This is a genomic window from Pseudomonas sp. KB-10 (genome assembly GCF_018221585.1).
In the GTDB taxonomy this organism is placed as follows: domain Bacteria; phylum Pseudomonadota; class Gammaproteobacteria; order Pseudomonadales; family Pseudomonadaceae; genus Aquipseudomonas; species Aquipseudomonas yangonensis.
In genome coordinates, this window is record NZ_QYYB01000002.1 from 341372 (window position 1) to 454714 (window position 113343).

Genomic DNA, 113343 nt, shown 5'->3' on the forward strand with positions numbered 1-113343 from the left:
GATCGAGGAACAGGCCGGTATCCAGGTAGTCGGTGAGATTGACCAGCAGTTTGACGCCGCCTTCGCTCACCTCCATGAACTGGCCCTGGGCAGCCTGACGCTGGTACTGCTTGGTGCCGGTCTGGCGCTCGCGGCGTTTGATCGCCACCCGGCTCTGCACCACACCCAGCGCCTGCGGGATCGCGGCCAGGGCATCGAGCAGACGCGCCTGCGCCTTGTCCGGGTCGATCGAACGCGGCGCGGCATATTCCTGCACGTGCACCCAGTCAAGATACAGATCGACCGCCAGGGCGTATTCCGGCATGTCGGCATCGTACAGCCGGTAGCACTCGACACCTTCGCGGCGCGCCCACTTGCCCAGTTGCTTGAGGTTCTTCTGCAGGCGGTTGGCGAACATCTGGCCGCCTTCGGACAAACGCGCCTGCTGTGGTGCTTCGCTCACCGGTTGTTGATCGTCCTCGCGCGCACGCCGCCCGCCGGTGACGAACTGCTCGGTCTGTACCTTGATCAGCAGCAGCTTGCACGCCAGCGCACCGTTCCAGAACGAATACTGCTTGTGGCTGCGCAAGCCCATGCGCTTGCCCAGCTCCGGCGCCCCGGTGAACACCGCCGCTTCCCAGCCCAGGCAGGCCTGACGCAGACGCTCGCCGAGGTTCTGATAGAGGTACAGCAAGCTGGCTTCGTCGCCCAGGCGCTCGCCATAGGGCGGGTTGCTGATCACCAGGCCCTTCTGATTCTGGTCCGGCCGCGGCTCGAAACTGCCCAGCTCCCCCTGATAGATCTTCACCCAGTCGGAGAGACCGGCACGCTCTACGTTGTTACGCCCAGGCTGGATCAGGCGCGGGTCGGCTTCATAACCGCGAATCCACAGCGGCGACTTGGCCAGGCCGGCTGCGGCCCGTTGTTCGGCCTCGGCATGCAGCTTCTTCCAGATGGCCGGCACATGGCCGAGCCAGTTGGAAAAGCCCCAGCGTTCGCGCTTGAGGTTGGGCGCGATGTCGGCGGCCATCAGCGCAGCTTCGATCAGGAAGGTGCCGACACCGCACATGGGGTCGGCCAGCGCGCCGCCCTCGGCCGCGATACGCGGCCAGCCGGCGCGAATCAGCACCGCGGCAGCCAGGTTTTCCTTCAACGGCGCGGCGCCCTGCTGCAGACGGTAGCCGCGCTGGTGCAGGCTGTGCCCTGAAAGGTCCAGAGAGAGCACCGCCTCACCTCGATCCAGGCGCAGATGCACGCGCAAATCGGGGTTGAGCTTGTCGATGCTCGGACGCTCGCCGCCGGCGGTGCGCAGCCGGTCGACGATCGCATCCTTGACCTTGAGCGCGCCGAAGTGGGTGTTATCGATGCCCGAGCCATTGCCGCTGAACTCCACTGCCAGGCTGCCAGCCGGCTCCAGGTGATCACGCCAATCCAGCGCCTTGACGCCTTCGTACAGCTCATCGGCGTTGTTCATGGAAAAGCGCGACAGCACCAGCAGCACGCGATTGGCCAGCCGCGACCACAGGCACAGCCGGTAGGCCACCTCAATCTCGGCATGCCCACGGACGGCGGCGGTCTGCTCGCGCGCCTCCTCCAGGCCCAGCGCCTTCGCTTCTTCCAGCAACAGGCCTTCTAGCCCTTTGGGACAGGTCAGCACGATTTCGTAACGATCAGACATGGATATTCAACTGCCTATGGCGTCAGGGGGTGCGCAGGCGCACCTCGACTCAAAATAAGTGACAAAAGGTCACAGTGCGACCCTTCGTCGGAATAAGTAAGAGCTCTCATTTGCACTCGCAAAATTAAGCATCGATGCGCATAGCCAGCTGTGGCGGCGCTTGGCTGAAAGAGGCTGGACATATGCCCAGCTTCCTTATGGCGTCACCCGCATTTAGGTTACGCCCTTATGACAAATCGATCATTCACAGCCATCGGTGCATTCGTTAGAACACTACCTAAGGCTTTCGCTGCAACGGCGAAGGCACAGAAGGTTCGCCACGCCGGCAGCGGACTTTCGTAGGCAGAAAGATTTCTGCCCGGCCTTGCTACAAGGCCAACGGGACATAACAGTCAACAGTGAGGGCAACACCCTATGAGAAGACTTAAGCGTGATCCGTTAGAAAGAGCTTTTTTGCGCGGCTATCAATACGGCATCAATGGTAAATCCCGCGAACTCTGCCCCTTTACCCTACCTTCGGTTCGTCAGGCCTGGCTCAATGGCTGGCGTGAGGGCCGTGGCGACAATTGGGATGGGCTGACCGGCACCGCCGGTATTCATCGACTCAACGAACTTCACGCTGTCGGCTGATCAGGATCACACCCGACTTCACCATGCCGACCCCCTCCGGGCGGCGGGCGCAAGCCCAAGGGCTCCTTCGGGAGCCCTATTTATTTACGCAGCTTATTTACGCAACGCAGCAATCGCATCCACAGCCTCGCGAATCAGCGCCGGCCCCTTGTAGATGAACCCCGAATAGATCTGCACCAGACTCGCCCCTGCAGCGATTTTCTCCGCTGCGTGCTTGCCCTCGGTAATACCACCGACTGCGATGATCGGCAGACGGCCCGACAACTCGCCAGCCAGTACCTTGACGATATGCGTGCTCTTGTCTCGCACCGGCGCCCCCGAAAGCCCGCCGGCCTCGTCGCCATGAGCCAGCCCCTCGACGCCTGCGCGGCTGAGGGTGGTGTTGGTGGCGATCACCGCGTCCATATCGGCACCCAGCAGGGCCGATGCGACCAGCGCTGTTTCTTCGTCGCTCATGTCCGGCGCGATCTTGATCGCCAGCGGTACGCGCCTGCCGTGTTCCTGGGTCAGGTCTTCCTGACGGCGACGCAACGCCTCGAGCAGCTCCTTGAGCGAATCACCGAACTGCAGGCTGCGCAGCCCCGGCGTGTTGGGCGAACTGACGTTGACCGTGACGTAGCTGGCATGGGCGTAGACCTTGTCCAGACAGGTCAGGTAATCATCCACCGCACGTTCGACCGGCGTATCGAAATTCTTGCCGATATTGATGCCCAGCACCCCCTTGAACTTCGCGGCCCTGGCCCGCGCCAGCAGATGATCGACACCGTGATTGTTGAACCCCATACGATTGATCACCGCCTCGGCCTCGGGCAGGCGGAACAGGCGCGGCTTGGGATTGCCCGGCTGCGGCCGCGGGGTCACGGTACCGATCTCGACGAAGCCAAAGCCGAGCTGGGCGAAGCCATCGATGGCATCGCCATTCTTGTCGAGCCCCGCCGCCAGACCAACCGGGTTGGCGAACTGCAAGCCCATCACATTGACCGGCAGGCTGGTCGGCGCCTTGGTCAGCAGGCCATTGAGACCCAGCCGGCCACCGGCACCAATCAGATCGATGGACAGTTCATGAGAGGTTTCCGGGGACAGTTTGAACAGCAGCTCGCGGGCCAGGGAGTACATGGGCAGGCTCAGCTCGACAGATAAGGGTTGGCAAGCCGCTGATTATAGCCGTGCAGGCATCATCGGCGCGAGGCAAGCGCGCCAGATCAGTCCAAAGGGCGTAAGCTCAGCAACTCGCCGGTGTTGCTGAACTCCAGGACGAAGGAACCATAGATGCCGGCGTGAGTCAGATACGGCCGCAAATGGTGAGCCGGCAAACTGACGCGGCGCCCGTCACGGCTTTGCGCCATAATCCGGTTGGCATTGCCACGGTAGATGGCCTGCAATCGTTCGGCCGATAACGCAATATCCAGCACCAAGCTGGGCATGGAGGCACCCTCGCAAATGAATGCGGCTATTTTGCCACAGACCTGCACAGCTGCTGGCGCTCATGTTTCGCGCTACGCTTTATGGGCAACAGTTGTCCACGTCTGCCACATTGCAGTAGACGCTTCAGGAGCGATCTGCCGGCCATGAGCCTGTCCGAATCTTCAACCCTTAGCAGCCGCCTGGCCGCTCTTGCTCAGCGCATGGGCCTGCTCGGCCGTGGCTCACGGCAGATTTTTGCCAGAGCGAGCGCCCTGCGCCTGCCCTTCAAGCCGCTACCCGCTGCGGTCGATAGCATCTGCTGGCACGACGGCCCGCAACTGCAACTGCTGGTCAACCTGCCGCGCGGCGCACTCTCCGGCCCGGTACAGGAAGACAAGGCCCAGGCCCATGCAGCCCTCACGCAGGTCGTCGAAGCGCAAACACAGCAACTGCAGGCCTTCGACCTGCGCATGATCGATGGTTTCGCCTGCTCTACTCCTGCTCCAGGCTACGCATGCTTCGAGGACTATGCCGCAAGCGAGCACTGCAAGCGGGTTCGCATCATCAGTTACAAGGATTTCGTCAAAACCATCAGCCTGGCATTGCCGCGCTTTCTCACAGGCGAACCGGTCGAACTGCGCCAGGCCAGTTGGCGAGGCTCGCGCACCTTCTGGTCAGGAGAAACGCAGGGTGAAGCCTTCGCCGGCGCGATCGCCTACGCCCGCAGACGCGGACTGGACGTGCAACTGCCAGCCAATCTGGTGCGCTATCGATTGAACGAAGCAGGCCTGGATGACCTGCAGAGTCGCTATCATGTGCTGGCCATGCCGGAAGCGGCCTGGAGCGACCCAAGCTTCATGGGACTGCTGCTGGACAACGCGATTCCATACGCGAGGCTGTCACTGCTGAAGAAAGCCGGCACACCGGAATTTCTCATGCTTCCCAAGGAGCACCAGGACGCCACAGCGTTGGGCGAAGGCTTGCGCCTGGCTGGCGCTCCCGATGTGCCGGAGCATCTACGCCAGCTGACCGCGCAACCGGAAGTTGCCGAATGACGAGCTAGTCGTCGCAACCGCGCAACAAACGCCCGATCATCTCCATCGAATACCCCCGGTAAACCAGAAACCTGCCCTGCTGGGCACGCTCGCGAGCATCACCAGGAAGCCGACCGGAAAACTTGCGCTGCCAGGTTTCACGCAATTGCTCGAACCAGTCGATGCCACTTTCGCGTAGCGCCTGATCGATATCGCTGCGCGCCAACCCACGCTGCCCCAGCTCGTCACGGATGCGCTGCGGACCATAGCCGGCACGCGCCCGATAGGCGATAAAGCTTTCCAGGTAGCGGGCCTCCGACAACAAGCCTTCTTCTGCCAAGCGCTGCAGAGTAGCTTCGATCATCTCTTCCGGGGCACCGCGCTTGCGCAGTTTGCGCGTCAGTTCGACGCGCCCATGCTCACGTCGCGCCAGCAGATCCATGGCCGCTCGCCTGACGGCGAGCGGGTTATCCAGTACGACGGTCATGCGTTAGCGACTTAGAAGTCGACTTCTGCGTCAGCCAGATCGTCAGCGGAAGCCTTGGCCGGAGCACTGCTGACCAGCAGTTTCTGGCGAATCTGACCTTCGATCTCGCGGGCCACTTCCTGATTGTCTTCCAGGTACTTGGCGGCGTTGGCCTTGCCCTGGCCGATCTTGTTGCCCTGATAGCTGTACCAGGCGCCCGATTTCTCGATCAGGCCCTGCTGCACGCCCAGGTCGATGATCTCGCCGTTACGGTAGATACCCTTGCCATACAGAATCTGGAATTCGGCCTGACGGAACGGTGGGGCAACCTTGTTCTTGACGATCTTCACGCGGGTTTCGCTGCCCACCACCTCTTCGCCTTCCTTCACCGCGCCGGTACGGCGGATGTCCAGACGAACCGAGGAGTAGAACTTCAGCGCGTTACCGCCGGTGGTGGTTTCCGGGCTACCGAACATCACGCCGATCTTCATACGAATCTGGTTGATGAAGATCACCAGGCAGTTGGCGTTCTTGATGTTGCCGGTGATCTTGCGCAGCGCCTGGCTCATCAGTCGGGCCTGGAGGCCGACGTGCATGTCACCCATTTCGCCTTCGATTTCCGCCTTGGGCACCAGTGCCGCCACGGAGTCGACGATGATCACGTCGATGGCATTGGAGCGCACCAGCATGTCGGTGATTTCCAGTGCCTGCTCGCCGGTATCCGGCTGCGAAACCAGCAGATCATCGACGTTGACGCCGAGCTTGCCGGCATAATCCGGATCCAGCGCGTGCTCGGCGTCGACGAAGGCACAGGTGGCACCCAGTTTCTGCGCTTCGGCGATGACCGAGAGAGTCAGGGTCGTCTTACCGGAGGACTCGGGGCCGTAGATCTCGACGATACGGCCTTTCGGCAAACCGCCAATACCCAGCGCGATATCCAGACCCAGCGAGCCGGTGGAAATGGCCGGAATCGCCTGACGCTCATGATCGCCCATGCGCATGACGGCGCCCTTGCCGAACTGCTTCTCGATCTGACCCAGGGCAGCCGCCAACGCGCGCTTCTTGTTCTCGTCCATTACATCCTCACGTATTCACAAGGGCCTCAGCGGCCGCCAACAACTGTATAAGTAGCCAGTATTATTCCACAGGGCAAGTCGCCCGCCTACCCCATCGCAGGATTTTCCTCTGCCAACAGGCGCAGAAGCCCCGCCAGAGCGGCCTCGACCGTTTGTCGGCGCACCTCGTCGCGGTTTCCGGAAAACAGCCTGCGCACGCTGTAAAGCCGCTCGCCATCGCCCCAGGCCAGCCAGACGGTACCGACCGGCTTTTCCGGCGAACCGCCATCCGGGCCCGCCACACCGCTGACGGCAACGGCATAACGCGCGCCACTGTGACCCTGAGCGCCGCGCACCATGGCCTCGACCACCTCCTGACTGACCGCCCCGACGCTGGCGAACAGGTCGGCGCAGACATCCAGCTGCCGGGTTTTCTGGGCGTTGGAGTAGGTCACGTATCCCGCCTCGAACCAGACCGAGCTACCCGGTATGCGGGTAATCGCCTCGGCGATACCGCCGCCGGTGCAGGATTCTGCCGTGCTGACCTGTGCCCCCTGTGCTTTCAACGCCTTGCCAAGTTGCTCGGCCAGCTGACTGATTCTGTCCATCTTCGCCTCCTTATCGAATCACCCCACCCTACACATCTTGCGTGAGCAGGGGAAAGGGTCATGACCACCAACCGGCGTAACACGGCAGCGACCGATAGCGTCAGCGTTTCGGGGTCCACGGCAAAGGCGAAGTATGGGAAGATTCCCCGTTTAGTCACACCCACCGCATGTAAGGCCCGGCATGACCGATCTCTCCGCACACACACCGATGATGCAGCAATACTGGAAGCTGAAGAACCAGCACCCGGACCAGTTGATGTTCTATCGCATGGGTGACTTCTACGAGATTTTCTACGAAGACGCGAAGAAGGCAGCCAAGCTGCTGGACATCACTCTGACCGCCCGCGGTCAGTCGGCCGGCCAGTCGATCCCCATGTGCGGCATTCCCTTCCATTCGGTGGAAGGTTACCTGGCCAAGCTGGTCAAGCTTGGCGAGTCGGTGGTGATCTGCGAGCAGATCGGCGACCCGGCTACCAGCAAGGGCCCGGTGGAGCGCCAGGTGGTGCGCATCATCACCCCCGGTACCATCAGCGACGAGGCGCTGCTCGACGAGCACCGCGACAACTTGCTGGCAGCGGTACTGGGCGATGAGCGCCTGTTCGGCCTGGCCGTACTGGACATCACCAGCGGCCGCTTCAGCGTGCAGGAGATCAAGGGCTGGGAGAACCTGCTGGCAGAACTGGAGCGCCTGAACCCCGCCGAACTGCTGATCCCCGATGACTGGCCGCAGGGCTTGCCGGCGGAAAAGCGCAAGGGCTCGCGCCGCCGCGCGCCCTGGGACTTCGACCGCGACAGCGCTTTCAAGAGCCTGTGCCAGCAGTTCGGCACCCAGGATCTGAAAGGCTTCGGCTGCGAAAACCTGACCCTGGCCATCGGCGCCGCCGGCTGCCTGCTGAGCTATGCCAAGGAAACCCAGCGCACCGCCCTGCCCCACCTGCGCAGCCTGCGTCACGAGCGCCTGGACGACACGGTGATCCTCGACGGCGCCAGCCGCCGCAACCTGGAGCTGGACATCAACCTATCCGGCGGTCGCGACAACACCTTGCAATCGGTCATGGACCGCTGCCAGACCGCCATGGCCAGCCGCCTGCTGGGCCGCTGGCTGAACCGCCCGTTGCGCGACCGCACGGTGCTGGAAGCACGCCAGAACGCCATCGCCTGCCTCCTCGACGGCTATCGCTTCGAGATGCTGCAACCGCAGCTCAAGGAAATCGGCGACCTGGAGCGCATTCTCGCCCGTATCGGCCTGCGCAACGCCCGCCCGCGCGACCTGGCCCGCCTGCGTGATGCCCTGGCCGCGCTGCCGGAACTGCAGCAGGCGATGGTTACGCTGGACACGCCGCACCTGCAGCAGCTGGCCAGCACCATCGCCACCTATCCGGAGCTGGCCGAGCTGCTGGCCCGCGCCATCATCGACAACCCGCCGGCGGTGATCCGCGACGGCGGCGTGCTGAAGACAGGCTATGACGCCGAGCTGGACGAGCTGCAGGCGATGAGCGAGAACGCCGGCCAGTTCCTCATGGATCTGGAGGCACGCGAGAAGGCCCGCACCGGCCTGGCCAATCTCAAGGTGGGCTACAACCGTGTGCACGGTTATTTCATCGAGCTGCCGACCAAGCAGGCCGAATCGGCGCCGGCCGATTACATCCGCAGGCAGACGCTCAAGGGCGCCGAGCGTTTCATCACCCCGGAGCTCAAGGAATTCGAAGACAAGGCGCTATCGGCCAAGAGCCGCGCCCTGGCGCGGGAAAAGATGCTCTATGACGAACTGCTCGAACGCCTGATCGGCCACCTCGCGCCGCTGCAGGACAGCGCCGCGGCCCTCGCCGAACTGGACGTACTGAGCAACCTGGCCGAGCGCGCGTTGAATCTGGATCTGAACCGCCCGCGCTTCGTCGACGAGCCGTGCATGCGCATCGACCAGGGTCGTCACCCGGTGGTCGAGCAGGTGCTGACCACCCCCTTCGTGGCCAACGACCTGGACCTGGACGACAACCGCCGCATGCTCATCATCACCGGGCCGAACATGGGCGGTAAGTCCACCTACATGCGCCAGACCGCCCTGATCGTGCTGCTGGCCCATATCGGCAGCTTCGTCCCGGCAGCGGCCTGCGAGCTGTCGCTGGTCGATCGCATCTTTACCCGTATTGGCTCGAGCGATGATCTGGCTGGCGGCCGCTCCACCTTCATGGTGGAGATGAGCGAAACCGCCAACATCCTGCACAACGCCAGCGAACGCAGCCTGGTGCTGATGGACGAAGTTGGCCGTGGTACCAGTACCTTCGATGGCCTGTCGCTGGCCTGGTCGGCGGCCGAGCACCTGGCGCGCCTGCGTGCCTTCACCCTGTTCGCCACCCACTACTTCGAACTGACGGTATTGCCGGAAAGTGAGCCAGTGGTGGCCAACGTTCACCTCTCGGCCACCGAACACAACGAACGCATCGTTTTCCTCCATCATGTGCAGCCCGGACCGGCGAGCCAGAGCTACGGCTTGGCGGTGGCGCAACTGGCCGGCGTGCCAGGCAGCGTGATCAGCCGCGCGCGCGAGCACCTGGCGCGCCTGGAAGCCACCAGCCTGCCGCACGACCTGCCGCGCCAGGAGCCCGGCCAGCCGCAGGTGCCGATGCAAAGTGATCTGTTCGCCAGCGTGCCGCACCCATTGCTGGAGCAATTGGGCAAGATCAATCCGGATGATCTGACACCACGCAAGGCACTGGAACTGTTATATACATGGAAGACGCAGATCTAACGCTCTATAGAACAAACTGCTAGAATCGCGCGCAATTTTTACGACCGCCCGGTTTACAGCCTGAGCCGCGGCCACAGACAGAGCGCCTGACAGCCCTTCGCAGAAAGAGCCCAGGCCGCCGCCCGAGGAGAGAATCAGACATGACCTTCGTCGTTACCGACAACTGCGTCAAATGCAAATACACCGACTGCGTGGAAGTCTGCCCGGTTGACTGCTTCTATGAAGGCCCGAATTTCCTGGTGATTCACCCGGACGAGTGCATCGACTGCGCCCTGTGCGAACCCGAGTGCCCGGCTCAGGCGATCTTCTCCGAGGACGAAGTGCCTGAGGACATGCAGGAATATATCGAGCTGAACGCCGATCTGGCCGAAGTCTGGCCGAACATTACCGAGAAGAAGGACTCGCTGCCGGACGCCGAGGAATGGGATGGCGTGAAGGACAAGCTGCAGTATCTGGAGCGCTGAGTTCGCCTGGAAACACAAAGACCCGCCAAGTGCGGGTCTTTTGTTTTCTACGCAAACGCCTTTGGCGATCAGGGTTGAACAGAACAAGCAGGCAAAAAAAAGGGGCGGCTTGCGCCGCCCTCTTTTATTCCCTAGTCCCTTTGTTTCCCAACTCATCATCCTGATGGATCGCGTCTTGCGATGTTCCTGATCATCATCCTGATGATCTGTGCTTGTCCCTGAGCACAGGTGTGATGTTAGCCGTTCCAGGCTCGCGCACAAGCCGGCATAACGCCCAGCCAGAATGTTCAGTAAAAATAAAAAAGCTTAAAAAACAAAGGCTTAATAACTCTCTTCCATTGCATCCCAGCCAAATCAGCACAAAGGCTGACACCACTTGTAAGCGATGACTTACATGGCCTCGCACGAAAAACCCGGCCGAAGCCGGGTTCTTGGTCGAAGCTGAGGTTCACTGGAACAAGGCGTCACTGGACAGGCCGTTCTTCTCCAGAATTTCGCGCAGACGCTTGAGCGCTTCGACCTGAATCTGCCGCACACGCTCGCGCGTCAGACCGATCTCCTGCCCTACTTCCTCCAGCGTACAGCTCTCATGCCCGCGCAGACCGAAACGGCGCACAACGACCTCGCGCTGCTTTTCGGTCAAGTCGGACAGCCACTGATCTATGCTCTGCGACAGGTCATCGTCCTGCAGCAACTCGCAGGGATCGGTCGGACGATCATCGGTCAGGGTGTCCAGCAGCGTCTTGTCCGAATCCGGACCGAGCGAGACGTCCACCGAGGACACACGCTCGTTGAGGCCAAGCATGCGCTTGACCTCACCCACCGGTTTTTCCAGCAGGTTGGCAATTTCTTCCGCGGAAGGCTCATGGTCGAGCTTCTGGGTCAGCTCACGCGCCGCACGCAGGTAGACGTTGAGCTCCTTGACCACATGAATCGGCAGGCGGATGGTTCGCGTCTGATTCATGATTGCGCGTTCGATGGTCTGGCGAATCCACCAGGTCGCATAAGTCGAGAACCGGAACCCCCGCTCCGGATCGAACTTCTCTACGGCGCGAATCAGGCCCAGGTTACCCTCCTCAATCAGGTCGAGCAGAGAAAGACCGCGGTTGACGTAACGCCGGGCAATCTTGACGACCAGACGCAGATTACTCTCGATCATGCGCTTGCGCCCGGCAGGATCGCCCTTCTGCGCCAAGCGCGCGAAGTGCACTTCCTCTTCGGGAGTGAGCAAGGGAGAGAAGCCGATTTCGTTGAGATAAAGCTGAGTGGCGTCCAGCGCCCGGGTGTAGTCGATGTACTTGTGCTGCCTGGAAGGTGCGGCGCTCTTGGCCTTGGTACGCGTGACCGGTGCTTCCACGTCATCGCCCTGAACCTCGCCGAACACGATGCCCGGCTCCATCAGGAGCAGTTCATCGTCGACGTCAAACTCCGGCGCTTCTTTTTTGATGAGAGCCATTGTTGTTGTCCTTAGCTGAGTTCGACAACAGACTCTGGCGGAACCGTCCTGGCCACACCTGAGCCCGTCCCTCCTACGTGATGGAACGGGTCAGCGACGGGTCAACGACGTGGCAGATATTGCAGCGGATCGACAGGTTTACCTTGGCGGCGAATCTCGAAGTGCAGCTTCACCCGGTCGGCCCCTGTAGACCCCATTTCGGCAATGCTTTGCCCGGCTTTGACCTGCTGCCCCTCCCGTACCAACAACCTGCGGTTATGACCGTAAGCACTTACGTAGGTGTCGCTGTGCTTGATGATGATCAACTCGCCGTAGCCCCGCAAACCACTCCCGGCGTACACCACTGACCCATCAGACGCAGCTAAAACAGGCTGTCCTAATTCCCCAGCGATATCAATTCCTTTATTCAAACTACCGTTTGAGGAAAAACGACTGATTACCGCCCCCTGTGTAGGCCAGGACCAACCGCTGGCAGAGCGGCTTACCGGGGTTACAGGCGTGGTCGCGGGTGTATTGGCTACAGGTGGCCGGGCTGGCTGAGTGGCAGGCGGCGCCGTCACTGCGGCTGGCGGGCGGGTCTGCGCCGGCTGAGTAACCGCAGGGGAAGCGGTCACAGGCGGCGCCGAGGCAACGGCAGGCCGACTGCTGCCCACCGGGCGATTGTCGAAACGGATCGTCTGGCCAACGCGGATGATGTAGGGGTCACGCAGACCGTTGTGCGCGGCCAGCGCCTTCCAGTCCCAGCCGAAACGAAATGCAATGGAGTACAGGGTATCGCCGCGCTGCACCACATAATGGCCGTTGCGCACGGGCTGACGTTGCACCACCGGAGCGCGCCCCTGGTTCTGTCCGCGATCGACCACTTGCACGCCACCTGGGGGCGAACTGACGCAACCGGCCAACGCCGAGGCGGCAAGCATGGCGAGCGGCAGACGAAAGACTGCGACTGCGCGGACCAGCACGTGAAGGACGGTGCAACTCACCCAACTGCTCCCTGAATGATTCCGAGTACGGCGCCTATTGTGGCGCAATTATTCCGTACGGCCATTATCGATTGGCCGACGGCGTGCCAGCCACTCCAGGCTCAGCACCAAAACGATACCGCCTATTGCCAGCGCCACGGCGAACAAGAGCTGTGGATCCTGGCCGCTGACGCCGGCGAACTGCCCCGGCAGCAGATTGTTCTGCAACAGCGGCACCTGCTCGCCCTTGCTGTCGACACGCCAGGTCAGCGTTTCCTTCCAGGGCCAGACCTTGTTCAGCGAGCCGAGCATCAGCCCGCTGAGAAACGCCAGACTGAAATCGCGCCAGCGCGACAGCAGCCAGCTGAGCAAACGCGCGAAACTGAGCAGGCCCACCACACAACCACTGGCGAAAACCGCCAGCACCGGCAGGTTGAGGTCTTTCACCGCGCCCAGCACGACCGAATAGAGGCCGAGCAGCAGCAGAATGAAACTGCCCGATATACCTGGCAGGATCATTGCGCAGATGGCGATGGCGCCAGCCAGGAACAGGGTCGGCAGGTCACTGCCCCACTGCATGGGCGCCGCGACGGTGATCCAGTAGGCGAAAGCCAGACCGAGCACGAAGCTCACCGCCCGACTCCAGTTCCACCGCCCGATTTCGCGTCCCACCAGATAAGTGGACACCAGAATCAGGCCGAAGAAGAACGACCAAACCGGAATCGAATGATGGTGCAGTAAATAGGTGATGACGCGGGCGAGCGTGAGGATACTGGTGACAATGCCGCTGAACAGCACCAGGAGAAAGGTCGCGTTGGCCATCTGCCAGGCGTCCTTGATGCGGCCTCGCAGCAGCAACAGCAATGCTTCGGGAATACCGGCGATGGAGCGCAGCAGCTGGTCATAAATGCCGCTGATGAAGGCGATGGTGCCGCCGGAAACGCCGGGCACGACATCGGCAGCGCCCATGGCCATGCCCTTGGCGTAGAGCAGGAAATATTTCTTCATGGATCCTTCCAGAGCGATACAGCAGTCAGGCCAGCGGCCCGTTGAGCAGCGGCACGAAGCGCACCGCGTCCAGCACATGACGGGAAAAACCATCCTCTTCGCGCACGATCAACAGCAATTGCTGCACGTCGCCGCTACCGACCGGAATGACCAGACGCCCACCTGGCGCCAGCTGATCGAGCAAGGCCTGCGGCACCTGCGCGGCGGCGGCCGTGACGATGATGCCGTTGTACGGACCGAGTGCATTCCAGCCCTCCCAACCGTCTCCCCAGCGAAAGACCACGTTGCGCAGCTTGAGTTCGGCCAGACGCTCCTTGGCACGATCCTGCAGCACCTGGATGCGCTCGACCGAAAACACCCGTTCTACCAACTGCGCGAGCACGGCGGTCTGGTAGCCGGAGCCGGTGCCGATTTCCAGAACCTTGTCCAGCGGCCCGGCTGCCAGCAGCAGCTCGGTCATGCGACCGACCATGTATGGCTGGGAAATGGTCTGGTTATGGCCGATGGGTAGCGCGGTGTCTTCATAGGCACGGTGCGCCAGCGCCTCATCGACGAACAGATGACGCGGGGTACGGCGGATTACTTCCAGTACCCGCGCGTTGGACAGCCCCTCCTCGTAGAGACGCTGAATCAATCGTTCACGGGTGCGCTGCGAGGTCATGCCGATCCCGCTGCGCTGCATGTCGTCCTGGCCACGCATCAGAAGATGCCCTCCAACCAGCCATCCATAGTTTCGAGAGCCTCATTGAACGTGCGGTCGAGCCGTAGCGGTGTGATCGATACATAGCCTTGCATCACGGCATGGAAATCGGTGCCCTGACTGCCGTCCTCGACGTCACCGGCCGCCGCGATCCAGTAGCCTTCCTTGCCGCGTGGGTTGACCACCTTGACCGGGGCTGCTGCACGCGCACGGTGACCGAGACGGGTCAGCTGCACACCCCGGATATGTTCGAGCGGCAGGTTCGGCACATTGACATTGAGCACGGTACGCGGCGGCAACTCGAGGCGCTCGTGCGCTTCGACCAGCTTGCGGGCGAAATAGGCGGCAGTCGGCAGATTATCGGGAAGACGCGACAGCAGCGAGAAGGCGAACGCCGGCTTGTTCAGGAAGCGACCTTCCAGCGCCGCGGCCACGGTGCCGGAATAGAGCACGTCATCGCCCAGATTGGCGCCCAGGTTGATGCCCGAAACGACCATGTCCGGTGTCTGCTCGAGCAAGCCGTGAAGCCCCAGATGCACGCAATCGGTCGGCGTGCCGTTGAGGCTGATGTAACCGTTGGTCAGAGCCATCGGATGCAGCGGGCGGTCGAGCGTCAACGCACTGCTGGCACCGCTCCTGTCTTCGGCAGGGGCGATCACCACGCATTCGGCGTAGTCGGCCAGCGCCTGGTGCAACGCGGCGATACCGGGCGCGTTCACCCCGTCGTCGTTGGAAATCAGAATTCGCATGGAGTATCCGTCTGCCCTGCTGGCACCAGATCGAGCAATTCGCGCACCACCACGGTGGCGAAACACCCGGCCGGCAGGACGAATGCAAGTTGCAGAATATCGGGCTCGGGATAATGCCACGTAAGGCTCTGAATGGGGAGGCGCAGAATTCGCCGTTCGTGCGCCATGTCCGCCTTGACCAGCCATTGCACCAGTTGCGTAGCCTCATCGGCGACGCTTTGCTCCAACTGCTGGGTGGCACCACCGGTCGGCAGCGCGCCGTCACCCCACAATGGCCCGGTGGGATGCAGATCGAGAATGGCCAGGCGCGGGTCATGGCATTCAGCCTCGCCTGCCATGAAGAAACTGCGACTGCAGGTGAAGGCCAGCAAATCGCCGATCTGCGCCTGGTTCCAGGTGCCGGCCGCCACGCGCTTGGCCAGCACCTGGTTGAACAGGTAACTGCGTGCCGCTGAAAGCAGGCGCGAACGCAGATTGCGCTGCACCGGCAGCTCCTGGCGCAAGGCAAAATCGCGCGCCTGCTCGACATTGCCGCCGTCGAAGCCGAAACGCTGCAGGCCGAAATAGTTCGGTACGCCCTGCGCCGCAATACACTGCAGGCGCTGCTCGAGGGCATCACAGTCAACCTCGAGCGCGGTCAGGCGCAAGGTGAAGCCATTGGCCGAATGGGCGCCGCGCTGCAGCTTGCGGTTATGCCGCTGGCTGTTCAGGATGACCAGATCATCGCCCTGAGCGGCGGCAAGATCGGGGTCGGCCTTGCCCGGCAGGTGCAGGCTGAACCACTGGCGGGTCAGCGCCTGGCGATCCTTGAGGCCGGCGTAGCTGACCGCCTTGAGCGGCAAGCCGGCGGTACGGGCTATGCGCCGCGCCGCTTCCTCGGTATTCAGGCCGCGTTTTTCCACCCACAGCCACAGGTGCTCGCCCTGGCCAGTGAGCGGAATGTCCAGTACTTCATCGACCTGAAAGTCCTCGGCCGTAGCCTTGAGCACGGCGCGTCCGCAGGCCTCGCCATGGGCGCGCGGCCCCAGTAGTTGCAACTCGTTCATGCCTTGACCAGCAAGGCCACGGCGTGCACCGCAATACCTTCCTCGCGTCCGGTGAAGCCGAGTTTCTCGGTGGTGGTGGCCTTGACGTTGACCTGGTCCAGCTCGATGCCAAGATCTTCGGCGATGCGCTCGCGCATGTTCTGGATATGCGGCGCCATCTTCGGCGCCTGGGCGATGATGGTGGCGTCGACATTGCCCACCGCATAGCCCTTGGCCCGCACCAGGCCCATTACATGACGCAGCAACATACGACTGTCGGCGCCCTTGAAGGTCGGATCGGTATCGGGGAAATGTTTGCCAATATCGCCCAGCGCCACCGCGCCGAGCAGGGCATCGCTCAGCGCGTGCAGCAGCACGTCGCCGTCGGAGTGAGCGACAAGACCGAATTTATGGGGAATCCGCACGCCGCCGAGGGTGATGAAATCGCCTTCGCCGAAGCGGTGTACGTCATAGCCATGACCGATACGCATAAAGAACAACGCCCTGAAAAAGTCAGGGCGTGATTCTAACCGCATTGATCCGTAGCCCGGACGAAAACCGGCTAATTCGTACCCCGGTTTTCACCCGGGTTATGCCGGGAGCAAAGCGGCTGCGTGATGACGCAGATGCTCGTCGATGAAGCTGGCGATGAAATAGTAGCTGTGGTCATAGCCAGGCTGCATGCGCAGCGTCAGCGGATGGCCGGCGGCCTTGGCAGCGGCCTGCAGAGCCTGTGGCTTGAGCTGGCCTTCGAGGAAATCATCGCGATCGCCCTGATCGACCAGAATCGGCAGTTTCTCCTCGGCCTCGGCGATCAGCACGCTGGCATCCCACTCACGCCAGCGCGAGCGCTCTTCACCCAGGTACAGGGAAAACGCCTTCTCGCCCCAGGGGCAGTTCATCGGATTGCTGATCGGCGAGAACGCCGATACCGACTGGTAGCGTCCAGGGTTCTTCAGCGCGCAGATCAGCGCGCCGTGGCCACCCATGGAATGGCCGGCGATGCCACGCTTGTCCGAAACCGGGAAGTTGGCCTCGATCAATGTCGGCAGTTCCTGCACCACGTAGTCGTACATGCGGTAGTGACGGGCGAAGGGTTCCTGCGTCGCGTTGACATAGAAGCCGGCGCCGAGGCCGAAGTCATAGGCGCCATTGGCATCGTCGGCCACACCTTCGCCACGCGGGCTGGTGTCCGGCGCGACGATGATCAAGCCAAGCTCGGCCGCCATGCGTTGAGCGCCGGCTTTCTGCATGAAATTCTCATCGGTACAGGTCAGGCCACTCAGCCAGTACAGCACCGGCAGCTTGGCACCCTGCTCCGCCTGCGGCGGCAGATAGACGGCGAACACCATGTCGCAGTTCAGGCTGCTGGAACGATGGCGATAGCGCTTGTGCCAGCCGCCAAAGCTCTTGTTGCTGGAAACGATTTCGAGGGTCATGAGCCGCTCCGTAGGGTACGCCATGCGCACCAAGGGGTTGCGGTGCGCACAGCGCACCCCGCGAGAATCCGTGCGGCCAAGAGACCGCACGGCGTTTCATCAGAAATGGATGACGGTACGGATGCTCTTGCCTTCGTGCATCAGCTCGAAGGCTTCGTTGATCTCGTCCAGCCCCATGTTGTGGGTGATGAAGGTGTCCAGCGGAATCTCGCCCTTCTGCGACTTCTCGACATAGCCCGGCAGCTCGCTACGGCCCTTGACCCCACCGAAGGCACTGCCACGCCAGACGCGACCGGTGACCAGCTGGAACGGACGGGTGCTGATCTCGGCACCGGCTGGCGCCACGCCGATGATGGTCGACTCGCCCCAACCCTTGTGGCAGCACTCCAGCGCAGCGCGCATCAGTTGCACGTTGCCGATGCACTCGAAGCTGTAATCGACGCCACCGTCGGTCATCTCGACGATGACTTCCTGGATTGGCTTGCTGTGCTCCTTCGGGTTGACGAAGTCGGTGATGCCCAGCTCACGCGCCACGGCCTCCTTGGCCGGGTTGATGTCGATACCGATGACGCGCGAGGCCTTGGCCATCTTGGCGCCGATGATTGCCGCCAGACCGATGCCACCCAGACCGAAGATGGCCACGGTGGAGCCCTCGGTGACCTTGGCGGTGTTGAGTACGGCACCGATACCGGTGGTCACGCCGCAACCGAGCAGGCAGACCTTGTCCAGCGGCGCTTCCTTCGGGATCACCGCAACCGAGACTTCCGGCAGTACGGTGTATTCGGAGAAGGTCGAGCAGCCCATGTAGTGGTAGATCGGCTCACCGTTGTAGCTGAAACGGGTGGTGCCGTCGGGCATCAGGCCCTTGCCCTGGGTGGCACGCACCGAGCTGCACAGATTGGTTTTCTGCGATTTGCAGAATTTGCACTCACCGCACTCGGCAGTGTACAGCGGGATCACATGGTCGCCGACCTTCACCGAGGTCACGCCCTCGCCCACCGCCTCGACGATGCCACCACCCTCGTGGCCCAGCACGCAGGGGAATACGCCTTCGGAGTCCTGACCGGACAGGGTGTAGGCATCGGTATGGCAAACGCCGGTGGCGACGATGCGCACCAGCACTTCACCGGCCTTTGGCGGCTCGACATCGATCTCGACGATCTTCAGCGGCTCGTTGGGCGCGAAAGCGACGGCAGCACGGGACTTGATCATGAAAGCTCTCCTGAGCGTTGCGAAAGTGCCGAGCAGTCTAAAACAACGGAAAGAAGAGATAATTCAACAGATATCAAAACATTATTGCCACACAGGGATAATATACTCATCCGTCAACGACACTGGAGCAAACCATGAGTCGCTGGGAAGGACTCGACGAGTTCGTCGCCGTCGCAGAATGCGGCCAGTTCAGTGCCGCCGCGGAACGACTGGGGCTGTCCACCTCGCAGGTCAGCCGCCAGGTGGCGCGCCTGGAGGATCGCCTGCAGAGTCGCCTGTTCTACCGCAGCACGCGCCGCGTAGCCCTGACCGAGGCCGGTCAGCTGTTCCTGCAGCATTGCCAGCGCCTGCAGGATGCGCGCGAAGAGGCACTGCGGGCGATCGGCGACCTTGGGGCGGAGCCCAAGGGGCTGCTGCGCATGACCTGCGCGGTGGCCTATGGCGAGCGCTTCATCGTGCCGCTGGTGAATGACTTCATGGCCCGCCACCCGCAGCTGCGGGTGGAGATCGAGCTGTCCAACCGCCAGTTGGACCTGCTGCACGAAGGTCTCGATCTGGCCATCCGCCTGGGGCGTCTGCAGGACTCGCGGCTGATGGCAGCACGCCTGGCACCTCGGGAAATGTACCTGTGCGCCGCGCCCGAATACCTGCAGCGCTATGGCCGGCCACACTCGCTGTCAGAACTGGCCCGGCATAACTGCCTGATCGGCAGCAGCGATCACTGGAGCTTTGCCGAGAGCGGCCGGGAAACCCAGGTGCGGGTACAAGGCAACTGGCGCTGCAACAGCGGTCAGGCGGTGCTCGACGCCGCGCTGCGTGGGTTCGGTTTGTGCCAGCTACCGGACTACTACGTCCTGGAACACCTGCGCAGCGGGCGGCTGATCTCTCTGCTGGAACAGCACCGTCCACCGAATACCGCGGTCTGGGCGCTCTATCCGCAGCAACGCCATCTCTCACCCAAGATCCGCCAGCTGATCGACTCGTTGCGCCTGGGGCTGAGTCAATGCGCCGAGTACGCCGCCCCTGCCTGAGCCCTGCAACAACCTTGTCGCTCAGCTGAACCGTCATGGAATGTCACAAGCTGCGGCGAAACTTGGACGAGGCGACCGCGTCACAACCAATGTCCCCGGCAAACGGGGCCTCACGAATTCAGCAGCATGAGGACATGGTTATGCAGGTTCTGGTCAACAGCGGTAAGCACGTCGCCTCGTCGATGGCCTTCAAGGAAGACATCAGCAGTCGAGTGCGCAGCAAACTCCAACGCTACGAGGACCACCTCACCCGGATCGAAGTCCACCTTTCCGACGAGAACGCGCTCAAGAGCGGCCCCCAGGACAAGCGCTGCAAGGTCGAGGCTCGGATGAAAGGACGTGACCCGCTGACGGTATCCCACGATGCGGAGGAAATGCATCAGGCCATCGACGGCGCCATGAACAAGCTGACCAACGCGCTGGATCGCAACCTGGGCAAGGACGCGAAAAACTGGACGCACTGATGCAATCAATGGCCGCGTGGCCACAGTGACTGCAGATAGTGCAGGTCTTCCGGGCGGGTGACTTTGAGGTTGTCCGCCCGGCCTTCGATCAGACGCGGCGCCTGCCCCGCCCACTCCATGGCAGAGGCCTCATCGGTAATCGCCACCTGCGCCTGCAGAGCCTGACTCAGCGCGCCATGCAATGCCCCCAGGAGGAACATCTGCGGCGTATAGGCCTGCCAGATCACACTGCGATCCACGGTCTGCGCCACTCGCCCGTCGGCACTGGCACGTTTGAGCGTATCGCGTGCCGGCACGGCCAGCAAGCCGCCCACCGGATCATCGGCCAACTCTGCCAGCAAACGGTCCAAGTCCTGCCTGGCAAGATTGGGGCGAGCGGCGTCATGCACCAGCACCCAGTCCTCGGCACCTGCGCCCTCGGCAAGCAGCGTCTGCAACCCGGCCAGTACCGAATCGGCCCGCTCGCGCCCGCCGGGTGCGCGACGCACACGCGGATCGTTGGCAACCGGGAGCTGCGGCCAGAACGGATCGTCCACCGCCACGCACACCATAGCGCCCAGCAAGCCAGGATGATCGAGAAAGCAATGCAGGCTGTGTTCGAGAATGCTGCGACCGGCAATCTGCAGGTACTGCTTGGGACGGTCGGCGGCCATTCGTGCACCGACGCCAGCTGCTGGAATCACCAGCCAGAATGGGACTGTCATTCGGTCAGCAGGTAGAGGGTCTCACCCTCTTTGAGCATGCCAAGCTCCTGCCGTGCACGCTCTTCAACGGTCTCCATACCGCGCTTGAGCTCCATCACCTCGGCCTCGAGGATGCGGTTACGCTCCAACAGACGCTCGTTCTCGCCTTGTTGCTCGGCGATCTGCTGCTGCAGGCGGCTTACCTGGGCAAGACTGCCCTCGCCGACCCACAGACGATACTGCAGACCGGCAAGCAGCAGGATCAGCACGATGAACAGCCAGTACGGACTACGCATGGAGCGGCTCGCAGATTGAGTCATCGGCATGGTAGGGGCTGCGTTCATGCTTGAAAAGAAGCCGACTGATGAGTGACATGGGGTTTCTGTACCTGCATCCGTGCAATGGTTCCCAAAGATCGACGAAGCGTCGACGAAAAAGGTCATATCAGCAATGGCACAGCCCGTGTAGGAGCGGCTTCAGCCGCGAAAATTCGCGGATAAATTCGCTCCTACATGCCGCACCAGCGCTAAGCCACCACAAAAAAGGGCGACTTGCGTCGCCCTTTTCTACCACGCAGTGATCAGCCGCGGAACTCGGCGCGGCCCTTGTAGGGAGCCTTGCCGCCCAGCTGCTCTTCGATGCGCAGCAGCTGGTTGTACTTGGAAACGCGGTCGGAGCGGCACAGCGAACCGGTCTTGATCTGACCCGCGGCGGTACCCACGGCCAGGTCGGCGATGGTGCTGTCTTCGGTTTCGCCGCTGCGGTGCGAGATCACCGCGGTGAAGCCGGCTGCCTTGGCCATCTGGATGGCCTCCAGGGTCTCGGTCAGCGAGCCGATCTGGTTGAACTTGATCAGGATCGAATTGCCGATCTTCTCGTCGATACCGCGCTTAAGGATCTTGGTGTTGGTGACGAACAGGTCATCGCCAACCAACTGCACCTTGGCGCCAATCTTGTCGGTCAGCACCTTCCAGCCAGCCCAGTCGGACTCGTCCATGCCGTCTTCGATGGAGATGATCGGGTAGCGCTGGGTCAGGCCAGCCAGGTAGTCGGCGAAACCGGCGGCGTCGAAGACCTTGCCCTCGCCTTCCAGGTCGTACTTGCCGTCCTTGAAGAATTCGCTGGAGGCGCAGTCCAGCGCCAGAGTCACGTCATCACCCAGCTTGTAGCCGGCATTGGCAACAGCTTCGGCGATGGCGGCCAGGGCGTCTTCGTTGGAGGCCAGGTTCGGCGCGAAGCCGCCTTCGTCACCCACCGCAGTGTTCAGGCCACGGGCCTTCAGTACGGCTTTGAGGTGGTGGAAGATTTCGGCGCCCATGCGCAGGGCATCGGCGAAATTCTTGGCGCCGACCGGCTGGACCATGAACTCCTGGATGTCGACGTTGTTATCGGCATGCTCGCCGCCGTTGATGATATTCATCATCGGCACCGGCATGGAGTAGACGCCCGGGGTGCCGTTCAGATCGGCGATGTGCGCGTACAGCGGCACGCCCTTGGCCTGAGCGGCGGCCTTGGCAGCAGCCAGGGACACGGCGAGGATGGCGTTGGCGCCCAGCTTGGCCTTGTTCTCGGTACCGTCGAGTTCGATCATCGCACGGTCCAGCGCCTGCTGATCGGTCGCGTCCTTACCCAGCAGCAGGTCGCGAATCGGGCCGTTGATGTTGGCGACGGCTTTCAGCACGCCCTTGCCCAGGTAACGGCTCTTGTCGCCGTCACGCAGTTCCAGCGCCTCGCGCGAGCCGGTGGAGGCGCCGGACGGAGCGCAGGCGCTGCCGACAATGCCACCTTCCAGAATTACATCGGCCTCCACGGTGGGGTTGCCACGGGAGTCGAGAACCTCACGACCCTTGATGTCGACGATCTTTGCCATTCTTGATAACGCTCCAAAGGTTGACGATAAGACGGCAGCAGCAGGCTGCGCTGGGCCGCCGCTACCCGAGGGCAGATCGGCGGCTCACTCTGACTCACGGGTCAGGGGGATTTTTCTCGGGCGGCACTTTACCGGATTGCGTCGGCTTCAGGCAGTCTCGATTGGCGGAAAACTCTTCACCAGATCGTCAAGCTGCTTGAGCTGGCTGAGGAACGGCTCCAGCTTGTTCAGGCGCAAGGCGCACGGACCGTCGCACTTGGCGTTTTCCGGGTCCGGATGCGCTTCGAGGAACAGACCGGCCAGGCCCTGGCTCATGCCGGCCTTGGCCAGGTCGGTGACCTGGGCACGACGACCGCCAGCGGAGTCGGCGCGACCACCTGGCATCTGCAGGGCGTGGGTCACGTCGAAGAACACCGGGTACTCGAACTGCTTCATGATGCCGAAGCCGAGCATGTCCACCACCAGGTTGTTGTAACCGAAGGAGGAACCGCGCTCGCAGAGGATCAGCTGATCGTTACCGGCCTCTTCGCACTTGGTGAGGATGTGCTTCATTTCCTGCGGGGCGAGGAACTGCGCCTTCTTGATGTTGATCACCGCACCGGTCTTGGCCATGGCCACCACCAGGTCGGTCTGCCGCGAGAGGAAGGCCGGCAGCTGGATGATGTCGCACATTTCGGCCACGGCCGCGGCCTGATGCGGCTCGTGCACGTCGGTGATCACCGGCACGCCGAAGGTCTTCTTCACTTCTTCGAAGATCTTCATGCCCTCTTCCAGGCCCGGGCCACGGAAGGAGGTAATGGAGGAACGGTTGGCCTTGTCGAAGCTGGCCTTGAACACGTAGGGGATGCCGAGCTTCTCGGTCACCCGCACGTATTCCTCACAGGCCTGCATGGCCAGGTCGCGCGACTCGAGCACGTTGATGCCGCCGAACAGCACGAACGGCTTGTCGTTGGCGATCTCGATATCGCGAACCTTGATGATCTTCTGCGCCATGGGTCAGACCTTCTTCGCTTTCTGCGCCAGCGCGGCGTTGACGAAACCGCTGAACAGCGGGTGACCGTCACGCGGCGTGGAGGTGAATTCCGGGTGGAACTGGCAAGCGACGAACCACGGATGATCCGGCGCCTCGACCACTTCCACCAGCGCGCCATCGCCAGAGCGGCCAGTGACCTTCAGGCCAGCCTCGGTCAGCTTCGGCAACAGGTTGTTGTTCACTTCGTAACGGTGACGGTGACGCTCGACGATCACGTCCTTGCCATAGCAGTCGTGCACCTTGGAGCCGGCCTGCAGCTGGCAGTCCTGCGCACCCAGGCGCATGGTGCCGCCCAGGTCGGAGCTCTCGCTGCGCTGCTCGACGCTGCCTGCAGCGTCCTGCCATTCGGTGATCAGGCCGACCACCGGGTGCTGGCTGGCCATATCGAATTCGGTGGAGTTGGCATCGGTCCAGCCCACCACGTTACGGGCATATTCGATGACCGCGACCTGCATGCCGAGGCAGATACCCAGGTAAGGAATCTTGTTTTCGCGAGCGTACTGCACGGTCTTGATCTTGCCTTCCACGCCACGCAGACCGAAGCCGCCCGGCACCAGGATGGCATCGACGCCTTCGAGCAGGCCGGTGCCCTGGTTCTCGATGTCTTCGGAGTCGATATAACGCAGGTTGACCTTGGTGCGGTTCTGGATGCCGGCGTGGCTCATCGCTTCGATCAGCGACTTGTACGCATCGAGCAGCTCCATGTACTTGCCGACCATGGCGATGGTGACTTCTTTCTCCGGATTGAGCTTGGCATCGACCACGCGATCCCACTCGGACAGGTCGGCGCCGCCGCACTCCAGACCGAAACGCTCGACGACGAAGTCATCCAGGCCCTGGGCATGCAGCACGCCCGGAATCTTGTAGATGGTGTCGACGTCTTCCAGGCTGATCACCGCACGCTCTTCGACGTTGGTGAACAGGGCGATCTTGCGGCGCGAGGACACATCGATCGGATGGTCGGAGCGGCACACCAGCACGTCCGGCTGCAGGCCGATGGAGCGCAGCTCCTTGACCGAATGCTGGGTCGGCTTGGTCTTGGTTTCGCCAGCGGTGGCGATGTAGGGCACCAGGGTCAGGTGCATCAGCATGGCGCGTTTGGCGCCAACTTCCACACGCAGCTGGCGGATGGCCTCGAGGAACGGCTGCGACTCGATGTCACCGACGGTGCCGCCAATTTCCACCAGAGCCACGTCGGCATCGCCGGCGCCCTTGATGATGCGACGCTTGATTTCGTCGGTGATGTGCGGAATCACCTGGATGGTCGCCCCCAGGTAGTCACCACGGCGCTCCTTGCGCAGCACGTCTTCGTACACGCGGCCGGTGGTGAAGTTGTTGCTCTTGCTCATCGTGGTGCGGATGAAGCGCTCGTAGTGACCCAGGTCGAGGTCGGTCTCGGCGCCGTCGTGGGTGACGAACACCTCACCGTGCTGGAACGGGCTCATGGTGCCCGGATCGACGTTGATGTAAGGGTCCAGCTTGAGCATGGTGACCTTCAGGCCCCGCGCCTCCAGGATGGCCGCCAGTGAAGCCGAGGCGATGCCTTTCCCCAATGAAGAAACAACACCACCCGTGACGAAGATGTAGCGCGTCATGAAAAACCCTAGAAGTCTGCGTTTAAGCGGTCAGTGCCGCCGGGGAAAGCGAAGGAGCGCCATCGACAACACAATGGCAAGCTCGCCAAGCTCCCTGAGGGAGTCGGCAAAAGCTGTAGTAAGACGGGAGCGTAGTCTACCCGAAAGGCCTTACCAGCTCAAACCTTGCGCGCCGATAGGCGGCGACCAGTACAGACGCACCCCGCGCGCCTCGATTCCTGGCGCTTGCGTCAGGTTCGCCACCGCCATCAGCTCATCGCCATCGAACAGCAGCGGCAAGCGCGAGCGCACGAATGGCGGCACGCGCATCTCGTTCAGTAAGCGTTTGAGATCACGCCGACCACGTCCCGGCACCTGCAGCGACTCGCCGCCCACACGGTAACGCAGATGCCAGTGGCCTTGAGGCAGTTTGCCGGACAGGCTCACACGGCCATTGCCGGGGAGTTCGACCGAATCGGTAAGGGCAGCGTTGAGCAAACCCAGCGGTTGCGGCGGCTTCAGCCAGTCACCGCTGAGCCACCAGAGCCGCCCCTCTGCCCGGTGCAGCTCGCCATCGGCCAATTTCCAGATCGGCCTTGCATCCGCAGCTGCATCACGCAGGTCGTACCAACCGGCCCAATGGTCGCTGTCGGGCATTCGGCTCATGGGCGCCAGCCAATGCCGCAGCAGGTTGCGCTGACGCGCATCGCTCAGCGCGGCCACGGCCGACAAATCCAGAGAAGGCAACGGCAGCCAGGGCAAAGCGCAAACGCCACGAGCAGCCAGCAGGTCCATCTCGGCCAGTTCTTCCAACAATTGCTGAGTTTCGCTCAAATGGCCGGCGCTGCGCGCAAGGCTTGCCGCCACCTGCGGCCAGCGCTCGGCCAGCAGCGGCATAATCTGCCTGCGTAGGAAATTGCGACTGAAGCGCTCGTCGGCATTGCTCGGATCCTCGATCCAGGCAAGCCCATGGCTTTGCGCATAGGCATGCAATTCGGCCCGCGAGCAGCCGAGCAAGGGCCGAAGCAGAGTGCCGCGACCCAGTACGCGACTGGCCGGCATGGCCGCCAGGCCGCGCACGCCAGCCCCACGCAGCAGACGAAACAGCAGGGTTTCGGCCTGGTCGTCGCGATGCTGGGCGCCTAGCAATACCTCGCCTGAGCCCAACCGCTCAGCGAACGCCGCATATCGCGCCCGCCGCGCGGCCTGCTCCAGGCTGGCCCCCGGCGCCACCTGCACCCTGACGATGTCCAATGGAATACCCAGCCGCGCGCAAACCTGCGTGCAATGCTCAGGCCAGGCATCAGCCGTCGGCTGCAGGCCATGATGGACATGAATGGCGGACAGCGCGGGCAGTTCCTCGTGTCTCGCCCAGGCGGCGAGCAGATGCAGCAGCACGCTGGAATCCAGGCCACCGGAGAAGGCGATACGCCAGGCAGGAGCCGTGCGCCACGACTGCAGGGCCTGGCGCAGGCGAAGTTCGAGAGGAGTCATCGGCCAAGCTTAAACAACAATGGGCCCGAAGGCCCATTGAGATATGCGCTGAAAGAACTCAGGCGATGCCGTAGCTCATCAGACGATCGTAACGGCGCTTGAGCAGCGCATCGGTATCGTGCTTCTGCAGGGTGGCGAGCTGCTTGGACAGCTCCTGACGGATCGACTCCGATGCCGCAACCGGATCACGGTGCGCGCCGCCCAGCGGCTCGGCGATTACCTGATCGACGATACCCAGGTCCTTCAGGCGCTCGGCGGTAATGCCCATGGCTTCGGCGGCGTCCGGAGCCTTCTCAGCGGTACGCCAGAGGATCGAGGCGCAACCTTCCGGCGAGATTACCGAGTAGGTGGAGTACTGCAGCATGTTCAGCTGGTCGCAGACGCCGATGGCCAGCGCACCGCCGGAGCCACCCTCACCGATTACGGTGGCGATGATCGGCGTCTTCAGGCGTGCCATCACGCGCAGGTTCCAGGCGATGGCCTCGCTCTGGCCCCGCTCTTCAGCGTCGATACCCGGGTAGGCGCCGGGAGTGTCGATAAAGGTGAGAATCGGCATCTTGAAGCGCTCGGCCATTTCCATCAGACGGCAGGCCTTGCGGTAGCCCTCGGGACGAGGCATGCCGAAGTTGCGGCGCACCTTCTCGCGCACCTCACGGCCCTTCTGGTGACCGATGATCATCACCGGCTGATCACCCAGGCGCGCCACACCACCGACGATGGCGGCGTCGTCGGAGAAGTGACGGTCGCCGTGCAGTTCATCGAACTCGGTAAAGATGTGCTGGATGTAGTCCAGGGTGTAGGGCCGGCGCGGGTGGCGCGCGAGCTGCGCGATCTGCCAGCTGGTCAGGTTGCCGAAGATGCTTTCGGTCAGGGCGCTGCTCTTGTCCTGCAGGCGGGCAATCTCGTCGCCGATATTCAGCGCGTTGTCATTGCCAACCAGGCGTAGCTCTTCGATCTTGGCTTGCAGGTCGGCGATCGGCTGTTCGAAATCGAGGAAATTCGGGTTCATAGTCATCCGTCTTGCGTCGACGGCCAAGTGGCCGGGGAGCTGTATCCATTAGGCGCCCTACCTTAAGGGATAGGGCGCAGCGGGTCGACACCCTCGGGTGCCTCTGCTGTCACGAAGAGGAATTTTCCTCTCGCATATCAGCGGTAGTGCAAAAAGACGTTGTCGCGCCCGAACTGGTCACGCAATGCCTGAATCAAAGTGTCGGCCGGGTCGATTCGCCAGGCATCGCCGAATTGAAGCAAGGCCCGTGCCTCCTCGCCACTGTAATCGACGGTCACCGGGCAGGCGCCCTTGTGCTTGCTGCACAACTCGGCCAGCCAGCGCAGGCGATCCCCCTTGAGCGCTTCGCTGGCGACCTTAACGCGCAGGCTGTCGGCCAGGCCGGTACGCGCCTCTTCCAGGCTCATCACGCGCTTGGCGCGCAGACGCAAACCGCCGGAGAAGTCGTCGTTGCTGACTTCACCTTCCACCACGACCAGCGCATCGTTCTGCAGCAGCGCCTGGTTGCTGGCGAAGGCGTCGGCGAACAACGAAGCCTCGATCCTCCCTGATCTGTCATCCAGGGTAATGAAGCCCATTTTGTCGCCCTTCTTGTTCTTCATCACCCGCAGGTTGACGATCATCCCGGCGATGGTCTGGGTGTCGCGCGCGGGCTTGAGCTCGACAATGCGCTGGCGGGCGAAACGACGGATCTCGCCTTCGTATTCGTCGATGGGGTGGCCGGACAGGTAGATGCCCAGAGTATCCTTCTCGCCTTTCAGGCGTTCCTTGATCGGCAGTTCGCGAGCCTTGCGGTGGTTGGCATAGACGTCTGCCTCGGGCTCGGCGAACAGGCCGCCAAACAGATCCATATGGCCGCTCTCGGCGCTGCGTGCAGTCTGCTCGGCAGACTGCACGGCTTCTTCCATGGACGCCAGCAGCACGGCGCGGTTCTTGTCCACGCTGGCCTGATAGGCCTTGAGCTCGTCCTGGTAATAAGGGCCGAGGCGATCCAGCGCGCCGCTGCGGATCAGCGCCTCGAGGGTGCGCTTGTTGATGCGCTTGAGGTCGACGCGGTTGCAGAAGTCGAACAGGTCCTTGAACGGCCCGCCCTCGGCACGGCATTCGACGATGGCCTCAACCGGGCCCTCACCCACGCCCTTGACCGCGCCGAGGCCGTAGACGATACGGCCGTCGTCGTTGACGGTGAACTTGAACTCGGAGACGTTCACATCCGGCGGATCGATGCGCAACTTCATGTTGCGGCACTCTTCCACCAGGATCACCACCTTGTCGGTGTTGTGCATATCCGCCGACAGCACCGCGGCCATGAAGGGCGCCGGATAGTGCGCCTTGAGCCAGGCGGTCTGGTACGACACCAGGCCGTAGGCGGCGGAGTGGGACTTGTTGAAGCCGTAGCCAGCGAACTTTTCCACCAGATCGAAGATGTTGCCCGCCAGGTCGGCATCGATGCCGTTGTTGGCGCAGCCTTCGATGAAGCCGCCGCGCTGCTTGGCCATTTCCTCGGGCTTCTTCTTACCCATGGCGCGGCGCAGCATGTCCGCCTGGCCCAGGGTGTAGCCGCCCATCACCTGGGCAATCTGCATCACCTGCTCCTGATACAGGATGATGCCGTAGGTGGGCTTGAGCACCGGCTCCAGGCCGGCGTACTGGTAATCCGGGTGCGGGTAGGACAGCTCGGCACGGCCGTGCTTACGGTTGATGAAGTCATCCACCATGCCGGACTGCAGCGGGCCGGGGCGGAACAGTGCCACCAGTGCGATCATGTCTTCCAGGCAGTCGGGCTTGAGCTTCTTGATCAGCTCCTTCATGCCGCGCGATTCGAGCTGGAAGACCGCAGTGGTTTCCGCCTTCTGCAGCATGTCGTAGGTTTTCTTGTCATCCAGCGGGATGAAGTCGATGTTGACCAGTTCCTCGTCCGAGGCGCCGTCGCGCTTCTGGATGCGGTGGATGGTTTCCATCGCCCACTTGATAATGGTCAGGGTACGCAGGCCGAGGAAGTCGAACTTAACCAGGCCGGCCTGCTCGACGTCGTCCTTGTCGAACTGGGTCACCAGGCCGCCGCCCTCCTCGTCACAGGCGATCGGCGAAAAGTCGGTGAGCTTGGTCGGCGCGATCACCACGCCCCCGGCGTGCTTGCCGGTGCCGCGAACCACCCCTTCGAGCTTGAGCGACATGTCCCAGATTTCCTGGGCTTCCTCGTCGTTCTTGAGGAACTCGCGCAGCGGCTCCTCCATCTCATAGGCCTTCTCCAGGGTCATGCCCACCTCGAAGGGGATCATCTTCGACAGGCGATCGGCCAGGCCGTAGGACTTGCCCTGCGCCCGCGCCACGTCGCGCACCACCGCCTTGGCCGCCATGGAGCCGAAGGTGATGATCTGGCTGACCGCGTTACGCCCGTATTTCTCGGCCACGTAGTCGATCACCCGGTCGCGGCCGTCCATGCAGAAGTCGACGTCGAAGTCGGGCATGGAAATCCGCTCAGGGTTGAGGAAGCGCTCGAAGAGCAGGTCGTAGGCCAAGGGATCCAGGTCGGTGATCTTCAGCACGTAGGCCACCAGCGAGCCGGCGCCCGAACCACGGCCCGGGCCGACCGGCACGCCGTTGTTCTTGGCCCACTGGATGAAGTCCATCACGATCAGGAAGTAACCGGGGAAACCCATCTGGATGATGATGTCGAGCTCGAAGTTGAGACGGTCGATATAGACCTGTTTCTTCGCCTCGTAATCCGGCGTGTCCTTGGGCAACAGCACTTCGAGACGCTCTTCCAGGCCCTCGAAGGAGGCATGGCGCAGGTAGTCGTCGATGCCCATGCCATTGGGCGTGGGGAAGTCCGGCAGGAAATACTTGCCCAGCTGCACATCGATGTTGCAGCGCATGGCAATCTCGACGGTGTTCTCCAGGGCCTCCGGCAGATCGGAAAACAGCTCCCACATTTCCGCCGGGGTCTTGAGGTACTGCTGGTCGGAGTAATGCCGCGGCCGGCGCGGATCATCCAAGGTACGGCCCTCGCCGATGCAGACGCGGGTTTCGTGAGCCTCGAAATCGTCCTGCTTGATGAAGCGCACGTCGTTGGTCGCCACCAGCGGCGCCTCGACGCGATCGGCCAACGCCACGGCGGCATGCAGGTATTCCTCGTCGCCGACCCGACTGGTGCGCTGCACCTCCAGATAGAAGCGATCCGGGAACACTGCCATCCACTCGCGCAGGCGCGTTTCCGCCAGCGCTTCTTCACCTGCCAGTAACGCCAGGCCGACCTCGCCTTCGCGCGCGCCGGACAATGCGATCAGCCCCTCAGCGGCCTCCTTGACCCAGTCACGCTGGATGATCACCAGGTCGTTGCTCTGCCCCTCAGCCCAACCGCGGGAAATCAGCTCGGTGAGGTTGCGATAGCCCTTGGCGTTCATTGCCAGCAGAGTCAGGCGCGTCAGCGGGCCGTCCTCCTCGGCGCTGGCCATCCAGATATCGGCGCCGCAGATCGGCTTGACCCCGGCGCCCATGGCCGTCTTGTAGAACTTCACCAGCGAGCACATGTTGCTCATGTCGGTGACCGCCACCGCAGGCATGCCGGCCCCGGCCACAGCCTTGATCAGCGGTTTGACCCGCACCAGGCCATCGACCAGGGAGTATTCGGTGTGCAGACGCAGATGGACGAAAGCTTGGGTCATGGGCGGCCTTGCAGGTGAAAACGACAAAGCGCGGATTGTAGCCTAAGCGGGTCTGTCTTAGGGCCAGCGGTTCAAATGGTGGCGGCGATGCAGTCGACGACCAAAGGCTCGAGCAGCGCGCGCACCGGCGCGAAGGAACGCCGATGAATGGGCGTCGGGCCCAGGCGCTGCAGCGCCTCGAGATGAACGGGCGTGGGGTAGCCCTTGTGCCCGGCGATACCGTAGCCGGGATAGCGGCGGTCCATTTCGAGCATCTCGCGGTCGCGGCTGACCTTGGCCAGAATCGAAGCCGCGGCGATGGCCGGTACTCGGCTGTCGCCCTTGACCACTGGCGCGCTGGGCACCGCCAGCCTGGGGCAGCGGTTGCCATCGATCAGCGCCAGTTTCGGCGTCACGCTCAGGCCTTCGACAGCGCGCTGCATGGCCAGCATGGTGGCATGCAGGATGTTCAGGCGGTCGATCTCTTCCACCTCGGCGCGGGCGATACACCAGGCCAGTGCCTTCTCGCGGATTTCGTCGAACAGCACTTCGCGACGCGCCTCGGTAAGCTTCTTCGAGTCGTTCAGGCCGATGATCGGCCGCATCGGATCGAGAATCACCGCCGCCGTGACCACCGCGCCGCAGAGCGGACCACGGCCGACCTCGTCGACGCCGGCGACCAGCTCTTCGACCAGAGTGAAGTCGAGGCCCAGCTGCATCAGTCGCGCCCCGCCAGCTTGAGCACCGCATCCGCCGCCGACACCGAAGCATCGCGGCGCAGCGCACGGTGAATCACGTCGAAGCCCTCGGTCTGCACCTGACCGCCATCAATCAGCGGCGCCACCGTCTGAGCCAGGGCCTCCGGCGTCGCCGCATCCTGAATCAGCTCAGGTACCAACAAACGCTCGGCCAGCAGATTGGGCAGCGAAATATAGGGACTTTTGACCAGGCGCTTGAGAATGCGATAAGTCAATGGAGCCACACGGTAGGCCACCACCATCGGCCGCTTGTACAGCAGCGCTTCCAGGGTCGCGGTACCCGAGGCGATCAACACCGCATCACAGGCGGCCAGGGCCTCATGGGAACGGCCGTTGAGCAGGGTCAACGGCAGATCACGCCCGGCCAGCATCTGCTCCAGCTGCTCGCGACGCTCAGGCGTGGCGCAGGGTAGCAGGAAGCGAACACCCGGGCGAAGTGAGCGAAGGCGAATGGCCGCATCGAGAAACAACTCGCCGAGACGCGCAACCTCGCCGCCGCGACTCCCCGGCATCAATGCGACTACCGGCTCGTATTGCGGCAGATCCAGCGCATCGCGCGCACCAGCACGATCCGCCTGTTGCGAAATGGCGTCAGCCAGCGGATGACCGACGAAACGCACCGGCACCTGGTGTTCGTCGTAGAACTGCGCCTCGAACGGGAACAGGGTCAGCATCAGATCGCAGGCTTCACGAATCTTCAGCACGCGTTTCTGCCGCCAGGCCCAGACCGACGGGCTGACGTAATGCACGGTCTTGATCCCGGCACGGCGCAGCTTGAGCTCAAGCCCCAGATTGAAATCCGGGGCATCGATGCCGATGAACACGTCCGGCTTTGCGGCAATCAGATCGCGAGCGAGCTGGCGACGACGACCGAGCAGCTCGAACAGACGGCCGAGCACCTCGACCAGGCCCATGACCGCCAGGCGTTCCATGGGAAAGTAGGATTTCAGGCCCTCGGCTTCCATGCGCCCACCACCGACGCCGATGAATTCGGCATCCGGATGGCGCGCCTTGATGGCCTGCATCAGGCCGGAACCGAGGATGTCACCGGACGCCTCACCAGCGACCAGTGCGACGCGAAGAGGTCTGTTCATAGGAATCAGCGGGTGATGCCGCGGGTGGAAGCCTGGATGGAATCGCGGAAGATCGCCACTTCGGGGAACTGGGCGGCGGACTCGGCGAGGTCCGTCAGCGCCTGCTCGACGGTAAGCCCCTGGCGGTAGACCAGCTTGTAAGCCTTGCGCAATGCAGCGATGGCTTCGGCCGAGAAGCCACGCCGACGCATGCCTTCGAAGTTCATGCTGCGTGCTTCGGCCGGGTTACCGAACACCGTAACGAAGGCCGGAACATCCTTGCCAATGGCGGTGCCCATGCCGGAAAAGCTGTGCGCACCGATGCGGCAGAACTGGTGCACCAGGGTGAAGCCGGACAGGATCGCCCAGTCGTCGACCCAGACATGGCCAGCCAACGCCGTGTTGTTGACCAGAATGCAGTGATTGCCGATCACGCTGTCGTGCCCGATGTGGGCATAGGCCATGATCAGATTGTGATCGCCGATGGTGGTTTCGCTGCGATCCTGCACGGTGCCACGGTGAATGGTGACGCCTTCACGGATGGTGTTGTGATCGCCGATCACCAGGCGCGTCGCCTCACCCTTGTACTTCAGGTCAGGCGTGTCTTCACCCACCGAGGAAAACTGGTAGATGCGGTTGTGCTTGCCGATCACGGTCGGGCCCTTGAGCACGACGTGCGGGCCGATGACTGTACCCTCGCCGATTTCCACATCGGGCCCGACAATGCTCCAAGGGCCAACGACGACGTCGTCGGCCAACCTGGCACTGGGGTCGATGATCGCGCGAGGGTCAATCGAACTCATAGCTTGCGTTCCGCACAGATAATTTCAGCGGAGCAGACTTCCTTGCCATCGACCGTGGCACGGCATTCGAATTTCCAGATACTGCGACGGTCGCTCAGGTACTTGGCTTCCAGCGTGAGCTGATCGCCCGGCAGCACCGGCGAGCGGAAACGCAGCTTGTCGGAGCCGACGAAGTAATAAAGAGTGCCGTCGGCCGGCTTCACACCCATCATCTTGAAGCCGAGGATACCGGCAGCTTGCGCCATGGCCTCGATAATCAGGACGCCCGGCATGATCGGATGCTCGGGAAAGTGACCGTTGAAGAACGGCTCATTGATGCTGACATTCTTATAGGCGCGAATCTGCTTGCCTTCGACGTCCAGGTCCACCACACGATCCACCAGCAGGAACGGATAGCGGTGCGGCAAATATTCACGAATTTCGTTGATGTCCATCATTTCCGGTTAAGCCTGTAAGAAAAGAAAAGAGCACGGTCACGCCGTGCTCAGGCATCAGATGAGACGTTTGCCGTCTGGGTCACGGCGGCCAGCTGTTTTTCCAGCTCACGCAGACGCTTGGCCATCTCGTCCAACTGACGAATACGGGCCGCGCTCTTCTTCCACTCGCCCGCCGGCTGCATGGCGGTACCGGAAGAATAGGCGCCCGGCTCGGTGATCGAACGGGTCACCATGGTCATACCGGTAACGAACACGTTGTCGCATACCTCGATATGACCCACCATGCCCACGCCACCGGCGATCATGCAGTTCTTGCCGATTTTGGTGCTGCCGGAAATTCCGCAGCAACCTGCCATCGCGGTGTTATCACCCACCTGCACGTTGTGCGCGATCATGATCTGGTTATCCAGCTTCACGCCATTGCCGATCAGGGTATCGGACAGCGCACCGCGATCCACCGTGGTATTGGCACCGATCTCGACGTCATCGCCGATGGTCACCCCACCGATCTGTGCGATCTTCTGCCAGACGCCTTTTTCATTGGCGAAACCGAAGCCTTCGCCACCGATCACCGCACCGGACTGAATCACCACACGCTTGCCGATCTGCACATCGTGGTACAGCGTCACGCGGGGGGCCAACCAGCCGCCATCACCGATCACACTGCGGGCACCGATCACGCAATGGGCACCGATGCTCACCTCGGCGCCGATACGTGCACCACTCTCGATCACCGCATAAGGGCCAACACTGGCACTGGGATCGACCACGGCGTCGCCAGCGACCTGCGCAGTGACATGAATGCCGGGCTCTGCCTTGGGCTTGCGATCGAACAGATGGGAAAGCTGGGCGTACGCCAGATAAGGATTGGCAACGATCAGCGCGTCGCCAGCGTAGCCCTCTGCATCGGCTGCAGTCAGCAGCACGGCACCTGCCCGGCTTTGAGCCAGGAATTTGCGGTACTGGGCATTGGCCAGGAAGCTTAACTGTTCGGGCCTGGCCTCCTGTAAGGTGGCCAGGCCCGTAATGACCTTAGCTTCGGCGCCACGCAGGGTGGCGCCCAGGCGCTCGGCCAATTGGCCGAGAGTAACTGTCACAGTCATGCTCAACGCATCTGGTTCATGCGCTCGATGACCTGGCGAGTGATGTCGTACTGAGGTTTGACATCGATCACCGCGCCACGCTCGAGCACCAGGTCAAAGTTTCCGTTCTTGATCACTTCCTCGACGGCCTTGTCCAGGTTCGGCTTGAGCTTGGCCAGCATTTCACGGTCGGCGATGGCCTTGGCTTCGTTCAGCTCCTTGGACTGGAACTGGAAGTCACGGGCCTTTTGCTTGAACTCAAGCTCGAGGCGCTCGCGCTCGGCCTGCTGCATCTTCTCGCCATCCTTGACCATGCGATCCTGAATGCGCTTGGCATCGCTTTCCAGAGTCTTGAGCTTGTTCAGCTGCGGACCGAACTTCTTCTCGGCATCGACCGCATAGCGCTTGGCTGCATCCGACTCGAGCAGCGCCATCTGATAGTTCAGCACGGCCACCTTCATCTCGGCGAACGCCGGAGTGGCGATCAGGGCGGCGGTGAACAGAACCAGTTGAGTCAACTTACGCACAATGCACTCCTGCAACAAAACTGTTGGCTTTCGGTGAATGACTTTTAGAAGGTCTGACCCAGGGAGAACTGGAATACCTGGGTATCGGCATCATCCGGCTTCTTGACCGGCATGGCCAGGCTGAAGCTCAGCGGGCCCAGTGCAGTGATCCAGGTCAGACCGACACCCACGGAGCTGGCCAGATTGCTGAAATCGATATCGCAGCTGTCGCTGAGCTTCTTCTGACTGGACGAGCAATTGGTGTCGAACACGTTACCCACATCCCAGAACAGCGCAGTGCGCAGCGAGCGCTGATCCTTGACGAACGGCAACGGGAAGAGCATCTCGACGCCACCCTGGACAAGAACGTTGCCACCGAACGGCAGCGGGTCCTGATCCGGATCACGCAGAGTACCTGGTTTGTTACCACTACTCGGGGTACTACGCGGGCCAAGGCTGCTGTCCTTGAAGCCACGTACCGAGTTGAAACCGCCGGCATAGTAGTGCTCGTAGAACGGCAGCTCTGCGGTACTGCCGTAGCTGTCGCCATAACCCAGCTGGGTGTGGAAACGCAGGGTGTAGTTATCGGTAAGCGGGGTGAAGACCTGGCCACGGTAGTCGAGCTTGTAGAACGACAGGTCGCTGCCCGGAATGGTGGTTTCCAGCACCAGGCTCTGCGAGTGACCGCGGTTGGCCAGCACACCACGGTTCAGGGTCGACTCGGACCAGCCGATCGAGCCCTTGAAGTTCAGATAGTTGTCACCTTCGGCGTCGATGAAGTCGAAGATCTCGTCGACGGTATAACGACCGGTATCGATGCTGTCCTGCTGGACGGTCAGACCGTAGGTCAGACGCGAGGTCTCGCTGATCGGGTAACCGATATTGATACCGGCGCCGAGGCTGTCCACCGAGTAGCTGGATACATCGACATCCAGCTCATCGTAGTCGGTGGTGCGATAGAAGGCGTTGTAGCCCAGGCTGACACCGTCGACGGTCCAGTAGGGGTCAACGAAGCCGAAGCTGTAGCGGGTCTGGTATTCGCTGCGGGTCAGGCCAATACTGACCTTGTTACCGGTGCCCAGGAAGTTGTTCTGGCTGATCGAACCACCGAGGATCAGACCGGCGTTCTGGGCAAAGCCGACGCTGGCGGTGATGGAGCCCGACGGCTGCTCTTCGACGCTGTAGTTGACGTCGATCTGGTCATCGGTGCCTGGCACCTGCGGGGTTTCGACGTTGACTTCCTTGAAGAAGCCCAGGCGCTCCAGACGCACCTTGGACTGGTCGATCAGGTAGGTCGAAGCCCAGCCACCCTCCATCTGACGCATCTCGCGGCGCAGCACTTCGTCTTCGGACTTGGTGTTGCCACGGAAGTTGATGCGATTGACGTAGGCGCGCTTGCCCGGGTCGACGAAGAAGGTGATCGAGACGGTGTTGTCCTCGTCGTGCGCTTCCGGCACGCCATTGACGTTGGCGAAGGTATAACCCTCGTTACCCAGACGGCGGGTGATCAGCTCGCTGGTGGTGGTCATGATCTTGCGCGAGAAGACCTGCCCTTCCTTGACCAGCAGCAGTGCGCGCACATCTTCTTCCGGCACCTTGAGGTCGCCGGACAGCTTCACGTCGCGAACGCTGTACTTCTCGCCTTCTTCGACGTTGACGGTGATGTAGACGTGTTTCTTGTCAGGAGTGATGGATACCTGAGTGGAGCTGATATCCATGTTGATGTAGCCGCGGTCCAGGTAGTAGGAGCGCAGTCGCTCCAGGTCGCCCGAAAGCTTTTCACGCGCGTACTTGTCGTCGTTCTTGAAGAAGGACAGCCAGTTGGTGGTCTTCAGCTCAAACAGATCGACCAGGTCCTCATCGGAGAACACGGTGTTGCCGACCACGTTTATGTGGGAGATCGCGGCGACGGTGCCTTCGTTGATGGTGATCTTCAGCGCCACGCGGTTACGCGGCTGCGGAATCACTTCGGCCTCGATCTCGGCCGAATAGCGACCCTGAGCGACATACTGGCGCTGCAGTTCGTTACGCACGCCCTCGAGGGTGGCGCGCTGGAAAATCTCGCCCTCGGCCAGACCGGACTGGTTCAGGCCCTTGAGCAGATCTTCGGTGGTGATGGCCTTGTTGCCCTCGATCTCGATACCGGAGATGGAAGGACGCTCGACCACGGTGACGACCAGCACATCGCCGTCGCGACCGAGCTGGATGTCCTGGAAAAAACCGGTACGGAACAGGGAGCGAGTGGCATCGACCAGTTGGCGATCATCGACCTGCTCGCCCACATTGAGCGGCAGTGCGCCAAACACGCTGCCCGCGGATACGCGCTGCAGGCCGTTGACGCGAATATCGGAGATGGTGAAGGACTCGGCGTGAACTTCGGCGATCATCAATGCGGACAGCACCGCAGGTAGCAGCAGACGTTTCATGAAGTCCTTTCTTATTCCAACTGACGATAAAACTGCCGCCTGAGCGACACTTCTTTTAAATCTCAAGAACGTATTCAGCAATGCTCACAGGCGGCTGAGGTCGTTGACCAGGGCGAGCAACATGACCCCGATGACCAGACTGATGCCGATCTGCATCCCCCAACCCTGAACCCGCTCAGACAAGGGGCGACCACGCACCCACTCGACCAGATAAAACAGCAGATGCCCACCATCCAGTACAGGGATGGGCAGCAGATTGAGAACCCCCAGGCTAATACTCAGATATGCAAGGAATTTAAGGAAATCCCCCAGCCCTGACTCAGCTGAAGCGCCCGCCACTTTAGCAATGGTTATCGGCCCACTCAAGTTTTTTACCGAGAGCTCTCCGAACAGCATTTTCTTCAGCGAATCGAGGGTCAACAGGCTCATTGCCCAGGTCTGACGCATCCCTTCGGCGATACCCTCGAGCGGGCCGTAACGCACCTCGCGAAGCATCTCCGGCGGCCATTCGACGCCCTGAACACCAGCACCCAGATAGCCACTGCGCGCCTCCCCCTCACCGCGCGACGCCAGGGTCAACTGCACATCCAGCACCTGACCGTCGCGCTCGAAGCGCAGCGTGACAGCCTCGCCCGGCATGGCCCGCACCCGATCGACCAGACCCTGCCAATCGGCAAGCGGCTCGCCATCCAGCGAGAGAAGGCGGTCGCCCGCCTGCAGCCCGGCGGCATGGGCCGGCCCCTTGGAATCGACCTCCGCCAACACCGGCTCCAGCGCCGGACGCCACGGACGAATACCCAGCGAACCGATCGGATCCGGCTCATCGACGCCGCGCAGCCAGTTGTCCAGCTGCACCTGCTTAAGCGTTTCGACCGTGGAACCCGGCTCCGTCACGCGCAGGTCGAGTGCACCGCTCTCACCTAAACGTCTGACCAGTTGCAGATTGACCGCAGCCCAGCCGGTGGTGGCTTCACCATTGACCGCAACGATTTCCTGCCCTGCACGCAACCCGGCCACCTCTGCCAGGCTCTCCGGCTCCACCGCGCCGATGACCGGGCGCACCTGCTGGCTGCCGAGCATGGCGACGAACCAGAAGAACAGCAGCGCCAGGAGGAAATTGGCCAGCGGGCCGGCAGCGACGATCGCGATACGCTGACGCACGCTCTTGCGATTGAAGGACTGCTCGACCAGCGCCGGCGGGACATCGCCCTCGCGCTCATCGAGCATCTTGACGTAGCCGCCAAGGGGGATGGCAGCCACTACGAATTCCGTGCCATGGCGATCATGCCAACGCACGAGCGGCGTACCGAAACCGACGGAGAAACGCAGAACCTTGACGCCGCAGCGCCGGGCCACCCAGAAGTGCCCATACTCGTGAAAGGTCACCAGGACACCCAACGCAATCAGGGTGCCAACCAGCATATACAGCCCACTCATTTCACTTCTCCAGCCCTATGGGCCGCTCAAGTTCCGATGCACGCCAGATGACTGACGACTCAACGACCCGCGAGCCACTGCCCGGCCAACTCACGCGCGCGCATATCCGCCTCGAATACCGCATCGAGCGCTTCGACCGCCCGGACCGGCTGCGCGTTCAGCACGGACTCAATCATACGCGCGATATCGGTGAAACGGATGCGGCGCTGCAGGAACGCCTCGACCGCCACCTCGTTGGCCGCGTTGAGCATCGCCGGCGCACTGCCGCCAGCCTGCACCGCCTCGCGCGCCAGGCGCAAACAAGGGAAACGCTGCTCGTCGGGGCGTTCGAAATCCAGGCGACCGACGGCAAACAGATCCAGGGGCGAGACCCCCGAATCGATGCGCTCCGGCCAGGCCAGGGCATGAGCAATCGGCGTACGCATGTCCGGGTTGCCCAGCTGAGCCAACACCGACCCATCCACATAATCGACCAGCGAGTGGATCACGCTCTGCCGGTGGATGACCACCTCGATCTGTTCGGGACGGGCGTCGAACAACCAGCAAGCCTCGATCATCTCCAGGCCCTTGTTCATCATGCTCGCCGAATCGACCGAGATCTTGCGCCCCATCGACCAGTTCGGATGCGCGCAAGCCTGCTCCGGCGTAACGCGCTCCAGCTCGGCCAGCGGCGTTTCGCGAAACGGCCCGCCGGAGGCAGTGAGCAGCACGCGGCGCACGCCGACTGCCTGCAGACCGCGCGAATAGTCACCCGGCAAACACTGGAAGATGGCGTTGTGCTCGCTATCGATCGGCAAAAGAACAGCACCGCTCTGCTTGACCGCCTGCATGAACAAGGCGCCAGACATCACCAGTGCTTCCTTGTTGGCCAGCAACACCTTCTTGCCGGCCTGCACTGCCGCAAGCGTCGGTCTGAGGCCGGCAGCACCGACGATGGCGGCCATCACGCAATCCACCGCCTTATCGGCCGACACCGCGCATAGCCCTTCTTCGCCAACCAGCACTTCGGTCTCCAGCCCGGCGGCGCGCAAATGATCCTGCAGTTCGAGCGCCGATTTGGCATCGGGAACCACGGCGTAGCGCGGACGATGGCGCACGCACAGCACCTGCAGCTCCGCCAGACGGGAAAAACCGGTCAGGGCGAATACCTGATAGCGCTCGGGATGACGAGCGATCACGTCCAGCGTGCTAAGTCCGATGGAGCCGGTCGCCCCCAGCACGGTCACCTGCTGCACTGAACTCACAGCGCGCCCCAGCCCGACAGCCAGAGCAATGTGGCGAACACGGGAATGGCGGCGGTAAGGCTGTCGATACGGTCCAGCACGCCACCGTGTCCCGGCAGCAGATTGCTGCTGTCCTTGATCCCGGACTGACGCTTGAACATGCTCTCGGTCAGGTCACCAACCACCGAAATCAGCACCACCACAGCCGCGCCAGCCATGGCCAGCAACAACCCCGTGACGGACCAACCCTGCTGCAATCCGACAAGCAGAGTGATCAGCAGACTGGCCGCGAGGCCGCCATACAGCCCTTCCCAGCTTTTGCCCGGGCTGACCCTGGGCGCCAACTTGCGCTTGCCGAATGTCTTGCCGGAGAAGTAGGCGCCAATATCCGCGCCCCACACCAACACCATCACCGCGATGATCAGCGCGTTGGCCTGCGGCCATTGCTTGAGCAGAACCAATCCCTGCCAGGCTGGCAGAAGAATCAACAGACCGATCAGCAGCTTGCCGGGCAGGCCACCCCAGTAACGGCTGCTGTCGGGGTAGTTGAGTACCAGCAGTGTCGCCGCCCCCCACCACAGCACGGCAGCGAGCAGCAGCAGTGGCGCCAGCGTCGGCAGCAGATAAAGACCAAAGAGCAGGACCGCCACCGCCGCCGCATAGGCGATGCGCTGAGGCTGAGCTCCAAGCCCGGCCAGACGCGCCCACTCCCAGGCGCCCAGCGTGACCACCGCACCAATGAACAATGCGAAAGCACCGCCGTCGAGCAGGAAAAACCCGCCTAGAGCGATGGGCAGCAGTACCAGCGCCGTGATGATTCGTTGTTTGAGCATTAGGAGCGCGCCTCAGCTTCCACCTGCTCGCTGGTCTTGCCGAAGCGACGCTGGCGGGTAGCGAAATCGGCCAACGCCTTACGCATGGCCTCGTGCTTGAAATCCGGCCAATAGAGGTCGGAGAAGTACAGCTCACTGTAGGCCAACTGCCACAGAAGGAAATTGCTGATGCGGTGCTCGCCCCCCGTGCGAATGCACAGGTCGGGCAAAGGCAGATCACCGGTAGCCAGACAGCCCTGGAGCAACTGCGGCGTGATGTCCTCTGGCTGCAGATGCCCTGCCTGCACCTCTCGCGCCAGGCGCTGAGCGGCCTGGGCGATATCCCACTGACCGCCGTAATTGGCAGCGATCTGCAGGGTGAAACGGCGACTGCCGGCGGTCAGCAGCTCGGCTTCGCGCATGGCAGCCTGCAGCTCGGGATGAAAGCGCGAACGGTCGCCGATGATGCGCAAACTGATGTCGTTATCCTGCAGACGCCTGGCCTCACGACGCAGCGCACCGAGGAACAACTCCATCAGCGCGCCGACCTCTTCGGCCGGGCGCTGCCAGTTTTCACTGGAGAAGGCGAACAGGGTGAGCACCTCGACACCCGACTCGGCACAGACCTCGATCACCGCGCGAACCGCGTCGACCCCGGCCTTGTGCCCCGCCACTCCTGGCAACAGGCGCTTCTTCGCCCAGCGGTTGTTGCCATCCATGATGATGGCGACATGCCGCGGCACCGCCCCCTGCTTGTTCTTGTCCATGTGTGGGCGCCCAGCCGTCAAACGGCCATCAGGTCCGCTTCCTTGACCTCGAGCGCCTTGTCCACCTCGGCAATGAACTTGTCGGTGATCTTCTGCAGCTCGTCAGCGGCGCGACGCTCTTCGTCCTCGCTGATTTCCTTGGCCTTGGAAAGCTTCTTCAGCTCGGCCAGGGCGTCACGACGCACGTTGCGCACCGCGACCTTGGCATCTTCGGCCACGCCACGCGCCTGCTTGGTGTAGCCCTTGCGGGTTTCCTCGGTCAGGGCCGGCATCGGCACGCGAATGGTGGTACCGGCGCTGGACGGGTTCAGACCCAGGTCGGAAGTCAGAATGGCCTTCTCGATGGCCGCACTGAGGTTCTTGTCATGCGCGACGATCTTCAGGGTGCGCGCATCTTCGACGGTGATCGCAGCGACCTGATTGAGCGGCATGTCGCTGCCCCAGGCCGGGACCTTGATGCTGTCGAGAATGCTCGGATGGGCACGACCGGTACGAATGGAAGCCAGGTTGCGACCCAGCGCCTCCAGGGACTTGCTCATGCGCTCCTGAGCGTCTTTCTTGATGTCGTTGATCATTGTGCATCCTCCTCGATCAGAGTTCCTTCAGCGCCGCCCACTACAACGTTCAGCAGGGCGCCGGGCTTGTTCATGTTGAAGACCCGCAGCGGCATGGTGTGATCACGGCACAGACAGATGGCAGTCAGATCCATCACGCCCAGCTTGCGATCAAGCACCTCGTCATAGGTCAGACGCTCGAACTTCTCGGCATGCGGGTCCTTGAACGGGTCGGCAGTGTACACGCCATCGACCTTGGTCGCCTTCAGAACCACGTCGGCATCGATCTCGATGGCGCGCAGGCAGGCAGCCGAATCGGTGGTGAAGAACGGATTGCCGGTGCCCGCAGCGAAGATAACCACCTCACCCGTCTTCAGGTGACGCATGGCCTTGCGACGGTCGTAATGATCGGTCACGCCGACCATGGAAATCGCCGACATGACGATGGCCGGGATGTTCGAGCGCTCCAGCGCATCACGCATGGCCAGGGCGTTCATCACGGTCGCCAGCATGCCCATATGGTCACCGGTTACGCGATCCATACCGGCAGCGGACAGCGCCGCACCGCGGAACAGATTGCCACCGCCGATAACCAGGCCGACCTGCACGCCGATACCGACCAGCTGGCCGACTTCCAGCGCCATGCGGTCGAGCACCTTGGGATCGATACCGAAATCTTCCGAGCCCATCAGGGCTTCGCCGCTAAGTTTGAGCAGAATGCGTTTGTAGCGAGGTTGGCGACCAGTAGTCTGCTGAGCCATTGCAAGTCTCTCCTGCGGCGATATGAAATTCTTCAGCAACGCGCTTGCGCTGCAATTATCCGGCACTTCGAACGTGCCGACGACCGCAGGTTGCACGGCCGCTTGTACATTTGTCGCCCCTTATTCGGCAAAGAGGCTGCACGCGCAAGCGGGCAGCCTCTCTGGGACAACTGGCCTAACCGCCGATTACTGCTTGCTGGCAGCAACCTGAGCGGCAACTTCGGCAGCGAAGTCGGTCTCGGCCTTCTCGATGCCCTCGCCCACTTCGTAACGAACGAAGGAAACGACTTCGGCACCGGCTTTCTTGACCAGGTCACCGACCTTGACTTCCGGATCCATGATGAAGGCTTGCTCGACCAGGCTGGCTTCGGCCAGGAACTTGGCGATACGGCCTTTGACCATGTTTTCCACGATGTTTTCCGGCTTGCCGGCGATCTTCTCGGCGTTCAGCTGCAGGAAGATTTCCTTTTCCTTGGCAACCAGCTCCTCGGAAACCTGGTCCGGGGAAACAACGGCCGGGTTGGAAGCGGCAACGTGCATGGCAACGTGCTTGGCCAGTTCGTCGTTGCCGCCTTTCAGGACAACCAGAACGCCGATGCGGTGGCCGTGCAGGTAGGCACCAACGGTTTCACCGGAAACGGCAGTCAGACGACGGATGTTGACGTTCTCGCCGCACTTGGCAACCAGGGCTTCACGAGCCGACTCGCGGGAAGCGATCAGCGGAGCAGCGTCGGTCAGGTTCTTCTCGAAGGCTTCGTCGATGCTTTCTTTGACGAAGGCCTTGAAGTCGTCCTGCAGGGCCAGGAAGTCGGTCTGCGAGTTGACTTCGATGATCACGCCACGGCCGCCTTCGACGCGAACGGCGATGGAGCCTTCGGCGGCGATGTTACCGGCCTTCTTGGCGGCCTTGATGGCACCGGAAGCGCGCATGTCATCAATGGCTTTCTCGATATCGCCACCAGCGGCAACCAGGGCCTTCTTGCATTCCATCATGCCTTGGCCGGTACGCTCGCGCAGTTCTTTAACCAGGGCTGCAGTAATCTCTGCCATCTTGAAAATCCTCTCGGTAGGTCTTCAACCAAATCAAATCTTTGAGTGGCAAAAAGGGGGCCTAGCCCCCTTCTTGCACAGCGCATAACGCTAAATGCTTGGCGTTACCGCTTAGCCTTCGGCGCTCTCGGCCGCGGCTTCTTCGACGAACTCTTCAGTCGCGCCGCCAGCGTTGCTGCGACCACGGATCACGGCGTCAGCCATGGCACCCATGTACAGCTGGATGGCGCGGATGGCGTCATCGTTACCCGGGATGATGTAGTCAACGCCTTCCGGGCTGCTGTTGGTATCGACGACGCCGATAACCGGGATGCCCAGCTTGTTGGCTTCAGTAATAGCAATGCGCTCGTGGTCAACGTCGATCACGAACAGAGCGTCCGGCAGACCGCCCATGTCCTTGATACCACCCAGGCTGCGATCCAGTTTTTCCAGATCACGGGTACGCATCAGGGCTTCTTTCTTGGTCAGCTTGGCGAAGGTGCCGTCCTGGGACTGGGTTTCCAGCTCGCGCAGGCGCTTGATCGAAGCACGGATGGTCTTGTAGTTGGTCAGCATGCCGCCCAGCCAGCGGTGATCGACGAACGGCGAGCCGCAACGAGCAGCTTCTTCGCGAACGATCTTACCAGCGGAACGCTTGGTGCCGACGAACAGGATCTTGTTCTTGCCAGCAGCCAGCTTTTCAACGAACGACAGGGCGTCGTTGAACATCGGCAGGGTTTTTTCGAGGTTGATGATGTGAATCTTGTTGCGCGCGCCGAAAATGTACTTGCCCATTTTCGGGTTCCAGTAACGGGTCTGGTGGCCGAAGTGCACACCGGCCTTCAGCATATCGCGCATGTTGACTTGGGACATTATAGTTCCTTGATAAGTCGGGTTAGGCCTCCACGCATCCCAGCTTCCAACCCTCGAACTTGTCGAAAGGCACCCAGGAAACCGTGTCGATACGTGTGTGGGTTTGAGCTTTCGGGCGCAGTGCCCGTAAAGCGGCGCGTTTTATACCACACAAAGCCGGCGCAGGCTACAAAAGCTCGCAAAGAACCCGACACTTCAAGCCTGACCAGCGTCCGCACTTACGCCGGCCTTTGGGGCTGGCGCGGCGAAGCTGCTAAGATGGCACCCTTTCCGTTCGTGCCCGAGAGCTTCATATGACCGTCACCATCAAATCCGCCGAAGAAATCGAGAAAATGCGCGTGGCCGGCCGCCTGGCCGCCGAAGTGCTGGAGATGATCGGCGAACACGTCAAGCCGGGCGTGACCACCGAAGAGCTGGATCGCATCTGCCACGACTATATCGTCAATGTGCAGAAGGCCATTCCCGCCCCGCTCAACTACAAGGGCTTCCCCAAATCGATCTGCACCTCGATCAACCACGTGGTGTGTCATGGCATTCCCAACGAAAAGCCATTGAAGGATGGCGACGTGCTGAACATCGACATCACCGTGATCAAGGATGGCTACCACGGCGATACCAGCAAGATGTTCATGGTCGGCAAGGTCGCCGAATGGGCCGAGCGCCTGGCCAAGGTCACTCAGGAATGCATGTATAAAGGCATCGAACTGGTCAAGCCGGGCGCACGCCTGGGCGACATCGGCGAAGTGATCCAGAAGCATGCCGAGAAGAACGGTTTCTCCGTGGTCCGCGAATACTGCGGCCATGGCATCGGCGCCGTGTTCCATGAAGAGCCACAGGTGTTGCACTACGGCAAGGCCGGCACCGGCATGGAGCTCAAGGAAGGCATGACCTTCACCATCGAGCCGATGATCAATCAGGGTCGCCCGGAAACCCGCTTGCTCGGCGACGGCTGGACCGCCATCACCAAGGACCGCAAGCTTTCCGCGCAATGGGAACACACCGTACTGGTCACCGCTGACGGCTACGAGATCCTGACCCTGCGCAGCGACGACACCATCGCACGTACGTCCGCCTGAGCCGATACCGCAATGGCGCGCGAACGCACCCCAGGCCCTATATAGAGGAAGGCAACTGCATGCCGCAGATGGACCCCGAACTGTTTGACCGCGGTCAGTTCCAGGCCGAGCTGGCGCTCAAATCCAGCCCCATCGCTGCATTCAAGAAGGCCATCCGCAGCGCGCGGGAAGTGCTGGATACGCGCTTTCGCGAGGGGCGCGACATTCGCCGCCTGGTCGAGGATCGCGCCTGGTTCGTCGACCAGATACTGCAGGAGGCGTGGAAGCGCTTTGCCTGGAGCGAGGACGCCGACATCGCTCTGCTCGCCGTCGGTGGTTATGGCCGCGGCGAGCTGCATCCCTACTCGGATATCGATCTGCTGATCCTGCTCGGCAGCGACGATCACGAGGTTTTTCGCGAGCCCATCGAAGGCTTTCTCACCCTGCTCTGGGACATCGGCCTGGAAGTGGGCCAGAGCGTACGTTCGGTCGAAGAATGCGCCGAAGAGGCGCGCGCCGACCTGACGGTGATCACCAACCTGATGGAAAGCCGCACCATCGCCGGTCCGGAACGCTTGCGCCAGCGCATGCAGCAGGTCACCAGCACCGATCAGATGTGGCCGAGCAAGCACTTCTACCAAGCCAAGCGCGACGAGCGCAGAGCGCGCCACGCCAAATACAACGATACCGAATACAACCTCGAGCCCAACGTCAAAGGCTCGCCCGGAGGCCTGCGCGACATCCAGACCGTGCTCTGGGTCGCCCGCCGCCAGTTCGACACGCTCAACCTGCAGGCCCTGGTGGGCCAGGGCTTTCTGCTGGAAAGCGAGTACGCCCTGCTTTCCTCCAGCCAGGAGTTCCTGTGGAAGGTGCGCTATGCCCTGCACATGCTGGCCGGGCGTGCGGAAGATCGCCTGCTGTTCGACTACCAGGCCAGAATCGCCACCCTGTTCGGCTATCAGGACGGTGATGGCAAGCGCAGCATTGAACATTTCATGCAGAAGTACTACCGCGTGGTGATGGGCATCTCCGAGCTGTCGGACCTGATCAACCAGCACTTCGAGGAAGTCATCCTGCGCGCTGGTGAAAGCGGCGCGGCAACGCCTTTGAACAGCCGCTTCCAGATCCGCGACGGTTATATCGAAGTCACCCACCCGAACGTCTTCAAGCGCACGCCGTTCGCCATCATCGAAATCTTCGTACTGATGGCGCAGCACCCGGAGATCAAGGGCGTACGCGCCGACAGCATCCGGCTGCTACGTGACAGCCGCCACCTGATCGACGACGACTTCCGCAAGGACATCCGCAACACCAGCCTGTTCATCGAGCTGTTCAAGTGCAAGGAAGGCATCCACCGCAACCTGCGGCGGATGAACCGTTACGGCATTCTCGGCCGCTACCTGCCGGAGTTCGGCCACATCGTCGGGCAGATGCAGCACGACCTGTTCCACATCTATACGGTCGATGCGCACACCCTCAACCTGATCAAGCACCTGCGCAAGTTCCGCTGGCCGGAGCTGGCAGAAAAATTCCCGCTGGCCAGCAAGCTCATCGACAGACTGCCCAAGCCCGAGCTGATCTACCTCGCCGGCCTCTACCACGACATCGGCAAGGGCCGTGGCGGCGATCACTCCGAACTCGGCGCGGTCGACGCCGAAGCCTTCGCCCGCCGCCACCACCTGCCGGCGTGGGACAGCGCGCTGATCGTCTGGCTGGTGCAGCACCACCTGGTCATGTCCACCACCGCGCAACGCAAGGACCTTTCCGACCCGCAGGTGATCCACGACTTCGCCCAGTTCGTCGGCGACCAGACGCACCTGGACTACCTCTACGTGCTGACCGTGGCCGACATCAACGCCACCAACCCCAGCCTGTGGAACTCCTGGCGCGCCAGCCTGCTGCGCCAGCTCTACACCGAGACCAAGCGCGCCCTGCGCCGTGGCCTGGAAAATCCGCTGGATCGCGAAGAACAGATTCGCCAGACGCAAAGTGCGGCGCTGGACATCCTGGTGCGCGGCGGTACCGACCCGGACGACGCCGAGCAGCTATGGAGCCAGCTTGGCGATGACTACTTCCTGCGCCATACGGCCAGCGACGTGGCCTGGCACACCGATGCCATCCTCCAGCACCCCAACGATGGCGGCCCGCTGGTGCTGATGAAGGAAACCACCCAACGCGAATTCGAGGGCGGTACGCAAATCTTCATCTACGCACCGGACCAGCACGACTTCTTCGCGGTGACCGTGGCGGCAATGAGCCAGCTCAACCTGAACATTCACGACGCACGCATCATCACCTCCACCAGCCAGTTCACCCTGGACACCTACGTGGTGCTGGATGCCGACGGTGGCTCGATCGGCGACAACCCGGCGCGCATCCAGCAGATCCGCGCCGGCCTGATCGAAGCGCTGAAGAACCCCGACGACTATCCGACCATCATCCAGCGCCGGGTGCCGCGCCAGCTCAAGCACTTCGCCTTCGCCCCGCAGGTGACCATTCACAATGACGCGCAGCGGCCGGTGACCATACTCGAGCTGACCGCCCCGGACCGCCCCGGCCTGCTGGCTCGGATCGGACGCATCTTCCTCGAATACGACCTGTCGCTGCAGAACGCCAAGATCGCCACGCTGGGCGAGCGGGTCGAAGACGTGTTCTTCATCACCGACGCCAATGGCCAGCCGTTGTCCGACCCCGAGTTCTGCGCCCGCCTGCAGGAGGCGATCATCGCCAAGCTCGCCGAGCCAAGTGCCCCGAGCGCGACGCAGATCACCTTCTGAGCCGTGCGGATGCGGCGGATGCCGCATCCCCGGGCAGGGTCAGATCCTGAAGCTGTCCACCAGCTGCTTGAGGCGGCGGACCTGCTGATCCAGTTCGGTACAGGCGCTGAGGCTGGACTGCAGGTTGCGCACGCCGTCCTGGTTCAGCGTGTTGATCTCGGTGATGTCCATGTTCAGGCTCTCGATCACCGAAGTCTGCTCCTCGGTAGCGGTCGCAACCGACTGGTTCATGCCGTCGATTTCACCGATGCGCCGGGTCACGCCGCGCAGGTTCTCGCCGGCCTGCCCGCCAATGCGCACGCTGTCGTCGCTGAAGCGGCGGCTCTCGGCCATGGTCGCCACGGCGTCACGGGCGCCGGCCTGCAACTGCTCGATCATCTGCTGAATCTCCAGCGCCGAGCTCTGCGTACGCTGCGCCAGGTTGCGCACCTCATCGGCGACCACGGCAAAACCTCGCCCGGCCTCGCCGGCACGCGCCGCTTCGATGGCGGCGTTGAGCGCCAGCAGATTGGTCTGCTCGGAAATACCCTTGATCACGTCGAGAATCTGGCCGATGTCGTTGCTCCTCTCGCTGAGCAGTTCGATATGCCGACCGGAGGCCTGGATCTTTTCCGACAACTCGCCCATCGAGCCCAGGGTACGCTCCACCATGCCCTGGCCTTCCTCGGCGTCACGGCGCGCGTCGCTGGCCTGCACCGAGGCATCGGCGGCATTGCGCGCGATCTCCTGGGCGGCTGCGCCCAGTTCGTTGATCGCCGCTGCGACGCTGTCGGTACGCGCCGCCTGCTCGCTGGAGTTGTCCATGGAGGCATTGGACGCCTGCACCACGGTGCTCACCCGTGCATGCACCTCGCGGGTCGCCGAGGCCACTTCGCGGATGGATTCGTGAATACGCTCGACGAAGCGGTTGAAGGCCCCCGCCAGCTCACCGAACTCGTCACCGGAAGCGATCGTCAGGCGCTGGGTCAGATCGCCCTCGCCCTCGGCAATGCCACCCATCGCGTGGCTCATCACGTGCAGCGGACGCAACAGGATACGAATCAGCGCGCCGAGCAGGATCAGGATGCTGACCACACCGACGATCGTGACCATCAGCACGGAAAGGCGGAACTCCCTGAGCGCGGCGAACGCCTTGCCTTCATCGACGGACAGGCCGACGTACCAGCGCACCCCAGCCAGCCCCTGCACCGGCAGAAAGGTCACCAGGCGGGCGCTGCCATCGATGGACGAAGCGCCTTGCAGATCGGACTGCAGACGCGGCGCACCACCGGGGAACGCTTCGGCGAGGGTCTTGAGCACTAGGCTCTTGTCCGGATGCACCAGCACCGTGCCCTGCTCGTCGACCAGGAAGGCATAGCCCATGCCGCCGAGGTCGAAGGAATTGAGGATGTCGTCGATCGTCTGCAGCTTGAGGTCGCCGCCGACCACGCCTTGCAGCGCAGCACCGGCACTGACCGGCCGGGTGATGGTGATCAGCAGGCCGTCACGCGGGTCGGCCGCCAGATAGGGCGCTGTCAGCCCCGGGCCGCTGCTGCCCTGCGCACTCTTGTACCAGGGGCGCTGACGCGGATCGTAACCGGCCGGCAACTCGCTGGCGGGGTACTGGGTATAGGTACCGTCAGCCTGGCCGTAGTAGGCATAAAGGAAGGCCGAAGCGATGCTGCGGTGCTGCAGGTTGCGGCGCAGTGACTCGGGCGAGCTGTCGTCCTGGACCGACTCGGCGAGGTTATCCAGCAATTGCATGCGCCCATCGAGCCAGTGCCGGATGTTGCCAGTGGACACCAGACCGACGTCCTTGAGGTAGTTCGACAGGTTGTCGCGGATCGCGTTGCGCTGCAGGTAATCGTTGTACAGGGCAAACGACGCGAAAGCCGCGACGACGACCAGGGAAGCAGCCAGCATGATCTTGTGGCTGAACTTGAGGGTACGCATGGGGAGAGCTCACCGGAGGGATAAACGGATAACGCCAGGGTTATCGGCCGGGCAGCCGCGGTCTTGAGCCGCATCGGCGTGGGTCTGGCGACCTGAGCAGATGGAAAACGCACGGAAGAAGGGAATTTCCCCGAAAAGCCCGCCGTGCTAGTGTCGCCAGCTTTGTCGCCGCCTCACAAAGGACCCGTCGGATCATCATGAACCACGCCCTCGCCCAGCTGCAGCCCTACCCGTTCGAAAAACTCCGCGCCCTGCTCGGCGGCGTGCAACCTGCCGCCGACCGCTCGCCCATCGCCCTGTCGATCGGCGAGCCCAAGCACCGCTCGCCGGACTTCGTCGGCCAGGCACTGACCGCCAACCTCGACAAACTGGCGGTGTATCCCACTACCCTGGGCCTGCCCGAGCTGCGCCAGAGCATTGCCAACTGGTGCGAACGCCGCTTCGGCGTACCGGCCGGCTGGCTGGACGCAGCGCGCCATGTGCTGCCGGTCAATGGCACACGCGAAGCGCTTTTCGCCTTTACCCAGACGGTGGTCGACCGTAACGCCAAGGGGCTGGTGGTCAGCCCCAATCCCTTCTATCAGATCTATGAAGGTGCTGCGTTCCTTGCCGGTGCCGAACCGCACTATCTGCCGTGCCTGGAAGCCCACGGCTTCAACCCGGACTTCGACGCGGTGCCGGCAGAGGTCTGGCGGCGCTGCCAGATCCTGTTCCTCTGCTCGCCGGGCAACCCCACCGGCGCGCTGATTCCCGTGGCAACGCTGAAGAAGCTGATCGCCCTGGCCGACGAGCACGACTTCGTCATCGCCGCCGACGAGTGCTACAGCGAGCTGTACTTCGACGAGGACGCCCCGCCACCCGGCCTGCTCAGTGCTTGCGCCGAGCTGGGGCGCAGCGATTTCAAACGCTGTGTGGTATTTCACAGCCTGTCCAAGCGCTCCAACCTGCCTGGCCTGCGCTCGGGCTTCGTCGCCGGCGACGCCGAGATCCTCAAGCATTTTTTGCTGTACCGCACCTACCACGGCTGCGCCATGCCGGTACAAACCCAGCTGGCCAGCGTGGCGGCCTGGAACGACGAAGCGCACGTGCGCGCCAACCGCGATCTGTACCGCGAGAAGTTCGATGCGGTGCTGAAGATTCTGGCCCCGGTCATGGACGTGCAGCGCCCGGACGGCGGCTTCTATCTGTGGGCACGCACGCCGGGTGACGACACCCTGTTCACCCGCGACCTGTTCGCCGCCGAACACGTGACCGTGGTGCCGGGCTCGTACCTGTCGCGCGAGGTTGATGGCGTCAACCCGGGCGCCGGCCGCGTGCGCATGGCGCTGGTCGCCCCCCTGGCCGAATGCATCGAGGCCGCTGAACGCATCGCCCGTTTCATTCGCAGCGCCTGAGAGGCTTCAACCGTCGCGGCTAAAGCCCCTCCCACAGCTAGTTGGCTTTTAGGAGGGCTTTAGCCGCGAGCTTCTGAGTCCGTAGCCCGGATGCAATCCGGAGATAGCCTGCGCCAAGGCCTCCCCGGATTGCATCCGGGCTACGCGTATCTGCGCGATCGCTACCCCTGACACACATCGCAGCGACAGCCGCCGCCACATTAGGATACGACGTGGCATAATGGCCGGCCGTATTTCCGGACCTTCCGGCACGCCACTCATCAGAGGAAGATCAATGAGTTACGTCCTGTATGGCATCAAGGCCTGCGACACGATGAAAAAGGCCAGAACCTGGCTCGATGAACACCAGGTCGACTATGCCTTTCACGACTACAAGAGTGTCGGGATCGACCGTGCAAACCTGGAAAAGTGGTGCAACGAGCATGGCTGGCAGACCATTCTGAACCGCGCCGGCACCACCTTCCGCAAGCTCGATGACGCGCAGAAAGCCGACATCGACCAGGCCAAGGCCATCGACCTGATGCTGGCCCAACCGTCGATGATCAAGCGCCCGGTACTCGATCTGGGCGACAAGACCCTGGTCGGCTTCAAGCCGGATAACTACCAAGCCGCGCTGGCCTGATCAACCTCACCCGATTTCGTTGCAAGGAACCCATCTATGAGCACTTCTCTCTTCAGCATCGCCTTCGGCGTTGGCACCCAGAACCGCCAGGGCAACTGGCTGGAAGTCTTCTATGCCCTGCCGCTGCTCAATCCGGCCAGCGAGCTGGTGGCCAAGGCCGCCGAAAAACTCGGCTACCAGGGCGGCAACCAGGCCATCGCCTTCACCACTGCACAAGCGGCCGATCTGGCCGAAGCGCTGAAAGGCGTGGACGCGGCTCAAGCCGCGCTGCTGACCCGCCTGGCCGAAAGCCACAATCCGCTGGTCGCCACTTTCCTGGCTGAGGATGCTGCCCTGACCAGCACCCCGGAGGCCTACCTCAAGCTGCACCTGCTGTCGCATCGCCTGGTCAAGCCGCACGGCCTGAGCCTGGCCGGCATCTTCCCGCTGCTGCCCAACGTCGCCTGGACCAGCCAGGGCGCAATCGACCTCGCCGAGCTGGCCGAGCGCCAACTGGAAGCGCGCCTGAAGGGCGAACTGCTGGAAGTGTTCTCGGTGGACAAGTTCCCGAAAATGACCGACTACGTGGTGCCGGCCGGCGTGCGTATCGCCGATAGCGCCCGCGTGCGCCTGGGTGCCTACATCGGTGAAGGCACCACCGTGATGCACGAGGGCTTCGTCAACTTCAACGGCGGCACCGAAGGCCCGGGCATGATCGAAGGTCGCGTTTCCGCTGGCGTATTCGTCGGCAAGGGTTCGGACCTGGGCGGCGGCTGCTCGACCATGGGTACCCTGTCCGGCGGCGGCAACATCATCATCAGCGTCGGCGAAGGCTGCCTGATCGGCGCCAACGCCGGCATCGGCATCCCGCTGGGCGACCGCAACACCGTCGAAGCCGGCCTGTACATCACCGCCGGTACCAAGGTGAACCTGCTCGACGAGGGCAACGCCCTGGTCAAGGTGGTCAAGGCGCGCGAACTGGCTGGCCAGCCGGACCTGCTGTTCCGTCGCAACTCGCTGACCGGCGCCGTGGAGTGCAAAACCCACAAGTCGGCGATTGAGCTGAACGAAGCCCTGCACGCCCACAACTGACCGGAGCGGCTTCAGGCCGCAAGCTACAGGCCGCAGGCGGAGCGCTTGAGCCTGAAGCCTTGGGCCTGAAGCCTGAAGCCCTATGCTTTTGTCCCCCTGGCGTGCCGACTTCCCCGGCATTCTTGCCCTCCAAGCCGAAGGCCAGACCTATCTGGACAGCGCCGCCACCGCGCAGAAGCCGCAGGCGGTGCTCGATGCCCTGCTCGGCTACTACGCCGGCGGTGTGGCCAATGTGCATCGTGCCCAGCACCTGCCAGGTGAACGCGCCACCCGCGCCTTCGAGGCGACACGCAGCAAGGCCGCGCAGTGGCTGAATGCGGTCAGCGCCGAGGAGATCATCTTTACCCGCGGCAGCACCGAATCACTCAACCTGCTGGCCTATGGCCTGGAGCACTTGCTGCAGCCGGGCGAGCAGATCGTCATCAGCGCGCTGGAACACCACGCCAATCTGCTGCCCTGGCAGCAACTGGCCAAGCGCCGCAGCCTGGAGCTGGTGGTGCTGCCACTGAATGATACGGGCACGATCGACCTGGCCCAGGCCGCCCGGCTGATCGGCCCGCGCACTCGCCTACTGGCGGTTTCGCAGTTGTCCAACGTGCTCGGGTGCTGGCAGCCACTTGCGGAACTGCTGGCACTGGCGCGCACACAAGGCGCCTTGACTGTCGTCGATGGGGCACAGGGGGCGGTGCATGGTCGTCATGACATGCAGGCGCTGGGCTGCGACTTCTACCTGTGCTCCTCGCACAAGCTCTATGGCCCGGATGGCGTCGGCCTGCTGTATGGCCGCCGCGAAGCGTTGGGCAAATTGCAGCACTGGCAATTCGGCGGTGAGATGGTGCTCGATGCCGACTACCAGAGCGCGCGCTTTCGCCCAACTCCACTCGGCTTCGAGGCCGGTACGCCGGCCGTGTCCGCCGTGATAGCACTGGGCGCCACGCTGGATTGGCTTAGCGGCCTGGATCACGAGGCCGTGGCCCGGCACGAAGCGGCCCTGCATGCCGAACTGCTGGCCGGCCTGCAAGCACGTGACGGCGTGCGCCTGCTCGGCGAGCCGCAACTGGCACTGGCCAGCTTCTGCGTCGAAGGCGTGCATAACGCAGACCTGGCGCACCTGCTGACCGAACAGGGCATCGCCGTACGGGCCGGTCACCACTGCGCCATGCCACTGATGAAAAGCCTGGGCCTGAGTGGTGCGATTCGTGTCTCGCTCGGCCTGTACAACGATGGCGAAGATCTGCAGAGATTCTTCAGCGCCCTGGATAATGCGCTGGAGCTGCTGCGATGAAACGCCACCAACGGCTCTTCGTAGGAGCGGCTGGGCGGCATTCCGTTTCAGCCGCGAATATCGGCGCCCGGACCTTCGCGGCGGAAGCCGCTGCTACATGCTCCGAGAGCCTCTTGCCATGAGCCTGTCAGTCGCCGCGCAAGAGACACTGTTAGCCTTCACTGCCTGCCCCGGCTGGGAACAGCGCGCGCGCCTGCTGATGCAATGGGGCGAACGCCTGGAACCGCTGAGCGATGCCGAACGGGTCGATGAGCACCGCGTGCATGGCTGCGACAGCCTGGTTTGGCTCGTTGCCGAGCGCCGCGACGGGCGCCTGCACTTTCGCGCCAGCAGCGATGCCCGCCTGCTGCGTGGTCTGCTCGCCGTGCTGCTGGTCCGAGTGGAAGGCCTGAGCAATGAACAACTGGCCTCGCTCGACCTGGCCGACTGGTTCACCCAACTCGGGCTGCAACGTCAGCTGTCGCCCTCTCGCAGCAACGGTCTGAATGCCGTATTGCAGCGAATGAGAACGCTGGCGCGGGAAAACTAGACGCAGCGCCAGCTCAGTCGGCAGCAATGGGTTATATTCGCGCGCCCAAAAACTCATGGAGCGAGTCATGCCTGTCATCGTGCGCATCGGGCTAAGTGCCCTGGCAACCCTGGTCGTACTGTATTTCAGTCCGCAACTGCTTCCCCATCTCCTGGTCCTGCTACCAGAAAGCGTTGCGGCAGCGCTGCCGATAGAACCTTTCATCCTGAATCTGCTGCTGTCGGGCCTGCTGGCGGGCGTCTGCCTAGCACTGCTTGCAAGCAATCACCGTCTCGCCACTGCAGGGCTGGTCGCGCTTGGTTTGCTGGGCATCTACGCCTTCGGCTTCTACAGCAATCTCTGCAGCGTGGAGGAAACGCAGCGCATTCACGCCGAGATGCAAGCCATGCCCATGTACAACCTGGGGCGCCCCGTGGATGCTGAGCCAATTGCCATCGACTCGATTGCCAGCCTGAGCTACGCCTGCATCCTGCCAGAGGACCGCAGTGACAACCTGTTCACCATGACATGGGACTTCCTCGTAAGGCTCGCAGCGATGCTTGCAGGCACGCTGTTGGTAGCGCGTCGGCGCTCGCGGACGCAACCTTCCGCCCACTGAACCGATGCAGCGAGCGGGCTCAGCCTCGCTCGCGCAACGTCAGGCCGCGCAGAAAGTTGCGCAGAATCTGGTCGCCACACTCACGGTAGTGCTTGTGGCCCGGCGCGCGGAACAAGGCCCCCAGCTCGGTCTTGGTCATCGGCAGGTCAGCCGATTGCAGAATCGCCTGGACATCGTCATCACGCAGCTCGAAGGCCACGCGCAGTTTCTTCAGGATGAGGTTGTTGCTCAGGCGCTTTTCCACCGGCAGGCGCGGCCGGCTTTCATCCTTGCCACGCTTGTAGAACACCAGACCTTCAAGCACATGAGCCAGCAGCACATCGCTGCAGGATCGATAACCGGGCTCGTCCTCACGCAGCAGACAGGCCGAAATCAGGCCCGGCTCGACGGGATAGTCCGCCAGTTGGCAGAACGCCTCGAGCGTGCCATCGCTGACGTCCAGCAGATAGCGCAGGCTGCGCAGTACATCGTTATTGAGCATGTGGAAAAACTCTTGAGGTCGGCAGATGCCGCTCAGTCTCGCACGGCCCGAGCCGAGGTGCTGGGTTTCCAGTCGTCAGCGTTACCGGAGTTGAGTGCCTGCTGCAGTCGCTGCAGGTCGCCACGCTCGGCAAAGTCTCGCAGCCGGGCATTGAACAGGCGTAGCAGCCTGATGCCCTCGGGGTCATCCTTGCGAAACAGCAAGCGCAGCGGCTCGGTGTTCAGCTGTCGTGGATGGTGGACGATGTGGCCGCCACCTTCCGGGAACAGGCGACGCAGCATGGCGTAGCCCACCGCGCGATCCTGTGGATGCAGATCGATCCGCCCAAGCTCCAGAAGGCGGAAGCTGGTGTCTTCCTTGCCGTTCTGCATGACCTTCAGGCGGCCGGCCTGCAGCGCTTCGTCGAAAGCCGGGCCGTAGGAATAGCCGAGCGTAGTGCCGATGCGGTACTTCAGCAGGTCCTCGACCTGCGTCCAGTCGAACGCCTGGTCACGCCGATGAAACAGGACGATCTCGCCGCTTACCAACGGATCGCTGCAGATGCCGTAATTGAGCCGACTTGGCGTGCAGCTGTAGGGCATGATCGCGTGCAACTGGCCCTGCTGCAGCATCAGCACGTTGCGGTCCCAGGGGTGGAAGATGAACTCGGTCCGGTAGCCAGCCTCGGCAAAAACCGCACTGATCAGCCGCGCCAATGCACCACCGTCGCTGCGCTCCTGGTCGACATAAGGCGCCCAGTCGCCGGTGCCGATACGCAGCGTCTGCGGTTCGGCCTGAACAAGTCCTGGAGCGATCAGCAAAACAGGTAGCATCAAGCAGGCGAGCATCCGTGCCCCGTGCCTTTTCAGCGCTACGCCACAAGAACGCCGGGAGCGTTCGCTCTGCGAAGGCCCGCAGGGTTGTTGCCGCCAGGAATGGCCGGCAACAGGAAACAGGTACGACACAAATCACCTCTGATACGGGTCATGTTCGACGCATCCCTGTCTGCCGCTGCAACTTCCCCTCGCCCCAGCATAGTCTGCCCAGGCTTTTTTCAATCCCTGGGCTGACGCTCTGCCGGGCGACGAGCGCCCGCTACCAGCTTGTCCACCAGCTTGGCCGCCGCGGCCATGCCGAAGCTGGCGGTAACCATCATCACCGCGCCGAAGCCGCCGGCGCAGTCGAGCCTCACCCCTTCACCGACGAAGCCCTTGGCCTGGCACACCGTGCCGTCAGGCTTGGGATAGCGCAGCTGCTCGGTGGAGAACACGCAAGGCACGCTGTAGGTGCGACCCGGCGTGCGCGAGAAGCCGTAGTCGCGGCGCAACATCGAACGCACCTTGGCGGCCAGCGGATCATTGAAGGTCTTGTTCAGGTCGGTGACCTGAATCTGCGTCGGGTCGACCTGGCCACCGGCACCGCCGGTGGTGACGATCTGGATCTTGCGCCGCTTGCACCAGGCGATCAGCGCGGCCTTGGCCGGCACGCTGTCGATGCAGTCGATCACACCGTCGAGCTGTTCGGTGATGTACTCGGCCATGGTCTCGCGGGTGACGAAATCGGCCACCGCATGCACCACACAGGCCGGGTTGATGGCGCGGATACGCGCAGCCATCTCGTCAACCTTGGCCTTGCCCACCGCGCCTTCGACGGCGTGTACCTGGCGATTGGTGTTGGTGATGCACACGTCGTCCAGATCGAACAGCGATATCTCGCCCACACCGCTGCGCGCCAGGGCTTCGGCCGCCCAGGAGCCGACACCGCCGATGCCGACCACCGCCACGTGCGCCGCAGCAAGGCGTTGATAGCCCTCCTGGCCGTAAAGCCGGGCTATGCCGCCGAATCGCTGATCGTCTGTGTTCATCTCACCCCCTGCAGGAAGGCGCGCATTATAGAGATAGCACCCTGCCCACCCAAGCCTGCGGTACAGGTCAGCCGTCGGACCGTAGAGCAGCCTGCATGGTGGTGAATGTGCCTCGCGGCGCATCTGATGACCTGATCGGTAACGACTTTTGCTTTAAGATGGCCAGCCTTCACGCCAGCCGCCGTACGGAGCCGCAATGACCGCCACCCTCACCCCGACCCTGGAGCTTGCCTTCGACCTGATCCGCCGCCCGTCCGTGACGCCGGTCGACGAAGGTTGCCAGGAGCTGATGATGCGCCGTCTGGCCGCCTGCGGATTCGAGGTGGAGCGCATGCGCATCGAAGAGGTGGAGAACTTCTGGGCCAAACGCGGTGGTGACGGCCCGGTGCTGTGCTTCGCCGGCCACACCGACGTGGTGCCTACCGGCCCGCTGGACGCCTGGCAATACCAGCCGTTCGACGTACGCGTCGACGAAGAGGGCATGCTCTGCGGCCGTGGCGCGGCCGACATGAAAGGCAGCCTGGCGAGCATGATCATCGCCGTCGAGCGCTTCGTCGCCGACTACCCGAACCACAAGGGCGCCATCAGCTTCCTGATCACCAGCGACGAGGAAGGCCCGGCCCAGCATGGCACCAAGGCCGTGGTCGAGCGACTGCGCGAGCGCAACGAGCGCCTGGACTGGTGCATCGTCGGCGAACCGTCGAGCACCACCCTGCTCGGCGACGTGGTGAAGAACGGCCGCCGCGGCTCCCTCGGTTGCACCCTCACCGTCTACGGCAAGCAGGGCCACGTGGCCTACCCGCACCTGGCGAAGAACCCGATTCACCTGGCCGCCCCGGCACTGGCCGAACTGGCCGCCGAGCACTGGGATCATGGCAACGACTACTTCCCGCCGACCAGCTTCCAGGTGTCCAACCTCAATTCCGGCACCGGCGCCACCAACGTCATCCCCGGCGAACTGAAGGCGGTGTTCAACTTCCGCTTCTCCACCGAATCCACCGTGGAGGGCCTGCAGCAGCGCGTCACCGCCATCCTCGACAAGCACGGCCTGGACTATCACCTGGAGTGGGCGCTGTCCGGCCTGCCCTTCCTCACCCAGCCGGGCGAGCTGCTCGACGCCGTGGCCGCCAGCATCAAGAACGTAACCGGTCGCGACACCACGCCGTCCACCAGCGGCGGCACCTCCGACGGTCGCTTCATCGCCACCCTGGGCACCCAGGTGGTCGAGCTCGGCCCGGTCAACGCCACCATCCACCAGATCAACGAGCGCGTGCTGGCCAGCGATCTCGACCTGCTGACAGAGGTGTATTACCAGACCATGGTCAAGCTTCTCGCATGAGCCTGATCTGCCCCCTCTGCCAGACGCCGCTGGAGTCGAGTGACAGCGGTCTGGTCTGCGCCAACCGGCACAGCTTCGACCGCGCGCGCCAGGGGTACTACAACCTGCTGCCGGTGCAACACAAGAACAGCCGCGACCCCGGCGACAACGCCGCCATGGTCGAGGCGCGCCGACGCTTTCTCGAAGGCGGTCACTACGCGCCGCTGGCCGCGCGCCTGGCGGCACTGGCGGCCGAGTACAAGCCGGCGCGCTGGCTGGATATCGGCTGTGGCGAGGGCTACTACACCGAGCAGATCGCCCGCGCCCTGCCCCTCGCCGACGGCTACGCCCTGGACATCTCCCGCGAGGCGGTCAAACGCGCCTGCAAGCGCGCGCCGCAGCTGAGCTGGCTGGTGGCGAGCATGGCTCGCGTGCCACTGGCCGATGCCAGTTGCGAGCTGCTGGCCAGCGTATTCAGCCCGCTGGACTGGAACGAGGCCAAGCGCCTGCTAGCCCCCGGCGGCGGTCTGCTGCGCATGGGCCCGACCCGCGTGCACCTGATGGAGCTGCGGCAGAAGCTGTATGACGAGGTGCGCGACTACGACGACGAGAAGCACCTGGCGCTGATCCCGCCGGGCATGCAACTGGCGCATAGCGAGACCCTGCAGTTTCCGCTGCATCTGGCCCAGCCCGAAGCCCGCGCCGACCTGCTGGCCATGACCCCGCACGGCTGGCGCGCCAGTGCCGAACGCCGTGAAGCGGTGATTGCCGAGCCCTTCGAAGTTACCGTCGCCATCCGCTACGATTGGATCGTCAAAACTCAGGAATGAACCCAATGCGCCAACCGGACATCGAGATCTACCTCAAAGACGCCGAACGCGACGCCGTGGCGCAATGGCTGGGTGAAGCCCTCGGCCCGTGCAGCGAATGGCAGCAAAAGGGCCAGACCTTCAAGTGCAAGGCCGGCGACGTGCCGGTGACCTGGCTGCCAAAAGCCGTGGGCAAATGGCACAGCCTGTACCTGGAAAGCGACGCCACGCCCTGGGCCGACGATCTGGCCTGCGCCCGCGCCGCCCATGCCGCGCTTGGCGTGCAGATCCGCTGCGCGCCCGGCACCTGGGTCGAGGATGAAAGCGACGAGGAAGCCGACCGCTGGATCAAGGTCGATGCCGATGGCGAAACCGAGATCGTCTGGCGTACTGAATAAAAGCGGGTCAGGGGTTTCGCGCTGCGAGCTTTTTTGAATCGACAGTCCGTAGCCCGGATGCAATCCGGGGCCTGACCGAGGCATTACCCCGGATTTCATCCGGGCTACAGTGTTCTTCACCTTCGCGGCCCGAACAGCCCACAAACGACAAGGCCCGTCATCGACGGGCCTTGTGGCACTACGGGCTGGAGCTCAGACCGCGGAGACGTCTTCCGCCTGCAGGCCTTTCTGGCCCTGGGTCACACCGAACTCGACCTTCTGGCCTTCGACCAGAGTGCGGTGACCTTCGCCGCGGATGGCGCGGTAGTGAACGAATACGTCCGGGCCGCTTTCGCGCTGAATGAACCCGTAACCCTTGGAATCATTGAACCATTTGACGGTTCCGGTCTCACGATCTGCCATTACCAACTTCTCCAAACTCGCTATGTTTTTATTGTCCCGAAGGCGCTTTGACGGCTCGGTAAAAACGTTCTTCTCAGCATTCGCCACCCCCGGCAATCGAGCTTGGAGCAGGTCAAGCGATTCGCGTTCTTGCTACAGCCGAAGGCCGAGTATAAAGCATGGATTGTGACTGAAAAGCACTTTTTGGAACAGGCACGAACCCGGAACTTACGCGGGTTACAGCGTTTTTTACGAGCTTTTGGCCAACAGATCGCGCAACTTTTTCGCCAGCCGCTGAACCTGTTCAGGCTCCAGCCGGTAGGCCCAGTCACTGCGCCCACTCACCTCTGCGGCGTTGAACCCTTCACGCTCGCCCAGCACCAACCAATGCTGCTCGCCCTGCTTGTACAGCGCCCCCTCAAGCTGCTGTCCATCGAAACCGGCGAGACTGAACTGCAGCATCGGTGGCTGCTTGAAGCCCACCTGCGCCAGCGGTGCGGCATCGGCAAACTGCAGGTTGGAAAACACCAGCGCAACGCTATTGGCTGCACCCTGGAAGCTGAGTTTCTGTTCCTTGCGCAACTCCTCGACCGCGAAGTTGTACTGCTCGGCATCGGCGCGCTTCAGCGTGAGTTTCTCGCCATCGGCGTAGCGCAGCAGCAAACTGGCGATGCGGGTGAACGGGATGTCGGTGATGCGTCGATCCAGCCAGTCCAGCTCACGGGTCGGCACCTGCAACTGCTGATCGATCAGCCACACCTGATCCTCACCGGCACGTCGCACCAGTTGCCCGCTGCCCTGCCGGGAGGGATTGCCCAAACGCAAATCCAGATCGGCATGCCCCTCGAACTGAAGCTTCACACGCACCGCCTGTTCATCGCCCTCCCCCTTCTCGGCCAGTCCCAGGCGCGCGTGCCACTGCGGATTGGCGGTTTTGGCCTCCACCGTACGTGCCTCGCGCAAGGCCCGCAGCAGCTCGGCCAGCGCTTGCGGCGCCGCCGGATAATCGGCCTTGGCCGGCACCACCCACTGCTCGCCGCGTCGCTCGATACGCACAGGCGGCTGCCCCGGCTGTTCGATCTCCAAGGCCTGCAACGTGCTCAGATAACCCTGTTCGGCCGCCAACCACGGCGCCGGCTCGATCTGCGCCAGGTTCTGTTGCTGGCTGCGCTGCACGGCCAGGTAACCCAGCACGCAAAGCAGCACGATGACGATCAATGCGATAAGACCTTTACGTCCCATGATCTCCTCACAGTTGAATGGCTAATCTCGTAGGGGTGGATGTCGCTTTTTACATCCACCGCAGCGGTGGATCGATTCGTGGGAGGGGCTTTAGCCGCGACTGTCGCCGCTGAAGCGCCTCCCACAGGTGATAACCCTCAAGCGCGACGACGGCGCCGCCACAGCCACAACGCCAACACGCCGAGAGTCAGCAGCGCCGGCATCAGGGCGATGTTGATGATCTTCAGCGTGCGCCCCAGCGCCTCGATATCGGCGTTGAGCTGGTAGCGCACCTCGCGCAGCTCCTTGCGAATCTCCAGCTTCTGCTGGATGAAACGCTGCAGCGCGCCCTGCTGCTCCGGCGTCAGCTCAAGATTTGGATCGTCGCTTTGCTGCAACGCCGCCAGTTGCTGCTCGGTCTCGGCCAGACGCGCCTGCAGGGCCTGCTCCTTGTCGCGGAAGCGCTGTTCGGCAGCGCGCTGCAGCTCTTCGACCACCACGAACGGACGGCTGAAGCGACCACGCGAACGCACGCTGATCAGCGCCTCGGAGCCGGTCAGGTTGTCCAGCGCGTTGATGGTGAAGCTGCCGTTGTCGGCCCAGGGCTGCGGCATGCGCTGGCCAAAGAAATCCTGCACCTGCACCCACATGCGGTCGCTGAGAATGTCGGTATCGGCCACGGCGATGACATTGATGTTGTCGGCCTGCTTGAGACCGTCCTTGCGTCCTTCGATGCCATCGGGGAAGGCGCTCTGCGCCGGACCGTCGATACGCGCGGCGATGGTGTAGCGCTCGCCGGTCGGCTCCAGTTCGCGGATCAACTCCTCCGGGTTGCTGAGCATGGCGAAACGCTGGGCGTCGAAGGGCATGGCGTATTCGGAGCTCTGCATCAGCGGGGTGAAACGCGTCTTCGCCCCTTCCACCGGTTCGAGAATGCCAGCGGTGGCGACCGTGACGCTTTCCAGCCCGGCCGTGGCGATATCGGTCTGGTCCAGCGCCTTGCGCGGCAAGCTCAGCCAGGCGGCGTGGCGTACCGGGCGCTGGCCCTGACCACGGTTGACCGACATGGCGTAGGAGCCATCGCCGAGCACCTTGTCCGGCACCAGGCGCAGGCCCCAGGCCTTGAACAGCGGCTCGATGTTTGACGACTTGTCCACCGCCATCTCACCCGGCATATCGCCGGTATCGGCCTCGGCGTAAGGGTCAACGAACACCATCAGCTTGCCGCCGCGCAGCACGAACTGGTCGATGGCGTACAGGGTCTGCTCGGGCAGGTTCTTCGGATGCACCAGCCACAGCACCGAGACGTTCTCGGGAATCTGATCGACATCGGCCTTGAGCTGCTCGATCTGGAACAACTGGCGCACCTGCTCCAGCACCATCCACGGCGGCGTCGGCTGGCGCGCCATCATGTCGAACCCCCCGGTCATCTGCAGCCCGGAGAGCACGCCGACCACAGGCAGTTCCGGCTTGGCCAGGGTCTGCACCAGGCGGCTCAGCTCGTACTCCAGATGCTCCTCCTGATCCAGGGCGAAGAACGGGATCACCTGGGTGTCATCCAGGCCGTTGGTGCCGGCCAGGCCAAAGTAGATCGAGTCGCCGCCCTGCTGCAGCGGAATGCCCTGCAGACCGTACTGCGCGGCCTTGTCCTCGTCCTCTGAGAAGGGCTCGGGGTCGATGATATGCAGGCGGATCTTGCCGCCAGCCTGGGCCTGGTAGGCCTTGAGCATCTCCTCCACGCGCTGGGCATAAGTGCGCAGCGCCGGCAGGTTCTTGGCCACCTTGTCCGAGTAGAAGAAGTACAGGTTGATCGGCTCGTCCAGCTCGGCAAGGATCTGCTTGGTGCCATCGGAGATGGTGTAGAGCTTCTGCTCGGTCAGGTCCAGACGGGCACCGCCCAGGCCCAGGCCGGCCAGCAGGTTGAAGGCGAGAAAGGCCACCGCGATCAGCAGCAGCCCGGCGCCGGAATAGATCAGCTTTTTCATGGGCGCTCCTCAGTCGGCTTTCTTCAGGTCGATGACCACGGCGGTGGCAGTCAGCCACGCAGCGATCAGCGAGAGGAAATACAGCAGGTCGCGCAGATCGATCACGCCCTTGCTGATGGCATCGAAGCGCACCAGGAAGCTCAGCGAGGCGATGGCGTCCACCAGCCACTGCGGCGCCCAGGCGAAGGCGTCGAGCACCATGGGAAAGCCGCTGACGATGAACAAAAAGCAGGCGCTGACCGCCAGGATGAAGGCGATCACCTGATTCTTGCTCAGCGCCGACATGCACGAGCCTATGGCGAGATAGGCGCCGGCCAGCAGCCAGCTGCCGATATAGCCGGTGACGATGGCGCCGTTGTCCGGCTCGCCCAGGTAGTTGACGGTGATGATCATCGGGAAGGTCAGCAGCAGCGCGATGCCGGCGAACACCCAGGCAGCCAGGAACTTGCCGGTGACCGCCTCGAAGCGGGTGATCGGCAGGGTCATCAGCAGCTCGATGGAGCCGGACTTGCGTTCCTCCGCCCACAGGCGCATGGCAATCGCTGGCACCAGGAACAGATAGAGCCAGGGGTGGAAGTTGAAGAAGGCGGACAGATTGGCCTGGCCACCCTCGAAGAAACCGCCCAGGTAGAAGGTGAACACCCCGGACAGCACCAGGAAGATGACGATGAACACATAGGCCAGCGGCGTGGCGAAATAGCTCGCCAGTTCGCGCTTGAAGATCACGGGCAACTGGGTCATGGCTGCTCTCCCCGGGTCAGCGTGCGGAACACTTCATCCAGGCGGCCGCGTTCCACGTTGAGTTCCTTGACCTTCCAGCCGCGCTCGGCAATCAGCGCATTGACCTGCGGGAAGATCACCTCGCCCGGCTGCGCCAGCACGCTCAGGCTGTGCTCGCGGGCGTTCTCCTCGACACCGGCAACACCCGGCAGCGCCGCAAGAGCTGCCTGATCCAGCGCCTCATCGGCCACCAGCGTCACCGCCTGGTGATAGCGCGAGCGGCTTTCCAGCTCCAGCGGCGTGCCATCGGCCAGCAGGCGGCCCTGAGCGATCACCACCGCGCGGGTGCACAGCGCCGTGACCTCTTCGAGGATGTGGGTGGAAATGATCACGATCTTGTCGCGCGCCAGGCCCTGAATGAGCTGGCGCACCTGGTGCTTCTGGTTCGGGTCGAGGCCATCGGTGGGCTCATCGAGGATCAGCACGCGCGGGTCATGCAGGATCGCCTGGGCCAGGCCGACGCGGCGCTTGAAGCCCTTGGAGAGCGTCTCGATGCTCTGCTCCAGCACCTTTTCCAGCTCCACCTGCTCCACCGCGCGCTTTACGCGCAGCTTCTTCTCGGCACCGCGAAAACCGCGCACTTCGGCGATAAAGTCGAGAAAGCCGCGCACCGTCATATCGCCATAGCAAGGCGCGCCTTCCGGCAGATAACCGATCTGCCGCTGGGCTTCGAGGGTCTGGGTCTGGATATCGCAACCGAGGATGCTCGCCGTGCCGGAGGTCGGCGCGAGAAAGCCGGTGAGCATCTTCATGGTGGTGGATTTGCCGGCCCCGTTGGGGCCGAGAAAGCCCAGCACTTCCCCTGGCTGGACCTGGAACGACAAGTCATCGACTGCCGTGTGCTGCGCAAAACGCTTGGTCAGGTTTCTTATATCGATCATGGCCTCTCACCGTCGCGAATGGCCTGCGCTCAGCGAAACCATCGCGAGAGCGCAGGCCGCAAGAACGCCGGGCACGAACGAAAGCACACGCCCGGACGAGGGCCAGACCGTATCAAAACTGAAAAGTTCAGTCAGCAGGCCGAAACAAGTAGTAAATGGAATATGTGTTTAGCGATCCAGAGGGCTCAACACCGCCAGGCCACCTCGGTTGAGCACATGGGTATAGATCATGGTTGTCTTCACATCCGAGTGGCCGAGCAACTCCTGCACGGTGCGGATATCCTGTCCTGCTTCCAGAAGATGCGTGGCAAAGGAATGACGTAACGAATGTGGCGTCGCATGCTTGACCAAGCCAGCACGCCTAGCGGCCTCACGCACCGCCCTCTGGATGGTTTTCTCATGCAGGTGATGGCGATAAATGCCGTGCCCGCGTGGATCCTGAGAGCGATTGCCCGACGGGAAAACGAACTGCCATCCCCACTCCTTCGCCGCATTCGGATACTTTCGCGCCAGCGCGAACGGCAAATTAGTCTCGCCAAAGCCTTCGGCCAGATCGCCCTGATGCACGCGCTGCACCTTGTTCAAATGTTGCCGTAAAGGCTCGACGACACGCATTGGCAGCATGGTTACCCGATCTTTCTGGCCCTTACCATCACGCACGATGATTTCTCGCCGGGTAAAGTCGACATCCTTGACTCGTAGCCGAAGCGCCTCAAGCAATCGCAATCCAGCACCATAGAGCAGATTCGCAACGATCCAGCTATCGCCCTGCAGTTGAGCCAACAGGGCATCGACCTCGCTGCGGGTAAGCACCACCGGCAGATGCTTGGGTTTCTTCGCCCGTACGACCCCCTGCAACCAAGGCAAATCCAGCTTGAGCACTTCCTTGTAGAGGAATAGCAGAGCGGCCAGAGCCTGGTTCTGTGTCGAGGCAGACACGTCTCGCTTAACCGCAAGATGGGTCAGAAAAGCCTCGATCTCCGCCGCGCCCATCTCCGCCGGATGCCGATAGTGGTGAAAGCGGATGTAGCGCTTTACCCATTCGGCATAGACAGCTTCGGTACGGATGAAATAGTTTCTGACTCGAATTTGCTGGCGCAATTGATCCAGCAGCTTGGGCTTGCCGTCATCCATGTCGCGTTTCTCCCTAGGTGCTGTCGCGTTTGCCGCGACAACCTTCAAGCTAGACAAGGACTTGCAAGACGACAAGGAAGATTATGCGACAGCTGTCGCGCGGAAACGCGACATGAATGTCGTCTAATTAAATGTCGTCTAATTAATAGTTATAGGCAAGGAAATGAGTCCTAAATTGCCCCCCAAAAAAGCGGCGTTATACGACCGCATAGATGAGATCTTATGGTTCGACTGGGATCCTATTGGGTGCAACGAATATGAAGCCGCAAGAGATGAGTATCACAGCTATTTGCCTCAAGTGTTTTCCCTTGCCATAGAAGGCAGCGACACTTATAAAATTTCAAATTTTTTGCATGAATGTGAAACTATAAACATGGGTTTGGCGGGCAACAAAAAAAGGTGTGCTGCAGTCGCGGTTTTAATTTGCTCAGAACGTGATAAAACCTATCCGTGAGCCTTACCTATAACAATTGGTTCAAAACGTTCGCTTCGCTCACTGGGACGGGCTGAAGCCCGCCCCTTAACCAAACGTTAGGCGCTTATGGAACTAACAGCCGAAATCTCACAAGCATGGGGATGGGCCGGAATCAAACCGCTAGATATAGTCGGTGAAAATGATTTTGGTAATTTCATTATCAAGGACGTAAACGGCAGTTATTGGCACCTATGCCCCGAAGACCTGTATTGCCAAGTTATTGCACAAGATCGTGCGGCGCTCGACGCGCTCTCTACAAATCAAGATTTTCTTCAAGATTGGTACATGTCCGGTCTTGTTGCTCAAGCTCGCGAACGCTTAGGTGCACTCCGCCCTGGCTATAAATACTGTCTGAAAATTCCCGGGGTGTTAGGTGGCGAGTACGGAGGGGAAAATCTAGCCTCCATTCCCGTAAAGGAGCTAGTTTCTTTCTCTGGTCACATCGCAAAGGAAATTGAGGGCATGCAAGATGGTGCGCAGATCCACCTCAAAATCACTGAGTAGTAAGCGCCTAACAATGCGCTCAACTGTCGCTCACTTCGTTCGCTGGACGTCCAAAAGCTGCGCTTTTGTCCGCCCGTTAGCTTAATCGTTAGGCCCGCTCATATGAATGACGCATCGTGGTTTAAATCATGGACTCCGCTCTCTGATATTCCGTATCCGACCGTTAAAGCAAGCGAGTCGTTATATTCAATTGGGCCGTCCACATATCTATTCACTGTTCCCCATAACCGAGAGTTCACCGGCGAAGAAAAGGGGCCGTACGCGACGATCCTAGTATTCTCTCCTTCGGTAGGCGCCGTTGAGAGATCCCTCAACATGTCGATTGAAATGGACACAGGCGAACCTCTTGACTTCAATACCATTCCAAAATTCGGTTTGTCTAACTTTACTTACGCTTCCCTGTCCAAGCTTCCTGGCGTGTTTGAGTCAGCACGCTATCACGGAATAACGGGGCAGTTCCTCGAAACATCTCTACGTTGGGGCGCCATCGAATTTTGCTTTCGAAACAATTGCCTAGCACTCAAGGACGAGCCGTATCTTGTCCGGTACTCACCGTGAGCCTAACTAGTGGTTCAAATCGTTCGCTGCGCTCACTGGGACGTGCAAAAGCTGCGCTTTTGGCCGCCCCTTAACCAAACGTTAGATATCACAAGGAAAACACAGTGAAACACTTAATATCTGCATCTCTACTTATCCTCTTAGCCGGCTGCGCCTCGCAACAAAAGAGTGACAATGCAATTTACATGGAGGCGGCCACTCAGTTTGCAAGCACGCTCCCATCTGATCAAAAAACCATGAGCTTCCCTAATATTAAAATCCCAAGCCACGGTATGTTAGCTGACAACCTAGCTATCGCAGCAGGTGGTGGAGCAAATGCGACTCATCTCCAACAAGAGCTATTAACTGCAAAAGCATCCGGCACCACAGGTTTTTTAATCATTGGCTCTAGCAGTGCTTTAGACCTGGCAGTTATCGAAGGTGCCATCGATGGTCAAGACCTCAGTGGCATGAGTATTTTCTATTCAGGCAGTACCGATAAGAAAAATGAAATTCGCTCCGTAATTGAAAAATCAAAAGCAAGTTTCCACTACATTAGCCCAGAGTGATATCTAACTACTGGTTCAAGTCGCTCGCTGCGCTCACTCGGGACGGGCTAAAGCCCGCCCCTTAACCAAACGTTAGGTAGCTCATGCCGAAGCTTGCATGCCCATGCGGCTATATTCATAACCTCTCGCAAATCCCAGATGCCGGCTGGATAACGATTCGAGACGAAGAGTTTGACTCAATCAGCACCTCTGGCATTGGTAGTGAAGAAAAGCTCGATGCCTTGTATTCAGCATCGGGTAGCATTTATGTCTGCCCCAGCTGCGAGCGGCTAATGTGGGCCAAAGAAGGCAGTGCCGAGTTTGTTACCTACTCCAGAGAGCAACCTAACTAGTGGTTCAAACCGTTCGCTTCGCTCACTAGGACGTGCTAAAGCCCGCCCCTTAACCAAACGTTAGGCGTTCTACTCGATGATAGAGCAGCACGAAGCACTTCCATTGCTAGCGGAGGCATGCCCCTCATTTAATGAGTACTGGCAAGAACACTTACAAGAGTACGGGAATGCTCTGCTCTACGTCGCAGCTGGCGCTCTAAGCGATCATCTACTGCACCTTTTTCGTAAGGATGATCTATCGTCGTTTCCAGCAGTAGCCGCGGCCTTGGAGAGCTTTCACGTGGAAGGGTCAGCGTGGGTGAAAGAGTTCGCCACAGTAGGAGTCCTTGAGGCTATACAAAACGTTTGGCTCAACAGTTTGATAGATCCCTCGGTATTCGCAGCATTTCTCCTCCCTGAAAGCCGCCGTAGCTGGGATCTACTTAATCTCTTTTGGTCCGGCGATGCTCCGCCGGTATTCCCGGATGCCTAACTTGAGGTTCAAGACCGCTCGCTTCACTCACTCGGGACGGGCTAGGCCCGCCCCTTAACCAAACGTTAGGTCATCATGGAAATTGAATTCCCCACAACTGTTTGGGATTGGTACGCAGAGGATGAGTATAAAAATTTACTTTCATTCTGCGAGCTATGTTCTGGGTTGGAATTCCTTGCCATGGAAGCAGAGGCCCAAAGTATATCCACCCCAAGCTGCCCAGGGTGCGAAGTCTGGAATGAAAAGATGCTATGCATTCAAGAATTCATTGACAGCCTGGGCAACTCATTACCTGAAAAAATTAAAATTAAGCTGGGACTCTTGTTTGAGCTATGCAAAAAACTTAGCGATGAAGCCTATCACTGTAATGATCAGTTTATGTTCTACCATCAAGAGTGGGAGCCATTAAGGCAGGCGTCTCGTGACGCATTAAGTAGTCTTGGCTGGCACGATCTAAAAAACTACATTCCTGAGTTCGAAGGGCGAAGCAGGAGTGTACTTTTTGGTGTTCCTTATGCCGAAACCTAACTACAGGTTCAAACCGTTCGCTTCGCTCACTGGGACGGGCTAAAGCCCGCCCCTTAACCAAACGTTAGGTGAAATGATAAATGCCGTCGGATACGTACTCGTAAATTTCACTCGTCGCGAGGTGCTCACCTTCGCGCACATACCGGCGTCCACGAAATTAGAGCTTGCAGGCAATGCTGCAGCAGCAGCGATGAGCACTTGGTACATGCTGGAATGTGCAGGCGATCAGATGGCGTTTGTGTCGGACACTTACGGAGAATGGCCGTTTCCCGGCGGAAGCTCGTCTGATGTCGCGTCCTATGTGGACGTTACCGATCGGGTAGTAGCTGAGTTGGTCGGTGTCGGTATCCTCAAGGATCTCGGGCGGCAGCACTACTCCGACGACCTGACTGAATATACGCGAGTCTTAGAGAATGTCTGGTTACAGAGCTAATACGCCATCTAAAAATTCATCCAAACCGACGCCTCATCGCGGTGGGGGGGGGGTCGAAGAACTATGTGGAGCAAAAAGGCAGCGCGAGTTTGTCACTTACACCAGATAGCAGCCTAACTAGTGGTTCAAACCGCTCGCTTCGCTCACTGGGACGGGCTAAAGCCCGCCCCTTAACCAAACGTTAGGAGGCAATATGTCTGACACATCTAACGATCCTCTGTGCCTCGTATTTATCCCCGCACTTGTTACTGTTCTGTATGCAGCGGAGAAGCACAAAGGTGCTTCTCTTACCGAGAACGAAGTAAACGATATTCGCGATAAATCCACATGTATGGCAGTCCCATTTAGCGTGGCTTTAGAGCAAGAGAAGAAAAGAGGGTATGCAGACATCATTGCGGAAAATTGCTGGGAAGAATGGCAATCTGCGCGTATGAAACTTAGCGAGAGCTCCTAACTATGCGCTCAAATCGCTCACTTCGTTCGCTGGGACGGCGTTCCGCCGCCCCTTAGCTTAATCGTTAGGTGCTCCGAAAGTGGGAGGTGGCGCAAGTGAAATGCCGAGAATGCTCGATTGACTTTCCTGAGCCGGACATCATCGACGGCACTGCGTACTACGTTTGCGCCAGCTGTGGGAACGTCCATGAGGTCCAAAACTATAGAACATACCCGCCAGAAGAAAGGATCGCGGAATTCGAGCGTCAGCATGGCGTCAAGCTCCCAGCTGGCTTCTCTGACTATGCTGGCCGAAGTGGGCCGTGGGTGGTTAGGCTCCCGCCCGCCAATTCAGAGACAACGAAGTACTACTTTGGGGAAGGGCTCTATGAAATCGGAAGAATCGCTGGATTCGACCCCGACACCTTTCTATCCATATTTGATAGCTCGAGCCTAACTGTTGAGTGGGGTCTACCCAAAGAGCTGGTGCTTCTGGAGGGCGATGGTCACACATGGATCGCGTTGGACTATAGAACCGCAAATTCGGCACCGACCGTAATCGCTATAGAAACGGATGAGTACACCTGCTTGCCAGTTGCCAGTAGCTTTCAAGAGTTCGTCTTGGCTCTGCTGCCGTACGAGAGCGTCTATGACGCCGATGGGTACGTCATCCACCCACGTAGCGCGAGCACCTAACCATTCCATCGAGGGGACGTCTTGCCGGCTGCGCCGTCAATCCGCCCCTCATATCAAACGTTAGGAATCAGTATGGAAATATCAGCATGGACCGCCAAAGAAAAGTACATGTCAGCGTTTTGGCTATTGTGCAGCATTATTTTGGTTGCGATAACTTATATTCAGAAAAGTAACATTACACCCAGCTCCTTGCTTCAGGATCTCGGATTAATTTCAATGATTTTCAGCTGGGCTTTAGCTCCAGTATTTTTTCTACAACCATTTAATATCAGCATTAAAAAACCAATCCCAAAACCGCTAGCATTTGGGCTTTTAGCCTTTTTTGCTTTCCAACTAGCGTCATCAATAACGAGGCACTCTGGGTAACGACCTCCTAACAAATGTATATGGACTCTCCCCCACAAGCAGTGGGCACTAGCTTTTCGATCCCGTCGTCACCGCGCTTGCATTCGTTTATCCGCCTGTTCTGAGCGCTACCGCCCTGCGCAACGGCGGCCAAAAGTTCAATTGATCACGACGATCATCATTGTTATCGGCCTTGTTCCACTGCAGGACTCGCCTATTCCGAGCGCTTCGCGATTCACCACAACCAAGAGCTAAGACGATTCAGAAACACGTGAGTGCCGAGCCTCGAACTTCGCAGGCAGCTCGGGCGACAGCGAGGTCCGAAACGCGGCGTCGAGTCAGCGTGGACACAGCCCCTGGAAATGGAATAGCTTCCTACCCACAGCGTTTGGCAGCCGCACCGCCCGTTGCGGGCTGACCGTTTGGCTATGCAAAAGGATGATGCATGCGCGTAGTGGTATTTTTCCTGATCTGCCTGCTGCCCCATTGGGCTCTAGCCGATGAGTCGCTGAGCAGGATGATCGAGCGCTACAACCTGGAGAAAACCGACGATTACCTGCACAAGCAATCGCTCGCCTTTCTGAGCCACGAGATCGGCATGCGCTTGCTGGAACGCCAGGATTACAAGGCGTCGATCCCCTACTTCCAGACTGCGTTGGATGTCGATCGCAGCTTCGATCCCGATGATCCCTACCTCGGTGGCCGCTGGACGTACCTCGGCCAGGCCTACGTCTTCGATGGTCAATTTCAGAAAGGTCTGGAATCACTTCGAAAAGCGCTGGAATTGGACGAGCGGCACTACCCGGCCGAACATCTCAACATCGGCATCACCAATGGCAACCTGGGTTGGGCGATGATCCGGTCCAGGCAGTACCGGCAGGCCAGGGAGCATCTGCAGATCGCCTGCGCCATCTTCGCCAGGCAGCTGGGCGAGCAGGATCCGCAGACGCAGGATTGCCACAAGAAGTTGAACGTCACGCTCAAATATCTATAGCCAATGGGTTCAGGAGGTTGTCCACCGCTTCACTTCAATGGCATGACCGAACATCATGAGAATCGCCCTCTTTCTGTTGTGTTTCTTTTTAGCGGGAGCATCTTCCATGGCATCCACAGAACGCATCTGGTCAGTCGCCAAGGCAACGGTCGAAGGCAAACCGATCATCTATAAATTCATCGCCGACGCTCCTCCTCTGAACATTCAGCAAAAGATGCCCTGGCTGACGGTCATTTCCTGGAAGTACGAGGCATCGGAAAACAACGGCTTGCCGTCAGCGCAGATCAACAAGGAAATGATCAGGCTCGAGGACGGGCTGGAGACGATAGGCGGCAACGGCACGCTCTATCTGGATGCCTACACGGCGACCGGCAACGGTCTGAAGGAGTTCGTCTATTACATCGCGGACCGCGAAGCGTTCATGGCCAACGTCAACGAGGCGCTGAGCGATCATCCGGTCTATCCCATCGAGATCAACTTCTACGAGGACCGCGACTGGAGCGATCTGGCCAAGCTGCACCAAAGCATGAGCACCGTGCACTGAGCCTGCCCGCACACGCCCCGGAGCCGGTTGCATGACGAAGGGCAACCGGCTCGCCACTTTTGCTGGCGCGACCTTGCCTCCACTTCACAAGCATCGGAACGATCATCGTGGCCAACCGCAGCTACCTCTATTCAACCAATGTCATTCCAGGCCCGAGCGCCAAGGCCAGTGGCCGCAAGCTCATTGGCATCTCGGAGTGGAACTACGACATTCCCATCGTTTTCAAGATTCTTCTCTCCGGCGCTCCGAGAACCTGCCCCTCCTCGATTTGGGACAATTCAGAGGAAATCGCCCTGATAGGTGATTACGCCAGTGGCGTGAAGAACCTTGAAGGCTTCCTCTCGCAAATACACCTGCCTGAAGCTCAGCCGCTGATTGCCGAAGCCCTCGAGTTCCTGCATAAACCAGAAAGCCAGAACCAGTACCTGGTGCTGGAGTGCGGTGAAATTTTCGACATGGGTGACGAGCCCCTCCTTGAGCAGAACCTGGCGCTGCTGAGGGAATTGAATGATCTGGCGCCTGAAATGGACCAGGCGCTGCAATCCTTGCTGCCACCTCCTGTGGCGCCACCCAAACCCGTTGGTTTCCTTTCCAGGCTGTTCGGCCGCACGCCCGAGCCAGCGCCCCCTGCGCATGATGTGATGCCCAGCCTCTACGGCCTCGGGCTTGGAAACTGGTCGAACATCCTGTACTTCGATTTCAGCGATGCATGAACACCTGTGCCGGGATGCCTCCACGGCGCGCTGAAGAGCCCCTGCACGATATAAAAGCTGCGTACCGGCACCTGAGGTGCAATGACCCGACCGCTGCTTCATCCCAGGTGATGCACTCGTTTCAAGGCTAAGCTGCATGCCGCCAACACCGGAAAGGAAGCCCGCCATGGGTCTTATCGCACGTCATTTCAAATGGTTGATGATGGTGTCCGGCGTGCTTACCGCCACCATGTTCTATGGTCTGTTCGCGCCGCAGGAGGCGCTGCAGTCGATGTTCGGCGCGTCCTTCGACGGGCAGTTGCAATCTCTGGTCATTCGCAGCTGGTCGGCACTGGTCGGGCTGATGGGCGTACTGCTGATCTATGGCGCGTTGAACGCACGACACCGGACGCTCTGCGCCGTGATTGCAGCGCTGAGCAAGGCTGTCTTCGTGTCGCTGCTGATCATTCATGGCCAGGCGTATCTGGCCAAGGCTGCCGCGGCTGTGGTTCTGGACATGCTGGTTATCGTGTTCACCCTGCTCTATCTGCTGAGTGCGCGGCGACAGGCCGTGGCCTGACACGCGCTGGCTAGCGGCACTGTACCTTCGCTTGCATCGACGCAGCCCATGACTAGCCGGTAGTCTTCTTTTTGTCACAGGCGTCAGCGATGCTGCTGCGCTTCGAGCAGCACCACCTGATTCCCTAGTCAGAGGCCCTTATTGGAAACCACGGTCTTTCTCGCCGTCATCGCCGCCGCCGCCCTGCATGCCGGCTGGAACGCCCTGCTCAAGATCGGTCTCGACCGTTTCCTCACCGCCACGCTGATCCAGATAGGCGCAGGGCTGGTGGCGCTTTGCGCCTTGCCATTTGTGGCCCTGCCGCAGGCCTCGGCCTGGCCATGGATCGCACTCTCGGCGCTGCTGCACATCGGCTACAACTTCTTTCTTGCCCGCGCCTACCAGTACGGCGACCTCGGCCAGGTCTACCCGATTGCGCGAGGCAGCTCGCCACTGATGGTGGCCCTGCTTTCTCTGCTGTTCCTGCATGACGGGCTCGGTGCCCTGCAGCTGCTGGGGCTGCTGGTACTGGTGCTGGGCATCTGGCTGATGGCCCTGCGCGGCGGCCAGCACAAGGCGCCTCAGGGGGCGATGCTGGCCTGTGCGTTGATGACGGCACTGTTCATTGCCGGCTATACCTTGAGCGACGCCATGGGCGCCCGCGCCAATGGCGATGCGCTGAGCTATTCGCTGTGGCTGTTCACCGTCAACGGCGGGGTGATGGCGGCTGTATTGGCCATCAGCCGTGGGCCACGCGCCTTTCTGCAGCTGGGCCCGCACTGGCGTGGAGGGCTGGCCGGAGGGGCGATGTCCATGGCCGCCTACACCATCGTGATCTGGGCCATGACCCAGGCGCCGGTGGCGCTGGTCTCTGCCTTGCGTGAGACCAGTGTGGTGTTCGCCGTGCTGCTGGGAGTGGTGCTGCTCAAGGAAAGGTTGCGGCCGATTCGTCTGTTGGCGTGCGCGGTGATTGCGGCTGGTGTGGTGGTGATGAAGCTGGCGTGAGGGGAGCGTGTTGAAGCAGCTGGATTGCGACATTACAACTTGGTGGGCTGAAGCCCACCCTACGGCCCTGAAGCACACCCTACAACGCTGAAGCGGATCGCTGCCCGGCCCAGGCTGCAAGGACACCTGTAGGAGCGAGCTCTGCTCGCGAACCTCAAGCGCAAAAGCTTCGCGAGCAGAGCTCGCTCCTACCTGGTACCAACGTAACCAGCAGGTCATGAGGCGAAACGCACGATGACAACGGTCTGACTTGGTATTCCGTTCGGGAACCCGAAGCCCGGTTTGCGGTTCTGTTGCTCAACGAGTGCTGAGCCGTCGACCGTTTTTTCGTCATACACCGCCTGCATGCTGGTCGGGCTGACCGCCTGGACACACGAGTTTTTTGCCCGCCAGAGGCGGCTTGCGGCACACTAGCGCCCTTCCCGAGCATCCGCTCGTTTAACTGCTCAAGAGTCCGTATGACCCGCTCCCCTTTCCGCCGCATGGCTTTCAGCGCGCTGCGCCGCCTGCTGTACCTCTGGGTACGCTCGGAAACCATCAACCAGTCCGCCTTCACCCTCAAGCTCGACCGCAGCAAGCCGGTGTTCTACGTGCTGCAGCAGCCCTCGGTGAGCGACCTGACGGTGGTCGACCGCGAGTGCACCAAGGCCGGCCTGCCACGCCCGGTATTGCCGGTGGCAGTCGGGGAACACATCGAGCCCGCCGCCTTCTTCTACCTGACGCCGGAACCTGACTGGTTCGGCCGCCAGGACAAGCGCGGCATCTCGCCAACTCTGGATCGAGTGGTCACCGCCCTCAGCCAGCATGCCGTGGACGACGCGCAGATCGTGCCGGTCAGCGTGTTCTGGGGGCAGTCGCCGGACCGCGAAACCAGCGCCTGGAAGCTGCTGTTCGCCGATAGCTGGGCAGTCACCGGGCGACTGCGCCGGCTGGTCAGCATCCTGATTCTCGGACGCAAGACCCGCGTGCAGTTCTCCACGCCGATTCACCTGCGCGAGCTGGTCGAGCAGGACAAAGGTCAGGAGCGCACCCTGCGTATGGTGCATCGCATCCTGCGCGTGCACTTCCGCAACCAGAAGGCCGCGGTGATAGGCCCGGACGTGTCGCACCGGCGCAACCTGGTCAAGGGCCTGGTGCACGACCCGATGGTGCGCCAGGCGATTGCCGAGGAAGCCGAGCGCGAGAAGATCAGCCTGGAGAAAGCCGAAGCCCAGGCGCTGCGCTACGGCAACGAGATCGCCTCGGACTACACCTACACGGTGATCCGCTTCCTCGAGCTGGTGCTCTCCTGGTTCTGGAACAAGATCTACGACGGCATCAAGGTGCACAACGTCGAAGGCGTGCGCGACATCGCCCAGGGCCACGAGGTGATCTACGTGCCCTGCCACCGCAGCCACATCGACTACCTGCTGCTGTCCTACCTGCTGTTTCGCAACGGCCTCACGCCGCCGCACATCGCCGCCGGCATCAACCTCAACATGCCGGTGATCGGCGGCCTGCTGCGCCGTGGCGGCGCCTTCTTCATGCGCCGCACCTTCAAGGGCAACCCGCTGTACACCGCGGTGTTCAACGAATACCTGCACACCCTGTTCAGCAAGGGCTTCCCGGTGGAGTACTTCGTCGAGGGCGGCCGCTCGCGCACCGGGCGCATGCTGCAGCCGAAGACCGGCATGCTGGCCATCACCCTGCGCAGCTTCCTGCGCAGCCACCGCCTGCCCATCGTCTTCGTGCCGGTATACATCGGTTACGAGCGCGTGCTGGAAGGCCGCACCTACCTGGGCGAACTGCGCGGTGCGAGCAAGAAGAAGGAGTCGATCTTCGACCTGTTCAAGGTGCTCGGCGCGCTCAAACAGCGCTTCGGCCAGGTCTCGGTGAACTTCGGCGAGCCGATCAAGCTGGCCGAATTCCTCGACCAGCAGCAACCCGGCTGGCGCCAGCAGGAGCTGGGCCCGCAGTACCGCCCGGCCTGGCTCAATGAAACCACCAACCGCCTGGGCGAGCGCGTGGCGCGTCACCTCAACGAGGCGGCCTCGATCAACCCGGTCAACCTGGTGGCCCTGGCGCTGCTGTCCACCAGCAAGCTGGCCCTGGACGACCGCGCCCTGGCGCGCGTGCTCGACCTGTACCTGGCGCTGCTGCGCGCGGTGCCCTACTCGCCACACACCACCCTGCCGGACGGCGACGGCGCGGCGCTGATCGAGCACGTCAAGGGCATGGACCTGCTGGCCGAGCAAAAGGACGCCCTCGGCAAGATTCTCTATCTGGACGAGCAGAACGCCGTCCTGATGACCTACTACCGCAACAACGTGCTGCACATCTTCGCCCTGCCGGCGCTGCTGGCGAGCTTCTTCCAGAGCAGCGCACGGATCAGCCGCGAGCAGATTCTGCGCTACGCCGGCGCGCTGTATCCCTACCTGCAGTCCGAGCTGTTCATCCGCTGGGAACAGAGCGAGCTGGAAGGCGTGATCGACCAGTGGCTGGCGGCCTTCGTCGAACAGGGCCTGCTCAAGGTCGAGGGCGACGTGTACGTGCGCCCGGCGCCGAGCTCGCGCCAGTTCGTGCTGCTGACCCTGCTGTCGCGTTCTGTGGCGCAGACCCTGCAGCGCTTCTACATGGCCATCGCCCTGCTGCTCAACGCCGGGCAGAACGCGATCAGCGCCGAGGAGCTGGAAGACCTGTGCACGGTCATGGCCCAGCGCCTGTCGATCCTGCATGGTTTGAACGCGCCGGAGTTCTTCGACAAGAGCCTGTTCCGCCACTTCATCCAGAGCCTGCTGGATCAGGGCGTGCTGCGTCAGGACGAAGCCGGCAAGCTCAGCCATCATCCGCTGCTCAGCGAACTGGCCGAAGGCGCCGCCAAACGCGTATTGCCGGCGGAGATTCGCCTGTCGATTCGCCAGGTGGCGCTGGATCGCAACGAGGACGAGCCGGTAACGCCCTGATCGAACAGGGCCTTAGGCTGCGCCGCGTCTCGCCGGATCGATGACGGCGCGCAGCTCCCTGCAGATCAGCCGCTGTCAGCTTGAGCGTGGCAACGGCCCCGTAGGAGCGGCTTCAGCCGCGAAGGCTAGGGATCTCGGATAACCTCGATGATCGCGCAATCTTGCGTAACCCGGATGCAATCCGGGGCTTGGGACTGGAAAAAATCGCGGCTGAGGCCGCTCCCACAGAGGCGGGATATCTGCGGTAGAGGCTTAAGCCGCAATCTGTGTATTTCCCCGGATTTCATCCGGGTACGAGTCATCAGGCATAAACCGGCAGGCCATGGCAGAGAGATGCAGGCACCATCAAGCCCACATCCGAGGCGAGGCTTTAGCTCCGACCTGCGAGCCTCGCCTTCATCTCCTCGACGCGCTCGAGCAGTGCCTCGACCTCGCGTCGAAACAGCTCGATGAAACAGCCTGCCTCGTCCGCTACGAGCTCGTAGCCATCGAACACGGCCAGCGAGTGGTCGGGACGGAAGCCGTATAGGTAGGGCGAGCCCTGCACCTTGAAAACAGGTGCAAAGTCCTCGATCTGGTGCTTATGCACTTCTCCGAGTTTCGCCTCAAGGCTCAACCAATCCGGCACCTCTGCGCCCAGGCCGAAGACCATCACACCACGCCAGAAGGTCCAGGCCGGACCGACATCGAATTCCTTGGCCTGCGGCCAGATCTCCTCGCGCGCGGTGATATAGACGCCGCCGAGATTGGAGAGGCTGAACTCGCGAAACTCGATCGGCAGGGTGAAGCCCAGCGCCTGTTGATAGGCGTCATAGCGTTCGGCTTCAGCGGCGCCGGCGAAGACTTCGAAGTCCTTCAGATCGACTGGCTCGAGAATGCGCCATGCTTCGGTGACGATAGCGGGTTTGTCCATATTCGCCCTATCCATCCATGATGATGAAGCGGGCTGTAGGCCCGCTTGCGCGGCAACATAAACGCCTGGCCTGAAAAAGAAAACCCGCCCTGCGCATAACACAGGACGGGTTCACGTTTCACGCGTAAACGCCGTACAGGGTCACGGCAGTCGGATCCGGCTCGGCCGCAGGCGTGGCGGGATTCCACCCGGCTCAGGCCAGCAGCAGCGGCAGCAGCAAGGCGGTGCCGATGCCCATCAGGCTCATGCCCAGAGCCGCGAAGGCGCCGCACTCCTCGCCTTCCTGCAGGGCATGAGCGGTGCCGATGGCGTGGGCATTGATGCCATAACTCAGACCACGGGCGGCCGGGTGATCCACCCCCGCCCAGCGCAGCAGCAGCGGCCCCATGGCCGTGCCGATCACCCCGGTGAGCATCACCATCACCGCGGCCAGGGAAGCGACGCCGCCGATCTGCTCCGCTACCGGCATGGCAATCGGCATGGTCACGAATTTCGGCGCCAGGCTCATCACCACGCTCCAGTCGGCGCCCAACGCCCAGCCGATGGCCAGGGTCAATGCCACCGACAGTACGCCGCCAGCGGCAAGAGTGATCAGCACCGGCCAGAACAACTGGCGGATGCGCCTGATGTTGTGTTGCAGCGGGACCGCCAGGGCTACGGTGGCCGGTCCCAGCAGCCAGGCGACGGGCTCGGCACCGGCGCGGTAGGTGGCGTAACCGACTCCACACAGCAGCAGGGTGCTGACGATCAGCGTCACCGACACCAGCACCGGCTGCAGCACCAGCCAGCCGCTGCGGCGGTAGAGCCAGGCGGCGATCAGAAAGGCGGCCAGGGTCAGGGCGATGGCAAACAGCGGATGGTGAGTCAGCAGTGTCATCCCTTGCGCTCCTGACGGCGAATCAGTGTCTGCAGCAGCCAGCCGCAGAACGGTACGGTCACCAGCAACGACAGCACCAGCGCCGTGGCGATCACTGGCAGTTCACCAAGCAGCAAATCGCTGCTGGTCATGATCCCCGAGGCCGGCACGGCCAGCAGCAGCGGCAGATACGGCAGCAAACCGCCGGCAGCCTGCTGCAGCGGCTCCGGCACGGCACCGCGCCACATCAGCCAGACCGAGAGCAGCAGCAGACCGATGATGGACGCCGGCAGCATCGGTAGCAGCCAGTGGTTGAGGGCCACGCCGAACAACTGCAGCAGTACCAGCCAGAACAGGCCACGCACCATCATGATTTCGATTCCTCCTTCTGGCGTCCCCGGCGAAACAGGGGACGCGGCTCGATAACCGAACGACCATACAACACACTGAGCCCTTGCAGCCCCTTGATTGCATCCTCGACCGATTTATCGGCGCGCACGGCGAAGGCATCGAAGCCGCATTGGCGCATGTGCGCCAGCTGGTCGCGCAGTACGTCGCCGACGGCACGCAACTCGCCACGCCAACCCAGTCGGGTACGCAGCAGGTAGGCCTGGCTGTAGCCGCGGCCATCACGGAAGCTGGGAAATTCGATGGCGATCAGCGGCAGGCTGGCGAGAAACGGCTGCAGCGCTTGCGGCTCGTCATCCACCTGCAGCAGCAGAGCATCGGCGCTCATCGCCCTACCCTCCAGCACCTCCACGGGCTGCCGCTCACGCCAGGCCGCCAGTGGCAGGATCAGCGGCTCGCCCTGGTCAGCTTCATGCAGTTGCCAGGGATCGCCAGTGACGATGTGGGCCTGGCCATCGATCAGACGGATCAGATTGTTCATGCCACCTCCTCGTGGCTGTAGACGCGCGCCTTGAACGGCTCCAGACCAATGCGCTGGAACGTATCGAGAAAGCCCTCGTAAACCTCGCGATGATCCACGTAGGTGCGCACGATACGCTCTATCACGTCGGGCACCTGTTCGGCGGCAAAGGACGGGCCAATCACCTTGCCCAGCGCCGCCTGCTGGCCCTGACTGCCACCGAGGGTCAGCTGGTACCACTCGCTGCCGTTCTTGTCGACGCCGAGGATGCCGATGTTGCCGATATGGTGATGGCCGCAGGCATTCATGCAGCCGGAAATGTTCAGGCTGATGTCGCCCAGGTCGTGCAGGTAGTCGAGATCGTCGAAGCGTTGCTGAATGGCCTGGGCGATGGGGATCGACTTGGCGTTGGCCAGCGCGCAGAAGTCGCCACCCGGGCAGGCGATGATGTCGGTCAGCAGCCCGGCATTGGCCGTGCCCAGACCGGCCGCCTGGGCCTCTTTCCATAGCGCGTACAGGTCGGCCTTGCGTACGTCAGGCAGCACCAGGTTCTGTTCGTGAGCGACGCGAATCTCGCCGAAGCCGTAGCGCTCGCTCCAGTCGGCCAGGCTTTCCATCTGCTCGGCAGTGACGTCGCCGGGCGGCGCACTGACGCCCGGTTTGGTCGACAGCACCACACTGACGTAGCCCGCCACCTGATGCGCCATGACATTACGCGCGACCCAGCGCGCAAAGGCCTCGTCCTGCGCCAGATGGGTGCCGAAGTCGAGATCGATGGCGTCCTGCGGCGCATAGGCCGGCTTGTGGAAGGACGCCGCGACGCGCTGGTATTCGTCCTCGGTGAGGCACGCCGGGCCGTCCTTGATCGGTTGCCACTCGCGCTCCACCTCGGCGGCGAAGGCCTCGATGCCGAGGGCCTTGACCAGAATCTTGATGCGCGCCTTGTACTTGTTGTCGCGCCGGCCGTAGCGGTTGTAAACGCGCAGGATGGCCTCGACGTAGGACAGGCAGTCCTGCCAGTGCAGACCCTCACGCAGGGTCTGGGCGATGATCGGCGTGCGCCCCAGGCCGCCGCCGACCAGCACGCGCAGGCGCAGCTCGCCGGCTTCGTCGCGGTACAGCTGCAGGCCGATGTCATGCACCTGGACCGCTGCGCGATCCTGCTCGGCGGCGCACAGGGCGATCTTGAACTTGCGCGGCAGAAAGAGGAATTCCGGGTTGACCGTCGACCACTGGCGGAGAATCTCGGCCAGCGGGCGTGGGTCGAGGTACTCGTCGGCAGCGACGCCGGCAAAGGCTTCGGTGGTGATGTTGCGCACGCAGTTGCCGGAGGTCTGGATGGCATGCATGTCGTGCTCGGCCAGCCAGTCGAGAATGTCCGGCACGCGCTCGAGTTCGACCCAGTTGAACTGGATGTTCTGCCGCGTGGTGAAATGCCCATAGCCGCGGTCGTACTCGCGGGCGATATGCGCCAGGGCGCGCAGCTGGTTCGCCGACAGCGTGCCGTAGGGGATTGCCACACGCAGCATGTAGGCATGCTTCTGCAGGTACAGGCCGTTCTGCAGGCGCAGCGGCAGGAACTCCTCCTCGCTCAGCTCGTCGGCCAGGCGCCGCTGTACCTGGTCGCGAAACTGAGCGACCCGCTCGCGCACCAGCGCGCGGTCATAATCGTCGTATTGGTACATGCCGGCATGCCTCCTGATCACGGGGCGTCGACTATGCCTGCCAGGCGTGCACCGAAAACAGCGCCAGAAAAGCTCTAAAAAAGCGGATCAGAGAAAAGCGGCAGTCGGCGATACAGGGCTCTGAATGGCGCGGCGCGATGTCGCAGCCTTGTCAGCGTATCGCTTCGGCATGAAGCGCTAGACACCAGACAGGACGGGGCTCGGTGATCTGCATGGGCCTTGAGTCGGCGCTTGCCGCAATCATCTGATCCGCTTTTTTATCGAAAACCTGAGTCTGTTTTGCGATCAGTTGCCCTCGGATCATGGCGCCAGCCTGATAAACGCCTGATGAGGGCAATACCATGACCGAACTGATCCCCGTGCGAGCCGTCGAGACCATCGACCCCGCCAGACCCATACGCCTGACACCGGCCCAGGCCGGCGGCCCGATCCACACGCGCAGCTTCACCGGGCGCTTTCGCAACCTGCGCCTGCTCGGTGCCGGCCTGCTGTTTCTGCTGTTCTTCGGCACCGCCTGGATCGATTGGAACGGCCGCCAGGCCGTGCTCTGGGATCTGAACAATCGCCAGTTCCATATCTTCGGCGCGACCTTCTGGCCGCAGGATTTCATCCTGCTCTCGGCGATTCTGATCATCGCCGCCTTCGGCCTGTTCTTCATCACCGTGCTGGCCGGTCGCGTCTGGTGCGGTTACGCCTGCCCACAGAGCGTGTGGACCTGGGTGTTCATGCGCGTGGAGCAGATCACCGAAGGCGACCGCGGCCAGCGCATCAAGCTCGATGCCGCGCCCTGGTCGCTGCAGAAACTGGCCCGGCGCAGCGCCAAGCACGGCCTGTGGCTGGCGGTCAGCCTGGTCACCGCGCTGGCCTTCGTCGGCTACTTCACTCCGATTCGCCAACTGACGCTCGACCTGGCCACCTTCGAAGTCGGTGCCACCACGGCGTTCTGGGTGCTGTTCTTCACTGCTGCCACCTACATCAACGCCGGCTGGCTGCGTGAGAAGGTATGCCGCGACATGTGCCCCTACTCGCGCTTCCAGAGCGTGATGTTCGACAGCGATACGCTGATCATCTCCTACGACGCTGCCCGTGGCGAAACCCGCGGCCCGCGCCGCAAGGACGCCGACTACAAGGCCGAAGGTCTGGGCGACTGCATCGACTGCACCATCTGCGTACAGGTCTGCCCCACCGGCATCGATATTCGTGACGGCCTGCAACTCGACTGCCTCAGCTGCGGCGCCTGCATCGACGCCTGCGACAGTGTCATGGACAAGCTCGGCTATGACCGTGGCCTGGTGCGTTACAGCTCGGAACGTGAACTGGCCGGCGGCAAGACCCACTGGCTGCGCCCACGCCTGATCGGCTACGCGGCAATGCTGGCGGTGATGATAGGCGCCTTCGCCTGGGCGCTGGCCGAACGCCCGCTGATCTCCCTGGACGTGACCCGCGACCGTGGTCTGTTCCGCGAGAACTCGCTGGGCCAGATCGAGAACATCTACAGCCTGAAGATCATCAACAAGACCCAACAAGCGCGCAGCTATGCCATCGAGCTGGTCGATGCCGGCGACTTCGAACTGCACGGTCCGCGCACGCTGAACCTGGCACCGGGGGAGATTCGCGATCTGCCGGTCAGCGTCGCACTGACGGCCTCGCACAACGCTGCCGGCCCGCAAACCATCCGCTTCGAGGTACGTGACCAGGCCGACTCGCAGAGCCACGTCAGCACCCAGAGCACCTTCCTCGCGCCGCTGCGCTAAAGCTTCGCCCCGAGTCGGGGCTCCTACAGGTTCTGCCACATTCCTGTAGGAGCCGCGCCCCGCGGCGAATCGCGTAGCCCGGATGCAATCCGGGGCGGTTCGAGATACGTCCCCGGATTGCATCCGGGCTACGGTTGCCACAACCGATGTGCACCCCTTCACGAGACCCTGCCATGTCTGCCGCTCACCCCGTAAAGTATTCACCTCCCCTCTTTACCTCGGTGAATCAGGACAGGATGAAGCGCTACGAAAAATTCGCCGACGAGATCGCCGAGCTGATCCGCACCGGTGTGCTCGGCCCCGGCGAGAAGGTGCCCTCGGTGCGCCACGCCAGCCGTACCTACGGGGTCAGCCCGTCCACCGTGTTCCAGGCCTATTACCTGTTGGAAGACCGCGGCCTGATCCAGGCACGCGCACGCTCGGGTTATTTCGTGCGTGAACACGCCAAGCGTCCGCTGCACGAGCCGGAGCTGACCACCCACGCGGCGCAAACCACCGAGGTGGACGTCAGCGAGCTGGTGTTCTCGGTACTCGCCTCGCTCAAGGACCCGCACACCGTCCCCTTCGGCTCGGCCTTCCCCAGCCCCGACCTGTTTCCCCTGCCGCGCCTGGCCAAGAGCATGGCGCACGCTCTGCGCATGCTCTCGCCGCACGAGATCATCGCCGACATGACCGCCGGTAACGCCGACCTGCGCCGGCAAATCGCCCTGCGCTACATGGTCAGTGGCGTGATGCTGCCGATGGAGGAGCTGGTGATCAGCAACGGCGCCATGGAGGCGCTCAACCTCTGCCTGCAGTGCGTGACCCAGCCGGGCGACCTGGTGGCCATCGAGTCGCCGACCTTCTACGCCTGCCTGCAGGTGCTGGAGCGGTTGCAGCTCAAGGCGGTGGAAATCCCCGTGCATCCGCGCGAGGGCATCGACCTGGCTGCCCTGTCCGACAGCCTCGGGCAACTGCCGATCAAGGCCTGCTGGTTCATGAGCAGTCTGCAGAACCCGCTGGGCGCGAGCATGAGCGAGGCCAAGAAACAGGCGCTGTACGACCTGCTGGTCGAGCATCAGGTGCCGTTGATCGAAGACGACGTCTATGCCGAGCTGTACTTCGGCAGCCACCCGCCCAAGCCGGTGAAGAGCTTCGACCGTGACGGGCTGGTGATGCATTGCAGCTCCTTCTCCAAGAGCCTGGCGCCGGGCTACCGCATCGGTTGGGTGGCCGGCGGGCGCTATGCCGAGCAGATCGCCCGGCTCAAGCTGATGACCACCATATCCCCTTCGGTGCCGGCCCAGGCGGCGCTGGCCGACTACCTGCAGCACGGCGGCTACGACCGCCACCTGCGCAAGCTGCGCCACGCCCTGGAAATGCAGCAGAGCGCCATGCTCGCCTCTGCCGCCCGGCACTTTCCCGCCAGCACGCGGGTCACGCGTCCTTCGGGCGGCTACTTCCTCTGGTTCGAATTTCCCGAGCGCCTGGACTCGTTGCAACTGCTGCGCCTGGCGCTGGCTCAGGGCATCAGCCTGGCACCGGGGCCGATCTTCTCCGCCAGTCAGGGCTTTCGTCACTGCGCACGGCTGAACTACGGCCACCCCTGGAGCCCGCGCAGTGAACAGTCCATGGAAGTGCTCGGGCGCCTGGTGGCGGGGTTGCTCTGACGCCTGGCGCGCACGGCGCGCCTTACGTACTGTCGTAGCCCGGATGAAATCCGGGAGCCGGAGCAAGGGTCGCCCCGGATTGCATCCGGGCTACAGTCCAACGCAGTGCGCTTCTCATCCACCACCTGACACCCACGGTGGAACGGTGGAGCGAGATTCACCCTACCGACTGGCTACTTCCACCAGTACTCCACCTGCACGCCGAAGTTGGAGCCGTTGCGCGCGCTGCCGAAGGCGCCGTTCTCGGACAATGCCGAGCCGTCGGCCAGCAGGTTGGCGGCCCGTTGCGCCGCCCGGTTCCAGCTGGCGTAGGTGTAGTACAGGCGAATTTCCGGGCGCTCCCAGAAACCGGGGCCGGCGGGCGACCAGGTCGGCGCGATGGTGAACTTGGTCAGCTTGCGCGTGCCGCCGGGCGCCTCGACCTGATCGCGACCGATTTCGCCGACCAGCTTGAACTGCTCGGTGAAGGCGTAGCTGGTACGGCCGCCGATGGACAGCCAGTTCTGATCCGCACCATCCGGGCGCTTGTCCTTCTGGTAGACCAGTTGCACCTGGCCACCGAGACGCGGCGTCATCTGGAAGTCGAAGAACTCCACCAGGCGCCAGCTGCGGTTGCTGTTGTCCAGCGTCGGATCGCCGGTATAGCCCAGGCCGGTACCCGGCCCGCGCCCATATTGCAGGGCGATGGTGTTGACCCCGCCGAGGAAGTCCTCCTGCTTGTGCTGCGCGGTCACCGCCCAACCGCTGTGGCTGTCGGTGCTGTCGGGCTTGTCGATGTAGCTGACACCGACCTCCAGTTCGCCACCCGGATTGACCTGGAAACCGCCGACGTTGAAATCGTGACGGTTGATATAGGGGTCCTGGTCGTAGTTGTCCTTGCGCGAGAACACGTAGCTGTACTTGAGGTCACCGATCACCATCTCGTCGATACCGAAACCGGTGGCGCTCTGATTCCAGTAGTAGAAATCGGAAATGTGGATGTCGTTACGCTTGTAGAAACGCCGCCCGGCCCACAGCGAGCCGCCGTTTAGCGCCGGCATGTTGCTCCACTCGGCGTACATCTGGTTCATCCGCGCGAAGCCATAATCGCCGGTGAATTTCGGCGTGTGCCCGTACTGGTTGTAGAGCTGCGCCATGCCCTCGACGCTGATCACAGAGCCGTCATCCAGGCGAAACAGGTCCTGGCGCAGATCCAGCTCGACGTACTGCTCGCACTCGTTGCCGAGGCGGTACTTCGATTGCGCGCCCGGCAACTGGAAGCATTGCTGCGTACCGCCGGTATCCGCGCCACCGATACCACTGCGCAGGTAACCGGTGAACTCGACGGCCTGTGCCTGCGGTGCGCCGATGGCCAGGGCCAGCAGACAGGGAGCTCCAAGCGAGCGGGTGAGGGTTTGCGGTGTGGTCTTCATCGTTGCTCCTGATTGTTTTTATTGAGCGATGCTGCGGATCACCGCCGCAGCGACGGTACTTCGTTCTCTTGAGGTGCCGTAGCCCGGATGCATGCCGGGGAGATCGGTTGGGCAGCCCCGGCACCCGAGCTACATGGCTAACCTCGCTTCAACTGCGCCACCTTGTTGTCAGTGGCCACGCGCTTTTTTGCCAGCAGGCGCTCGCCGCTCTGGGCATCGAACAGCAGCACCCGACTCGGCTCGAAGCGCAGCGACAGGCTGGCACCGACCTGGGGCAGCACGTCAGGTGCCAGCCGGCAGCAGACCTTGGTCTGGTTCAGATTGACGAACACCAGGGTGTCCGGACCGGTGGGCTCGGTGATCTCCACTTCGGCGCAGATGCTCGGTGCCTCGTCAGCCCCCTCGCCTGCCAGCTGGATCTGTTCGGGGCGAATGCCAAGGATCACCTCGCGGTTCTCCAGGCCCTGCGCCATGTCGCCCAGCGGCAGTTCGCAGCGCGCCTGGCCGGCAATGCCGAGCGTCGAGTTGAGCGCAGCCCAGCATTGGCCATCGCGGCGTTGCAGCTGCACGGGAATGAAGTTCATCGGCGGCGAGCCGATGAAGCTCGCCACGAACAGATTGGCCGGGTCGTTGTAGATCTGCTGCGGCGTGCCGAACTGCTGGATGATGCCGTCCTTCATTACCGCCACCTTGTCGCCGAGGGTCATGGCCTCGATCTGGTCGTGGGTGACGTACACCGTGGTGGTCTTCAGACGCTGGTGCATCAGCTTGATTTCGGTGCGCATTTCCACGCGCAGCTTGGCGTCGAGGTTCGACAGCGGTTCGTCGAACAGGTAGATCTTCGGCCGCCGCGCCAACGCCCGGCCCATGGCCACGCGCTGCTGCTGGCCACCGGAGAGCTGGCCGGGCTTGCGCTGCAGCAGGTGCTCGATCTGCAGCAACCGGGCCACCCGCGCCACTTCCTCGTCGATGTCGGCTGGCGCCATCTTGCGCATTTTCAGGCCGAAGGCGATGTTGTCACGCACGTTCATGGTCGGGTACAGCGCGTAGGACTGAAACACCATGGCGATGTCGCGATCCTTGGGGCTCATGCCGCTGATGTCGGCGCCATCGACAAGGATCGCGCCACCGCTGATGTCCTCCAGCCCGGCGATGCAGTTCATCAGGGTGGACTTGCCGCAACCGGACGGGCCGACCAGGATCAGGAACTCGCCGGAGTCGATCGACAACTCGATGTTCTTCAAGGTATCCGGCAAGCCGCTGCCGTAGGACTTGTTGACATTGCACAGTTCGAGCGTTGCCATTTACTTCTCCACAGATGAAGGCGTGGGTGTCAGCCTTTGACCGCACCGGCCGTGAGGCCACGCAGGAAATATTTGCCCGCGACGATGTACACCAGCAGCGTCGGCAGCCCGGCGATCATCGCGGCGGCCATGTCGACGTTGTATTCCTTGGCGCCGGTGCTGGTGTTGACCAGGTTGTTCAGCGCCACGGTGATCGGCTGCGCATCGCCACTGGCGAACACCACGCCGAACAGGAAGTCGTTCCAGATCTGGGTGAACTGCCAGATCATGCAAACCATGATGATCGGCACCGACATCGGCAGCAGAATGCGCCCGAAGATGGTGAAGAAGCCGGCGCCATCGAGCCGCGCCGCCCGCACCAGCGCTTCGGGCACGGTGACGTAGTAGTTGCGAAAGAACAGCGTGGTGAAGGCGATGCCGTAGACCACGTGCACCAGCACCAGTCCCGTGGTGGTGTTGGCCAGGCCCAGCTTGCCGAGCGTGAACGAGGCTGGCAGGAGCACGGTCTGGAACGGCAGGAAGCAGCCGAACAGCAACAGCCCGAAGAACAGCTGCGACCCTCGGAAACGCCACATTGACAGCACGTAGCCATTCAGCGCACCGATCGCGGTGGAGATCAGCACGCCCGGCACGGCGATCTTCACCGAGTTCCAGAAGTAGCCGTCGACCACGCCCCAGGCCCTGACCCAGCCGATCAGGGTGACGGTCTCGGGCCAGGACAGCAGGTTGCCGGTGCGAATGTCGTCGGGCGTCTTGATGCTGGTCAGCAGCATCACCACCAGCGGCACCAGATACAACGCGGCAGCGAACAGCAAGGTGGCGTGGATCGCCAGGCGACTGGGAGTGAGCGCCCTTACCCGGCGTTTCGCACCGTCTCCCTGGGGCAGAAGGTGATCGGCAGTTCGTCGCGGCGCGACGCTCGCATCAGTCATGGCGTTTGCCCCGCAGTTCCGAGTAGAGATACGGCACCAGCAGCGTGAGAATGGCGGCCAGCATCAGCATCGCGCTGGCCGAACCGATCCCCATCTGGCCGCGGCTGAAGGTGAAGGAGTACATGAACATCGCCGGCAGGTCGGAGGCATAGCCGGGGCCACCGGCGGTCATCGCCGCCACCAGGTCGAAGCTCTTGATGGCGATGTGCGCGAGGATCATCACCGCGCTGAAGAACACCGGACGCAGGCTCGGCAGGACGATGCGCAGGTAGATGGTCGGTAACCCTGCGCCGTCCACCTGGGCAGCGCGGATGATCGACTGATCGACGCTGCGCAGCCCGGCCAGGAACAGCGCCATGACGAAGCCCGAGGCTTGCCACACGGCGGCGATCACCAGGCAGTAGATGACCCGGTCCTGATCCACCAGCCAGTCCAGGCGAAAGCCCTCCCAGCCCCAGTCGCGCAGCATCTTGTCCAGGCCCAGCCCGGGGTTGAGCAGCCATTTCCAGGCTGTGCCGGTGACGATCATCGACAGCGCCATGGGGTACAGGTAAATGGTGCGGATGAAGCCTTCGCGGCGAATGCGCTGATCCAGCAGCACAGCAAGGAATACGCCGATCACCAGGCTGATGCCGATGAACAGGCCGCCGAACACCAGCAGGTTCTGGCTGGCCACCCACCAGCGGTCGTTGTCCATCAGACGCATGTATTGCTGCAGGCCGACCCACTTGTAGCTGGGCATGAAGCTGGAGTTGGTGAACGACAGCACCAGGGTCCAGAGGATGTAGCCGTAGAAACCGACCAGCACCACCAGCATGCTCGGTGCCAGCACCAGCTTGGGCAGCCAGCGTTGCAGCGCATCGAGGGGTGAGGCCTTGGTCATCAGCGTGGAGACACTCATCGGGCTTTACCAGTTGGCGAAGTGAAATCCGGGCCGAGCGCCGCCCCGGCGGGGCCAAAGCCCTGCCTTGCGAGGCGGTATCTGGAAGACGGGCCGGGAACGCCGGCCCGCGGGCGCTACTGGGCGGCCTTGATCGCCGCGTAGATCTGCGCGCCGGCCTTGCTCGGGTCGGCGTTCTTCTCGCTCATGAAGTTGCTCACCACATCGAAGATGGCGCCCTGCACGGCGAGGTTGGTGGCCATGCTGTGGGCCATGCTCGGCTCCAGCTTGCCGTTCTTGTCGGCCTCCTGGAAATCCTTCATCGAGGCCTGGGCACAGCTGTCGAACCTGCTCATGTCCAGGTCCGAGCGTACCGGGATCGAGCCCTTGTTCTCGTTGAACACGTACTGGAATTCCGGTTCCAGGGCGATCCGCGCCAGCGCGTGCTGGGCGGCGATGTCGCCTTCGTTTCTGAGCCTGAACATGGCCATGGAGTCGATGTTGTAGGTGTAGCTGCCGGCGGTGCCCGGCATCGGCACGCACTGATAGTCCTTACCGGCCACCTTGCCGGCGGCCGTCCATTCGCTCTTGGCCCAGTCGCCCATGATCTGCATGCCGGCCTTGCCGTCGATCACCTGGGCGGTGGCCAGGTTCCAGTCACGCCCGGCGCGGTTGTCGTCCATGTAAGTGGCGAGTTTCTTCAGCGCGGTGAACACTTCGGTCATCTGCGGGCTGGTCAGAGTCGCTTCGTCGTTTTCGACGAACGCCTTGTGAAAGCCCTCGGCGCCCATGATGCTCAGCACCAGGCCTTCGAACACGGTGCTGTCCTGCCAGGGCTGGCCTCCGTGGGCCAGGGCGATGAAACCGGCGGCCTTGAGCTTGTCACCGGCGGCGTAGAGTTCTTCGAGGGTGGTAGGCGCCTTGTCGATGCCGGCCTTCTCGAACACCTGCGGGTTGATCCACAGCCAGTTGACCCGGTGAATGTTCACCGGCACCGCTACGTAATGGCCGTCGTACTGCATGGTCCTGGACACGGTCTTCGACAGCAGGCCATCCCAGTCATTGGCCTCAGCCACTTCATCGAGCGGTGCCAGCAGATCCAGCGCGCCCCACTCCTGCAGATCGGGGCCCTTGATCTGCGCTGCCCCCGGCGGGTTGCCGGACACCACGCGGGTCTTCAATACCGTCATGGCGGCAGAACCGGCGCCACCGGCTACCGCACCGTCCTTCCAGGTGAAACCATCCTTCTCGACCAGGTCACGCAGGACCTTGACCGCAGCAGCCTCGCCGCCGGACGTCCACCAATGCACCACTTCCACCGTACCTTTGGAGTCGGCGGCCTGCGCAGTGAAGGAAAACAGAGAGGCGAGAGAAACGGCGGTAGCGAGGCGGGTAATAGCGTTCATCGAAGTACCTTTCTTGTTGTTATCGGGCAAGTCGTGGTGCTTGCGTTAACAGGGAGTGTAAACAGGGTTTTTCGCGTCTCGGGTAACGAAAGGACGCAGTAATGTCACCGCATCGTTACATCGGCGGTGAGCGCCGTGGCCAGGCTCGGCGCCAGTGCCAGACGCGGCAGCAGTAGCGCCTGATAGGCGTGGTACAGATCGGGCTTGCCGGTCCAGATGCTGGCGGCCGGTTGGTTGTGACGGTCGAGCTCATGGTGCCAGCTGCCGCCTTGCAGATCGATGAAATGCCCGGCGATGAATTCCCAGAAGCGCCGATACCATTGCTCGTAGAGCCCTTCTCCGGTTCGCTGCAACAGCGCGGCGGCTGCAGCGACCGCCTCGGCATGCACCCAGTGCAGGCGCGCATGAACCACCGGCTGCTGGTTCCAGTCCAGGCTGTAGACCAGCCCCGGTGCACCGTCGACCTGCCACGCGTGGCGGCAGGCACTGGCGAACAGGCCACAGGCGTCTGCCAGCAGCCAGTCCGGTGCGGCGAGCCCGGCCTGGGCCAGCGCAGCTTGCAGATGCAGCAGCAGGCGCGCCCACTCGAAGGCATGGCCCGGCGTGCTGCCGTAAGGACGAAAAGGGTCGGCGCGGTTGTCGTCGTTGTACTCCGGCAGTGGCTGCCAGTGCGCATCGAAGTGCTCGATCACGACATGCCCGCGCTCAGCCGCATGCCGGTGGATCAGACGCTCGACGATGCGCAGCGCGCGCTGCAGCCAGCGTGCATCGCCGGTGACATCGGCCAAAGCGAGAAAGGCCTCGGTCGCGTGCATGTTGCTGTTGGCGCCGCGGTAGGCTTCCTCGCCACTCCAGTCACGCTTGAAGCTCTCGCGCAGCGCGCCCTCCTCCTCGCACCAGAAATGCCGATCGATGATGCCGGTGGCGGCATCCAGCAGCGCTTGCGCATCCGGCCGGCCGGCGGCCGTGGCGGAGCTGGCTGCCAGGGCGACAAAGGCATGCAGGTAGGCCGACTTGCCGCCCCTGTGCGTGGCGTCAGTGAACCAGCCGCCATGGACCTCGTCCCACAGCGCGCCACGCAGCGCGGCGATACCATGGTCGACCAGCGCCGCATGGCCGGGAATACCCTGGATATGCGCCAGGGCAAAACAATGGGTCATGCGCGTGGTGTGGATCAGCTCGGCCACCGCGCCCGCCGGCAGACGCCCCCGCGCATCGAGCGCAGCGAAGCCCTGCTCGACTTTCGAACCCCGGGCGAACGGCAGCAGGCGCAAGCCTTCATCCGCGAGCCAGGCGAGATGGGCGGGCTTGTGCAGCCAGCTGTCGCGGAGCCAGGTAGCTGTAGTCATCGTGGTGCTCCATGCAAACTCGGCGGGGAAGCCCGATTCTAGTCAGCGGCACGCGAGGTTCCGGTCACGAAAGCGCGCACCTTTGTCACTGAACGGTGACATTCAGTCCGGCGTACGCGGCAGGCGCAGGGTGACGCGCAACCCGCCCTCACGCAGATTGCGCAGGCTCACTTCGCCGCCGTGGCTATGCGCGATGTTGCGTGCGATGCCAAGCCCCAGGCCGTAGCCCTGCTGCTGGCCGGCCAGACGAAAATGCGGCTCGAACACCTGTTCCAGGCGCTGTTCCGGCACGCCTGGCCCTTCATCGTCGACATGCAGCACAAAGGCCGCGCCGTCATCCTCGATGTGCAGGTGGGCGTTCTGCCCGTACTTCAGGGCATTGTCGATCAGGTTGCCAATACAACGCCGCAGCGCCAGCGGCTTGCCTGGATAAGGCGCACGGGCCCGGCCATCGAGTGTCACGCTGCCGTTGCCGGCCGGTGCCAGGTAAGGTTCGATCAGGCAATGCAGCAGATGATCAAGATCCACCGGCTCGATGTTCTCGTGAATGTCGGTGTCCTTCACGCATTGCAGCGCGCCCTTGACCAGCAGCTCGAGATCATCCAAATCGCGGCCGAACTTGCTCTGCAGGTTTTCATCGTCGAGCAGTTCGACGCGCAGGCGCAGACGGGTGATGGGCGTGCGCAGATCATGGGAGATGGCGCTGAACAACTGAGCACGCTCGGTCAGGTAGCGGCTGATGCGCTCGCGCATGGCGTTGAAGGCGCGGGCCACTTCCACCACCTCGCGGCCGCCGCCCTCGGCCACCGGCTGCACATCGGCGCCCAGCGACATATGCCGGGCGGTACGCGCCAGGCGCTTGAGCGGACGACTCTGCAGGTGCACCAGCAGGCCGATGAACAGCAGCAGGAAGGCGCTGGTCAGGAGGATAAACCACAGCTGCTGGGCAGGCAGAATCGGCTCCTCGAGGCTGGTATAGGGCTCGGGCAGCAACGAGGCGATATACAGCCATTCCCCCGGCGCCAGCTGGATCTGCGTCACCAGTACCGGCGGGTTGACCGGCTCCAGAGTCAGGGCGTAGTGCGCCCAGGAGCGCGGCAACTCATCGAGCTTCAAACCGCCATTGAAGATACGCAGATCGTCGGGGCTGACGAACGTCACCGAGATGTCCGCGGCATTGCCCAGCGATTGGTGCAGTACTTCGGCCACTGCCTCGGTCACCGCCTGCTTGCGCGGCGTGGCCGGCAGCAGTTTCATCTGCAACGGGCGGTCGTTGAGGCTGACCACGAAACGCGTACCGCCCATGCTGCGCAACTGGTCGAGCACCAGCGGCCGGTAGGCCACCGGCAGCGACCGGAAGTAACGCACGCTGGCCGACATCGAATGGGCCAGGCTGCGTGCGGTGGTGACCAGCCCTTCCAGTTGGGTGGCGCGCAGCTGCGACAGCCAGATGACGCTGGACAGCGTCTGCGCGACCAATATCGCCAGCAGGGTGAGCAACAGCATGCGCCCGAGCAGCGAGCGCGGCAGCGGCAACCAGCGCCGCGCCTCAGCGGCCATCGCCGGCCTGCACGCTGACGGTCGCCGCCAGCTGATAGCCGCTACCGCGTACGGTTCGGATCAGCCGTGGCGGCTTGTCGGTATCACGCAGTCGCTGGCGCAGCCGGCTGACGGCCATGTCGACGATACGCTCCAGCGGCATTACCTCTCGGCCCCGGGTGGCATTGCCGATGGTGTCGCGATCGAGGATCTGTTGCGGGTGATCGAGAAACAGCTTGAGCAGGGCGAAATCTGCGCCGGACAGGATCACCTCTTCGCCGTCGCGGTGGAACAGGCGGTGGCTGACCATGTCCAGGCGCCAGTCCTCGAATGCCAGCACCTCGCCGCTGCGCTCCTGACTGAACTGGGCACGGCGCAGCAGCGCCTTGATCCGCGCCAGCAGTTCGCGCGGGCTGAACGGTTTGCCGAGGTAATCATCGGCCCCCAACTCCAGGCCGATCACCCGGTCGGCCTCGTCGGAGCTGGCAGTCAGCATGATGATTGGCACCTGAGCGAAACGCTGGTGTTCACGCACCCAGCGGCACAGGCTGAAGCCGTCCTCGTCGGGCAGCATCACATCGAGAATCACCAGGTCGGCCGATTCCGCACACAGGCTCTGGCGAAAGGCGGCGCCGTCGGCGACGGCGCGCACCTGAAAGCCGACGCGACTCAGATAGGTATCGAGCAGTTCACGTATTTCCTGGTCGTCATCGACCAGCAGAATCGACTTGCCGGGCTGGCTCATGGTCCGCCGTCCTTGTTGTGTTGGTGCCGCGAAGCTGGCCTTGGTCGGTGCAGGTTCTAACCGGCCTCGGCCCTTTGCTGCAAGGCCACACCGGCGCCGGTCAGGCCGGGATATTCGGCCGTTACCAGCCACACCGGAATCCCGTCAAGGTAATGGCTCATGCAACCCTTGTCTCTGAAACTCTTGGCAAATCCGCTGGCGAGAAAGCGCTCGGCGAAACGCGGCACTACCCCGCCGACGATGTAAACCCCGCCACGCGCGCCCAGGGTCAGCACGTTGTTTCCGGCGACGCGCCCCAGCCAGCAGCTGAATTGCTCCAACACCTCGGCGGCGACGGGCTCGCCCGCGCCCCCGGCGGCGCTGATCGCAGCCGGCGTGCCGTGATGCCCGGGCTGCCCGTCCAGCTCGCAGATGGCCCGATACAGGGCCAGCAGGCCATTGCCACTGAGCACGTCTTCGGCCCGCACATGCCCCAGTTGTCGATGAAGAATCTGCCAGAGCTTCGCCTCGCGAGGACTGGCGATGGGCAGATCGACATGCCCACCCTCGCCCGGCAGCACCAGCCAGCGGCCGTCGGCCTGCTCCAGCAGCGTACCGACACCGAGGCCGGTGCCGGCACCGATCACCAATACCGGCCGTTCCGCCTGTGCCTGGCCTTCGCACACCGGCACTCGCTCGTGCTCGGCCAAGCGGGTCATGCCCAGCGCCATGGCGGAGAAATCGTTGATCATCAGCAGCTCGTCGACCTGCAGCGCTTCGCAGAAGGCGGCACGGTCGATACGCCAATGATTGTTGGTGAAGCGGAACAGGTCGCCGCTGACCGGCCCGGCGCAGGCCAGGCACACGGAACCTATGGCCCCCAGCGGCAAGCCCTGGGCTTGCAGATAGGCAGCGATGGCCTGCTCCGGCCCGGGAAAATCGGCGGTCGACAGAACCTGCACCGCCTCCAACTGATCGTCACGCCACAGGGCGAAGCGTGCATTGGTACCGCCGATGTCGCCGACCAGAGCCAGTTTCACGTGAGCGCCTCCATGGTGGAGAGGCATCGCGCAATGGCTAACTCGCAAGCGTGAGGGGACATGCTATCGACTCCAACCTGATTTTTTATAGTTCGGACAACGCGCACCACAGTAATCCCGAAAATTACGCCGATCAACCTGGACAAAGTCGTAATAACAACAATATTCGACAGTGGATGGCCGCTAGGCGAATCATGACGAAGATGGCGCATTCCACCTTCGACATGATCCCGGACAATAGTTGCAAGCCCCTCACAGCCTAGACTCGGGCCTTCCCGAGTCCGCACGGAGAGCTGCAGCATGTCACCCGATATCGTCATCGTCGGCGCAGGTCCGGCCGGCCTTTGCCTGGCCCGCGCCCTGTCCGGACAGGGTCTGTCCATCGTCGTGCTGGAACGCCAGGCCGAGTCGGCACTGGCCGAACCCGCCTTCGACGGCCGCGAAATCGCCCTCACCCATGGCTCGCAGGCGCTGCTGGAGCGCCTTGGCCTGTGGGCACGCCTGCCCACCGAGGAGGTCGCCGTGTTGCGCGATGCGCAGGTATTCAACGGCCCCTCGCTGTTCGCCCTGAAGATCCGCGCCGAACAGGCCGGCGCCGAGCGCCTCGGCCATCTGGTGGCCAACCAGGCCATTCGCCGCGCCGCCTATCAGGCGGTGAGCGAATGCAGCGATGTGCAATTGCTGTGCGAAACCAGCGTGCGTGCCATCGAGCAAAGCCAGGACCAAGTGAAGCTGGTACTGCAGGATGGCCAGGTGTTGCGACCACGCCTGCTGGTCGCCGCCGACAGCCGCTTCTCCGAAACCCGCCGACAGCTCGGCATCGGCGCGCACCTCAAGGACTTCGGCAAGACCATGCTGGTGTGCCGCATGCAGCACGAACAGGATCACCAGCAAATAGCCTGGGAATGGTTCGGTTATGGTCAGACGCTGGCCCTGCTGCCGCTCAATGGCCAGCAGTCGTCGATGGTGCTGACCCTGCCACCGCGCGAAATCGAACGCCTGCAGAAACTGGACGAAGCGATCTTCACCCGCGAGATGGAAAAGCGCTTCGAGCGCCGCCTGGGCGCCATGCAGCTGGTCAGCAGTCGCCACGCCTATCCGCTGGTGGGCGCCTACGCACGGCGCATGGTTGGCAACCGCTGCGCCCTGCTCGGCGATGCCGCAGTGGGCATGCATCCGGTCACCGCGCACGGCTTCAACTTCGGCCTGATCGGCGTGCAACTGCTCAGTGACGCGCTACTCGCGGCGCATGGCAAAGGCCAGGACATCGGTGCGACTGCGCCACTGGCGCGCTACGAGCGTCAGCTGCGCCTGGCCACCTGGCCGCTGTATCAGGCCACCAACCTGCTGGTGGAGCTGTACACCAATGACCGATTGCCCGCTCGCCTGCTACGCGGCGCAGGCTTACGCGTGGCACAGGGCCTGCTGCCGCTGAAGAAGGGTATCGCCCGACACCTGACGGCTCGCGCCTGACGCCCCGGGAGTGTGCGCCGAACGCGGTTCGCACTCCCCCTTCGCAGCATCTGATACGCATCAGACAGCAGTTTCTGAGTCTGTTTTGTTTCCACCTACCTCCCTACAGTCTCGTCACTCGCGCGGCTAAGCCCGCATTACTGTATGGAAGGTTACCGCGATGCAATCTGCTGCTTCCCACCCGGCCTTCAATTACCAGGTCGTTCGCCAGTTCACTCTGATGACCATCGTCTGGGGCGTCGTGGGCATGTGCACTGGCGTCCTGATCGCCGCCCAACTGGTCTGGCCGCAGCTCAACTTCGACACCCCCTGGCTCAGCTTCGGCCGCCTGCGCCCACTGCATACCAGCCTGGTGATCTTCGGCTTCGCCGGCAGCGCGCAGTTCGCCGCCAGCTACTATGCCGTGCAGCGCACCTGCCAGACGCGCCTGTTCTCCGACACCCTGGCTGCCTTCACCTTCTGGGGTTGGCAGGCGACCATCCTGATCATGCTGGTGACCCTGCCCATGGGTCTGACCACCACCAAGGAATACGCCGAGATCGAATTCACCGGCGCGGTGTGGATGGCCATCGTCTGGGTCGCCTACGGCATCGTCTTCTTCACCACGCTGACGCAGCGCAAGACGCGCCATATCTATGTCGGCAACTGGTTCTTCGGCGCCTTCATCCTGGTCATCGCCATCCTCCACGTGGTCAACCATCTGTCGATCCCGGTGAGCTGGTTCAAGTCCTACTCGATCTATTCCGGTGCCACCGACGCCATGGTGCAGTGGTGGTACGGGCACAACGCCGTGGGCTTCTTCCTGACCACCGGTTTTCTGGGGATGATGTATTACTTCGTGCCCAAGCAGGTGAACCGGCCGGTGTATTCCTACCGCCTGTCCATCGTGCATTTCTGGGCGCTGATCACCCTGTACATCTGGGCCGGCCCGCACCATCTGCACTACACCGCCCTGCCTGACTGGGCGCAGAGCCTGGGCATGGTGATGTCGATCATCCTTCTGGCGCCCAGCTGGGGCGGCATGGTCAACGGCATGATGACGCTGTCCGGCGCCTGGCATAAGCTGCGCACCGACCCGATCCTGCGCTTTCTGGTCGTTTCGCTGGCGTTCTACGGCATGAGCACCTTCGAAGGTCCGATGATGGCGATCAAGACGGTCAACGCCCTGTCCCACTACACCGACTGGACCATCGGCCACGTGCATGCCGGGGCGCTGGGCTGGGTAGCGATGATCACTTTCGGCTCGCTCTATCACCTCATCCCGAAAGTCTTCGACCGCGACGGCATGTACAGCACCGGCATGATCAACGCGCACTTCTGGCTGGCCACCATCGGCACCGTGCTGTACATCGCCTCGATGTGGGTCAACGGCATCACCCAGGGCCTGATGTGGCGCGCGGTCAACGAAGACGGCACCCTCACCTACTCCTTCGTCGAGGCGCTGGAAGCCAGCCACCCTGGCTTCGTGGTGCGCCTGGTCGGCGGCTTGTGCTTCCTCTCGGGGATGCTGCTGATGGCCCTCAACACCTGGCTGACCCTGCGCCACGCGGGCGCGCAACGCACCGAGGCGACCGCCCATGCCAGCTGAAGCCTGGTGGATGATCGCTCTGGCGGCATTCTTCCTCGGCGTACAGCTGAGCCTGGGGCGCGGCAGACAGCGCGATCTCGACGAGGCGAGCATGCTGCCATTCGCCGACGACCCCGCCGTGGCGCGCCGCGTCGAACGCGACACCAGGCGCAGCACCACCGGCTGCGCCTGCCCCGGTAGCTGCGACGGAAGCTGCCGGCATCAGGGGCAGCAGACGTTCTGAAGGCTCACACCCACTGATCGTTACGCTTGCGTCGTACCCGCAGCATGGTCGGCAGGATCAGGCCGAGCAGCAACCCGGCACCGGCGATGCTGCCACCGTAAGCCATGTAACGCATCAGCGCCTGCTGCTGCTCGTTGCCCAGTTGCGCCTGGGCATCGCGCAGTTGCGAGCGGGTGCTGGTCAGTTCGGCATCCAGCGCACTGCGCGCGGCCTGCAGTTCGTCGATGAGTTTCTTGCGTGAGTCGAGGGTCTCCTGCATGCCCTGCACGCGAGCCTTCCAGGCATCATCGATGCCTTTTAGCTCGGCACTCAGGTCAGCGACCTTCTGCTCCAGTTGCGGCAGGCGCTCAGCCTGGCCGGGTACCGACTGCAGGTCTCGGCTGGGAATCCATACCGAATTACCGCTTTCACTGCGCACCTGGCTGTAGTCGCCCTGAGTGCGCAACAACTCTACCTTCTCCCCGGAGGTCAGCGTGCCGACGATGCGATAGCCGTCGGTGGGGCCACTGCGCACGTAAGTATTGAGGCTGTCGCTGACCCAGCGCTGGTTGCTGGCGGCCTCTTCGGCCAACGTCGGTTGTGCGCCGCCGAGCAGGCCACCGAGCAGCAGGCAGGCACCAAGAATGCGGGGTTGGAGAGGAGCATGACGAGATAAAAACATGGGGCGATCTTCACGTGGCAGACAGACGAACCCGGCGAACGGGATGAACGTGCCGGCCACGCGTTCAAAAGCATGCTCAAGCATGATCCAGACAGAATCCGCGACGTACACGTCACGCTAACGGCAAACAGCCATCCATTCCTGCCGGTACGGGCCGACAGCAGACAGACAGGCCCCATGGCCCTGAGTTCACTCGAAGCGGGCGATGGGGGATGGACGGAGCGCCGGTTCAGGCGTTGTGGCGCTGCACGAAGACGCAGAACTGCGCCACGGGCCTCGGCGGATAAAACAGATAGTGCCGGTAGCGAAGGCAGCCGTGATCCGCCAGAACGCGTCGCTGCGCCACGCTTTCGACGATGACCGTCATGCGCCATGTTCTGACCAAGAATGAAAGTGCTGCTAGTGCGGCCAGTGCGCCTCATCGGCCAACCGCTCGGCAATGAAATCCAGCAACAGGCGCATGGCGTGCAGCATCTGCCTGCGCGTGCCATACAGCGCATGGATACCCAGTACCGGCGGCTGGTAGTCCGCCAGCAGGCGCACCAGGCGCCCTTCGTGCAGCAGCTCCTCCACCGAGTAGAGCGGCTGCAGACTGATGCCCGCACCTGCCAGGGTGGCCTCCAGCAGCACCATCGACTCATTGGCGCTGAGGCTGCCGGACACCGACACCGCGCTGACCTCGCCCTGATGCTCGAACTCCCACAAGCTGCGGCCAAAATAGGCATAGGCCAGGCAGTTGTGCCGGGCCAGGTCCTCGGGGCGCTGCGGCGTGCCGTGCCGCGCCAGATAATCCGGGCTGGCGCAGACTACCGAACGGCATACCGCCAGACGTCGGGCAATCAGGTTGGGATCGAGCTGATTGGTGATACGCAACGCCAGGTCGATACGTGACTCCACCAGGTTGACTGCCTCGCTGCCGACCATCAGATCGACGCTGACCTGGGGGAAGCGCTGGGTGAAATCGTGTAATGCGTGCACCAACCAGGCCTGCGCGAACGACTGGCTGCAGGTGATACGCAAGGTGCCGCGCGGCGCCTCGTCCACGCTCTGACCGAGGGCCTGCATGCGCTCGGCCAGCGCCAGCATCTCGCGGCACTGCGGCAGCATCTGCTCACCGGCAGCGGTCAGGCTCAGGCGCCGCGTGCTGCGATGCAGCAGGCGCACTCCAGCCCAGCCTTCGAGTTCGGCAAGATAACGCGAGACCATCGCCCGCGACATGTCCAGGGCCTCGGCTGCGGCAGTCTGACTACCGCGCTCCAGCACCTCGACGAAAACCCGCGCAGCTGTCAGTCGATCCATGGTGATTCGCTCGATTAACGCAATTAACATGGCCAGCTTACGGGGCTTTTCGCTCGCCAGGTAGCACATACTATGCGCGATTCTCACCTGCCTGGAGATCGTCATGTCTTTCGCCACCCGCTTCATCGCCGGCCTTGGCCTGCTCGCCGCAGCAGGCGGCGCCCTCGCCCAGCCGTTGACCCTGGAGATCTACAACCCACGTGAAGCCGCCGTGTTCCCGGTCAGCTCGACGCTGATCAGCGGTAAGAAGGACGCGATCCTGGTGGATGCGCAGTTCTCCAACCGCGAGGCACAGGAACTGGTCGAGCGCATCCAAGCCAGCGGCAAGCGTCTGACGACCATCTTCATCAGCCATGGCGATCCGGACTATTATTTCGGTCTCGATGTACTGACCCGCGCCTACCCAGAGGCCAAGGTACTGGCCACCCCGGCCACCGTCGCCCATATCGAGCAGACCCGTGCCCCCAAACTGGCCTACTGGGGACCGATCCTGAAAGACAGCGCGCCGGCCCGTACCCTGGTGCCCAAAGCGCTGCAAGGTAACCTGCTGGAGCTCGAAGGCCAGCGCATCGAAGTGGTCGGCCACGACGCACACAACACCAGCCTGTGGATTCCGAGCATCAAGGCGGTGGTCGGCGGCATACTGACCAGCGCCAACATCCACGTCTGGGTGGCCGATTCGCAGAGCGCCGAAGCGCGCAAGAGCTGGCTGAAGTCGCTGGACGAGCTCGAAGCCCTGCAACCTACCACTCTGGTACCGGGTCACTACCTGGGCGAGCCGGCGATGAACCTGGCCGACCTGCGCTTCACCCGCGATTACCTTCTGGCGCTGGAAGAGGAACTGCCCAAAGCCAAGGACAGCCAGGCACTGATTGCGGCCATGAAGGCGCGCTATCCTGACCTGCAGGATGAAAGCAGCCTGGAACTGAGCGCCAAAGTACTCAAAGGTGAAATGCAATGGCCATGAAACGCCAGATTCTGATTTGTGGCGCCTCGCGCGGCCTGGGCCTTGGCCTGGTGCGCGCCTTTCTCGACAGCGGTTGGCAGGTTCACGCGGTGGTGCGCGAGGTGCGACCTGCCAGCCCGCTGGACGGGTTGCGCAGCCAATATCCGAATGATCTGCAGGTGATTGCCTGCGACCTCAATGGCCTTGAAGCCTCCCACACCATCGAGGCCGCCCTGCACGGTCAGCGCCTGGACTGCGCCCTGTTCAACGCCGGGGTCTACGGTCCCAGCCATCAGGACCCGCGCCAGGCCGAGCTCGATGACATCGGCAAATTGTTCCTGGCCAATGCCGTGGCGCCTATCCGCCTGGCCCAGCAGTTGGCCGACCAGGTGGTCGACGGCGGCGTGATCGCCTTCATGAGCTCGCAGATGGCCAGCCTGCAACTGGCACGCGCTGCCGACATGCCGCTGTACGGTGCCAGCAAGGCGGCACTGAACAGTCTGCTACGCAGCTGGCAGATGCAGCTGCCGCAACAGCCCTGGAGCCTGCTGGCCCTGCATCCCGGCTGGGTACGCACCGACATGGGCGGTGAAGCCGCGCCCTTGAGCGTGGAGCAGAGCGCCAGCGGCCTGCGTGACGTGCTGCTCGCTCAGCTAGGCCAGCGGACCTGCGCCTTCCTCGACTATCAGGGCCAACCCCTGCCCTGGTGAGCAACGCTCATCCTGACGCCCGGCCGGTTGACCACCTGCCGGGCGTTTTCATTTCCGCCTCCGATAAACCTTTACCCCCTGCACAAGCATGACCGTGACGCAGCGGCCTTGCACGAACGTACGCAAAAGGGCTTGCAAAGCCACTCAAACAGCTATACAAAAACTGTACATAAATTAAATCCTGTACAGCTTAGGTGAATCGCCATGCCGTCTTACCGTGCCCCGCTGCGTGATATGCGCTTCATCTTCGAAGAACTGCTCGACGCCTACACCTTGCTGCAAACCCTGCCTGAACACCGCGAGTTCAGCGCCGACCTCGGTGGTGCGATCCTCGAGGAGGCGGCCAAGCTGGCCGAGAACGTGCTGGCCCCGCTCAACGGTCCGGGTGACAAACAAGGCTGTCAGTACGATCCGCAGACACACAGCGTGCGTACGCCGGACGGTTTCAAGACCGCGTATCGGCAATTCGCCGAAGGTGGCTGGACGGCCCTGGCCTGCCCCCCGGAGTTCGGTGGTCAGGGCCTGCCGCACGTCCTCAACATGCTGGTCGAGGAGATGACCTGCTCGGCCAACCTGTCGCTGGGTATGTACCCGGGGCTGACCCACGGCGCCATCAACGCCCTGACCAGCCATGGCACGCCCGAGCAGCAGCAGAGGTACCTGCCGCGCCTGATCAGCGGCGAGTGGACCGGCACCATGTGCCTGACCGAACCGCAGTGCGGCACCGACCTCGGCCTGATCCGTACCCGCGCCGTGCCGCAGGCCGACGGCAGCTACGCCATCAGCGGCACCAAGATCTGGATCACCGGCGGCGAGCACGATCTGGTCGACAACATCGTGCATCTGGTGCTGGCCAAGCTGCCGGATGCGCCGGACAGCGTCAAAGGCATCTCCCTGTTCCTGGTGCCCAAGTTCCTCGAGGATGGCAGCCGCAACCCGGTGTTCTGTGGCGGCCTGGAACACAAGATGGGCATCAAGGGCTCGGCCACCTGCGTGATGAACTTCGAGGGCGCCAGGGGCTGGCTGATCGGCGAACAGAACAAGGGCCTGAGCTGCATGTTCACCATGATGAACTCGGCGCGCCTGATGGTTGGCATGCAGGGGCTGGGTGTGGCCGAAAGCGCCTACCAGATCGCCCTGGGCTTCGCCCGCGAGCGCCTGCAGAGCCGTTCGATCTCAGGGCCCAAAGCAGCCGACAAGCCGGCAGACCCGATCATGGTGCACCCGGACGTACGGCGCATGCTGCTGCGGCAGAAGGTGATGATCGAGGGCTGCCGCGCCCTCGCCTACTTCGCCGGCCTGCAACAGGACATCGCTCACGGTGCCGAGGATGCCGAAACCCGCAGTCGCGCCGACGATCTGGTGCAGCTGCTCACACCGGTGGTCAAGGCCTTCCTCACCGACGAAGGTTTCATCTGCGCCAACGAAGGCCTGCAAGTGCTTGGCGGCTCGGGCTTCACCGAAGACTGGGGCATCGAGCAACTGGTGCGCGACAGCCGCATCACGCGCATCTATGAGGGCACCAACGGTATCCAGGCGCTGGATCTGGTAGGCCGCAAGCTGTCTCTTGGCGGCGGTCGTGCAGTGCGCGCGTTCTTCGCGCTGGTCGAAGGCTGGCTCAAGAACAATGCCGAGACTCCGCACGCAGCGGCTGTGACCCAGGCACTGAAGCAACTGCAGCAAGCGACCCTGTGGCTGGCCAGCGAAGGTAGCAAGGACCCGGAACAGGCCGCCGCGGCCGCAACGCCCTACCTGCGCCTGTTCGGCCTGACCAGCCTGGCCTGGCTGTGGTCGCAGCAAGCCCAGCTGGCTCAGCGTCAACTGGATGCCGGCAGTTCGGAGATCCACTTCTACGCGGCCAAGATCAAGTCCGCCGACTTCTTCATGGCCCGCGTCCTGCCGGAGACCGACGCGCTGCTCAGCGAGATCAAGGCAGGCAAGGCAACGCTGATGGCCTTCACCGATGAAGAGTTCGCCGCCTGATCACAGGCGGCAGCTGACAAGCTGCGCAATCCGGCAACCCCACTTCTCCCCTTTTTGGTTGCCGGATTTTTTTCTTCAGTACCCGCGGCCAGGCCCTGGTCGCGACATTGCGGAGGGATGGTCATGACTGCCCTGATATCGCGCCTGTGTTCGACCCTGCTATTGACGCTGCTGCTCGCCAGCACCTTGGTCCAGGCCAATAACCAGGCCGGCTGGCGGGAACAGCTGCCGCAGGCCAACCTGGTCGGCAGTGGCGACTTCAGCTGGTTCGGCTTCTCGGTGTACAACGCCAAACTGTGGAGCCCGTCGCGGCAGGTGGATTTCACCCAGCCCTTCGCTCTGGAGTTGACCTACCGCCGCAGCATCAGCCGGGAAACCCTGGTCGACACCAGCCTCGACGAAATCCGCCGGATCAACGGCCAGCCGCTGGACCGCGAGCAGCAGGACGACTGGACGCAGCAGATGCGCCAGGCCTTCGTCGACGTCACCGACGGCACGCGCATCACCGGCGTGTTCCTGCCCGAAGAGGGCTGCCGCTTCTACGTCGATGGCAAGCTGCAGCACGTCATCGACGACCCCGAGTTCGCCCGCGCCTTCTTTTCCATCTGGCTCGACCCGCAAACCCGCAGCCCCAAGCTGCGCACTGCGCTGCTCGGCCTTAACCCATGAGGTACGCCATGAAAGCCCTGTTGATCCTGCTGACCAGCCTGGTGCTGATCAGCTGCGGCCAGGTACCGGTCGAACGCTACGCCAACGAGAAACCCGTACTGGACCTGCCCACCTTCTTCTCCGGCCCGGTGCAGGCCTGGGGCATGTTTCAGGATCGCTCGGGCGAGGTGATCAAGCGTTTCCATGTCGATATCCAGAGCCGCCGCGACGGCGACAAGCTGATCCTCGATGAGCGTTTCCTGTACAGCGACGGCACCCGGCAGCGCCGGGTCTGGACACTCACCCCGGACGGCGCCGGACGCTGGATCGGCACTGCCGACGATGTGGTCGGCCAGGCCACCGGTGAAGTGTCCGGCAACGCCCTGCGCTGGCGTTACCACCTCAGCCTGCCGGTAGACGACACCACCTACGTCGTCTACTTCGATGACTGGATGTACCTGATGGACGACGACACGATGATCAACCGCTCGGTGATGAGCAAGTTCGGCATCGAGCTCGGCCAGGTCACCTTGTTCTTCCGCCGCGGCGCGGCTCAACCATGAGCCAAGCGCTGACGCTGACCAGCTTCGGCAGCGGCTACAAGGCATTGGTGATCGGCGCCAGCGGAGCCATCGGCCAGGCCTTCTGCCAGTTGCTGCGCGCCGATGCAAACTGTGCCGGCGTGCGCGAACTGAGCCGCAGCAGCACGCCCGCACTGGATCTGGAAGCCCCTGCCAGCATTGCCGAAGCCGCCGCCGCGCTGGCCGGGGACGGCCCCTATCAGCTGATCGTTCATGCTGCCGGGCTACTGCACCGCGCCGGGATCGCGCCGGAAAAGAGCCTGGCCGCCATCGAGGCCGATGCCCTGCAGGCGGTGTTCCAGGTCAACGCGCTGGGCCCGGCGCTGGTGCTGCGTCACTTCCTGCCCCTGCTCGACAAACAGGGCGCCATGGCAATGCTCTCGGCCAAGGTCGGCAGCATCGGCGACAACCGCCTTGGTGGCTGGTACGCCTACCGCGCCTCCAAGGCGGCGCTGAACATGCTGATCAGGACCGCCGCCATCGAACTGGCGCGCAGCAAACCCAAGGCGCGCCTGCTCAGCCTGCATCCGGGCACGGTAATCTCGCCGCTATCGCAGCCCTTTCGCGGCGCCGCTGCTGCGCGCCCGGCCGAACAGGCGGCTGCCGAGATGCTGCGAGTGATCGATAGTCTCGGGCCCGAGCAGAGCGGCAGCTTCTACGCCTACGACGGCCAATCGCTGCCCTGGTGAGTCAAGTTGGAAGCTCTACGAAGGGCGGTGATGGAGGCAGTCGCGTACACCCTTCACACGATGGTGCGTATCAGGGTTTCGGCTGACCAGCGCCCTTGAGAAAGAACTGCTCCAGCACGCTCAGCGAGCGGGCGCTGGCGGCACGGCCACGGCGCTCGGCGTCGACCACACCATAGATCAGCGAGACGAACAGCTCGGTCAGCAGTTCGGCAGTGATATCGATGCGGAAATACCCCTCCTGCTGGCCACGCAGGAAGAAGCTGTCCACTGCATCGATATAGGCGACCCAGCGCGCACCGTCCTTGTCCGGATCGAGGCTGTCCGGGCGGTACTGGAAAATCATGAAAACCAGCAACTCACGATGCCTGAGATGATTCTCGATCAGGCTGCGCAGCGCCTGCCCGACCTCAGCGCCTCCGAGATCGGCCTCTTCGATCACCTGGCTGAGCACCACCTGGCTGTGATTCATCAGGCGTTCGATCAGGGCATCGCGTGTGCCACAGAAACGGTGCAGGGTGGCCTTGCTCACACCCGCAGCTTCTGCCAGCTCCTTGAGCGTGGCCCGCGGACGATCGACGAGGGCCACGGCCAACGCCTTGAGCAGTTTTTCGTCATTGGACATCGAGGCCCTCCGGTATAGCGGCGCGCGCATTGTGCAGAAAAAGTCCCCAGACTCAACCGGGGCTTGCAGATTTGATTACACAAGACCCAAATGAGTCAATATTGACTCATGATGAGCAAAGGATGATCATGCGCGCCTTCGTACAAATGGATCTCACTTCCAGGTGACAGGCATGAGCAGGACTCGCGGGCGTTACGTTTTTTCAATGGTCACCCTTCTGGCGGCAATCGGCCTGGCTGGCTGTGGCCAGCAGGAGCAGGAAAGCGGTGAGGCGCCGCCCCGCGAAGTCGACGTCCTGACCGTCAGGACCGAACCTTTTACCGTCGTCGCCGAACTGCCGGGGCGCATCGAGCCAGTGCGTGTCGCCGAGGTGCGCGCGCGGGTGGCCGGCATCGTGCTCAAGCGCACGTTCGAGGAAGGCGCCGACGTCAAGGCCGGCGACCTGCTGTTCCAGATCGACCCGGCGCCCTTCAAGGCTGCCCTGTCGCGCGCGCAGGGCGAGCTGGCCCGCGCCGAGGCGCAGCTGTTCCAGGCGCAGGCCACGGTCAGACGCTACGAGCCGCTGGTGAAGATCGACGCCGTCAGCCAGCAGGATTTCGACGCAGCCAAGGCCGCGCTGCAAAGCGCCCAGGCCGACAAGCGCTCGGCACAGGCCAACGTGGAAACCGCGCGCCTGGACCTGGGCTATGCCCAGGTTCGTGCGCCGATCGCCGGCCGCATCGGCCGCGCACAGGTCACCGAAGGGGCGTTGGTCGGTCAGGGTGAAGCCACCCTGCTCGCCCGCATCCAGCAACTCGACCCGGTCTATACCGACTTCACCCAACCGGCAGCCGATGCCCTGCGCCTGCGCGAAGCCATCGCCGAGGGCAAGGTATCCGGCGCGGGCGACCAGCCGCTGACGCTGCGCGTCGACGGTACCGACATCGAAAGCAAGGGCACCCTGTTGTTCACCGACATTTCGGTGGACCGCAGCACCGGGCAGATCGCCCTGCGCGGCCGCTTCGACAACCCACAGGGCGTACTGCTGCCGGGCATGTACGTACGCGTGCTGACGCCGCAAGGGCTGGACCGGAACGCCATTCTGGTGCCGCAGCGCGCAGTGCAGCGTGCCGCCGATGGCCAGGCCAGCGTGATGTTGCTGGGCGAAAACGACACCGTCGAGGTTCGCCAGGTCACCACCGGTGCCATGCACGGCTCACGCTGGCAGATCCTCGAGGGCCTCGAGGCCGGTGACAGGGTGATCGTCAGCTCCCTGGCGGCGATCCGTCCGGGCGCCCAGGTCGCCCCCCGCGAAGCAGAAGCTGCCAGCGCACCTCAATCCCAGGCGCAGTAAGCCGGAGAACACCTCATGTCCCTGTTTTTCATACGGCGCCCCAACTTCGCCTGGGTCGTCGCCCTGTTCATCTCGCTGGCCGGCCTGCTGGCCATCCCTTTCCTGCCGGTGGCGCAGTACCCCAACGTGGCGCCCCCGCAGATCACCGTGAGCGCCACCTATCCCGGCGCCTCGGCCCAGGTGCTGACCGATTCGGTAACCAGCGTCATCGAGGAAGAACTCAACGGCGCGAAGAACCTGCTGTACTTCGAGTCCACCAGCAACGCCAACGGCATCGCCGAGATCACCGTCACCTTCCAGCCGGGCACCGACCCGGAACTGGCCCAGGTGGACGTGCAGAACCGCCTGAAGAAAGCCGAGGCGCGCATGCCGCAAGCGGTGCTCACTCTGGGCATCCAGACCGAACAGGCCACCGCGGGCTTCCTGCTGATCTATGCGCTGAGCTACAAGGACGGCGGCAAGGACGACAACACCACGGCGCTGGCCGACTACGCCGCGCGCAATATCAACAATGAAATCCGCCGGGTGCCCGGCGTCGGCAAGCTGCAGTTCTTCGCCTCCGAAGCCGCCATGCGCGTGTGGATCGACCCGCAGAAGCTGGTCGGCTTCGGGCTGTCCATCGATGACGTGAACAACGCCATCCGCGCGCAGAATATCCAGGTGCCGGCCGGCGCCTTCGGCAGCACGCCAGGATCCAGCGAACAGGAGCTGACCGCGACGCTGGCGGTCAAGGGCACCCTCGACAACCCCGAGGAGTTCGCCGCCATCGTGCTGCGCGCCAATCAGGACGGTTCGCGCCTGACCCTGGGCGACGTGGCGCGCATCGAGGTCGGCAGCCAGGATTACAACTTCGGTTCGCGCCAGGACGGCAAGCCGGCCGTGGCCGCTGCCGTACAGCTGTCGCCCGGTGCCAACGCGATCCAGACCGCCGAGGCGGTCAAACAGCGTCTGACCGAGCTGTCGGTGAACTTCCCGGACAACGTCGAGTTCTCGGTGCCGTACGATACCTCGCGCTTCGTCGACGTGGCCATCGACAAGGTCATCATGACCCTGGTCGAGGCCATGGTGCTGGTGTTCCTGGTGATGTTCCTGTTCCTGCAGAACGTGCGTTACACCCTGATCCCGTCCATCGTCGTGCCGGTGTGCCTGCTGGGTACGCTGACCTTCATGTACCTGCTGGGCTTCTCGGTGAACATGATGACCATGTTCGGCATGGTGCTGGCCATCGGCATTCTGGTGGACGACGCCATCGTGGTGGTGGAGAACGTCGAACGGATCATGGCCGAGGAAGGCCTGGCGCCAGTGCCGGCGACCATCAAGGCAATGGGCCAGGTATCCGGTGCGATCATCGGCATCACTCTGGTGCTGTCGGCTGTGTTTCTGCCGCTGGCGTTCATGTCCGGCTCGGTCGGCGTCATCTACCAGCAGTTCTCGCTGTCGCTGGCGGTGTCGATCCTGTTCTCCGGCTTCCTGGCCCTGACCTTCACCCCGGCACTGTGCGCCACCCTGCTCAAGCCGATTCCCGAGGGCCATCACGAGAAAACCGGCTTCTTCGGTTGGTTCAACCGCAAGTTCACTGCCCTGACCGGGCGCTACACCCAGCTCAACGGCAAGCTGGTACCACGTGCCGGACGCGTCATGTTCATCTACCTCGGCGTTGTGGTGCTGATGGGCTTCTTCTACCTGCGCCTGCCGGAATCCTTCGTGCCGGTGGAAGACCAGGGCTACATGATCGTCGACATCCAGCTGCCGCCGGGCG

At 62.5% G+C, this 113343-nt stretch carries 110 protein-coding genes and 1 pseudogene (2 of these 111 only partly in view); 44 read left to right on the forward strand and 67 right to left on the reverse strand.

The features are described 5' to 3' along the window. Window positions 1–1657, reverse strand: the 5' portion of a protein-coding gene (rlmKL, locus tag DXK50_RS06535) for a bifunctional 23S rRNA (guanine(2069)-N(7))-methyltransferase RlmK/23S rRNA (guanine(2445)-N(2))-methyltransferase RlmL (RefSeq protein WP_212629738.1). It extends 524 nt beyond the left edge of the window; 1657 of the gene's 2181 nt are visible here — the first part of the coding sequence; its start codon is at window positions 1655–1657; its stop codon lies beyond the left edge, outside the window. Between the two features lie 414 nt (window positions 1658–2071). On the opposite strand from rlmKL, the gene rmf reads away from it, so the two are divergent. Beyond that, entirely contained in the window at window positions 2072–2287 is a 216-nt protein-coding gene (gene rmf, locus DXK50_RS06540; RefSeq protein ID WP_003244273.1) for a ribosome modulation factor, read from the forward strand. A 93-nt stretch (window positions 2288–2380) separates the two neighbouring features. Here the strand turns inward: rmf and DXK50_RS06545 are convergent, their stop codons facing one another. Both DXK50_RS06545 and DXK50_RS06550 read right to left on the reverse strand, forming a co-directional pair. Continuing rightward, window positions 2381–3403 (reverse strand): quinone-dependent dihydroorotate dehydrogenase, encoded by a 1023-nt coding sequence (locus DXK50_RS06545; protein WP_212629739.1) that lies wholly within the window; start codon window positions 3401–3403, stop codon window positions 2381–2383. A gap of 86 nt (window positions 3404–3489) precedes the next feature. Further along, complete coding sequence (locus tag DXK50_RS06550; RefSeq protein ID WP_161867657.1) at window positions 3490–3711, reverse strand: DUF2835 domain-containing protein; 222 nt, start codon at window positions 3709–3711, stop codon at window positions 3490–3492. A 144-nt stretch (window positions 3712–3855) separates the two neighbouring features. On the opposite strand from DXK50_RS06550, the gene DXK50_RS06555 reads away from it, so the two are divergent. Beyond that, window positions 3856–4746: a DUF6685 family protein gene (locus DXK50_RS06555; RefSeq protein WP_212629740.1), complete on the forward strand. Its 891-nt coding sequence runs from the start codon at window positions 3856–3858 to the stop codon at window positions 4744–4746. A gap of 4 nt (window positions 4747–4750) precedes the next feature. Here the strand turns inward: DXK50_RS06555 and recX are convergent, their stop codons facing one another. The 3 genes from recX to DXK50_RS06570 form a co-directional block, all read right to left on the reverse strand. Beyond that, window positions 4751–5212: a recombination regulator RecX gene (gene recX / locus DXK50_RS06560; protein ID WP_212629741.1), complete on the reverse strand. Its 462-nt coding sequence runs from the start codon at window positions 5210–5212 to the stop codon at window positions 4751–4753. Window positions 5213–5223: 11 nt separating this feature from the next. Then, complete coding sequence (gene recA, locus DXK50_RS06565) at window positions 5224–6267, reverse strand: recombinase RecA (RefSeq protein WP_024308881.1); 1044 nt, start codon at window positions 6265–6267, stop codon at window positions 5224–5226. A gap of 86 nt (window positions 6268–6353) precedes the next feature. Further along, window positions 6354–6854, reverse strand: coding sequence for a CinA family protein (locus DXK50_RS06570; RefSeq protein WP_212629742.1), 501 nt, complete (start codon window positions 6852–6854; stop codon window positions 6354–6356). A gap of 181 nt (window positions 6855–7035) precedes the next feature. Here DXK50_RS06570 and mutS point away from each other — a divergent pair, with 181 nt between their 5' ends. Together mutS and fdxA are read left to right on the forward strand one after the other, a co-directional pair. Further along, entirely contained in the window at window positions 7036–9603 is a 2568-nt protein-coding gene (mutS, locus tag DXK50_RS06575; RefSeq protein ID WP_212629743.1) for a DNA mismatch repair protein MutS, read from the forward strand. Window positions 9604–9743: 140 nt separating this feature from the next. Further along, window positions 9744–10067, forward strand: a complete 324-nt coding sequence (gene fdxA, locus DXK50_RS06580; protein WP_003244255.1) for a ferredoxin FdxA — start codon at window positions 9744–9746, stop codon at window positions 10065–10067. A gap of 448 nt (window positions 10068–10515) precedes the next feature. On the opposite strand, the gene rpoS is transcribed toward fdxA, so the two are convergent. From rpoS to DXK50_RS06625, 9 genes are all read right to left on the reverse strand, one after another. Then, on the reverse strand, window positions 10516–11523 hold the full coding sequence (gene rpoS, locus DXK50_RS06585; protein WP_161867652.1) for an RNA polymerase sigma factor RpoS: 1008 nt from the start codon (window positions 11521–11523) through the stop codon (window positions 10516–10518). Between the two features lie 101 nt (window positions 11524–11624). Next, window positions 11625–12506 (reverse strand): peptidoglycan DD-metalloendopeptidase family protein, encoded by an 882-nt coding sequence (locus DXK50_RS06590; protein ID WP_212629744.1) that lies wholly within the window; start codon window positions 12504–12506, stop codon window positions 11625–11627. A 48-nt stretch (window positions 12507–12554) separates the two neighbouring features. After that, window positions 12555–13493, reverse strand: coding sequence for a polyprenyl-phosphate transporter (locus DXK50_RS06595; protein ID WP_212629745.1), 939 nt, complete (start codon window positions 13491–13493; stop codon window positions 12555–12557). Window positions 13494–13518: 25 nt separating this feature from the next. Further along, window positions 13519–14154 carry a protein-L-isoaspartate(D-aspartate) O-methyltransferase gene (locus DXK50_RS06600; RefSeq protein ID WP_161627115.1) on the reverse strand — a complete coding sequence of 212 codons (636 nt, stop codon included), beginning with the start codon at window positions 14152–14154 and terminating at the stop codon, window positions 13519–13521. A gap of 38 nt (window positions 14155–14192) precedes the next feature. Next, entirely contained in the window at window positions 14193–14942 is a 750-nt protein-coding gene (gene surE / locus DXK50_RS06605) for a 5'/3'-nucleotidase SurE (protein WP_161867650.1), read from the reverse strand. Continuing rightward, window positions 14930–15988: a tRNA pseudouridine(13) synthase TruD gene (truD, locus tag DXK50_RS06610; RefSeq protein WP_212629746.1), complete on the reverse strand. Its 1059-nt coding sequence runs from the start codon at window positions 15986–15988 to the stop codon at window positions 14930–14932. Before truD ends, surE begins: the two co-directional genes overlap by 13 nt. Next, complete coding sequence (gene ispF / locus DXK50_RS06615) at window positions 15985–16458, reverse strand: 2-C-methyl-D-erythritol 2,4-cyclodiphosphate synthase (RefSeq protein WP_161867648.1); 474 nt, start codon at window positions 16456–16458, stop codon at window positions 15985–15987. The genes truD and ispF overlap by 4 nt, the downstream gene beginning before the upstream one ends. Window positions 16459–16557: 99 nt before the next feature. Next, window positions 16558–17406 (reverse strand): S-formylglutathione hydrolase, encoded by an 849-nt coding sequence (gene fghA / locus DXK50_RS06620; RefSeq protein WP_212629747.1) that lies wholly within the window; start codon window positions 17404–17406, stop codon window positions 16558–16560. Window positions 17407–17505: 99 nt separating this feature from the next. Next, the gene (locus DXK50_RS06625) at window positions 17506–18618 is read right to left on the reverse strand and encodes an S-(hydroxymethyl)glutathione dehydrogenase/class III alcohol dehydrogenase (RefSeq protein ID WP_212629748.1); all 1113 of its coding nucleotides are present in this window, start codon (window positions 18616–18618) and stop codon (window positions 17506–17508) included. A 134-nt stretch (window positions 18619–18752) separates the two neighbouring features. On the opposite strand from DXK50_RS06625, the gene DXK50_RS06630 reads away from it, so the two are divergent. Together DXK50_RS06630 and hpf are read left to right on the forward strand one after the other, a co-directional pair. Further along, on the forward strand, window positions 18753–19649 hold the full coding sequence (locus DXK50_RS06630) for a LysR substrate-binding domain-containing protein (protein WP_212629749.1): 897 nt from the start codon (window positions 18753–18755) through the stop codon (window positions 19647–19649). A gap of 140 nt (window positions 19650–19789) precedes the next feature. After that, on the forward strand, window positions 19790–20113 hold the full coding sequence (gene hpf, locus DXK50_RS06635) for a ribosome hibernation-promoting factor, HPF/YfiA family (protein WP_024308893.1): 324 nt from the start codon (window positions 19790–19792) through the stop codon (window positions 20111–20113). Between the two features lie 5 nt (window positions 20114–20118). Here the strand turns inward: hpf and ispD are convergent, their stop codons facing one another. From ispD to rpsB, 23 genes are all read right to left on the reverse strand, one after another. Then, a complete protein-coding gene (ispD, locus tag DXK50_RS06640; RefSeq protein WP_212629750.1) occupies window positions 20119–20817 on the reverse strand; it encodes a 2-C-methyl-D-erythritol 4-phosphate cytidylyltransferase in 699 nt (232 codons plus the stop codon). Beyond that, window positions 20814–21092 (reverse strand): cell division protein FtsB, encoded by a 279-nt coding sequence (gene ftsB / locus DXK50_RS06645; protein ID WP_017363771.1) that lies wholly within the window; start codon window positions 21090–21092, stop codon window positions 20814–20816. Before ftsB ends, ispD begins: the two co-directional genes overlap by 4 nt. A gap of 284 nt (window positions 21093–21376) precedes the next feature. Next, a complete protein-coding gene (gene eno, locus DXK50_RS06650; protein WP_003244233.1) occupies window positions 21377–22666 on the reverse strand; it encodes a phosphopyruvate hydratase in 1290 nt (429 codons plus the stop codon). A 147-nt stretch (window positions 22667–22813) separates the two neighbouring features. After that, entirely contained in the window at window positions 22814–23659 is an 846-nt protein-coding gene (gene kdsA / locus DXK50_RS06655; RefSeq protein ID WP_212629751.1) for a 3-deoxy-8-phosphooctulonate synthase, read from the reverse strand. Window positions 23660–23662: 3 nt separating this feature from the next. Further along, a complete protein-coding gene (locus tag DXK50_RS06660) occupies window positions 23663–25294 on the reverse strand; it encodes a CTP synthase (RefSeq protein WP_212629752.1) in 1632 nt (543 codons plus the stop codon). 150 nt (window positions 25295–25444) lie between these two features. Then, window positions 25445–26767, reverse strand: coding sequence for a tRNA lysidine(34) synthetase TilS (gene tilS, locus DXK50_RS06665; protein ID WP_212629753.1), 1323 nt, complete (start codon window positions 26765–26767; stop codon window positions 25445–25447). Between the two features lie 58 nt (window positions 26768–26825). Further along, complete coding sequence (locus tag DXK50_RS06670; protein WP_212629754.1) at window positions 26826–27776, reverse strand: acetyl-CoA carboxylase carboxyltransferase subunit alpha; 951 nt, start codon at window positions 27774–27776, stop codon at window positions 26826–26828. Window positions 27777–27913: 137 nt separating this feature from the next. Beyond that, window positions 27914–31444 (reverse strand): DNA polymerase III subunit alpha, encoded by a 3531-nt coding sequence (dnaE, locus tag DXK50_RS06675; RefSeq protein WP_212629755.1) that lies wholly within the window; start codon window positions 31442–31444, stop codon window positions 27914–27916. A 71-nt stretch (window positions 31445–31515) separates the two neighbouring features. Then, entirely contained in the window at window positions 31516–32142 is a 627-nt protein-coding gene (gene rnhB, locus DXK50_RS06680) for a ribonuclease HII (protein ID WP_212629756.1), read from the reverse strand. Next, on the reverse strand, window positions 32142–33275 hold the full coding sequence (gene lpxB / locus DXK50_RS06685; RefSeq protein ID WP_212629757.1) for a lipid-A-disaccharide synthase: 1134 nt from the start codon (window positions 33273–33275) through the stop codon (window positions 32142–32144). Before lpxB ends, rnhB begins: the two co-directional genes overlap by 1 nt. 5 nt (window positions 33276–33280) lie before the next feature. Beyond that, window positions 33281–34057, reverse strand: coding sequence for an acyl-ACP--UDP-N-acetylglucosamine O-acyltransferase (gene lpxA / locus DXK50_RS06690; RefSeq protein ID WP_161867638.1), 777 nt, complete (start codon window positions 34055–34057; stop codon window positions 33281–33283). Then, the gene (fabZ, locus tag DXK50_RS06695) at window positions 34054–34494 is read right to left on the reverse strand and encodes a 3-hydroxyacyl-ACP dehydratase FabZ (RefSeq protein WP_003244215.1); all 441 of its coding nucleotides are present in this window, start codon (window positions 34492–34494) and stop codon (window positions 34054–34056) included. Before fabZ ends, lpxA begins: the two co-directional genes overlap by 4 nt. Window positions 34495–34541: 47 nt before the next feature. Then, window positions 34542–35603: a UDP-3-O-(3-hydroxymyristoyl)glucosamine N-acyltransferase gene (lpxD, locus tag DXK50_RS06700; RefSeq protein WP_161867637.1), complete on the reverse strand. Its 1062-nt coding sequence runs from the start codon at window positions 35601–35603 to the stop codon at window positions 34542–34544. Continuing rightward, window positions 35600–36103: an OmpH/Skp family outer membrane protein gene (locus DXK50_RS06705; protein ID WP_013716416.1), complete on the reverse strand. Its 504-nt coding sequence runs from the start codon at window positions 36101–36103 to the stop codon at window positions 35600–35602. The genes lpxD and DXK50_RS06705 overlap by 4 nt, the downstream gene beginning before the upstream one ends. Before the next feature lie 44 nt (window positions 36104–36147). Beyond that, window positions 36148–38508: an outer membrane protein assembly factor BamA gene (gene bamA / locus DXK50_RS06710; RefSeq protein ID WP_212629758.1), complete on the reverse strand. Its 2361-nt coding sequence runs from the start codon at window positions 38506–38508 to the stop codon at window positions 36148–36150. A gap of 84 nt (window positions 38509–38592) precedes the next feature. Next, entirely contained in the window at window positions 38593–39945 is a 1353-nt protein-coding gene (rseP, locus tag DXK50_RS06715; RefSeq protein ID WP_212629759.1) for a sigma E protease regulator RseP, read from the reverse strand. Window positions 39946–40004: 59 nt separating this feature from the next. Further along, window positions 40005–41189, reverse strand: a complete 1185-nt coding sequence (gene ispC / locus DXK50_RS06720) for a 1-deoxy-D-xylulose-5-phosphate reductoisomerase (protein WP_212629760.1) — start codon at window positions 41187–41189, stop codon at window positions 40005–40007. Then, window positions 41186–42001, reverse strand: a complete 816-nt coding sequence (locus tag DXK50_RS06725) for a phosphatidate cytidylyltransferase (RefSeq protein WP_212629761.1) — start codon at window positions 41999–42001, stop codon at window positions 41186–41188. Before DXK50_RS06725 ends, ispC begins: the two co-directional genes overlap by 4 nt. Further along, window positions 42001–42747, reverse strand: coding sequence for a polyprenyl diphosphate synthase (gene uppS / locus DXK50_RS06730; RefSeq protein ID WP_212629762.1), 747 nt, complete (start codon window positions 42745–42747; stop codon window positions 42001–42003). The genes DXK50_RS06725 and uppS overlap by 1 nt, the downstream gene beginning before the upstream one ends. Before the next feature lie 17 nt (window positions 42748–42764). Further along, the gene (gene frr / locus DXK50_RS06735; RefSeq protein WP_024308909.1) at window positions 42765–43322 is read right to left on the reverse strand and encodes a ribosome recycling factor; all 558 of its coding nucleotides are present in this window, start codon (window positions 43320–43322) and stop codon (window positions 42765–42767) included. Next, window positions 43319–44062 (reverse strand): UMP kinase, encoded by a 744-nt coding sequence (gene pyrH / locus DXK50_RS06740; RefSeq protein ID WP_147809583.1) that lies wholly within the window; start codon window positions 44060–44062, stop codon window positions 43319–43321. The genes frr and pyrH overlap by 4 nt, the downstream gene beginning before the upstream one ends. A gap of 186 nt (window positions 44063–44248) precedes the next feature. After that, entirely contained in the window at window positions 44249–45112 is an 864-nt protein-coding gene (tsf, locus tag DXK50_RS06745) for a translation elongation factor Ts (protein WP_013716423.1), read from the reverse strand. A gap of 111 nt (window positions 45113–45223) precedes the next feature. Next, complete coding sequence (gene rpsB / locus DXK50_RS06750; RefSeq protein WP_161867631.1) at window positions 45224–45964, reverse strand: 30S ribosomal protein S2; 741 nt, start codon at window positions 45962–45964, stop codon at window positions 45224–45226. A gap of 293 nt (window positions 45965–46257) precedes the next feature. On the opposite strand from rpsB, the gene map reads away from it, so the two are divergent. After that, window positions 46258–47040 (forward strand): type I methionyl aminopeptidase, encoded by a 783-nt coding sequence (map, locus tag DXK50_RS06755; RefSeq protein ID WP_161867630.1) that lies wholly within the window; start codon window positions 46258–46260, stop codon window positions 47038–47040. Between the two features lie 59 nt (window positions 47041–47099). Next, entirely contained in the window at window positions 47100–49796 is a 2697-nt protein-coding gene (locus tag DXK50_RS06760; protein WP_161867629.1) for a [protein-PII] uridylyltransferase, read from the forward strand. 39 nt (window positions 49797–49835) lie between these two features. Here the strand turns inward: DXK50_RS06760 and DXK50_RS25360 are convergent, their stop codons facing one another. After that, window positions 49836–50600 (reverse strand): methyl-accepting chemotaxis protein, encoded by a 765-nt coding sequence (locus DXK50_RS25360; protein ID WP_461818588.1) that lies wholly within the window; start codon window positions 50598–50600, stop codon window positions 49836–49838. Window positions 50601–50690: 90 nt separating this feature from the next. Beyond that, window positions 50691–51728: pseudogene (locus DXK50_RS25365) on the reverse strand (HAMP domain-containing protein); the annotation flags it as partial. Between the two features lie 197 nt (window positions 51729–51925). On the opposite strand from DXK50_RS25365, the gene dapC reads away from it, so the two are divergent. From dapC to DXK50_RS06795, 6 genes are all read left to right on the forward strand, one after another. Next, the gene (gene dapC, locus DXK50_RS06770) at window positions 51926–53122 is read left to right on the forward strand and encodes a succinyldiaminopimelate transaminase (protein WP_212629764.1); all 1197 of its coding nucleotides are present in this window, start codon (window positions 51926–51928) and stop codon (window positions 53120–53122) included. Between the two features lie 274 nt (window positions 53123–53396). Beyond that, a complete protein-coding gene (locus DXK50_RS06775; protein WP_161867626.1) occupies window positions 53397–53744 on the forward strand; it encodes an ArsC family reductase in 348 nt (115 codons plus the stop codon). A gap of 36 nt (window positions 53745–53780) precedes the next feature. Continuing rightward, window positions 53781–54815 carry a 2,3,4,5-tetrahydropyridine-2,6-dicarboxylate N-succinyltransferase gene (gene dapD / locus DXK50_RS06780; RefSeq protein WP_161867625.1) on the forward strand — a complete coding sequence of 345 codons (1035 nt, stop codon included), beginning with the start codon at window positions 53781–53783 and terminating at the stop codon, window positions 54813–54815. An 82-nt stretch (window positions 54816–54897) separates the two neighbouring features. After that, the gene (locus tag DXK50_RS06785; RefSeq protein ID WP_212629765.1) at window positions 54898–56100 is read left to right on the forward strand and encodes an aminotransferase class V-fold PLP-dependent enzyme; all 1203 of its coding nucleotides are present in this window, start codon (window positions 54898–54900) and stop codon (window positions 56098–56100) included. A 118-nt stretch (window positions 56101–56218) separates the two neighbouring features. Beyond that, the gene (locus tag DXK50_RS06790; protein WP_212629766.1) at window positions 56219–56629 is read left to right on the forward strand and encodes a SufE family protein; all 411 of its coding nucleotides are present in this window, start codon (window positions 56219–56221) and stop codon (window positions 56627–56629) included. Between the two features lie 67 nt (window positions 56630–56696). After that, entirely contained in the window at window positions 56697–57227 is a 531-nt protein-coding gene (locus tag DXK50_RS06795; RefSeq protein WP_212629767.1) for a hypothetical protein, read from the forward strand. Window positions 57228–57246: 19 nt separating this feature from the next. On the opposite strand, the gene DXK50_RS06800 is transcribed toward DXK50_RS06795, so the two are convergent. From DXK50_RS06800 to tcdA, 3 genes are all read right to left on the reverse strand, one after another. Further along, the gene (locus DXK50_RS06800; protein ID WP_161867621.1) at window positions 57247–57708 is read right to left on the reverse strand and encodes a YehS family protein; all 462 of its coding nucleotides are present in this window, start codon (window positions 57706–57708) and stop codon (window positions 57247–57249) included. Between the two features lie 32 nt (window positions 57709–57740). After that, window positions 57741–58520 (reverse strand): substrate-binding periplasmic protein, encoded by a 780-nt coding sequence (locus tag DXK50_RS06805; protein ID WP_249186737.1) that lies wholly within the window; start codon window positions 58518–58520, stop codon window positions 57741–57743. Between the two features lie 221 nt (window positions 58521–58741). Further along, complete coding sequence (gene tcdA / locus DXK50_RS06810; RefSeq protein WP_024308922.1) at window positions 58742–59551, reverse strand: tRNA cyclic N6-threonylcarbamoyladenosine(37) synthase TcdA; 810 nt, start codon at window positions 59549–59551, stop codon at window positions 58742–58744. Between the two features lie 196 nt (window positions 59552–59747). Here tcdA and dapE point away from each other — a divergent pair, with 196 nt between their 5' ends. From dapE to DXK50_RS06825, 3 genes are read left to right on the forward strand one after another with little or no spacing between them, the layout of a single operon-like run. Further along, window positions 59748–60890, forward strand: coding sequence for a succinyl-diaminopimelate desuccinylase (gene dapE, locus DXK50_RS06815; RefSeq protein ID WP_212629769.1), 1143 nt, complete (start codon window positions 59748–59750; stop codon window positions 60888–60890). Next, complete coding sequence (locus DXK50_RS06820) at window positions 60887–61699, forward strand: putative RNA methyltransferase (protein WP_212629770.1); 813 nt, start codon at window positions 60887–60889, stop codon at window positions 61697–61699. Before dapE ends, DXK50_RS06820 begins: the two co-directional genes overlap by 4 nt. Window positions 61700–61704: 5 nt before the next feature. Continuing rightward, a complete protein-coding gene (locus tag DXK50_RS06825) occupies window positions 61705–62076 on the forward strand; it encodes a hypothetical protein (RefSeq protein ID WP_212629771.1) in 372 nt (123 codons plus the stop codon). Between the two features lie 192 nt (window positions 62077–62268). On the opposite strand, the gene DXK50_RS06830 is transcribed toward DXK50_RS06825, so the two are convergent. The 6 genes from DXK50_RS06830 to DXK50_RS06855 form a co-directional block, all read right to left on the reverse strand. Next, the gene (locus DXK50_RS06830; protein WP_024308925.1) at window positions 62269–62478 is read right to left on the reverse strand and encodes a cold-shock protein; all 210 of its coding nucleotides are present in this window, start codon (window positions 62476–62478) and stop codon (window positions 62269–62271) included. 228 nt (window positions 62479–62706) lie between these two features. Beyond that, window positions 62707–63699 (reverse strand): DUF4340 domain-containing protein, encoded by a 993-nt coding sequence (locus tag DXK50_RS06835; RefSeq protein WP_212629772.1) that lies wholly within the window; start codon window positions 63697–63699, stop codon window positions 62707–62709. Between the two features lie 137 nt (window positions 63700–63836). After that, window positions 63837–65663, reverse strand: a complete 1827-nt coding sequence (locus DXK50_RS06840) for a GldG family protein (RefSeq protein WP_212629773.1) — start codon at window positions 65661–65663, stop codon at window positions 63837–63839. 9 nt (window positions 65664–65672) lie between these two features. After that, a complete protein-coding gene (locus tag DXK50_RS06845; RefSeq protein ID WP_003244158.1) occupies window positions 65673–66404 on the reverse strand; it encodes an ABC transporter permease subunit in 732 nt (243 codons plus the stop codon). Then, the gene (locus DXK50_RS06850; protein WP_212629774.1) at window positions 66401–67324 is read right to left on the reverse strand and encodes an ABC transporter ATP-binding protein; all 924 of its coding nucleotides are present in this window, start codon (window positions 67322–67324) and stop codon (window positions 66401–66403) included. Before DXK50_RS06850 ends, DXK50_RS06845 begins: the two co-directional genes overlap by 4 nt. 168 nt (window positions 67325–67492) lie before the next feature. After that, window positions 67493–68458, reverse strand: coding sequence for an integron integrase (locus tag DXK50_RS06855; RefSeq protein WP_212629775.1), 966 nt, complete (start codon window positions 68456–68458; stop codon window positions 67493–67495). Between the two features lie 163 nt (window positions 68459–68621). Between DXK50_RS06855 and DXK50_RS06860 the strand changes: the two genes are divergently transcribed. The 14 genes from DXK50_RS06860 (at window position 68622) to plsB (ending at window position 80517) form a co-directional block, all read left to right on the forward strand. Beyond that, a complete protein-coding gene (locus tag DXK50_RS06860) occupies window positions 68622–68912 on the forward strand; it encodes a hypothetical protein (protein ID WP_212629776.1) in 291 nt (96 codons plus the stop codon). Between the two features lie 87 nt (window positions 68913–68999). Next, window positions 69000–69437, forward strand: coding sequence for a T6SS immunity protein Tdi1 domain-containing protein (locus DXK50_RS06865; RefSeq protein ID WP_212629777.1), 438 nt, complete (start codon window positions 69000–69002; stop codon window positions 69435–69437). A gap of 662 nt (window positions 69438–70099) precedes the next feature. Beyond that, window positions 70100–70543, forward strand: a complete 444-nt coding sequence (locus tag DXK50_RS06870; protein WP_212629778.1) for a hypothetical protein — start codon at window positions 70100–70102, stop codon at window positions 70541–70543. A 408-nt stretch (window positions 70544–70951) separates the two neighbouring features. Beyond that, window positions 70952–71347, forward strand: coding sequence for a DUF7674 family protein (locus DXK50_RS25370; RefSeq protein ID WP_461818502.1), 396 nt, complete (start codon window positions 70952–70954; stop codon window positions 71345–71347). A 75-nt stretch (window positions 71348–71422) separates the two neighbouring features. After that, window positions 71423–71875 carry a hypothetical protein gene (locus DXK50_RS06875; protein WP_157786558.1) on the forward strand — a complete coding sequence of 151 codons (453 nt, stop codon included), beginning with the start codon at window positions 71423–71425 and terminating at the stop codon, window positions 71873–71875. Window positions 71876–71948: 73 nt separating this feature from the next. Beyond that, window positions 71949–72308 (forward strand): hypothetical protein, encoded by a 360-nt coding sequence (locus DXK50_RS06880; RefSeq protein ID WP_212629779.1) that lies wholly within the window; start codon window positions 71949–71951, stop codon window positions 72306–72308. Window positions 72309–72501: 193 nt separating this feature from the next. Further along, window positions 72502–72762, forward strand: coding sequence for a hypothetical protein (locus DXK50_RS06885; protein WP_212629780.1), 261 nt, complete (start codon window positions 72502–72504; stop codon window positions 72760–72762). Between the two features lie 95 nt (window positions 72763–72857). After that, on the forward strand, window positions 72858–73436 hold the full coding sequence (locus DXK50_RS25375) for an SMI1/KNR4 family protein (RefSeq protein ID WP_212629781.1): 579 nt from the start codon (window positions 72858–72860) through the stop codon (window positions 73434–73436). A 790-nt stretch (window positions 73437–74226) separates the two neighbouring features. Beyond that, window positions 74227–74775 (forward strand): tetratricopeptide repeat protein, encoded by a 549-nt coding sequence (locus DXK50_RS06895; protein WP_212629782.1) that lies wholly within the window; start codon window positions 74227–74229, stop codon window positions 74773–74775. Window positions 74776–74881: 106 nt separating this feature from the next. Further along, a complete protein-coding gene (locus tag DXK50_RS06900; RefSeq protein ID WP_161866629.1) occupies window positions 74882–75319 on the forward strand; it encodes a DUF695 domain-containing protein in 438 nt (145 codons plus the stop codon). A gap of 107 nt (window positions 75320–75426) precedes the next feature. Continuing rightward, window positions 75427–76032 (forward strand): DUF7822 domain-containing protein, encoded by a 606-nt coding sequence (locus DXK50_RS06905; RefSeq protein ID WP_212629783.1) that lies wholly within the window; start codon window positions 75427–75429, stop codon window positions 76030–76032. A 166-nt stretch (window positions 76033–76198) separates the two neighbouring features. Further along, a complete protein-coding gene (locus DXK50_RS06910) occupies window positions 76199–76591 on the forward strand; it encodes a hypothetical protein (RefSeq protein ID WP_212629784.1) in 393 nt (130 codons plus the stop codon). 141 nt (window positions 76592–76732) lie between these two features. Next, the gene (locus DXK50_RS06915; protein ID WP_212629785.1) at window positions 76733–77575 is read left to right on the forward strand and encodes an EamA family transporter; all 843 of its coding nucleotides are present in this window, start codon (window positions 76733–76735) and stop codon (window positions 77573–77575) included. A 458-nt stretch (window positions 77576–78033) separates the two neighbouring features. Beyond that, complete coding sequence (gene plsB / locus DXK50_RS06920) at window positions 78034–80517, forward strand: glycerol-3-phosphate 1-O-acyltransferase PlsB (protein ID WP_212629786.1); 2484 nt, start codon at window positions 78034–78036, stop codon at window positions 80515–80517. 370 nt (window positions 80518–80887) lie between these two features. Here the strand turns inward: plsB and DXK50_RS06925 are convergent, their stop codons facing one another. From DXK50_RS06925 to DXK50_RS06945, 5 genes are all read right to left on the reverse strand, one after another. After that, window positions 80888–81430, reverse strand: coding sequence for a hypothetical protein (locus DXK50_RS06925; RefSeq protein WP_212629787.1), 543 nt, complete (start codon window positions 81428–81430; stop codon window positions 80888–80890). Between the two features lie 193 nt (window positions 81431–81623). Then, complete coding sequence (locus tag DXK50_RS06930; RefSeq protein ID WP_212629788.1) at window positions 81624–82307, reverse strand: LrgB family protein; 684 nt, start codon at window positions 82305–82307, stop codon at window positions 81624–81626. Further along, window positions 82304–82657, reverse strand: a complete 354-nt coding sequence (locus DXK50_RS06935; protein ID WP_017674822.1) for a CidA/LrgA family protein — start codon at window positions 82655–82657, stop codon at window positions 82304–82306. Before DXK50_RS06935 ends, DXK50_RS06930 begins: the two co-directional genes overlap by 4 nt. Next, a complete protein-coding gene (locus tag DXK50_RS06940; RefSeq protein WP_212629789.1) occupies window positions 82654–83175 on the reverse strand; it encodes a DUF934 domain-containing protein in 522 nt (173 codons plus the stop codon). The genes DXK50_RS06935 and DXK50_RS06940 overlap by 4 nt, the downstream gene beginning before the upstream one ends. Further along, window positions 83172–84839 carry a nitrite/sulfite reductase gene (locus DXK50_RS06945; protein WP_212629790.1) on the reverse strand — a complete coding sequence of 556 codons (1668 nt, stop codon included), beginning with the start codon at window positions 84837–84839 and terminating at the stop codon, window positions 83172–83174. The genes DXK50_RS06940 and DXK50_RS06945 overlap by 4 nt, the downstream gene beginning before the upstream one ends. Window positions 84840–85180: 341 nt before the next feature. On the opposite strand from DXK50_RS06945, the gene ccoG reads away from it, so the two are divergent. Together ccoG and mapR are read left to right on the forward strand one after the other, a co-directional pair. Beyond that, window positions 85181–86593: a cytochrome c oxidase accessory protein CcoG gene (ccoG, locus tag DXK50_RS06950; RefSeq protein ID WP_212629791.1), complete on the forward strand. Its 1413-nt coding sequence runs from the start codon at window positions 85181–85183 to the stop codon at window positions 86591–86593. 236 nt (window positions 86594–86829) lie between these two features. Next, entirely contained in the window at window positions 86830–88242 is a 1413-nt protein-coding gene (gene mapR, locus DXK50_RS06955) for a GntR family transcriptional regulator MpaR (RefSeq protein WP_212629792.1), read from the forward strand. A 173-nt stretch (window positions 88243–88415) separates the two neighbouring features. Here mapR and DXK50_RS06960 read toward each other — a convergent pair whose 3' ends face one another. From DXK50_RS06960 to DXK50_RS07000, 9 genes are all read right to left on the reverse strand, one after another. Then, window positions 88416–89654 carry a maltoporin gene (locus DXK50_RS06960; protein WP_161866641.1) on the reverse strand — a complete coding sequence of 413 codons (1239 nt, stop codon included), beginning with the start codon at window positions 89652–89654 and terminating at the stop codon, window positions 88416–88418. Window positions 89655–89791: 137 nt separating this feature from the next. Further along, complete coding sequence (locus tag DXK50_RS06965; RefSeq protein ID WP_161866642.1) at window positions 89792–90958, reverse strand: ABC transporter ATP-binding protein; 1167 nt, start codon at window positions 90956–90958, stop codon at window positions 89792–89794. A 29-nt stretch (window positions 90959–90987) separates the two neighbouring features. Further along, window positions 90988–91890 carry a carbohydrate ABC transporter permease gene (locus DXK50_RS06970; protein ID WP_249186705.1) on the reverse strand — a complete coding sequence of 301 codons (903 nt, stop codon included), beginning with the start codon at window positions 91888–91890 and terminating at the stop codon, window positions 90988–90990. Then, window positions 91883–92791, reverse strand: a complete 909-nt coding sequence (locus DXK50_RS06975) for a carbohydrate ABC transporter permease (RefSeq protein ID WP_212629793.1) — start codon at window positions 92789–92791, stop codon at window positions 91883–91885. Before DXK50_RS06975 ends, DXK50_RS06970 begins: the two co-directional genes overlap by 8 nt. 116 nt (window positions 92792–92907) lie before the next feature. Next, entirely contained in the window at window positions 92908–94176 is a 1269-nt protein-coding gene (locus DXK50_RS06980) for an ABC transporter substrate-binding protein (RefSeq protein ID WP_161866644.1), read from the reverse strand. Between the two features lie 104 nt (window positions 94177–94280). Next, complete coding sequence (locus DXK50_RS06985; protein ID WP_212629794.1) at window positions 94281–95525, reverse strand: D-mannose isomerase; 1245 nt, start codon at window positions 95523–95525, stop codon at window positions 94281–94283. A gap of 102 nt (window positions 95526–95627) precedes the next feature. Then, a complete protein-coding gene (locus DXK50_RS06990) occupies window positions 95628–97085 on the reverse strand; it encodes an ATP-binding protein (protein ID WP_283088386.1) in 1458 nt (485 codons plus the stop codon). Beyond that, window positions 97075–97809 carry a response regulator gene (locus tag DXK50_RS06995; RefSeq protein WP_161866647.1) on the reverse strand — a complete coding sequence of 245 codons (735 nt, stop codon included), beginning with the start codon at window positions 97807–97809 and terminating at the stop codon, window positions 97075–97077. Before DXK50_RS06995 ends, DXK50_RS06990 begins: the two co-directional genes overlap by 11 nt. Before the next feature lie 56 nt (window positions 97810–97865). Beyond that, window positions 97866–98828, reverse strand: coding sequence for a glucokinase (locus DXK50_RS07000; RefSeq protein WP_212629795.1), 963 nt, complete (start codon window positions 98826–98828; stop codon window positions 97866–97868). A 300-nt stretch (window positions 98829–99128) separates the two neighbouring features. Here DXK50_RS07000 and ubiM point away from each other — a divergent pair, with 300 nt between their 5' ends. The 3 genes from ubiM to DXK50_RS07015 all read left to right on the forward strand — a co-directional run bounded on the left by ubiM (window position 99129) and on the right by DXK50_RS07015 (window position 102112). Beyond that, complete coding sequence (ubiM, locus tag DXK50_RS07005; protein WP_161866649.1) at window positions 99129–100301, forward strand: 5-demethoxyubiquinol-8 5-hydroxylase UbiM; 1173 nt, start codon at window positions 99129–99131, stop codon at window positions 100299–100301. A gap of 160 nt (window positions 100302–100461) precedes the next feature. Then, window positions 100462–101889, forward strand: coding sequence for a cytochrome-c oxidase, cbb3-type subunit I (ccoN, locus tag DXK50_RS07010; RefSeq protein ID WP_212629796.1), 1428 nt, complete (start codon window positions 100462–100464; stop codon window positions 101887–101889). Beyond that, on the forward strand, window positions 101879–102112 hold the full coding sequence (locus DXK50_RS07015; protein WP_212629797.1) for a cbb3-type cytochrome oxidase subunit 3: 234 nt from the start codon (window positions 101879–101881) through the stop codon (window positions 102110–102112). Before ccoN ends, DXK50_RS07015 begins: the two co-directional genes overlap by 11 nt. 4 nt (window positions 102113–102116) lie before the next feature. Here DXK50_RS07015 and DXK50_RS07020 read toward each other — a convergent pair whose 3' ends face one another. The 3 genes from DXK50_RS07020 to DXK50_RS07030 all read right to left on the reverse strand — a co-directional run bounded on the left by DXK50_RS07020 (window position 102117) and on the right by DXK50_RS07030 (window position 104072). Continuing rightward, the gene (locus tag DXK50_RS07020) at window positions 102117–102773 is read right to left on the reverse strand and encodes a TIGR04211 family SH3 domain-containing protein (protein ID WP_161866652.1); all 657 of its coding nucleotides are present in this window, start codon (window positions 102771–102773) and stop codon (window positions 102117–102119) included. 229 nt (window positions 102774–103002) lie between these two features. Next, entirely contained in the window at window positions 103003–103140 is a 138-nt protein-coding gene (locus DXK50_RS07025) for a hypothetical protein (RefSeq protein WP_212629798.1), read from the reverse strand. Window positions 103141–103172: 32 nt separating this feature from the next. Further along, window positions 103173–104072, reverse strand: coding sequence for a LysR family transcriptional regulator (locus DXK50_RS07030; protein WP_212629799.1), 900 nt, complete (start codon window positions 104070–104072; stop codon window positions 103173–103175). Between the two features lie 103 nt (window positions 104073–104175). On the opposite strand from DXK50_RS07030, the gene DXK50_RS07035 reads away from it, so the two are divergent. The 6 genes from DXK50_RS07035 to DXK50_RS07060 all read left to right on the forward strand — a co-directional run bounded on the left by DXK50_RS07035 (window position 104176) and on the right by DXK50_RS07060 (window position 109629). After that, on the forward strand, window positions 104176–105039 hold the full coding sequence (locus DXK50_RS07035) for an MBL fold metallo-hydrolase (RefSeq protein ID WP_212629800.1): 864 nt from the start codon (window positions 104176–104178) through the stop codon (window positions 105037–105039). Next, a complete protein-coding gene (locus DXK50_RS07040; protein WP_161866655.1) occupies window positions 105030–105728 on the forward strand; it encodes an SDR family oxidoreductase in 699 nt (232 codons plus the stop codon). Before DXK50_RS07035 ends, DXK50_RS07040 begins: the two co-directional genes overlap by 10 nt. A 204-nt stretch (window positions 105729–105932) precedes the next feature. After that, window positions 105933–107711: an acyl-CoA dehydrogenase C-terminal domain-containing protein gene (locus DXK50_RS07045; RefSeq protein WP_212629801.1), complete on the forward strand. Its 1779-nt coding sequence runs from the start codon at window positions 105933–105935 to the stop codon at window positions 107709–107711. A gap of 123 nt (window positions 107712–107834) precedes the next feature. Beyond that, the gene (locus DXK50_RS07050; protein WP_212629802.1) at window positions 107835–108380 is read left to right on the forward strand and encodes a chalcone isomerase family protein; all 546 of its coding nucleotides are present in this window, start codon (window positions 107835–107837) and stop codon (window positions 108378–108380) included. A gap of 8 nt (window positions 108381–108388) precedes the next feature. Continuing rightward, window positions 108389–108922 carry a DUF3833 domain-containing protein gene (locus DXK50_RS07055; RefSeq protein ID WP_212629803.1) on the forward strand — a complete coding sequence of 178 codons (534 nt, stop codon included), beginning with the start codon at window positions 108389–108391 and terminating at the stop codon, window positions 108920–108922. Further along, window positions 108919–109629, forward strand: a complete 711-nt coding sequence (locus DXK50_RS07060) for an SDR family NAD(P)-dependent oxidoreductase (RefSeq protein ID WP_212629804.1) — start codon at window positions 108919–108921, stop codon at window positions 109627–109629. The genes DXK50_RS07055 and DXK50_RS07060 overlap by 4 nt, the downstream gene beginning before the upstream one ends. A 70-nt stretch (window positions 109630–109699) precedes the next feature. Here the strand turns inward: DXK50_RS07060 and DXK50_RS07065 are convergent, their stop codons facing one another. Then, entirely contained in the window at window positions 109700–110251 is a 552-nt protein-coding gene (locus DXK50_RS07065) for a TetR/AcrR family transcriptional regulator (protein WP_161866660.1), read from the reverse strand. A 172-nt stretch (window positions 110252–110423) separates the two neighbouring features. On the opposite strand from DXK50_RS07065, the gene DXK50_RS07070 reads away from it, so the two are divergent. Together DXK50_RS07070 and tmexD are read left to right on the forward strand one after the other, a co-directional pair. Beyond that, window positions 110424–111584 carry an efflux RND transporter periplasmic adaptor subunit gene (locus DXK50_RS07070; RefSeq protein ID WP_212629805.1) on the forward strand — a complete coding sequence of 387 codons (1161 nt, stop codon included), beginning with the start codon at window positions 110424–110426 and terminating at the stop codon, window positions 111582–111584. A gap of 15 nt (window positions 111585–111599) precedes the next feature. Further along, window positions 111600–113343: the 5' portion of a multidrug efflux RND transporter permease subunit TMexD gene (tmexD, locus tag DXK50_RS07075; protein WP_212629806.1), read on the forward strand. The gene runs 1391 nt beyond the window's last position; 1744 of the gene's 3135 nt are visible here — the first part of the coding sequence; the start codon lies at window positions 111600–111602; the stop codon falls past the right edge of the window.

Excerpts from the sequence above, each read along its gene's own strand:
- tsf (WP_013716423.1), bottom strand. The coding sequence starts at position 45,112 with ATGGCAGAGATTACTGCAGCCCTGGTTAAAGAACTGCGCGAGCGTACC.
- DXK50_RS06600 (WP_161627115.1), bottom strand. The coding sequence starts at position 14,154 with ATGACCTCGCAGCGCACCCGTGAACGATTGATTCAGCGTCTCTACGAG.
- DXK50_RS06795 (WP_212629767.1), top strand. The coding sequence starts at position 56,697 with ATGCCTGTCATCGTGCGCATCGGGCTAAGTGCCCTGGCAACCCTGGTC.
- DXK50_RS06965 (WP_161866642.1), bottom strand. The coding sequence starts at position 90,958 with ATGGCAACGCTCGAACTGTGCAATGTCAACAAGTCCTACGGCAGCGGC.
- DXK50_RS06975 (WP_212629793.1), bottom strand. The coding sequence starts at position 92,791 with ATGAGTGTCTCCACGCTGATGACCAAGGCCTCACCCCTCGATGCGCTG.
- DXK50_RS06930 (WP_212629788.1), bottom strand. The coding sequence starts at position 82,307 with ATGACACTGCTGACTCACCATCCGCTGTTTGCCATCGCCCTGACCCTG.
- DXK50_RS25370 (WP_461818502.1), top strand. The coding sequence starts at position 70,952 with ATGATAGAGCAGCACGAAGCACTTCCATTGCTAGCGGAGGCATGCCCC.
- DXK50_RS06825 (WP_212629771.1), top strand. The coding sequence starts at position 61,705 with ATGCGCCAACCGGACATCGAGATCTACCTCAAAGACGCCGAACGCGAC.
- DXK50_RS06985 (WP_212629794.1), bottom strand. The coding sequence starts at position 95,525 with ATGACTACAGCTACCTGGCTCCGCGACAGCTGGCTGCACAAGCCCGCC.
- frr (WP_024308909.1), bottom strand. The coding sequence starts at position 43,322 with ATGATCAACGACATCAAGAAAGACGCTCAGGAGCGCATGAGCAAGTCC.
- DXK50_RS06625 (WP_212629748.1), bottom strand. The coding sequence starts at position 18,618 with ATGATCAAGTCCCGTGCTGCCGTCGCTTTCGCGCCCAACGAGCCGCTG.
- eno (WP_003244233.1), bottom strand. The coding sequence starts at position 22,666 with ATGGCAAAGATCGTCGACATCAAGGGTCGTGAGGTTCTCGACTCCCGT.
- DXK50_RS07020 (WP_161866652.1), bottom strand. The coding sequence starts at position 102,773 with ATGTTTTTATCTCGTCATGCTCCTCTCCAACCCCGCATTCTTGGTGCC.
- DXK50_RS06835 (WP_212629772.1), bottom strand. The coding sequence starts at position 63,699 with ATGGGACGTAAAGGTCTTATCGCATTGATCGTCATCGTGCTGCTTTGC.
- DXK50_RS06785 (WP_212629765.1), top strand. The coding sequence starts at position 54,898 with ATGCTTTTGTCCCCCTGGCGTGCCGACTTCCCCGGCATTCTTGCCCTC.
- ubiM (WP_161866649.1), top strand. The coding sequence starts at position 99,129 with ATGTCACCCGATATCGTCATCGTCGGCGCAGGTCCGGCCGGCCTTTGC.
- DXK50_RS06545 (WP_212629739.1), bottom strand. The coding sequence starts at position 3,403 with ATGTACTCCCTGGCCCGCGAGCTGCTGTTCAAACTGTCCCCGGAAACC.
- DXK50_RS06790 (WP_212629766.1), top strand. The coding sequence starts at position 56,219 with ATGAGCCTGTCAGTCGCCGCGCAAGAGACACTGTTAGCCTTCACTGCC.
- map (WP_161867630.1), top strand. The coding sequence starts at position 46,258 with ATGACCGTCACCATCAAATCCGCCGAAGAAATCGAGAAAATGCGCGTG.
- DXK50_RS07045 (WP_212629801.1), top strand. The coding sequence starts at position 105,933 with ATGCCGTCTTACCGTGCCCCGCTGCGTGATATGCGCTTCATCTTCGAA.
- DXK50_RS06875 (WP_157786558.1), top strand. The coding sequence starts at position 71,423 with ATGGAAATTGAATTCCCCACAACTGTTTGGGATTGGTACGCAGAGGAT.
- truD (WP_212629746.1), bottom strand. The coding sequence starts at position 15,988 with ATGAACGAGTTGCAACTACTGGGGCCGCGCGCCCATGGCGAGGCCTGC.
- DXK50_RS07035 (WP_212629800.1), top strand. The coding sequence starts at position 104,176 with ATGTCTTTCGCCACCCGCTTCATCGCCGGCCTTGGCCTGCTCGCCGCA.
- ispD (WP_212629750.1), bottom strand. The coding sequence starts at position 20,817 with ATGACAGTCCCATTCTGGCTGGTGATTCCAGCAGCTGGCGTCGGTGCA.
- rseP (WP_212629759.1), bottom strand. The coding sequence starts at position 39,945 with ATGAGTGGGCTGTATATGCTGGTTGGCACCCTGATTGCGTTGGGTGTC.
- DXK50_RS06880 (WP_212629779.1), top strand. The coding sequence starts at position 71,949 with ATGATAAATGCCGTCGGATACGTACTCGTAAATTTCACTCGTCGCGAG.
- DXK50_RS06990 (WP_283088386.1), bottom strand. The coding sequence starts at position 97,085 with ATGGCCGCTGAGGCGCGGCGCTGGTTGCCGCTGCCGCGCTCGCTGCTC.
- rpsB (WP_161867631.1), bottom strand. The coding sequence starts at position 45,964 with ATGTCCCAAGTCAACATGCGCGATATGCTGAAGGCCGGTGTGCACTTC.
- DXK50_RS06630 (WP_212629749.1), top strand. The coding sequence starts at position 18,753 with ATGAGTCGCTGGGAAGGACTCGACGAGTTCGTCGCCGTCGCAGAATGC.
- DXK50_RS07070 (WP_212629805.1), top strand. The coding sequence starts at position 110,424 with ATGAGCAGGACTCGCGGGCGTTACGTTTTTTCAATGGTCACCCTTCTG.
- DXK50_RS06550 (WP_161867657.1), bottom strand. The coding sequence starts at position 3,711 with ATGCCCAGCTTGGTGCTGGATATTGCGTTATCGGCCGAACGATTGCAG.
- DXK50_RS06910 (WP_212629784.1), top strand. The coding sequence starts at position 76,199 with ATGGGTCTTATCGCACGTCATTTCAAATGGTTGATGATGGTGTCCGGC.
- DXK50_RS06555 (WP_212629740.1), top strand. The coding sequence starts at position 3,856 with ATGAGCCTGTCCGAATCTTCAACCCTTAGCAGCCGCCTGGCCGCTCTT.
- DXK50_RS07060 (WP_212629804.1), top strand. The coding sequence starts at position 108,919 with ATGAGCCAAGCGCTGACGCTGACCAGCTTCGGCAGCGGCTACAAGGCA.
- pyrH (WP_147809583.1), bottom strand. The coding sequence starts at position 44,062 with ATGGCTCAGCAGACTACTGGTCGCCAACCTCGCTACAAACGCATTCTG.
- fghA (WP_212629747.1), bottom strand. The coding sequence starts at position 17,406 with ATGACCCTCGAAATCGTTTCCAGCAACAAGAGCTTTGGCGGCTGGCAC.
- rpoS (WP_161867652.1), bottom strand. The coding sequence starts at position 11,523 with ATGGCTCTCATCAAAAAAGAAGCGCCGGAGTTTGACGTCGACGATGAA.
- DXK50_RS07040 (WP_161866655.1), top strand. The coding sequence starts at position 105,030 with ATGGCCATGAAACGCCAGATTCTGATTTGTGGCGCCTCGCGCGGCCTG.
- DXK50_RS06845 (WP_003244158.1), bottom strand. The coding sequence starts at position 66,404 with ATGACCCAGTTGCCCGTGATCTTCAAGCGCGAACTGGCGAGCTATTTC.
- DXK50_RS07025 (WP_212629798.1), bottom strand. The coding sequence starts at position 103,140 with ATGACGGTCATCGTCGAAAGCGTGGCGCAGCGACGCGTTCTGGCGGAT.
- DXK50_RS06840 (WP_212629773.1), bottom strand. The coding sequence starts at position 65,663 with ATGAAAAAGCTGATCTATTCCGGCGCCGGGCTGCTGCTGATCGCGGTG.
- DXK50_RS06960 (WP_161866641.1), bottom strand. The coding sequence starts at position 89,654 with ATGAAGACCACACCGCAAACCCTCACCCGCTCGCTTGGAGCTCCCTGT.
- DXK50_RS06995 (WP_161866647.1), bottom strand. The coding sequence starts at position 97,809 with ATGAGCCAGCCCGGCAAGTCGATTCTGCTGGTCGATGACGACCAGGAA.
- DXK50_RS07050 (WP_212629802.1), top strand. The coding sequence starts at position 107,835 with ATGACTGCCCTGATATCGCGCCTGTGTTCGACCCTGCTATTGACGCTG.
- kdsA (WP_212629751.1), bottom strand. The coding sequence starts at position 23,659 with ATGGCGCAGAAGATCATCAAGGTTCGCGATATCGAGATCGCCAACGAC.
- DXK50_RS06805 (WP_249186737.1), bottom strand. The coding sequence starts at position 58,520 with ATGCTACCTGTTTTGCTGATCGCTCCAGGACTTGTTCAGGCCGAACCG.
- ispF (WP_161867648.1), bottom strand. The coding sequence starts at position 16,458 with ATGCGTATCGGTCATGGCTATGACGTACACCGCTTCGGCGAAGGCGAT.
- DXK50_RS06900 (WP_161866629.1), top strand. The coding sequence starts at position 74,882 with ATGGCATCCACAGAACGCATCTGGTCAGTCGCCAAGGCAACGGTCGAA.
- DXK50_RS06725 (WP_212629761.1), bottom strand. The coding sequence starts at position 42,001 with ATGCTCAAACAACGAATCATCACGGCGCTGGTACTGCTGCCCATCGCT.
- fabZ (WP_003244215.1), bottom strand. The coding sequence starts at position 34,494 with ATGATGGACATCAACGAAATTCGTGAATATTTGCCGCACCGCTATCCG.
- DXK50_RS06830 (WP_024308925.1), bottom strand. The coding sequence starts at position 62,478 with ATGGCAGATCGTGAGACCGGAACCGTCAAATGGTTCAATGATTCCAAG.
- DXK50_RS06570 (WP_212629742.1), bottom strand. The coding sequence starts at position 6,854 with ATGGACAGAATCAGTCAGCTGGCCGAGCAACTTGGCAAGGCGTTGAAA.
- DXK50_RS06895 (WP_212629782.1), top strand. The coding sequence starts at position 74,227 with ATGCGCGTAGTGGTATTTTTCCTGATCTGCCTGCTGCCCCATTGGGCT.
- DXK50_RS07055 (WP_212629803.1), top strand. The coding sequence starts at position 108,389 with ATGAAAGCCCTGTTGATCCTGCTGACCAGCCTGGTGCTGATCAGCTGC.
- dapC (WP_212629764.1), top strand. The coding sequence starts at position 51,926 with ATGAACCACGCCCTCGCCCAGCTGCAGCCCTACCCGTTCGAAAAACTC.
- DXK50_RS25360 (WP_461818588.1), bottom strand. The coding sequence starts at position 50,600 with ATGGACAACTCCAGCGAGCAGGCGGCGCGTACCGACAGCGTCGCAGCG.
- DXK50_RS06660 (WP_212629752.1), bottom strand. The coding sequence starts at position 25,294 with ATGACGCGCTACATCTTCGTCACGGGTGGTGTTGTTTCTTCATTGGGG.
- DXK50_RS06970 (WP_249186705.1), bottom strand. The coding sequence starts at position 91,890 with ATGACTGATGCGAGCGTCGCGCCGCGACGAACTGCCGATCACCTTCTG.
- DXK50_RS06760 (WP_161867629.1), top strand. The coding sequence starts at position 47,100 with ATGCCGCAGATGGACCCCGAACTGTTTGACCGCGGTCAGTTCCAGGCC.
- mutS (WP_212629743.1), top strand. The coding sequence starts at position 7,036 with ATGACCGATCTCTCCGCACACACACCGATGATGCAGCAATACTGGAAG.
- rmf (WP_003244273.1), top strand. The coding sequence starts at position 2,072 with ATGAGAAGACTTAAGCGTGATCCGTTAGAAAGAGCTTTTTTGCGCGGC.
- hpf (WP_024308893.1), top strand. The coding sequence starts at position 19,790 with ATGCAGGTTCTGGTCAACAGCGGTAAGCACGTCGCCTCGTCGATGGCC.
- DXK50_RS06855 (WP_212629775.1), bottom strand. The coding sequence starts at position 68,458 with ATGGATGACGGCAAGCCCAAGCTGCTGGATCAATTGCGCCAGCAAATT.
- DXK50_RS06670 (WP_212629754.1), bottom strand. The coding sequence starts at position 27,776 with ATGAACCCGAATTTCCTCGATTTCGAACAGCCGATCGCCGACCTGCAA.
- tcdA (WP_024308922.1), bottom strand. The coding sequence starts at position 59,551 with ATGAACACAGACGATCAGCGATTCGGCGGCATAGCCCGGCTTTACGGC.
- bamA (WP_212629758.1), bottom strand. The coding sequence starts at position 38,508 with ATGAAACGTCTGCTGCTACCTGCGGTGCTGTCCGCATTGATGATCGCC.
- DXK50_RS07015 (WP_212629797.1), top strand. The coding sequence starts at position 101,879 with ATGCCAGCTGAAGCCTGGTGGATGATCGCTCTGGCGGCATTCTTCCTC.
- DXK50_RS06935 (WP_017674822.1), bottom strand. The coding sequence starts at position 82,657 with ATGATGGTGCGTGGCCTGTTCTGGCTGGTACTGCTGCAGTTGTTCGGC.
- mapR (WP_212629792.1), top strand. The coding sequence starts at position 86,830 with ATGAAGCGCTACGAAAAATTCGCCGACGAGATCGCCGAGCTGATCCGC.
- dapE (WP_212629769.1), top strand. The coding sequence starts at position 59,748 with ATGACCGCCACCCTCACCCCGACCCTGGAGCTTGCCTTCGACCTGATC.
- DXK50_RS07065 (WP_161866660.1), bottom strand. The coding sequence starts at position 110,251 with ATGTCCAATGACGAAAAACTGCTCAAGGCGTTGGCCGTGGCCCTCGTC.
- plsB (WP_212629786.1), top strand. The coding sequence starts at position 78,034 with ATGACCCGCTCCCCTTTCCGCCGCATGGCTTTCAGCGCGCTGCGCCGC.
- lpxA (WP_161867638.1), bottom strand. The coding sequence starts at position 34,057 with ATGAGTTCGATTGACCCTCGCGCGATCATCGACCCCAGTGCCAGGTTG.
- DXK50_RS06885 (WP_212629780.1), top strand. The coding sequence starts at position 72,502 with ATGTCTGACACATCTAACGATCCTCTGTGCCTCGTATTTATCCCCGCA.
- ccoG (WP_212629791.1), top strand. The coding sequence starts at position 85,181 with ATGACCGAACTGATCCCCGTGCGAGCCGTCGAGACCATCGACCCCGCC.
- DXK50_RS07030 (WP_212629799.1), bottom strand. The coding sequence starts at position 104,072 with ATGGATCGACTGACAGCTGCGCGGGTTTTCGTCGAGGTGCTGGAGCGC.
- tilS (WP_212629753.1), bottom strand. The coding sequence starts at position 26,767 with ATGACTCCTCTCGAACTTCGCCTGCGCCAGGCCCTGCAGTCGTGGCGC.
- dapD (WP_161867625.1), top strand. The coding sequence starts at position 53,781 with ATGAGCACTTCTCTCTTCAGCATCGCCTTCGGCGTTGGCACCCAGAAC.
- DXK50_RS06775 (WP_161867626.1), top strand. The coding sequence starts at position 53,397 with ATGAGTTACGTCCTGTATGGCATCAAGGCCTGCGACACGATGAAAAAG.
- ftsB (WP_017363771.1), bottom strand. The coding sequence starts at position 21,092 with ATGCGTAGTCCGTACTGGCTGTTCATCGTGCTGATCCTGCTGCTTGCC.
- dnaE (WP_212629755.1), bottom strand. The coding sequence starts at position 31,444 with ATGACCCAAGCTTTCGTCCATCTGCGTCTGCACACCGAATACTCCCTG.
- DXK50_RS06865 (WP_212629777.1), top strand. The coding sequence starts at position 69,000 with ATGGAACTAACAGCCGAAATCTCACAAGCATGGGGATGGGCCGGAATC.
- uppS (WP_212629762.1), bottom strand. The coding sequence starts at position 42,747 with ATGGACAAGAACAAGCAGGGGGCGGTGCCGCGGCATGTCGCCATCATC.
- DXK50_RS06925 (WP_212629787.1), bottom strand. The coding sequence starts at position 81,430 with ATGGACAAACCCGCTATCGTCACCGAAGCATGGCGCATTCTCGAGCCA.
- DXK50_RS06860 (WP_212629776.1), top strand. The coding sequence starts at position 68,622 with ATGAGTCCTAAATTGCCCCCCAAAAAAGCGGCGTTATACGACCGCATA.
- DXK50_RS06800 (WP_161867621.1), bottom strand. The coding sequence starts at position 57,708 with ATGCTCAATAACGATGTACTGCGCAGCCTGCGCTATCTGCTGGACGTC.
- DXK50_RS06945 (WP_212629790.1), bottom strand. The coding sequence starts at position 84,839 with ATGTACCAATACGACGATTATGACCGCGCGCTGGTGCGCGAGCGGGTC.
- recX (WP_212629741.1), bottom strand. The coding sequence starts at position 5,212 with ATGACCGTCGTACTGGATAACCCGCTCGCCGTCAGGCGAGCGGCCATG.
- ccoN (WP_212629796.1), top strand. The coding sequence starts at position 100,462 with ATGCAATCTGCTGCTTCCCACCCGGCCTTCAATTACCAGGTCGTTCGC.
- fdxA (WP_003244255.1), top strand. The coding sequence starts at position 9,744 with ATGACCTTCGTCGTTACCGACAACTGCGTCAAATGCAAATACACCGAC.
- DXK50_RS06820 (WP_212629770.1), top strand. The coding sequence starts at position 60,887 with ATGAGCCTGATCTGCCCCCTCTGCCAGACGCCGCTGGAGTCGAGTGAC.
- lpxB (WP_212629757.1), bottom strand. The coding sequence starts at position 33,275 with ATGAACAGACCTCTTCGCGTCGCACTGGTCGCTGGTGAGGCGTCCGGT.
- DXK50_RS06850 (WP_212629774.1), bottom strand. The coding sequence starts at position 67,324 with ATGATCGATATAAGAAACCTGACCAAGCGTTTTGCGCAGCACACGGCA.
- DXK50_RS06940 (WP_212629789.1), bottom strand. The coding sequence starts at position 83,175 with ATGAACAATCTGATCCGTCTGATCGATGGCCAGGCCCACATCGTCACT.
- surE (WP_161867650.1), bottom strand. The coding sequence starts at position 14,942 with ATGCGAATTCTGATTTCCAACGACGACGGGGTGAACGCGCCCGGTATC.
- DXK50_RS06595 (WP_212629745.1), bottom strand. The coding sequence starts at position 13,493 with ATGAAGAAATATTTCCTGCTCTACGCCAAGGGCATGGCCATGGGCGCT.
- DXK50_RS06980 (WP_161866644.1), bottom strand. The coding sequence starts at position 94,176 with ATGAACGCTATTACCCGCCTCGCTACCGCCGTTTCTCTCGCCTCTCTG.
- rnhB (WP_212629756.1), bottom strand. The coding sequence starts at position 32,142 with ATGCAGCTGGGCCTCGACTTCACTCTGGTCGAAGAGCTGGTCGCCGGC.
- recA (WP_024308881.1), bottom strand. The coding sequence starts at position 6,267 with ATGGACGAGAACAAGAAGCGCGCGTTGGCGGCTGCCCTGGGTCAGATC.